96 protein-coding genes, 1 tRNA gene and 4 pseudogenes (1 of these 101 cut by a window edge) are annotated in these 115,343 nt (G+C 70.5%); 51 read left to right on the top strand and 50 right to left on the bottom strand.

What is annotated here, in order from left to right; translation table 11 throughout:
- The 9 genes from RV986_RS33855 to iolC all read right to left on the bottom strand — a co-directional run.
- On the bottom strand, positions 1–98 hold the start of the coding sequence (locus RV986_RS33855; RefSeq protein WP_475921007.1) for a vWA domain-containing protein. Its footprint begins 1,507 nt before the window's first position; the window shows 98 of its 1,605 coding nt (coding positions 1–98); its start codon is at positions 96–98; its stop codon lies off the left edge, out of view.
- A 163-nt stretch (positions 99–261) separates the two neighbouring features.
- Positions 262–1,125 carry an ABC transporter permease gene (locus tag RV986_RS33850; protein ID WP_475921006.1) on the bottom strand — a complete coding sequence of 288 codons (864 nt, stop codon included), beginning with the start codon at positions 1,123–1,125 and terminating at the stop codon, positions 262–264.
- Entirely contained in the window at positions 1,122–3,776 is a 2,655-nt protein-coding gene (locus tag RV986_RS33845) for an alpha/beta fold hydrolase (RefSeq protein WP_475921005.1), read from the bottom strand. The genes RV986_RS33850 and RV986_RS33845 overlap by 4 nt, the downstream gene beginning before the upstream one ends.
- A 111-nt stretch (positions 3,777–3,887) precedes the next feature.
- Complete coding sequence (locus RV986_RS33840) at positions 3,888–5,366, bottom strand: APC family permease (RefSeq protein WP_475921004.1); 1,479 nt, start codon at positions 5,364–5,366, stop codon at positions 3,888–3,890.
- 304 nt (positions 5,367–5,670) lie between these two features.
- Positions 5,671–7,182 carry a CoA-acylating methylmalonate-semialdehyde dehydrogenase gene (gene mmsA / locus RV986_RS33835; RefSeq protein WP_475921003.1) on the bottom strand — a complete coding sequence of 504 codons (1,512 nt, stop codon included), beginning with the start codon at positions 7,180–7,182 and terminating at the stop codon, positions 5,671–5,673.
- A 14-nt stretch (positions 7,183–7,196) separates the two neighbouring features.
- Positions 7,197–9,080 (bottom strand): 3D-(3,5/4)-trihydroxycyclohexane-1,2-dione acylhydrolase (decyclizing), encoded by a 1,884-nt coding sequence (gene iolD / locus RV986_RS33830; RefSeq protein WP_475921002.1) that lies wholly within the window; start codon positions 9,078–9,080, stop codon positions 7,197–7,199.
- On the bottom strand, positions 9,077–9,913 hold the full coding sequence (gene iolB / locus RV986_RS33825) for a 5-deoxy-glucuronate isomerase (protein ID WP_475924532.1): 837 nt from the start codon (positions 9,911–9,913) through the stop codon (positions 9,077–9,079). The genes iolD and iolB overlap by 4 nt, the downstream gene beginning before the upstream one ends.
- Positions 9,914–9,956: 43 nt before the next feature.
- Positions 9,957–10,808: a Cgl0159 family (beta/alpha)8-fold protein gene (locus RV986_RS33820; protein ID WP_475924531.1), complete on the bottom strand. Its 852-nt coding sequence runs from the start codon at positions 10,806–10,808 to the stop codon at positions 9,957–9,959.
- Between the two features lie 122 nt (positions 10,809–10,930).
- Entirely contained in the window at positions 10,931–11,899 is a 969-nt protein-coding gene (gene iolC / locus RV986_RS33815) for a 5-dehydro-2-deoxygluconokinase (protein WP_475921001.1), read from the bottom strand.
- Positions 11,900–12,021: 122 nt separating this feature from the next.
- On the opposite strand from iolC, the gene RV986_RS33810 reads away from it, so the two are divergent.
- The 3 genes from RV986_RS33810 to RV986_RS33800 all read left to right on the top strand — a co-directional run bounded on the left by RV986_RS33810 (position 12,022) and on the right by RV986_RS33800 (position 14,799).
- Positions 12,022–12,951 carry a sugar phosphate isomerase/epimerase family protein gene (locus RV986_RS33810; protein WP_475921000.1) on the top strand — a complete coding sequence of 310 codons (930 nt, stop codon included), beginning with the start codon at positions 12,022–12,024 and terminating at the stop codon, positions 12,949–12,951.
- Positions 12,952–13,126: 175 nt separating this feature from the next.
- Positions 13,127–14,128: an AraC family transcriptional regulator gene (locus RV986_RS33805; protein ID WP_475920999.1), complete on the top strand. Its 1,002-nt coding sequence runs from the start codon at positions 13,127–13,129 to the stop codon at positions 14,126–14,128.
- Between the two features lie 473 nt (positions 14,129–14,601).
- Entirely contained in the window at positions 14,602–14,799 is a 198-nt protein-coding gene (locus RV986_RS33800) for a helix-turn-helix transcriptional regulator (RefSeq protein WP_475920998.1), read from the top strand.
- Between the two features lie 250 nt (positions 14,800–15,049).
- Here RV986_RS33800 and RV986_RS33795 read toward each other — a convergent pair whose 3' ends face one another.
- Together RV986_RS33795 and RV986_RS33790 are read right to left on the bottom strand one after the other, a co-directional pair.
- Positions 15,050–16,084 carry a zinc-dependent alcohol dehydrogenase family protein gene (locus RV986_RS33795; protein WP_475920997.1) on the bottom strand — a complete coding sequence of 345 codons (1,035 nt, stop codon included), beginning with the start codon at positions 16,082–16,084 and terminating at the stop codon, positions 15,050–15,052.
- A gap of 44 nt (positions 16,085–16,128) precedes the next feature.
- A complete protein-coding gene (locus RV986_RS33790; protein ID WP_475920996.1) occupies positions 16,129–18,456 on the bottom strand; it encodes an MMPL family transporter in 2,328 nt (775 codons plus the stop codon).
- A gap of 363 nt (positions 18,457–18,819) precedes the next feature.
- On the opposite strand from RV986_RS33790, the gene RV986_RS33785 reads away from it, so the two are divergent.
- The 4 genes and pseudogenes from RV986_RS33785 (at position 18,820) to RV986_RS33770 (ending at position 23,674) form a co-directional block, all read left to right on the top strand.
- On the top strand, positions 18,820–19,446 hold the full coding sequence (locus RV986_RS33785) for a TetR/AcrR family transcriptional regulator (RefSeq protein WP_475924530.1): 627 nt from the start codon (positions 18,820–18,822) through the stop codon (positions 19,444–19,446).
- A 353-nt stretch (positions 19,447–19,799) separates the two neighbouring features.
- The gene (locus tag RV986_RS33780) at positions 19,800–20,750 is read left to right on the top strand and encodes a PrsW family intramembrane metalloprotease (RefSeq protein ID WP_475920995.1); all 951 of its coding nucleotides are present in this window, start codon (positions 19,800–19,802) and stop codon (positions 20,748–20,750) included.
- A 64-nt stretch (positions 20,751–20,814) separates the two neighbouring features.
- Positions 20,815–21,054 (top strand): heavy-metal-associated domain-containing protein, encoded by a 240-nt coding sequence (locus tag RV986_RS33775; RefSeq protein WP_475920994.1) that lies wholly within the window; start codon positions 20,815–20,817, stop codon positions 21,052–21,054.
- 251 nt (positions 21,055–21,305) lie between these two features.
- Positions 21,306–23,674 (top strand): annotated as a pseudogene (locus tag RV986_RS33770) (heavy metal translocating P-type ATPase).
- Between the two features lie 654 nt (positions 23,675–24,328).
- On the opposite strand, the gene RV986_RS33765 reads toward RV986_RS33770, so the two are convergent.
- Both RV986_RS33765 and recD2 read right to left on the bottom strand, forming a co-directional pair.
- Positions 24,329–25,618 (bottom strand): citrate synthase, encoded by a 1,290-nt coding sequence (locus tag RV986_RS33765; RefSeq protein WP_475920993.1) that lies wholly within the window; start codon positions 25,616–25,618, stop codon positions 24,329–24,331.
- 230 nt (positions 25,619–25,848) lie between these two features.
- The gene (gene recD2, locus RV986_RS33760) at positions 25,849–28,116 is read right to left on the bottom strand and encodes an SF1B family DNA helicase RecD2 (protein ID WP_475920992.1); all 2,268 of its coding nucleotides are present in this window, start codon (positions 28,114–28,116) and stop codon (positions 25,849–25,851) included.
- 189 nt (positions 28,117–28,305) lie between these two features.
- Here recD2 and RV986_RS33755 point away from each other — a divergent pair, with 189 nt between their 5' ends.
- From RV986_RS33755 to RV986_RS33730, 6 genes are all read left to right on the top strand, one after another.
- A complete protein-coding gene (locus RV986_RS33755) occupies positions 28,306–29,340 on the top strand; it encodes a LacI family DNA-binding transcriptional regulator (RefSeq protein WP_475920991.1) in 1,035 nt (344 codons plus the stop codon).
- The gene (locus RV986_RS33750; protein ID WP_475920990.1) at positions 29,337–30,872 is read left to right on the top strand and encodes a sugar ABC transporter ATP-binding protein; all 1,536 of its coding nucleotides are present in this window, start codon (positions 29,337–29,339) and stop codon (positions 30,870–30,872) included. The genes RV986_RS33755 and RV986_RS33750 overlap by 4 nt, the downstream gene beginning before the upstream one ends.
- Complete coding sequence (locus RV986_RS33745; RefSeq protein WP_475920989.1) at positions 30,862–32,814, top strand: ABC transporter permease/substrate-binding protein; 1,953 nt, start codon at positions 30,862–30,864, stop codon at positions 32,812–32,814. The genes RV986_RS33750 and RV986_RS33745 overlap by 11 nt, the downstream gene beginning before the upstream one ends.
- A gap of 151 nt (positions 32,815–32,965) precedes the next feature.
- Positions 32,966–33,865, top strand: a complete 900-nt coding sequence (locus RV986_RS33740) for a ribokinase (protein WP_475920988.1) — start codon at positions 32,966–32,968, stop codon at positions 33,863–33,865.
- On the top strand, positions 33,862–34,251 hold the full coding sequence (rbsD, locus tag RV986_RS33735; protein WP_475920987.1) for a D-ribose pyranase: 390 nt from the start codon (positions 33,862–33,864) through the stop codon (positions 34,249–34,251). The genes RV986_RS33740 and rbsD overlap by 4 nt, the downstream gene beginning before the upstream one ends.
- Positions 34,252–34,544: 293 nt before the next feature.
- Positions 34,545–35,048 (top strand): hypothetical protein, encoded by a 504-nt coding sequence (locus RV986_RS33730; RefSeq protein ID WP_475920986.1) that lies wholly within the window; start codon positions 34,545–34,547, stop codon positions 35,046–35,048.
- 170 nt (positions 35,049–35,218) lie between these two features.
- Here RV986_RS33730 and RV986_RS33725 read toward each other — a convergent pair.
- The 3 genes and pseudogenes from RV986_RS33725 to RV986_RS33715 form a co-directional block, all read right to left on the bottom strand.
- Positions 35,219–36,571: pseudogene (locus RV986_RS33725) on the bottom strand (RNA-guided endonuclease InsQ/TnpB family protein).
- A gap of 264 nt (positions 36,572–36,835) precedes the next feature.
- Positions 36,836–37,153, bottom strand: coding sequence for a hypothetical protein (locus RV986_RS33720; protein ID WP_475920985.1), 318 nt, complete (start codon positions 37,151–37,153; stop codon positions 36,836–36,838).
- Complete coding sequence (locus RV986_RS33715; RefSeq protein WP_475920984.1) at positions 37,150–37,383, bottom strand: hypothetical protein; 234 nt, start codon at positions 37,381–37,383, stop codon at positions 37,150–37,152. The genes RV986_RS33720 and RV986_RS33715 overlap by 4 nt, the downstream gene beginning before the upstream one ends.
- 186 nt (positions 37,384–37,569) lie before the next feature.
- Here RV986_RS33715 and RV986_RS33710 point away from each other — a divergent pair, with 186 nt between their 5' ends.
- Complete coding sequence (locus RV986_RS33710; RefSeq protein ID WP_475920983.1) at positions 37,570–38,394, top strand: helix-turn-helix domain-containing protein; 825 nt, start codon at positions 37,570–37,572, stop codon at positions 38,392–38,394.
- Positions 38,381–38,611 (top strand): DUF397 domain-containing protein, encoded by a 231-nt coding sequence (locus RV986_RS33705; protein WP_475920982.1) that lies wholly within the window; start codon positions 38,381–38,383, stop codon positions 38,609–38,611. Before RV986_RS33710 ends, RV986_RS33705 begins: the two co-directional genes overlap by 14 nt.
- Here RV986_RS33705 and RV986_RS33700 read toward each other — a convergent pair whose 3' ends face one another.
- The 7 genes from RV986_RS33700 to RV986_RS33670 all read right to left on the bottom strand — a co-directional run bounded on the left by RV986_RS33700 (position 38,612) and on the right by RV986_RS33670 (position 44,711).
- Positions 38,612–39,364 (bottom strand): HNH endonuclease family protein, encoded by a 753-nt coding sequence (locus RV986_RS33700; RefSeq protein ID WP_475920981.1) that lies wholly within the window; start codon positions 39,362–39,364, stop codon positions 38,612–38,614.
- Complete coding sequence (locus RV986_RS33695) at positions 39,361–40,749, bottom strand: AAA family ATPase (protein ID WP_475920980.1); 1,389 nt, start codon at positions 40,747–40,749, stop codon at positions 39,361–39,363. The genes RV986_RS33700 and RV986_RS33695 overlap by 4 nt, the downstream gene beginning before the upstream one ends.
- Positions 40,750–40,815: 66 nt before the next feature.
- A complete protein-coding gene (locus RV986_RS33690) occupies positions 40,816–41,208 on the bottom strand; it encodes a PIN domain-containing protein (RefSeq protein ID WP_475920979.1) in 393 nt (130 codons plus the stop codon).
- Positions 41,205–41,486 (bottom strand): Arc family DNA-binding protein, encoded by a 282-nt coding sequence (locus RV986_RS33685; protein WP_475920978.1) that lies wholly within the window; start codon positions 41,484–41,486, stop codon positions 41,205–41,207. The genes RV986_RS33690 and RV986_RS33685 overlap by 4 nt, the downstream gene beginning before the upstream one ends.
- A 95-nt stretch (positions 41,487–41,581) precedes the next feature.
- Positions 41,582–42,412, bottom strand: coding sequence for a sugar phosphate isomerase/epimerase family protein (locus RV986_RS33680; protein ID WP_475920977.1), 831 nt, complete (start codon positions 42,410–42,412; stop codon positions 41,582–41,584).
- Positions 42,409–43,563: a dihydrodipicolinate synthase family protein gene (locus RV986_RS33675; protein ID WP_475920976.1), complete on the bottom strand. Its 1,155-nt coding sequence runs from the start codon at positions 43,561–43,563 to the stop codon at positions 42,409–42,411. The genes RV986_RS33680 and RV986_RS33675 overlap by 4 nt, the downstream gene beginning before the upstream one ends.
- Positions 43,560–44,711: a Gfo/Idh/MocA family protein gene (locus RV986_RS33670; protein ID WP_475920975.1), complete on the bottom strand. Its 1,152-nt coding sequence runs from the start codon at positions 44,709–44,711 to the stop codon at positions 43,560–43,562. Before RV986_RS33670 ends, RV986_RS33675 begins: the two co-directional genes overlap by 4 nt.
- Positions 44,712–45,042: 331 nt before the next feature.
- Here RV986_RS33670 and RV986_RS33665 point away from each other — a divergent pair, with 331 nt between their 5' ends.
- A complete protein-coding gene (locus tag RV986_RS33665) occupies positions 45,043–46,092 on the top strand; it encodes a LacI family DNA-binding transcriptional regulator (RefSeq protein ID WP_475920974.1) in 1,050 nt (349 codons plus the stop codon).
- A 612-nt stretch (positions 46,093–46,704) separates the two neighbouring features.
- On the opposite strand, the gene RV986_RS33660 is transcribed toward RV986_RS33665, so the two are convergent.
- The gene (locus RV986_RS33660) at positions 46,705–48,132 is read right to left on the bottom strand and encodes an alkaline phosphatase family protein (RefSeq protein ID WP_475920973.1); all 1,428 of its coding nucleotides are present in this window, start codon (positions 48,130–48,132) and stop codon (positions 46,705–46,707) included.
- Between the two features lie 293 nt (positions 48,133–48,425).
- Here RV986_RS33660 and RV986_RS33655 point away from each other — a divergent pair, with 293 nt between their 5' ends.
- The 4 genes and pseudogenes from RV986_RS33655 (at position 48,426) to hemC (ending at position 51,619) form a co-directional block, all read left to right on the top strand.
- Positions 48,426–49,358, top strand: coding sequence for a bifunctional helix-turn-helix transcriptional regulator/GNAT family N-acetyltransferase (locus RV986_RS33655; RefSeq protein WP_475920972.1), 933 nt, complete (start codon positions 48,426–48,428; stop codon positions 49,356–49,358).
- An 18-nt stretch (positions 49,359–49,376) separates the two neighbouring features.
- Positions 49,377–50,177, top strand: a complete 801-nt coding sequence (locus RV986_RS33650) for a sugar phosphate isomerase/epimerase family protein (RefSeq protein WP_475920971.1) — start codon at positions 49,377–49,379, stop codon at positions 50,175–50,177.
- A 7-nt stretch (positions 50,178–50,184) separates the two neighbouring features.
- Positions 50,185–50,469: pseudogene (locus RV986_RS33645) on the top strand (MFS transporter); the annotation flags it as partial.
- A gap of 214 nt (positions 50,470–50,683) precedes the next feature.
- A complete protein-coding gene (gene hemC, locus RV986_RS33640; RefSeq protein WP_475920970.1) occupies positions 50,684–51,619 on the top strand; it encodes a hydroxymethylbilane synthase in 936 nt (311 codons plus the stop codon).
- Between the two features lie 47 nt (positions 51,620–51,666).
- Here the strand turns inward: hemC and aroA are convergent, their stop codons facing one another.
- Positions 51,667–52,902, bottom strand: a complete 1,236-nt coding sequence (gene aroA / locus RV986_RS33635) for a 3-phosphoshikimate 1-carboxyvinyltransferase (protein ID WP_475920969.1) — start codon at positions 52,900–52,902, stop codon at positions 51,667–51,669.
- A 511-nt stretch (positions 52,903–53,413) separates the two neighbouring features.
- Between aroA and RV986_RS33630 the strand changes: the two genes are divergently transcribed.
- Both RV986_RS33630 and RV986_RS33625 read left to right on the top strand, forming a co-directional pair.
- Complete coding sequence (locus RV986_RS33630; RefSeq protein ID WP_475920968.1) at positions 53,414–55,264, top strand: glycoside hydrolase family 3 protein; 1,851 nt, start codon at positions 53,414–53,416, stop codon at positions 55,262–55,264.
- 112 nt (positions 55,265–55,376) lie between these two features.
- Positions 55,377–56,009 carry a hypothetical protein gene (locus RV986_RS33625; protein WP_475920967.1) on the top strand — a complete coding sequence of 211 codons (633 nt, stop codon included), beginning with the start codon at positions 55,377–55,379 and terminating at the stop codon, positions 56,007–56,009.
- Between the two features lie 37 nt (positions 56,010–56,046).
- Here RV986_RS33625 and RV986_RS33620 read toward each other — a convergent pair whose 3' ends face one another.
- Positions 56,047–57,513: a S28 family serine protease gene (locus tag RV986_RS33620; RefSeq protein ID WP_475920966.1), complete on the bottom strand. Its 1,467-nt coding sequence runs from the start codon at positions 57,511–57,513 to the stop codon at positions 56,047–56,049.
- A 107-nt stretch (positions 57,514–57,620) separates the two neighbouring features.
- Positions 57,621–57,941 (bottom strand): hypothetical protein, encoded by a 321-nt coding sequence (locus RV986_RS33615; RefSeq protein ID WP_475924529.1) that lies wholly within the window; start codon positions 57,939–57,941, stop codon positions 57,621–57,623.
- Positions 57,942–58,172: 231 nt separating this feature from the next.
- Between RV986_RS33615 and RV986_RS33610 the strand changes: the two genes are divergently transcribed.
- Positions 58,173–58,685, top strand: a complete 513-nt coding sequence (locus RV986_RS33610; protein ID WP_475920965.1) for a hypothetical protein — start codon at positions 58,173–58,175, stop codon at positions 58,683–58,685.
- On the opposite strand, the gene RV986_RS33605 is transcribed toward RV986_RS33610, so the two are convergent.
- The 5 genes from RV986_RS33605 to RV986_RS33585 form a co-directional block, all read right to left on the bottom strand.
- Positions 58,671–62,414 carry an ABC transporter ATP-binding protein gene (locus RV986_RS33605; protein ID WP_475920964.1) on the bottom strand — a complete coding sequence of 1,248 codons (3,744 nt, stop codon included), beginning with the start codon at positions 62,412–62,414 and terminating at the stop codon, positions 58,671–58,673. The genes RV986_RS33610 and RV986_RS33605 overlap by 15 nt on opposite strands.
- A 77-nt stretch (positions 62,415–62,491) precedes the next feature.
- Positions 62,492–63,541, bottom strand: a complete 1,050-nt coding sequence (locus tag RV986_RS33600; RefSeq protein WP_475920963.1) for an esterase-like activity of phytase family protein — start codon at positions 63,539–63,541, stop codon at positions 62,492–62,494.
- 52 nt (positions 63,542–63,593) lie between these two features.
- On the bottom strand, positions 63,594–64,532 hold the full coding sequence (locus RV986_RS33595; protein ID WP_475920962.1) for a serine hydrolase: 939 nt from the start codon (positions 64,530–64,532) through the stop codon (positions 63,594–63,596).
- Positions 64,533–64,626: 94 nt separating this feature from the next.
- Positions 64,627–64,905: a hypothetical protein gene (locus RV986_RS33590; RefSeq protein ID WP_475920961.1), complete on the bottom strand. Its 279-nt coding sequence runs from the start codon at positions 64,903–64,905 to the stop codon at positions 64,627–64,629.
- A complete protein-coding gene (locus RV986_RS33585) occupies positions 64,902–65,225 on the bottom strand; it encodes a hypothetical protein (RefSeq protein ID WP_475920960.1) in 324 nt (107 codons plus the stop codon). The genes RV986_RS33590 and RV986_RS33585 overlap by 4 nt, the downstream gene beginning before the upstream one ends.
- Positions 65,226–65,357: 132 nt before the next feature.
- Between RV986_RS33585 and RV986_RS33580 the strand changes: the two genes are divergently transcribed.
- The 5 genes from RV986_RS33580 to RV986_RS33560 all read left to right on the top strand — a co-directional run bounded on the left by RV986_RS33580 (position 65,358) and on the right by RV986_RS33560 (position 70,555).
- Positions 65,358–66,152, top strand: coding sequence for a helix-turn-helix domain-containing protein (locus tag RV986_RS33580; RefSeq protein WP_475920959.1), 795 nt, complete (start codon positions 65,358–65,360; stop codon positions 66,150–66,152).
- Positions 66,145–66,366 (top strand): DUF397 domain-containing protein, encoded by a 222-nt coding sequence (locus tag RV986_RS33575; protein ID WP_475920958.1) that lies wholly within the window; start codon positions 66,145–66,147, stop codon positions 66,364–66,366. Before RV986_RS33580 ends, RV986_RS33575 begins: the two co-directional genes overlap by 8 nt.
- 145 nt (positions 66,367–66,511) lie before the next feature.
- Positions 66,512–67,129 carry a hypothetical protein gene (locus tag RV986_RS33570; RefSeq protein WP_475920957.1) on the top strand — a complete coding sequence of 206 codons (618 nt, stop codon included), beginning with the start codon at positions 66,512–66,514 and terminating at the stop codon, positions 67,127–67,129.
- Positions 67,130–67,223: 94 nt separating this feature from the next.
- Positions 67,224–69,548: a mannosyltransferase YkcB-related protein gene (locus tag RV986_RS33565; protein ID WP_475920956.1), complete on the top strand. Its 2,325-nt coding sequence runs from the start codon at positions 67,224–67,226 to the stop codon at positions 69,546–69,548.
- Between the two features lie 203 nt (positions 69,549–69,751).
- The gene (locus tag RV986_RS33560; RefSeq protein ID WP_475920955.1) at positions 69,752–70,555 is read left to right on the top strand and encodes an endonuclease I family protein; all 804 of its coding nucleotides are present in this window, start codon (positions 69,752–69,754) and stop codon (positions 70,553–70,555) included.
- A 29-nt stretch (positions 70,556–70,584) separates the two neighbouring features.
- Here the strand turns inward: RV986_RS33560 and RV986_RS33555 are convergent, their stop codons facing one another.
- From RV986_RS33555 to RV986_RS33545, 3 genes are all read right to left on the bottom strand, one after another.
- On the bottom strand, positions 70,585–72,273 hold the full coding sequence (locus RV986_RS33555) for a thiamine pyrophosphate-binding protein (protein ID WP_475920954.1): 1,689 nt from the start codon (positions 72,271–72,273) through the stop codon (positions 70,585–70,587).
- Positions 72,270–73,271 carry an agmatinase gene (gene speB, locus RV986_RS33550; protein ID WP_475920953.1) on the bottom strand — a complete coding sequence of 334 codons (1,002 nt, stop codon included), beginning with the start codon at positions 73,269–73,271 and terminating at the stop codon, positions 72,270–72,272. Before speB ends, RV986_RS33555 begins: the two co-directional genes overlap by 4 nt.
- Positions 73,272–73,382: 111 nt before the next feature.
- A complete protein-coding gene (locus RV986_RS33545; protein ID WP_475924742.1) occupies positions 73,383–73,529 on the bottom strand; it encodes a hypothetical protein in 147 nt (48 codons plus the stop codon).
- Between the two features lie 127 nt (positions 73,530–73,656).
- Here RV986_RS33545 and RV986_RS33540 point away from each other — a divergent pair, with 127 nt between their 5' ends.
- The 5 genes from RV986_RS33540 to RV986_RS33520 all read left to right on the top strand — a co-directional run bounded on the left by RV986_RS33540 (position 73,657) and on the right by RV986_RS33520 (position 78,873).
- Positions 73,657–75,249, top strand: a complete 1,593-nt coding sequence (locus tag RV986_RS33540; protein WP_475920952.1) for a PucR family transcriptional regulator — start codon at positions 73,657–73,659, stop codon at positions 75,247–75,249.
- 90 nt (positions 75,250–75,339) lie between these two features.
- Positions 75,340–76,128 (top strand): phosphatase, encoded by a 789-nt coding sequence (locus tag RV986_RS33535; RefSeq protein WP_475920951.1) that lies wholly within the window; start codon positions 75,340–75,342, stop codon positions 76,126–76,128.
- A gap of 1,226 nt (positions 76,129–77,354) precedes the next feature.
- Complete coding sequence (locus RV986_RS33530; RefSeq protein WP_475920950.1) at positions 77,355–77,507, top strand: hypothetical protein; 153 nt, start codon at positions 77,355–77,357, stop codon at positions 77,505–77,507.
- A gap of 3 nt (positions 77,508–77,510) precedes the next feature.
- Positions 77,511–78,251: a helix-turn-helix domain-containing protein gene (locus RV986_RS33525; protein WP_475920949.1), complete on the top strand. Its 741-nt coding sequence runs from the start codon at positions 77,511–77,513 to the stop codon at positions 78,249–78,251.
- Positions 78,252–78,357: 106 nt separating this feature from the next.
- Positions 78,358–78,873, top strand: coding sequence for a hypothetical protein (locus RV986_RS33520; RefSeq protein ID WP_475920948.1), 516 nt, complete (start codon positions 78,358–78,360; stop codon positions 78,871–78,873).
- 16 nt (positions 78,874–78,889) lie between these two features.
- Here RV986_RS33520 and RV986_RS33515 read toward each other — a convergent pair whose 3' ends face one another.
- The 5 genes from RV986_RS33515 to RV986_RS33495 form a co-directional block, all read right to left on the bottom strand.
- Entirely contained in the window at positions 78,890–79,873 is a 984-nt protein-coding gene (locus RV986_RS33515; RefSeq protein ID WP_475920947.1) for a cation diffusion facilitator family transporter, read from the bottom strand.
- 49 nt (positions 79,874–79,922) lie between these two features.
- Complete coding sequence (gene tesB / locus RV986_RS33510) at positions 79,923–80,795, bottom strand: acyl-CoA thioesterase II (RefSeq protein WP_475920946.1); 873 nt, start codon at positions 80,793–80,795, stop codon at positions 79,923–79,925.
- Between the two features lie 46 nt (positions 80,796–80,841).
- Positions 80,842–81,999 carry an acyl-CoA dehydrogenase family protein gene (locus RV986_RS33505; protein ID WP_475920945.1) on the bottom strand — a complete coding sequence of 386 codons (1,158 nt, stop codon included), beginning with the start codon at positions 81,997–81,999 and terminating at the stop codon, positions 80,842–80,844.
- A gap of 176 nt (positions 82,000–82,175) precedes the next feature.
- Positions 82,176–82,694, bottom strand: a complete 519-nt coding sequence (locus tag RV986_RS33500) for a hypothetical protein (RefSeq protein ID WP_475920944.1) — start codon at positions 82,692–82,694, stop codon at positions 82,176–82,178.
- A 143-nt stretch (positions 82,695–82,837) separates the two neighbouring features.
- Complete coding sequence (locus RV986_RS33495) at positions 82,838–83,440, bottom strand: SACE_7040 family transcriptional regulator (RefSeq protein WP_475920943.1); 603 nt, start codon at positions 83,438–83,440, stop codon at positions 82,838–82,840.
- A gap of 98 nt (positions 83,441–83,538) precedes the next feature.
- On the opposite strand from RV986_RS33495, the gene RV986_RS33490 reads away from it, so the two are divergent.
- From RV986_RS33490 to RV986_RS33440, 11 genes are all read left to right on the top strand, one after another.
- Entirely contained in the window at positions 83,539–85,155 is a 1,617-nt protein-coding gene (locus RV986_RS33490) for a carboxyl transferase domain-containing protein (RefSeq protein WP_475920942.1), read from the top strand.
- 14 nt (positions 85,156–85,169) lie between these two features.
- Positions 85,170–87,236, top strand: a complete 2,067-nt coding sequence (locus RV986_RS33485; RefSeq protein WP_475920941.1) for an acetyl/propionyl/methylcrotonyl-CoA carboxylase subunit alpha — start codon at positions 85,170–85,172, stop codon at positions 87,234–87,236.
- Positions 87,233–88,189: a hydroxymethylglutaryl-CoA lyase gene (locus tag RV986_RS33480; RefSeq protein ID WP_475920940.1), complete on the top strand. Its 957-nt coding sequence runs from the start codon at positions 87,233–87,235 to the stop codon at positions 88,187–88,189. Before RV986_RS33485 ends, RV986_RS33480 begins: the two co-directional genes overlap by 4 nt.
- 11 nt (positions 88,190–88,200) lie before the next feature.
- On the top strand, positions 88,201–89,361 hold the full coding sequence (locus RV986_RS33475) for an acyl-CoA dehydrogenase family protein (protein ID WP_475924528.1): 1,161 nt from the start codon (positions 88,201–88,203) through the stop codon (positions 89,359–89,361).
- Between the two features lie 576 nt (positions 89,362–89,937).
- A complete protein-coding gene (locus tag RV986_RS33470) occupies positions 89,938–91,671 on the top strand; it encodes a tannase/feruloyl esterase family alpha/beta hydrolase (protein ID WP_475920939.1) in 1,734 nt (577 codons plus the stop codon).
- A gap of 194 nt (positions 91,672–91,865) precedes the next feature.
- Positions 91,866–92,915 (top strand): ABC transporter substrate-binding protein, encoded by a 1,050-nt coding sequence (locus RV986_RS33465; RefSeq protein ID WP_475920938.1) that lies wholly within the window; start codon positions 91,866–91,868, stop codon positions 92,913–92,915.
- A gap of 53 nt (positions 92,916–92,968) precedes the next feature.
- A complete protein-coding gene (locus tag RV986_RS33460) occupies positions 92,969–93,826 on the top strand; it encodes a siderophore-interacting protein (RefSeq protein WP_475920937.1) in 858 nt (285 codons plus the stop codon).
- Positions 93,827–94,047: 221 nt separating this feature from the next.
- On the top strand, positions 94,048–95,505 hold the full coding sequence (gene desA, locus RV986_RS33455; protein ID WP_475920936.1) for a lysine decarboxylase DesA: 1,458 nt from the start codon (positions 94,048–94,050) through the stop codon (positions 95,503–95,505).
- Positions 95,489–96,775, top strand: a complete 1,287-nt coding sequence (locus RV986_RS33450) for a lysine N(6)-hydroxylase/L-ornithine N(5)-oxygenase family protein (RefSeq protein ID WP_475920935.1) — start codon at positions 95,489–95,491, stop codon at positions 96,773–96,775. Before desA ends, RV986_RS33450 begins: the two co-directional genes overlap by 17 nt.
- On the top strand, positions 96,772–97,338 hold the full coding sequence (locus RV986_RS33445; RefSeq protein ID WP_475920934.1) for a GNAT family N-acetyltransferase: 567 nt from the start codon (positions 96,772–96,774) through the stop codon (positions 97,336–97,338). Before RV986_RS33450 ends, RV986_RS33445 begins: the two co-directional genes overlap by 4 nt.
- Positions 97,335–99,107 carry an IucA/IucC family protein gene (locus RV986_RS33440; RefSeq protein ID WP_475920933.1) on the top strand — a complete coding sequence of 591 codons (1,773 nt, stop codon included), beginning with the start codon at positions 97,335–97,337 and terminating at the stop codon, positions 99,105–99,107. Before RV986_RS33445 ends, RV986_RS33440 begins: the two co-directional genes overlap by 4 nt.
- 48 nt (positions 99,108–99,155) lie before the next feature.
- Here RV986_RS33440 and RV986_RS33435 read toward each other — a convergent pair whose 3' ends face one another.
- A complete protein-coding gene (locus tag RV986_RS33435; protein ID WP_475924527.1) occupies positions 99,156–100,697 on the bottom strand; it encodes a beta-N-acetylhexosaminidase in 1,542 nt (513 codons plus the stop codon).
- A gap of 119 nt (positions 100,698–100,816) precedes the next feature.
- On the opposite strand from RV986_RS33435, the gene RV986_RS33430 reads away from it, so the two are divergent.
- Positions 100,817–101,689, top strand: coding sequence for a DUF4429 domain-containing protein (locus RV986_RS33430; RefSeq protein ID WP_475920932.1), 873 nt, complete (start codon positions 100,817–100,819; stop codon positions 101,687–101,689).
- A gap of 136 nt (positions 101,690–101,825) precedes the next feature.
- On the opposite strand, the gene RV986_RS33425 is transcribed toward RV986_RS33430, so the two are convergent.
- On the bottom strand, positions 101,826–103,391 hold the full coding sequence (locus RV986_RS33425) for a purple acid phosphatase family protein (RefSeq protein ID WP_475924526.1): 1,566 nt from the start codon (positions 103,389–103,391) through the stop codon (positions 101,826–101,828).
- A gap of 164 nt (positions 103,392–103,555) precedes the next feature.
- Between RV986_RS33425 and RV986_RS33420 the strand changes: the two genes are divergently transcribed.
- Entirely contained in the window at positions 103,556–103,813 is a 258-nt protein-coding gene (locus RV986_RS33420; RefSeq protein WP_475920931.1) for a hypothetical protein, read from the top strand.
- Between the two features lie 75 nt (positions 103,814–103,888).
- Complete coding sequence (gene glmS, locus RV986_RS33415) at positions 103,889–105,706, top strand: glutamine--fructose-6-phosphate transaminase (isomerizing) (RefSeq protein WP_475920930.1); 1,818 nt, start codon at positions 103,889–103,891, stop codon at positions 105,704–105,706.
- Positions 105,707–105,927: 221 nt separating this feature from the next.
- On the opposite strand, the gene RV986_RS33410 is transcribed toward glmS, so the two are convergent.
- Together RV986_RS33410 and RV986_RS33405 are read right to left on the bottom strand one after the other, a co-directional pair.
- Positions 105,928–106,497, bottom strand: a complete 570-nt coding sequence (locus RV986_RS33410) for an acetate uptake transporter (protein WP_475920929.1) — start codon at positions 106,495–106,497, stop codon at positions 105,928–105,930.
- 213 nt (positions 106,498–106,710) lie between these two features.
- Complete coding sequence (locus RV986_RS33405) at positions 106,711–107,238, bottom strand: universal stress protein (protein ID WP_475920928.1); 528 nt, start codon at positions 107,236–107,238, stop codon at positions 106,711–106,713.
- Positions 107,239–107,581: 343 nt separating this feature from the next.
- On the opposite strand from RV986_RS33405, the pseudogene RV986_RS33400 reads away from it, so the two are divergent.
- From RV986_RS33400 to RV986_RS33385, 4 genes and pseudogenes are all read left to right on the top strand, one after another.
- A pseudogene (locus RV986_RS33400) lies at positions 107,582–107,896 on the top strand (hypothetical protein); the annotation flags it as partial.
- Positions 107,897–108,763: 867 nt separating this feature from the next.
- Complete coding sequence (locus RV986_RS33395; RefSeq protein ID WP_475920927.1) at positions 108,764–109,996, top strand: helix-turn-helix domain-containing protein; 1,233 nt, start codon at positions 108,764–108,766, stop codon at positions 109,994–109,996.
- A 131-nt stretch (positions 109,997–110,127) separates the two neighbouring features.
- Positions 110,128–110,730: an oligoribonuclease gene (orn, locus tag RV986_RS33390; RefSeq protein WP_475920926.1), complete on the top strand. Its 603-nt coding sequence runs from the start codon at positions 110,128–110,130 to the stop codon at positions 110,728–110,730.
- A gap of 129 nt (positions 110,731–110,859) precedes the next feature.
- Positions 110,860–110,932 (top strand) — tRNA-His (locus tag RV986_RS33385).
- A gap of 152 nt (positions 110,933–111,084) precedes the next feature.
- Here RV986_RS33385 and RV986_RS33380 read toward each other — a convergent pair.
- The 6 genes from RV986_RS33380 to RV986_RS33355 form a co-directional block, all read right to left on the bottom strand.
- A complete protein-coding gene (locus RV986_RS33380; RefSeq protein WP_475924525.1) occupies positions 111,085–111,306 on the bottom strand; it encodes a hypothetical protein in 222 nt (73 codons plus the stop codon).
- Positions 111,307–111,591: 285 nt separating this feature from the next.
- Positions 111,592–112,059, bottom strand: coding sequence for an ABC transporter transmembrane domain-containing protein (locus RV986_RS33375; RefSeq protein ID WP_475920925.1), 468 nt, complete (start codon positions 112,057–112,059; stop codon positions 111,592–111,594).
- Positions 112,060–112,174: 115 nt separating this feature from the next.
- Complete coding sequence (locus RV986_RS33370) at positions 112,175–113,014, bottom strand: endo alpha-1,4 polygalactosaminidase (RefSeq protein WP_475920924.1); 840 nt, start codon at positions 113,012–113,014, stop codon at positions 112,175–112,177.
- Complete coding sequence (locus RV986_RS33365; RefSeq protein ID WP_475920923.1) at positions 113,011–113,679, bottom strand: spherulation-specific family 4 protein; 669 nt, start codon at positions 113,677–113,679, stop codon at positions 113,011–113,013. Before RV986_RS33365 ends, RV986_RS33370 begins: the two co-directional genes overlap by 4 nt.
- Positions 113,676–114,593: an NAD-dependent epimerase/dehydratase family protein gene (locus RV986_RS33360; RefSeq protein ID WP_475920922.1), complete on the bottom strand. Its 918-nt coding sequence runs from the start codon at positions 114,591–114,593 to the stop codon at positions 113,676–113,678. Before RV986_RS33360 ends, RV986_RS33365 begins: the two co-directional genes overlap by 4 nt.
- Positions 114,594–114,597: 4 nt before the next feature.
- Positions 114,598–115,311: a nucleotidyltransferase family protein gene (locus tag RV986_RS33355; protein ID WP_475920921.1), complete on the bottom strand. Its 714-nt coding sequence runs from the start codon at positions 115,309–115,311 to the stop codon at positions 114,598–114,600.
- Positions 115,312–115,343: the final 32 nt, after the last annotated feature.

Raw genomic sequence — 115,343 nt, 5'->3', positions numbered from 1 at the left:
GTCAGACCGAGCAGGGCGGCGCCCATGCGCCCCGGTCGCCCGCTCCCCGGCTGTCGCCGCTGTCGCCCTATGTGTTCGCCGTTCCCCGTCCGTGTCATCCGTACCCCCTCGGTGAGTCGTCTGTCTGCCGACGTCCATGGGCCGACGTCTGTGACTGTGACGCCCGAAGGGGCCCGGATGTGCGCTACGGAGCGTTGCGGATGGATCTCGAAGCGGCCACGAAGGGCGGCCACCGAGACCGGTAGGTGACACTCCGGAGATCTACGACACGATGTCCTTGCGCCGGAAACCCCGGAAGGCCAGGGCGAACAGGACGAGGGCGTACGTTATCGAAATCGCCGTGCCCTGGATCATGCCTCCCCACTCCGGGTTCGGCTGGATGGCGTCCGCCCAGGCGAACTGCCAGTGCGCGGGCAGGAAGTCGCGCCAGTGGCCGAGGGCGGTGACCGCGTCCAGGACGTTCCCCACGATCGTCAGACCGACCGCGCCGCCGACCGCGCCCAGGGGGGCGTCCGTCTTGGTCGACAGCCAGAACGCGAGTCCCGCCGTGACCAGTTGGGACACGAAGACGTACGCGATCACCACGAGGAGCCGCTGGGCCGCGGTGCCCGCGGAGAGCGTGCCGCCGGTGGGGATCTCCAGCGGGCCCCAGCCATAGGCCGCCGTGCCCACCGCGATCGCGACGACCGGCAGCAGCACCATCGCGGCGAGGCTGAGGCCCAGCGCGACGACGAGCTTGGACCACAGCAGCCGGGCGCGTGGCACCGGGGCCGCGAGCAGATAGCGCAGCGAGGACCAGCTGGCCTCGGAGGCGATCGTGTCCCCGCAGAACAGCGCGACGGGGATGACGAGCAGGAAGCCCGCGGAGACGAAGAGGTTCACCGCGGCGAAGTTGGCGCCCGACGCGGTCGCCGTGTCCATCAGGGTGACCTGGCCGTTGCGGGAGCCCGGCTCACCGCCGATCGCGAAGGCGACGACGAGCACGAAGGGCAGCACCGCGAGGATCGCGCCCATGACGAGCGTGCGGCGCCGCTTCAGCTGTCGCAGCAACTCCACACGCAGGGGCAGCGTGTGCCGCGCCCGGTAGCCGTCCGCCGTCTCGGCCCGCTCGACGAGCGTACTCATGCGGCACCTCCGATCAGGGTGAGGAACGCGTCTTCGAGACGGCGGTGGGGGCCCACCGACTGCACGGGCACTTCGAGCCGTACCAGCTCCACGACCAGGCGCTGTGCGCTGCCGCCCTCGTCGAGGCGGACCAGCAGCCCGCCCTCGGCGACGACGGCCGAGGCCACGCCCGACAGCGCGCCGACCTTCTCGACCACCGGCTCCTCCACGGGCTCACTCGTGCCCACGAGGAGGGTGTCGCCGGAGCCGACGATCTCGCTCACCGGGCCCGCCTGGATGAGTCGGCCGCGGTCCATGACCACCAGATGGGTGCAGGACTGCTCGACCTCGGCCAGCAGGTGGCTGGAGACGATGACCGTGCGGCCCGCCGCGGCGTAGCGGATCATGACCTCGCGCATCTCGCGGATCTGGGGCGGGTCGAGGCCGTTGGTCGGCTCGTCGAGGATGAGGAGGTCCGGGAGGCCCAGCATCGCCTGGGCGATGGCCAGACGCTGGCGCATGCCCTGGGAGTAGGTGCGGACCGCGCGGGCCAGCGCGTCGCCCAGGCCCGCGATCTCCAGCGCCTCCTCCATGTGGGCGTCCTCGGCCGGACGGCCCGTCGCCTGCCAGTACAGCTCCAGGTTCTCGCGGCCCGAGAGGTGCGGCAGGAAGCCCGCGCCCTCGACGAAGGCCCCGACCCGGGAGAGCACCGGCGCGCCCGGCCGGATCGCGTGCCCGAAGACACGGATCTCGCCGCCGTCGGGCTTGATGAGGCCCATCAGCATGCGCAGCGTGGTCGTCTTGCCCGCGCCGTTCGGGCCCAGCAGACCCAGGACCTGGCCCTTCTCCACACGGAAGGAGAGGTCGCGTACCGCGTACCGGTCGGCCGACTTCGCGTACCGCTTGCTCAGGTCGGTGATCTGGAGCGGGACTTCGGCGAGCTCGGGGTCGGGCGCGACCGGAGTCGTACGACGGCGGCCGGTCAGCAGGAGTGCGGCCGCGGCCAGCGCGCCGGCCAGGGGCAGCCACCACACCCACGAGGGCAGCGCGGCGGCGGCGGTCTTCACGCCGGGGGCGGTGGGCACGTGCAGGCCGCCCTGCAGGGAGACCGTGTAGGTGGCCGGGGCGGCCGGTGAGGCGTAGCCGAGGTCCGTCGAGGCGAGGACCAGGCGCAGCCGGTGGCCCTTCTGGACCTCGTGGTCGATCGCGGGCAGCGTGATCGTGACGTCCTTGCCCGCCTTCGCGCCGGTCACCCGCACCGGCGCGACCAGCTGCGAGGGCAGTACCTGCCGGGTGCCGCCCGGTCCGACGTCGTACACCTTGCCGAAGAGGACCGCGTCGTCGCTGCTCGACCCGACGTGCACCGTCACGGTCGGCGACCCGGTGATCCGCAGGTCGTCGCGGAACTCCGAGGACTCGAACTGCGCGTACTGGCCGGGGAAGTCCAGCGACACCCCGACCCCGAGGGAGGAGAGCTGGGAGAGGCCGCCCGTGCCTCCGATTCCGGGGAGGGCGGAGATCGCGGGCGGACTCGCGCCCGCCGGGTTCTGGACGGTCTGCCGGCTCCTGCCGGTCAGCGCGATCGTGTGCTCGCCGCTCTCCAGGCCCGGGTAGGCGTCCCCGCTCGCGCCCCGCAGCAGCGCGGCGCCGTCGGTGGAGTCGATGCCGCCGGTGCGGGTGACGCGGAACGCGGGGCCCGTGTCGACGTTCTTGTCGTCCTTCAGATAGCGGTCGAACCAGGAGCCGACGCGGGCCACGACGCGGCTCGTCTCCGTGTCGCCGCCGTCGTGGCCGCCCGCGATCCAGTCGACGTCCACGGGCGCGCCGTTGGCCCGGATCGCCTTGGCCATCGCGTCGGCCTGGCCGAGCGGGAACAGGGAGTCGGTCTGGCCCTGCAGGATGAGTGTGGGCACCTTGATGCGGTCGCCGACGGCGGACGGGGAGCGGGCCTCCAGCAGGGCACGCGCCTGGGCGTCCGGTTCACCGGTCTCCGCCACCCGGTTGTACATGGCGCACAGCTGTGCCTCGAAGTGGCCGCAGCCGCCGCCGAGGTTGATGAAGATGCCGGCCCAGAGCTTCTTGAAGACGTCGTTCGGGAAGAGGGCGTCCGCCAGGTTCCAGTACGTGATCGACGGGGCGATCGCGTCGACCCTCTTGTCGTACCCGGCGGCCAGCAGTGAGATCGCCCCGCCGTAGGAGGCTCCGGCGACGCCCACGCGCGGGTCGCCGGTCCTGTCGAGACGTACCTCGGGGCGCGCCGCCAGCCAGTCGATGAGCTTGGAGACGTCGGCGACCTCGCCCTTGGGGTCGTTCAGTCCGATCTTGCCGGTGGACCTGCCGAAGCCGCGTGCCGACCAGGTCAGCACCGCGTATCCGTCGCGGGCGAGCTGCTCGGCCTCCTGCCGTACGTCGTCCTTGTTGCCGCCGAAGCCGTGCGCGAGCAGCACGGCGGGGCGGCGGCCGGAGCCCGCGGTGAAGTACGACGTGTCGAGGTTCACCCCGGCGCCCGTGGTCATGACGCGGTCGGTGCGGTGGACGGCCGGGCCGTCGTCCGAGGCGACAGCGGTCCACGTACCCGCGCCGGCCAGCACGACGACGGCGGCCGCGGCGGCGATCCACCGTCGGGGCCCCCGCAGTGCGGGCCCGCGCAGTCGGGGCAGTCGAAGATCCATGCGTCAACGGTACGGGCCGCCACCGACAACCAGGGCAGCCGCCGGTCTGAACCCTTGCCCTCCTACGGGTGTACGAGCCTCCTCCCGCGTACCGCGCCCGTTGTACGAAGCTCAGGCCTGTACGTCCTCCGGGATCGACACCAGCCAGCGGGTCTCGCGGCGCGGGCGGAGGTAGAAGGCCCAGTAGAGGGTGGCGACGGCGGTGATGCCGCCCGTCCAGAGCAGGTAGGTCGTCTCCTGCCGGCTCAGGATGTACGCGAGGACGGCGATCAGGAGCACCGGCATCGCGGGCCACAGCGGCATGCGCCAGGCCGGTGTGTGGCGGTGCTGTCCGCGCCGGGCGAGCAGTGCGGCGACCGCGACGAGCAGGTACATGGCCGTCACCGAGACGCCGGTCACGCCGTACAGGGTGTCCAGGTCGACGAAGCAGAGGAGCGCGCCGGGGACGCCCACCAGGAGGGTGGCGACCCACGGGGAGCCGAACCGGCCCAGGCGGGACAGACCCTTGTTGACGGGCTCGGGCCAGGCCTTGTCGCGGGCGGAGGCGAACAGCACCCGGGAGTTCTGGATGACCATGACGATGCCCGCGTTGATGATCGCGAGGGCGACGCAGAGGCTGACGAAGGTGCCGACGGCGGAGTTGGACCAGGCGGTCACCATGGCGCTGATGTCGCCGCCGGTGAGGGTGGACAGGTCCGAGGCACCCATGGTGATCGCGACGACCGGGACCAGGATGATCACGGAGGAGATGGCGAGGGTGGCCAGGACCGTACGGGCGACGTTGCGGCGCGGGTTCTCCAGTTCTTCGGAGAGGTAGACCGCGGTCGAGAAGCCCTGGGTGACGAAGAGTGCGATCGCGAGCCCCGAGACCACCAGCATGGCCGTCACGGTGTCCGGGTGGCCCCCGGAGCCCGCCACCTGCATCGAGACCAGACTCCCGGCACCGCGCTGGCTGTGCGTGAAGCCCAGGACCGCCACCACGGCCGCCGCGATGACCTCCAGGACCAGGAAGACGCCGGTGATCCAGGCGTTGGCCCGCAGGTCGAGCAGGCCCGCGAGGGTGGCCAGGAGCATGACGCCGGCGCCCGCCAGCGACGGGTTCAGGTGCACGATCGGCGCCAGGTAGTCCGCCGTGCCCATCGCGATCACCGGCGGCACGATCATCACGACGAGGAGGGAGAGCACGAAGACCAGCCAGCCCGCGAGCCGTCCGGCCATCGTCGACACCATGGCGTACTCGCCGCCCGCGCTGGGGATGAGGGTGCCCAGCTCCGAGTAGCAGAACGCCACGGCGATACAGAGCAGCGAGCCGATCGCGATGGTCAGCGCGGTCGCCGTGCCGAGGGACGAGAACAGGTCGGGCACGACCACGAAGAGCGTGGAGGCGGGCGTCACGCACGAGAGCGTGAGCAGGGTGCCGCCGACGATGCCGATGGAGCGCTTGAGCTTCTGCGGACTGTGGGGACTGTGCGCTGCCCCGGTTGCCCCGGTTGCCCCGGTTGCCCCGGTTGCCTCGGTTGCCTCGGTGACGACGTTGTCGACGTTGTCGACGTTGTCGACGTTGTCGACGGGGCGGAGCGTGTCGGTCATGGAGCGGTTCCGATCGACTGAAGCGGCAAAAGGTGTCGGCCGGGAGCTCTATCGCCTCCGGCGGCTCGTGTCGTACGTCTCTTCGTCCGCTCCCGGTTGCGTTGCATGGAACCCCGACGAAAACCGTCACGTCAATGGGTGTTCACCTACGGAATCCGCAGTTCGAGACCCGGCCTTGCCGCGTAAACGTCCGTATCAAGCAGGCCGTTCCGCACTGTCGGCCCATACGGGAATCGCAGCGCGGGCGTCAGAAAAACGTGAAGCCGTCCGGAATCCGGACGGCTTCACGTGAAGGAAGGACGACTCAGTGGTTGCGCGGGAACCCGAGGTCGACGCCCGTCGGGGCGTCGGCCGGGTCGGGCCAGCGGGTGGTGACGACCTTGCCGCGGGTGTAGAAGTGCGTGCCGTCGTTGCCGTAGATGTGGTGGTCCCCGAAGAGGGAGTCCTTCCAGCCGCCGAAGGAGTGGTAGCCCACGGGCACCGGGATCGGCACGTTCACACCGACCATGCCCGCCTGGACCTCCAGCTGGAAGCGGCGGGCCGCGCCGCCGTCCCGGGTGAAGATCGCGGTGCCGTTGCCGAAGGGCGAGGCGTTGATCAGCGCCACACCCTCCTCGTAGGTCTCCACGCGCAGCACGCACAGCACCGGGCCGAAGATCTCGTCCCTGTACGCGTCCGCCGTCACCGGCACCCTGTCGAGCAGCGAGAGACCGATCCAGTGACCGTCCTCGTAACCCTCCACCGTGTAACCGGTACCGTCCAGGACAACCTCGCAGCCCTGCGCCGCCGCGCCCGTCACGTACGAGGCCACCTTGTCCCGGTGCACGGCCGTGATCAGCGGACCCATCTCGGAGGCGGGGTCGTTGCCGGGACCGATCCTGATCTTCTCGGCCCGCTCGCGGATCTTCTCCACCAGCACATCACCGACCGCGCCGACCGCGACCACGGCCGAGATGGCCATGCAGCGCTCGCCCGCCGACCCGTAGGCCGCCGAGACGGCCGCGTCCGCCGCCGCGTCCAGATCCGCGTCCGGGAGGACCAGCATGTGGTTCTTGGCGCCGCCCAGGGCCTGGACGCGCTTGCCGTTCACGGACGCCGTGGCGTGGATGTGGCGGGCGATCGGGGTCGAGCCCACGAAGGACACGGCCGCCACGTCCGGATGCTCCAGAAGGCGGTCGACGGCCACCTTGTCCCCGTGCACGACGTTGAAGACACCGTCCGGCAGCCCGGCCTCGGCAAGCAGCTCGGCGATCTTCATGGAGGCCGACGGGTCCTTCTCCGACGGCTTCAGCACGAAGGTGTTGCCGCACGCGATCGCGATCGGGAACATCCACATCGGCACCATCGCCGGGAAGTTGAACGGCGTGATGCCCGCGACCACACCCAGCGGCTGCCGGATCGACGCCACGTCGACCTTGGAGGCCACCTCGGTCGACAGCTCGCCCTTCAGCTGCACGGTGATCCCGCACGCCAGATCGACGATCTCCAGCCCGCGCGCCACCTCGCCCAGCGCGTCCGAGTGCACCTTGCCGTGCTCGGCGGTGATCAGCTCCGCGATCGCGTCCCGGTTCGCGTCCAGCAACGCCCGGAACCTGAACAGGATCGTGGACCGCTTGGCCAGCGAGGACAGACCCCACGTCGCGTACGCGTCCTTCGCGGCGGCGACCGCGGCGTCCACCTCGTCGACGGTCGCGAAGGCGACCTGGGTGGTCACGGCGCCGGTCGCCGGGTCGGTGACCGGCCCGTACGTACCCGACGCACCCGCGGCATTTCCGACGGGCTTGCCACCGATCCAGTGGTTGACGGTCTTCGTCATGGCCAAAAACTCCTTCACAGATGGCGGCGTCGGGCGGCGACGTGCCGGTCGTACTCCTCGCGTGCCTTGACCGCCGACGATCGGGTCGCGGTCTCGGCCACAGGTACATCCCACCAGGCTTGGGCCGGGGGCGCGCCCGACACTGTGTCTGCCGTTTCGGTCTCCACGTAGACACATGTGGGAGTGTCCGCGGCACGCGCCTCGGCAAGGGCCTCCCGCAGGTCACGGACGGTCTTGGCGCGCAGCACCCGCATGCCGAGGCTGGCCGCGTTGGCGGCGAGATCGACGGGCAGCGGCGCCCCCGTGTACGTACCGTCCCCGGCGCGGTAGCGGTACGCGGTGCCGTACCGTTCGGCGCCCACGGACTCGGAGAGGCCGCCGATGGAGGCGTAGCCGTGGTTCTGGAGTATGAGGACCTTGATCGCGACGCCCTCCTGCACGGCGGTGACGATCTCGGTCGGCATCATCAGGTACGTGCCGTCGCCGACCAGCGCCCACACGGGCCGGTCGGGGGCCGCCATCCGGACGCCGATCGCGGCCGGGATCTCATAGCCCATGCACGAGTAGCCGTACTCGACGTGGTACTGGTCGCGCGACCGGGCCCGCCACAGTTTGTGCAGGTCACCGGGGAGCGAACCGGCCGCGTTGATCAGGATGTCGTCCTCGGTGACGAGCTCGTCGAGGATGCCGAGGACCTGCGGCTGGGTGGGCCGGATGTCGAGGTCCTCGGCCTCGTACGCCGCGTCGACCCGGTACTCCCAGCGCTCCTTGTCGTCCGTGTACTCGGTGGCGTACGCGGGCTCGACGCGGTGCTCGTGCAGCAGCAGCGCCTCGGTGAGCGCTTCCAGGCCGGCCCGCGCGTCCGCGATCAGCGGGATCCCCGACAGCTTGTGACCGTCGTACGGCGCGATGTTGAGGTTCAGGAAGCGGACGTTCGAGGCGGCGAAGAGGGTGCCGGAGGCGGTGGTGAAGTCGGTGTAGCGGGTGCCGACGCCGATCACCACGTCCGCGGTGCGGGCGAGTTCGTCGGCGGTCGCGGTGCCGGTGTGACCGACGCCGCCGACGTCCTGCGGGTGGTCCCAGCGCAGGGACCCCTTGCCGGCCTGGGTGGAGGCGACCGGGATGCCGGTGCCGGCGGCCAGTTCGGCGAGGGCCTCCTCGGCGCGGCTGTGGTGGACTCCGCCACCCGCGACGATCAGCGGGCGCCGGGCCTCGCGGATCGCGGCGACGGCGGCGGCCAGCTCGGAGGCGTCCGCCGCCGGACGGCGTACGGTCCAGGTCCGCTCGGCGAAGAACTCCTCCGGCCAGTCGTAGCCTTCCGCCTGCACGTCCTGCGGCAGCGCGAGCGTGACGGCGCCGGTCTCGACCGGGTCGGTGAGCACCCGCATGGCCTGCAGGGCGGCCGGGATCAGCGCCTCGGGCCGGGTGACCCGGTCGAAGTACTTCGACACCGGGCGCAGACAGTCGTTGACCGACACATCGCCTGCGTACGGCAGTTCGAGCTGCTGGAGCACCGGATCCGCGGGGCGGGTCGCGAAGATGTCGCCGGGCAGCAGAAGCACCGGAAGGTGGTTGATCGTCGCGAGCGCGGCCCCGGTGACGAGGTTCGTCGCGCCCGGACCGATCGATGTGGTCACCGCGTGCGTCGACAGCCGGTTGCTCTGCCGTGCGTAGCCGACCGCCGCATGAACCATGGACTGTTCGTTACGTCCTTGGTAGTACGGCATCTCATCGGCGTACTCGATCAGTGCCTGGCCGAGCCCGGCGACATTGCCGTGGCCGAAAATGCCCCAGGTGGCGCCGATCAGTCGTTGCCGCTCGCCGTCCCGCTCGGTGTACTGGGCGGCCAGGAAGCGCACCAGCGCCTGTGCGACCGTCAGCCTCGTCGTCGAGGTCATCGGTATCCCTCTGTGCTTTCTACGTGTCCCGGGTGGAAGCAGATCCGCCACTCCCTGTCCGCTCCCGGTCCTGCCATCACGTTCAGGTAATACATCGTGTGGCCGGGCTGGGCGATGGACGGGCCGTGCCATCCGTCGGGGACGAGGACGGCATCGCCGGTGCGGATCTCGGCGAGGACGTCGGAGCCGCCCTCGCGCGAAGGGAATACGCGCTGATAGCCGAATCCGTTCGGGCCGTCGATCTCGAAGTAGTAGATCTCCTCCAGCTCCGACTCGACGCCGGGCCGGTGCTCGTCGTGCTTGTGCGGCGGATAGGAGGACCAGTTGCCGCCGGGAGTGATGACCTCGACGGCGATCAGCTTGTCGCAGTCGAAGGCGTCGGCGGAGGCGAAGTTGCGCACCTGGCGGGCGCAGTTGCCACTGCCGCGGTCTTCGACGGGAACCTCCGGCGCGGGGCCGTAGCGGGCGGGGAGTCGGCGCTCGCACTTCGCTCCTGCCAGGGCGAAGCGGCCTCCCGCACCGGAGGCGATCTGAGCCCGGGCGTCGCGGGGCACGTACGCGAAGTCGGTGACTCCCGCGAACACGCTGTCCCTGCCCAGGATTTGGAACTCTTCGTCCTCTATGTGCACGGTACAGGCGCCGCTGAGTGGAAGCACGATCCACTCGCTGTCACCGGTGGTGAAGGTGTGTGTGCCGCCCGGTTCGAGCTCCACGACGCGCAGGCTGCTGTGGCTCCAGCCCGCGCGCTTGGGGTCGATGTCGACGGCGTACAGCCCCCCGGCGGTGGCGCCCTTGGGCACGTACAGGCCGTTGCTCTTGGTCGCGTCCGTCATCGGGTCCGTCATCGGGTCCGTCATCGGGTCCGTCATCGGGTCCTCACAGCAGTCCTACGGCGGTGTCCACCGCGGCGGTCACGTCCCCGTCGGCCGGGTAGAGCAGCGAGCGGCCGACGACCAGGCCCTGCACGGTGGGCAGTTGGAGCGCGCCGCGCCACTTCTCGTACGCGCCCTCCTGGTCCTCGCCGACCTCGCCGCCGAGCAGCACGGCGGGCAGCGTGGAGGTCTCCATGACCCGGGCCATGTCGTCCGGGTTCTCGGTGACGGGGACCTTCAGCCAGGTGTACGCCGAACTGCCGCCCAGACCACTGGCGATGGCGATGGACTTGATGACGGCTTCGGCGCTCAGGTCGTTGGCCAGTTTGCCTTCGGGCGTACGACGGCTGAGGAACGGCTCGACGAACACCGGGAGGCGACGCTCCGCCATCTCGTCGATCGCGCGGGCGGTGGATTCGAGGGTGGTGAGCGAACCCGGGTCGTCGTAGTCGATGCGCAGCAGCAGCTTGCCCGCGTCGAAGCCGAGCCGCTCGATGTCCTGCGGGCGGTGGCCGGTGAAGCGGTCGTCCAGCTCGAAGGAGGCGCCCGCCAGGCCGCCGCGGTTCATCGAGCCGAGGACCACCTTGTCGTCGAGGGCGCCGAGGAGCAGCAGGTCGTCGAGGATGTCGGCGGTCGCGAGCACACCGTCGACGCCGGGACGGGAGAGCGCGAGGCAGAGCCTCTCCAGCAGGTCGGCGCGGTTCGCCATGGCGAACTTGCGGCCGCCGACGGCGAGCGCCCCGCGGGCCGGGTGGTCCGCGGCGACGATCATCAGCCGCCCGTTGTCGTTGAGGAGGGGGCGCCGGCGGCGGCGCGTGGCGGCCTCGGCGATCGCCTCGGGGCGGTGGGCGCGCAGGCGGACGAGTTCGGCCGGGTCGACCGTCCGGGCCGGGGTGGCAGTGACCGCGGGAGTGGGGGTCGTGCTGGCGCCTGCGCCCTCGTGCCCCTCTCGCCCCTCGTGTCCCACGCGTCCGGCCCTCAACGGACCGCTCCTGCCGTGAGCGCGTTCTCGACCTCTTCGGGTGTGGGCATTGCGGAGGAACACTCCAGTCGGGAGGCGACGATGGCACCGGCCGCGTTCGCGTGCCGCATGATCCGTTCCAGGTCCCAGCCGGCGAGCAGGCCGTGGCACAGGGAGCCGCCGAAGGCGTCACCGGCGCCGAGACCGTTGAGGACCGTCACCGGGAGGGGCGGGACCTCGGCCGAGGTCCCGTCGCGGTGGACGGCGAGAACGCCCTTGGGGCCCTGTTTGACGACGGCGAGCTCCACACCGGCCTTCAGGAGCGCCTCGGCCGCCGCGTGCGGTTCACGGACGCCGGTGGCGATCTCCACCTCGTCGAGGTTGCCGACGGCGACCGTGGTGTGGCGCAGGGCCTCGGCGTAGAAGGCTCGGGCGGAGGCCTCGGGGTCCTTCCAGGCTGTGTCTTTCCAAAACATGGGCCGCCAGTCGAGGTCGAAGACCGTCGTGGCGGACCTGGCACGGTGGGCGAGCGCCGCGAGCGTCGCCGTACGGCTGGGCTCCTCGCTCAGGCCGGTCCCGGTCACCCAGAAGATGCGCGTCTCGCGTACGGCGTCCAGGTCGAGGTCGTGCGCGTCGATCTCCAGGTCCGGGGCCTTGGGCTGCCGGTAGAAGTACAGCGGGAAGTCGTCCGGCGGGAAGACCTCGCAGAACGTGACGGGTGTCGGCAGTCCGGCGACCGGGGTGACCCAGCGGTCGTCGACGCCGAAGTCGCGCAGCGCCTCGTGGAGGTACCTGCCGAAGGCGTCGTCGCCGGTGCGCGTGATCACCGCCGTACGCCGTCCGAGCCGGGCCGCGGCCACCGCGACGTTCGTCGCCGAGCCGCCGAGAAACTTCCCGAAGGACGTCACCTGCGCCAGCGGGACCCCCGTCTGCAACGGGTAGAGATCCACGCCGATCCGCCCCATGGTGATCAGGTCGTACGCCATCGAGTTCCCTTCGCTTCGGCTGCACCCAGGTCTAGCCCCGCGCGGGGAGCCCTGTCAACAGTTTGTCCAGACATTCGGACCAGGCCTTGACACCTCTCTCATGTCGCCCGAAGCTGACGCCCATGACGTCGTTGTCACCGCAGGCATCACCTCAGTCCTCACTGTCCCGCATCCGGATCGGTTCGGCTCCGGACTCCTGGGGCGTGTGGTTCCCCGACGATCCCCAGCAGGTCCCCTGGCAGCGCTTCCTCGACGAGGTCTCCCAGTCCGGGTACGAGTGGATCGAGCTGGGCCCCTACGGCTATCTGCCCACGGATCCGGCCGTACTCAAGGAGGAGACCGCGCGGCGCGGGCTCACCGTGTCGGCCGGCACCGTCTTCACCGGACTGCACCGCGGTCCCGAGGTCTGGGACGCCACCTGGGCGCATGTCTCGGACATCGCGGCGCTCACCCAGGCGATGGGCGCCGAACACCTCGTCGTCATCCCGGCGTTCTGGCGGGACGACAAGACGGGCGAGGTGCTGGAGGACAGCACGCTGACGCCCGCGCAGTGGCGGAGTCTGACCGCCCAGACCGAGCGGCTCGCCCATGAGGTGCGGGAGCGCTACGGGCTGAAGATCGTCGTCCACCCGCACGCCGACACACACATCGACAGCGAGGAGAACGTCACCCGTTTCCTCGACGCGACCGACTCGTCGCTGGTGTCGCTGTGCCTGGACACGGGCCACTACGCCTACTGCGGCGGCGACAGCGTCAAGCTCATCGAGACGTACGGGGAGCGCATCGGGTACCTGCACCTCAAGCAGGTGGATCCGCAGATCCTGGCGGAGGTGCGGGCGAACGAGGTGCCGTTCGGGCCCGCCGTCGGCCGGGGCGTGATGTGTGAACCGCCGTCCGGCGTCCCCGCGCTCGAACCCGTCCTCGCCGCCGCCCAGCGGCTCGACGTCGAGCTCTTCGCGATCGTCGAGCAGGACATGTACCCGTGCCCGCCGGACAAGCCGCTGCCGATCGCCCAGCGCACCCGGGCGTTCCTGAGGTCCTGCGGAGCGTGAGCCACCCCCTGAAGTCCTACGGAGCGTGACCGCTCCCTGAGGACCCGTGGAGGCCTGCCCCCGCGGGTGGCCGTGGGGGCCCGTCGAGAGCCCGGGGCTCGGCGGGCCTTCCGGCCCCGCTGTGCCGCGTTGCACCATGGGTGTTCGCCAGGTGCGGGCGGCGGCGGGAGGGCCGATGGTGACGGGAATCGTCTCGCGGGCGGGGCAGGGGCCGGGCGGTGCCTGGGAGACGGTTCTCGCGTCGCCCCATCCACGGCTGCGGCCCGGGGTGATCAGCTACCGCGGGATCCGGCTCGCCCTCGACCGGCCGCGGCGCAGGCTGGAGGCGCCGATCGGCGCGGCGACGCTGCTGCTCGGCTTCGAAGGGCCCCTGCGCATCTCCCGCGCGGGCCGGCCCCCCGTCACCCTCGGATCGGTGTTCTCCGGACCGACCACCACCGCGGCCGTCGGTGAGCACGGCGGACGGCTGGCGGGCATCGAGGTGCTGCTCGCACCGTGGGCCGCCTTCACCCTCTTCGGGACTCCGCAGTACGAACTCGCCGACCGGGCGGTGGATCCGGACGAACTCCCGCATCTCCTGGGCGCGCGTTCCGGCCGTGACCGCTGCAGCAGCATCGGTGAACTCTCCGCCGCGCTGGCCGCGTTGCCGGGCTGGACGGAACGGTTCGGACTGCTCGACGACGTGCTCACGCGCTGGACCGGTGCGGGGACACCCGGCTCCGCTCGGGTGGTGCGCGCCTGGACCCAGCTGCGGCGGACCTGGGGCGCGGTGCCGGTGCCCCGGCTCGCCGAGGACGTCGGCTGGAGCGTACGGCAGTTGGAGAATCGTTTCCGGGAGCAGATCGGGCTCGGGCCCAAGGCGGCGGCCCGGGTGCTGCGCCTGCAGCGGGCCCGGCGGCTGCTCGCCGCGGGGCGGTCACAGGCCGAGACCGCGGCGGCCTGCGGCTTCTACGACCAGGCGCATCTGAGCGGGGAGTTCCGGACGATGACGGGCTGTACGCCGGGGGAGTTCACCGCGGCGCGGGAGGCCGAGCCGGCCGCGCGGCCCGGTCCGCCGGGGGCCGACCGGATGGCGGGGGAGGCGACGAGCCTGGTGCTCTCGCCCGCCCTCTCCCCCGGCCGGAGCGATCAAAGTGCCCGGGGTGCGATTTTTTCCAAGACCGGCGGGCTCCGTTGATTGCAGGCTGAGCGTCAGGCGGCTGGTCCCGGGGGGATGCGGGCGGCTTCCGAGGGGGATGCGGGGAGCCGGTGGGTCGGGCCTGACAACAGGGGGGATCCCCCGCTCCCACGAAGGTGGGGGCCCGGGGAACGGGCCCGACCCATCGTGCGCGTGCGTCGGGCGCGTACATCGGGCGCGTGCTGCGCGTGCTGACGGAACACCCGGCACGTGCGGTGCATACCCCCGGTACACACCCTCCGCGCCGCTGTCCCCTCGGGCACGAATGCATCACTCGTGTCACAAAAACCACCTCCCTGTCACACATGTCGCGTGTACGCAGATCTTGCGTCACACCCGGTCGACAGGCACTGCCCTGCGGTCACGCTGTGTCGTTCACGGGGCACAGGCTTTGTGATCGCCAGCGCAGCGCCCGGCTCCCCCGACGGCCGCCCCCCGGCCGCCGCCGCGACGCGCGCAGGGAGGTGCCACTCATGACCGACCGTAGGCTCTGGTCGTACAAGGAGATCGCGGCGCACATCAAGGTGCAGCCGGACACCGTTCGGTCCTACCGCAAGCATGGGCTGCTGCCTCCGCCCGACCATGTCGAGAGCGGCAAGCCCTACTGGTATGCGGACACCGTCCGGGCCTGGGTCGCCGCCCGGCCGGGAAACCGCGGCCGCAGAGACTGACCCGCCTCCGACCGAGCCGCCCACCCCGACCGTCCGCCCTGCCCTGCCCGGGCCCGCCCACCCCGACCGTCCGCCCGTCATAGCCGTCCGCCGGCCGTGCCCCGTCCCTCCTGCGCGGGGCACGGTCTTGTTCGTTCGCCCGCGCGCCGACCGGCCGCCGAGGATCCGGAGATGAGCTTCTCCGTCGAATCCGCCCTCACCGGCGAGAACGAGTGGGCCTCCCACCATGGCCGCCCCGAGAACTCCACGCTCAGCTCCACGGTTCGATGACCGTCACCCCCGCCCCCGGTGTCGTGCCCAGCGCCGCCAGCGCGGCCGGTGCCGCGTCCAGTGGGATGGTGGAGGTGACCAGGAGGTCGGGGCGGAGCACCCCGGCACGGACCAGCTCCAGCATGCGCGGGTAGGCGTGGGCCTGCATCCCGTGGCTGCCCAGGAGTTCGAGTTCGAGGCCGATGACACGGGCCATGGGAACCGCGGGGTCCTGGGGCAGCAGGCCGACCTGCACATGTCGGCCGCGGCGCCGCAGAGCGTTCACCGAGGCCGCGCAGGTGAGCGGGGAGCCGAGCGCGTCGAGGGAGAGATGGGCGCCGCCGCCGGTCAGGGCGCGGACCGCCGCCGCGGTGTCCTCGACCTGGGCGGCGTCCACGGTCTCCGCCGCCCCGAACTTCCGGGCCAGGTCCAGGGCCCGGGGCGAGAGGTCGACCGCGACGACCCGCGCGCCGGAGGCCGCCGCGATCATCACCGCCGACAGCCCCACGCCCCCGCAACCGTGCACCGCGACCCACTCCCCCGCCGCCACCCTGCCCTGCGCGACCACCGCGCGGAACGCCGTGGCGAACCGGCAGCCCAGCGACGCCGCCGTCGCGAAGGACAGTTCGTCCGGCACCGCCACCAGGTTCACATCGGCGTGGTCCAGCGCCACGTACTGCGCGAAGGACCCCCAGTGGGTGAACCCGGGCTGGGTCTGCCGCTCGCACACCTGCTGGTCGCCCGCCGCGCAGGAGGCACAGCTTCCGCAGGCGCAGACGAAGGGCACCGTGACCCGGTCGCCGGGGCGCCAGCCGGTCACCCGCGCGCCGACCGCCTCGACGACCCCCGCGAGCTCATGGCCCGGCACATGCGGCAGGGTGATGTCCGGGTCGTGCCCCATCCAGCCGTGCCAGTCGCTGCGGCACAGCCCCGTGGCCTCGACCCGCACCACCACCCCGTGCTCCGCGGGCGCCGGGTCCGCCACCTCGCGTACCTCGGCCGGCCCCTCGTACCGCTCGAACACCACTGCCCGCATCCGTCTCGCCCCTCCGCCCGGAGATCACCCTTGCGAAGCGCACGCTAGCCGCGCGCTTCGACCTTGTCCCGCTCCCGATCACCCGTCTCCGAGATGCCGTCCGCGGTGCCGGCCGCCGGTGCCTCGCCCTCGCTCAGGCCGAACCGGTCGTGGAAGCGCCGCAGCGGGCCCGGCGCCCACCAGGTCGCGCGACCGGTGAGCCGCATGACCGCCGGGACCAGCAGACTGCGTACGACCATCGCGTCCATCAGTACGGCGAGCGCGATGCCCAGGCCGAGCATCTTGGTGTTGGTCACGCGCGAGGTGCCGATCGCGACCATCACCACCGCGAGGATGACCGCGGCCGCGGTGATCAGTCCACCGGTGCGCTGGAGGCCGAAGCGGACCGCCTCCCGGTGGTCGCCCGTGTGGTCGTACTCCTCCTTTATCCGGGAGAGCAGGAAGACGCCGTAGTCCATGGACAGGCCGAAGGCGACGCAGAACATGAGGACGGGCAGGGTCGTCTCGATCGAGCCCGAGCTGGTGAAGCCGAGCAGGCCCGACAGATGGCCGTCCTGGAAGACCCAGACCACCGCGCCGAACATGGCCGTCAGGCTGAGCGCGTTGAGCAGCACCGCCTGGATCGGGATCAGCACGCTGCCCGTGAGGAGGAAGACCAGGAGCAGGGTGACGATCGCTATGAAGGCCGCCGCCCATGGGAGCCGCTCGGCTATCGCATGCTTGGAGTCGACCAGGACCGCGGCCGTGCCGGTCACCGCCGTGTCGAACGGGGCGTCCGTCGCGCGCAGTTCGCCCACCAGCCGCTGGGCCCCCACGTCGACGGCCTCGCCCCTCGGCAGCACCGTGAAGTACGCCGAGTCGCCCTTCACCAGGGGCCCGTCCACCCGCAGCGTCTCGGGCAGCGCGGCGATCCGGTCCTTGTAGGCAACGTACTGGGCCTCCGTCGCCGGGCCCTGCGCGAGCACCTCCAGGGCGCCGCCGGGGCTGCCCGGGAAGCCGTCCCGTATGTGCTGCTGGACGACATGGGACTCGGCGGCCGAGGGCAGCTGACGGTCGTCCGCGGTACCGAACTTCACTCCCAGGAACGGCAGTCCGAGGACGATCAGACCGACGGTGGTGGCGACCGCGAAGACCGGCGCCCTGCGCATCACGAGGGAGGCCATCCGTCCCCAGGCGGCCCCGTCCCCGCTCGCCGGGGGCTTTCCACGCCTGAACAGACGCCGCAGGTCCAGGGAGTTCACCCGGTGTCCCAGCAGGACCAGCGCCGCCGGGAGCAGGATCAGGGCTGCGGCCGCCGCCAACAGCACCACGGCGATGCCCGCGTAGGCGAAGGACCGCAGGAAATACTGCGGGAAGAGCAGCACCGCGGCCAGCGACACGGCGACCGTCGCGGAGGAGAAGAGGACCGTGCGGCCCGCGGTGCGCAAGGTCGTGCCCATGGCGGTGCGCGGCTCGGCGCCCGTGGCCAGCTCCTCGCGGAACCTGCGGACGATGAACAGGGCGTAGTCGATGGCGAGGCCGAGGCCCAGGGCCGTGGTGAGGTTCATCGCGAAGACCGAGACGTCGGTGAACTCGGTGAGGCCGCGCAGTACCGCGTTCGTGCCCAGGATCGCGACGATGCCCACCCCGAGCGGCAGCAGGGCCGCGACGGCGCTGCCGAAGACCATCACCAGCAGCACGAGGGTCACCGGCAGGGCGATCACCTCGGCCCGGGTCAGATCCTCACGGATGGTGGTCTGCATCTCGTGCTGCACGGCGACGGGGCCGCCCACCTTGATCTCGACCGGGCCGTGTGTCCCCCGGTACGAGGGCGCGAGACGGTCCAGGGTCTCGCTCGCGGTCTTCTCGTCACCGGTGATCCGCGCGGCGATCAGTGCCTCGTGCCCGTCCTTCGCGCGCAGGGCCGGTGCGCCCGACTCCCAGTAGGAACCGACCCCCGTGACGCCCCGCTCGGCGGCGAGCCGCGCCGCCAGCCGCTTGGCCTCGGCGGCGACCGAGGGATCGTCGACCGAGGCGCGCCCCGAGTCGAGCAGGAGCAGCAGATTGGGCTGCGAGGCGGGGAACTCCCGCTCAAGTGCCTTCGTCGCGTAGGTCGACTGGGCGGTCGGGTCCTGCCAGCCGCCGCTGCCCAGCCGGTCGGCGACCCCGCTGCCGGCGACCACGGCGAGCGCGGTGAGCAACAGCGCGACGAGGAGAGACAGCCGGGGCCGCGCCGTCACGAACCGGGTCCATCCGCCCAGCCGCGAACCGTCGCCGGCACGCGGGCCGCCACCCCCTGAGGAGCCGCCACCCCCTGAGGAGCCGCCACCCCCTGGGGAGCCGTCGCCCGCACGCCTGCCGTGGCCGTCCTTCGCGCTGTTGACTTCGGTCATCGTGCGGTGTCCCCTTCACCCTGCCCCGCTGCCCGTGCTGCTGTCCGTACTTCTGTCCGTACTTCTGTCCGTACTTCTGTCCGTACTTCTGTCCGTGCGTCCGAGCAGGCAGCATGGGTCGTCCATTGCCATAAACTGGCAAACACGAGAGATCGCTCGCGTTTCACCAGAATGCGAGCGACCACTCGTGTTTGTCAATCACGTTCGGAGAGCTGGGGATAACTCGTGCCCGAGAAGCCCGAGAAGCCGGAGAAGCCAGAGCAGTCGGAGAAGCCGGAGAGGCCCGAGAAGTCGGAGAAGCCCGAGAGGCAGCGGGCCGGCGACGAACAGCCACGCCGTCGGCAGGCCCGCGGCGAGCGCCGGATCGCCCAACTGCTGGAGGCCGCCGCCTCCGTCTTCTGCACCACCGGCTACGCCGCCGCCAGCACCAACGCCATCGCCCGCGAGGCGGGCGTCTCCCCCGGCACGCTGTACCAGTTCTTCCCGAACAAAGAGGCCATCGCGATCGAGCTGGGCGACCGGCTCATGCACGAGATGCGTGACATGTACGGCGAGGCACTCGCGCCGGTCGACCCCGCGACCCCGCTGATGGAGGCGGTCGGCGCCGCCGTCGACCGCTTCATCGACTTCAGCTGCGAGCACCCGGTGTTCTTCGCGCTGATGCACGGCCCGGACATCCCGGGCCGGATCGCCGAGGAGCACGACGCCCTGCACGCGACCCTGATCTCCCGGATCGAGGGGCTGCTCACCTCCCTCCTGCCCGACACGCCCGCCACCGAGGTCACGCGCACCGCGCACATGTGCCTGGGCATCCACAAGGCCGGCCTGGAGCTGGTTCTCGCGCACGAAGGGGCCGAGCGCGCGGCGTACGTCCAGGAGTTGAAGGACGCCCTGTTCCGCTACATCGAACCGCTGACCAGGGACAGGACCCTCACCCCGGCGGGCCACACCGGCGCCCCCACGGAATTCACCACACCCCCGGCCCCCTGACAGCGCGGGCCGGACCGGCCGGGGGCGGCGGGGTCGGCCGAGGAGGCGGGGTCGGCCGGCGACACGACCGACTCCGCGCCGCGACCGGCCGACAGCGCGGCCGACCCCACGGCACGCCGGTCACGTCCCGGCCGAGGGGCGGGCACCCCGGCCGAGGGGCAGGCACCCCGGCCGAGGGGCAGGCACCCCGGCCGAGGGGCAGGCACCCCGGCCGAGGGGCAGGCACCCCGGCCGAGGGCAGGCGGCCGGCCGAAGGCAGACCCCCCGGATCGCTACATAGCGTTCCATACCGCTACATAAGGTGCATTTGCCATAAGGTTCGGACAAATCATCCCGAGCCCAAGGGACAGGCCGTGACCCAGAATCAGCCGCCCGGTGCACCCCGGGCCCGCATTCCCGGACCCCAACAGCCCCCGCCGTCGTACCCGCAGATCCGTGCCGGGCTGTGGCAGCGGTGCCTGGGTGGCGGGCTCGCGCTCTGGGCACTGACCGCGATCGTCACGTACACGACCAGGAACACCACGCTGCTGCCCACCCTGATCCTGCTCGGCAGCTTCCTGGTACCCGTCGTCTTCGTGCTGTGGGCGTACGAGCGGCACGGCCGTGACCTCGGCGTCCATGCGATCCTCGGCTGCTTCCTGACCGGCGGGACCCTCGGGGTGCTGGGCGCGTCGCTGATGGAGTACCACCTCCTCCACCCCTCGCTGTCGATGTACGTCGGCGTCGGGCTGATCGAGGAGGCGGCCAAACTCGCCGCGCTGATGTTCGTCCTGCGCCGCCACCCCCGTATCCGCGGACCGCGGGCCGGTCTCGTGCTCGGCGCGAGCGTCGGCTTCGGTTTCGCGACGCTGGAGAGCGCGGGGTACGCCTTCGACGCGGCGGTCTCGCTCGGGGGCGTGGATCTGCGCGCGCTACTGGAGACCGAGATCCTGCGCGGGGTGCTCGCCCCCTTCGGGCACGGCCTGTGGACGGCGATCGCGGGTGCGGCGCTGCTCACGTTCCGCCGAACGAACGGGCGTTTCCAGCTCATCGGCCCGGTGGTCGGCGCCTGCCTCGGCGTGTCGCTGCTGCACGCCCTCTGGGACTCGACGCACGACCTCGCGCTGTGGCTGGTCGCACGGCTGACCACGACGGGGCTCGGCCCGACCCTGTTCGGACAGGGACACCTGCCGCACTCCACCGACGAGCAGAAACATCTCTTCACGCTGTTCTCGGTGGGCGGCCTGGTCCTCGTCTCGCTCGCGGGAGTCGCCTGGGTGCGCGCGCTGACACGCCGCGACATCGCTTGGAGAAATACCCCCTAGGGGTATAGTGTGGTCCACCCAAGCAAGTCACCCAAGCCCCACGCGCCTCGACGAGGAGTACGCCATGACCGCGCAGATCGATTCCCCGGCTTCCGTCACGACCGTCTACCAGGTGAGCGGAATGAGCTGCGGGCACTGTGAAGGCTCGGTCTCCGGTGAGATCTCCGAGATCGCCGGGGTCAGCTCGGTGAAGGCGGTGGCCGCGACCGGTGAGGTGACGGTGATCTCCGCCGCGCCGCTCGACGAGGAGGCCGTGCGTGCCGCCGTCGACGAGGCGGGCTTCGAGCTCGTCACCAAGGCCTGAGACGCCCATCTCGCCCTCACTCCCGCACCCACTCTCGCCGCCACCCCGACCCCGACCCTGACCCTGACCCTGACCCTGACCCTCACCAGTCAGTCGTTCTTCCCCTTCACCCAGTTCCCGCGCATCACCCCGTTCTTCACACGTCACACGTCGCACATGGCACGTCGCACTTCACACAGCTCTCCGCACCGGGCCGTACCGACCAGCTGATACTGGCTCCGTACGGCCCGGCTCATTCCTGGAGCCGGACCATGACCACCGCAGCACCCGAGTCAGCCATAGCCGGGACGACCTCGACACCCGCAACATCCGAAACACTCGAACCATCCGCGACGGACGCGGCCTCCGCAGCCTCGGAAGTGGAGCTCACGATCGGCGGGATGACCTGCGCCTCCTGCGCGGCCCGCGTCGAGAAGAAGCTCAACCGCATGGACGGCGTCACCGCCACGGTGAACTTCGCGACCGAGAAAGCGAAGGTCTCCTACCCGGTGGGGGTAGCGGTCGCCGATCTGATCGCCACCGTGGTGAAGACGGGCTACACGGCCGAGGAGCCCCCGCCGCCACGGATCGAGATGCCGGAACAGGCCGCCTCCACCTCCGCTGCCGCTGCCGTCTCCGCCGACGCGGCCCCCGAACTCGCCTCCCTGCGCGAGCGGCTCGTCGTCTCCACGCAGGGAGACGCGAGCGGCTCGTCGTCTCCACGCTGCTCGCCCTGCCGGTCGTCCTGATGTCGATGGTCCCGGCGCTGCAGTTCGACAACTGGCAGTGGCTCTCCCTGACGCTCACCGCGCCGGTCGTGGTCTGGGGCGCGCTGCCGTTCCACAAGGCGGCGTTCACCAACGCGCGGCACGGCGCCGCCACCATGGACACGCTGGTCTCGGTCGGTACGCTCGCCGCCTTCGGCTGGTCCCTCTGGGCGCTGTTCTGGGGCCACGCGGGGATGCCGGGCATGCGGCACGGTTTCGACCTCACCGTCTCGCGCACGAACGGGTCGTCGACGATCTACCTCGAAGTCGCCGCCGGTGTCGTCGCGTTCATCCTGCTCGGCCGCTACCTGGAGGCCCGCTCCAAGCGGCGGGCCGGGGCGGCGCTGCGGGCCCTGATGGAGCTGGGCGCCAAGGACGTCGCGGTGCTGCGGGACGGCCGTGAGATCCGTATCCCCGTCGCGCGGCTCACGGCGGGCGAGCGTTTCGTCGTACGGCCCGGCGAGAAGATCGCCACCGACGGGACGGTGGTGGAGGGTTTCTCCGCGGTCGACGCCTCCATGCTGACGGGCGAGTCGGTGCCGGTGGACGTGGCGGTGGGCTCCTTCGTCACGGGCGCGACCGTCAACGCCGGCGGACGGCTGGTCATCGAGGCGACCCGGGTCGGCGCCGACACCCAGCTCGCACGGATGGCACGGCTCGTCGAGGACGCGCAGAACGGCAAGGCCCAGGTGCAGCGCCTCGCCGACCGGATCTCCGGGATCTTCGTGCCCGTGGTGCTGCTGATCGCGCTCGGCACCTTCGGGGTGTGGCTCGGCGTCACGGGTGACACCGTCGCCGCCTTCACCGCGGCCGTCGCGGTGCTGATCATCGCCTGCCCGTGCGCGCTCGGTCTCGCGACCCCGACCGCGCTGATGGTCGGCACGGGCCGCGGCGCCCAGCTCGGCATCCTCATCAAGGGCCCCGAGGTCCTGGAGTCCACCCGCCGCGTCGACACGGTCGTCCTGGACAAGACCGGCACGGTGACGACGGGACGGATGACGCTGCAGGAGGTGTACGTCACCGCGGACACCGACGAGAACGAGCTCCTGCGGCTCGCAGGCGCCTTGGAACACGCCTCCGAGCATCCGGTGGCCCGAGCGATCGCCGCGGGCGCTCAGGAGCGCGCTGGGGCCCTTCCGGCGGTGGAGCACTTCGAGAACGTGCCGGGGCTCGGCGTACGCGGCCGCGTGGCGGGCCACGACATCCAGGTGGGACGGCTCCACGGGGGCACGCTTCCGGAGGAGTTGGCCCGCGCCAAGGCCGGGGCCGAGGCGGAGGGCCGTACGGCCGTCGTGGTCGCCCGGGACGGGGTGGCACTCGGTGTCCTGACCGTCGCCGACGCGATCAAGGAGAGCAGCGCCGAGGCCGTGCGCGCACTGCGCGGCCTGGGGCTCACGCCGGTCCTGCTGACCGGGGACAACCGGGCGGTCGCGGAGTCCGTGGCGCGTGCCGTCGGCATCGACCCCGGGGATGTGATCGCCGAGGTGCTGCCCGAGGACAAGGTCGCCGTCGTGGAGCGGCTGCGGGGTGAGGGGCGCACCGTGGCGATGGTCGGGGACGGGGTGAACGACGCGGCGGCGCTCGCCACCGCCGACCTGGGCCTCGCGATGGGGACGGGGACGGACGCGGCGATCGAGGCGAGCGATCTGACGCTGGTGCGCGGGGATCTGCGGGTGGCGGCGGACGCGATCCGGCTGTCCCGGAAGACCCTGTCGACGATCAAGGGCAATCTGCTGTGGGCCTTCGGCTACAACGTGGCGGCGCTGCCGCTCGCGGCGGCCGGACTCCTCAACCCGATGATCGCGGGGGCCGCCATGGCCTTCTCGTCGGTGTTCGTGGTGACGAACAGCCTTCGACTCAGGACATTCTCATGACGTCGGAGTAAGAGTCCCCCTAGAGTCCAACGGGAGCCTCACATAAGCTCTTCACAAGGCTCGCGCATCTTCCTTACGCTGGGGCCCCGATTGGCATATCGGGGCTCTCGCGTATCTTCAGGACATACGCAAGAGACGCAGATCACAGTGATGTGAACGTAACCATCGAAGGGGTTCGTGAGTCTAAGTTGGCGATGCCAGAGACGTCTTGGGGGGCGTTCTCTGACATCTGGGGATGTCTTGGGGGACGTTCCCGGAAATTGCGTTGCCGGGGCACGTACGCCGGGGAGCTTTGAGCGGCCCTCCCGTCCGTACGGGTCCCGGCAGAGCGCACGGTAGTAGCACGCAAGCACGACAGCAGTACGCAGCAGTACGCAGCAGTACAGAGAGTTTTGCTCGTTTTGCTCATGGCCACCGGACCGGTCGGCCGGAGCGGCGCGTCAGCACACTCGCAGCGATTCAGGCGCTGTCCCACAGACGCCCGGCCGGATCCCGTGGGGGGAATCCGCACCGGGACAAGGAAAGCGCCCTGACTGCCGGCCCGTGGGGGGACCGGTAGCAGGGCGCTTTCCGTTTTTTTTAAGGCTCGGTTCGCCTCCGGGGCGCCACAGCCAGGGCTGCAGTGACCGAGATGACGACCCGGCGGCTACGAGGTCAGCGGGACTCGACCGGGACGAAGTCGCGCAGAACCTCGCCCGTGTAGATCTGGCGCGGGCGACCGATGCGGGAGCCGGGCTCCTTGATCATCTCGTGCCACTGGGCGATCCAGCCCGGAAGGCGGCCGAGGGCGAACAGGACCGTGAACATCTCGGTCGGGAAGCCCATGGCGCGGTAGATCAGACCGGTGTAGAAGTCCACGTTCGGGTAGAGGCTGCGCGAGACGAAGTAGTCGTCGGAGAGCGCGTGCTCCTCCAGCTTGAGCGCGATGTCCAGCAGCTCGTCGGACTTGCCGAGCGCCGAGAGGACGTCGTGCGCGGCCGCCTTGATGATCTTCGCGCGCGGGTCGAAGTTCTTGTACACGCGGTGGCCGAAGCCCATCAGGCGGACGCCGTCCTCCTTGTTCTTCACCTTGCGGATGAAGGAGTCGACATCGCCGCCGGAGGCCTGGATGCCCTCCAGCATCTCCAGCACGGACTGGTTGGCGCCGCCGTGCAGCGGTCCCCAGAGCGCGCTGATGCCGGCCGAGATCGACGCGAACATGTTCGCCTGCGAGGAGCCCACCAGGCGCACGGTGGAGGTCGAACAGTTCTGCTCGTGGTCCGCGTGCAGGATGAGCAGCTTGTCGAGCGCGGCGACGACGACCGGGTCCAGCTCGTACTCCTGCGCGGGCACCGAGAAGGTCATGCGCAGGAAGTTCTCGACGTACCCGAGGTCGTTGCGCGGGTAGACGAAGGGGTGACCGATCGACTTCTTGTAGGCGTACGCCGCGATCGTCGGGAGCTTGGCGAGAAGGCGGATCGTCGAAAGGTGACGCTGCTTCTCGTCGAACGGGTTGTGGCTGTCCTGGTAGAACGTCGACAGGGCGCTGACCACCGACGACAGCATCGCCATCGGGTGGGCGTCGCGCGGGAAGCCCTGGAAGAAGCGCTTGACGTCCTCGTGCAGCAGGGTGTGCTGCGTGATCTCGTTCTTGAAGGTGGAGAGCTCGTCCACGTCCGGCAGCTCGCCGTTGATCAGCAGAGAGGCCACCTCCAGGAAGGTGGAGCGCTCGGCCAGCTGCTCGATCGGATAGCCGCGGTACCGGAGGATGCCCTGCTCACCGTCGAGGTAGGTGATCGCGGATTTATAGGCGGCAGTGTTGCCGTATCCGCTGTCGAGAGTCACGAGCCCGGTCTGGGCGCGGAGCTTCCCGATGTCGAAGCCCTTGTCGCCGACGGTGCTGTCGATCACCGGGTAGGTGTACTCGCCATCGCCGTACCGCAGTACTACAGAGTTGTCGCTCACGTCATCCCTCACCGACGTTGTGCCTCTTCTTCGAGGTGCCCTGACTGTCTCTACCATCCCCCATTTGGCCCTGGAGAGTGCACTCGGGGTCGACCATTGGGCCTATCGGCGGCACTCAGTGCCGCCAACCTGCTCATCCTGCCCCCGTTCGCCCTGGTTCCGGAAGTGCTGTGTGAGCTTTGCGACTCATTTGATCGATCATTTTTTGTGATGTCTCCGCCGGGACCCCCTCAGCCGCCCGCGAGACGGAAGGCCAGGGCCGTACAGCGGCGGCCCGCCGACACCGTGCGGACCGCCTGGCCGATCGCCTTGCGGGAGCCGACGAGGACGACCAGCTTCTTGGCCCGGGTGACCGCCGTGTAGAGAAGATTGCGCTGGAGCATCATCCACGCACTGGTGGTGACCGGGATCACCACCGCGGGGTATTCGCTGCCCTGGGAGCGGTGGATCGTCACCGCGTACGCGTGGGCCAGCTCGTCGAGTTCGTCGAAGTCGTACGGAACCTCCTCGTCCTCGTCCGTCAGCACCGTCAGGCGCTGCTCCTCGGCGTCCAGTGTTGTGACCACGCCCACCGTGCCGTTGAAGACGCCGTTCTCTCCCTTGTCGTAGTTGTTGCGGATCTGGGTGACCTTGTCACCGACGCGGAAGACGCGGCCGCCGAAGCGTTTGTCGGGAAGGTCGGGGCGGCCGGGCGTGATCGCCTGCTGCAACAGGCCGTTGAGCGTGCCCGCACCCGCCGGGCCCCGGTGCATCGGCGCCAGGACCTGGATGTCCCGGCGCGGGTCGAGACCGAACTTGGCGGGAATCCGCCGTGCCGCCACGTCCACCGTGAGCCGTCCGACCTCCTCGGTGTCGTCCTCGACGAAGAGGAAGAAGTCCTTCATGCCGTCGGTGACCGGGTGCTGCCCGGAGTTGATGCGGTGTGCGTTCGTCACCACTCCGGACTGCTGGGCCTGCCGGAAGACCTGGGTCAGGCGGACGGAGGGGATCGGGCCGCGGTCGGCGAGCAGATCGCGCAGGACCTCGCCGGCACCGACGCTGGGAAGCTGGTCGACATCTCCCACGAACAGCAGGTGGGCGCCCGGCGGCACCGCCTTGACCAGCTTGTTGGCGAGGAGCAGGTCGAGCATGGAGGCCTCGTCCACGACCACCAGATCGGCGTCCAGCGGCCGGTCCTTGTCGTACGCCGCGTCCCCGCCCGGCCTGAGTTCCAGGAGTCGGTGCACGGTGGAGGCGTCCGCTCCGGTCAGCTCGGCAAGTCGCTTGGCGGCGCGGCCAGTCGGCGCCGCGAGCACGACCTTCGCCCGCTTCGCGCGCGCCAGCTCCACGATCGAGCGGACCGTGAACGACTTGCCGCAGCCGGGGCCTCCGGTGAGCACGGCGACCTTCTTGGTGAGCGCCAGCCGGACGGCCTCCTCCTGGGCGGGCGCCAACTCCGTGCCCGTACGCCCCTTCAGCCAGGTCAGCGCCTTGTCCCAGGCCACGTCATGGAACCCGGGCATCCGGTCCTCGGTGGTGCGCAGGAGGCGCAGCAGCTGGGCGGAGAGGGAGAGTTCGGCGCGGTGGAAGGGGACCAGATAGACGGCGGTGACCGTCTCCGGGCCGCCGTCGGGGCCGGGGACCTTCTCCCGTACGACGCCCGGCTCCCGTACGGCACCGGGTTCGTGCTCGTCCTCGCCCGGCTCCGCCAGTTCGGCAAGGCACTCGATGACCAGGCCCGTGTCCACCTGGAGCAGCTTCACCGCGTCCGCGATCAGCTGTTCCTCGGGGAGGAAGCAGTGGCCCTGGTCGGCGGACTGCGAAAGGGCGTACTGCAGGCCCGCCTTGACGCGCTCGGGGCTGTCGTGCGGGATGCCCACGGACTGGGCGATCTTGTCGGCGGTCAGGAAGCCGATGCCCCAGACGTCGGCGGCCAGGCGGTAGGGCTGGTTCTTGACCACCGAGATCGACGCGTCGCCGTACTTCTTGTAGATGCGGACCGCGATCGACGTCGACACCTCGACGGTCTGGAGGAAGAGCATGACCTCCTTGATCGCCTTCTGCTCCTCCCAGGCCTCCGCGATCTTCTTGGTGCGCTTGGGGCCGAGGCCGGGGACCTCGATGAGGCGCTTCGGCTCCTCCTCGATGATCTGGAGCGTGTCCAGTCCGAAGTGCTGGGTGATGCGGTCGGCGAAGATCGGACCGATGCCCTTGACCAGACCGGAGCCGAGATAGCGGCGGATGCCCTGGACGGTGGCGGGGAGCACTGTCGTGTAGTTCTCGACGGTGAACTGTTTGCCGTATTGCGGGTGGGAGCCCCAGCGGCCCTCCATGCGGAGCGACTCCCCGACCTGGGCGCCGAGGAGTGCGCCCACGACGGTGAGCAGGTCGGCGGCGCCCCGGCCGGTGTCCACCCGGGCGACCGTGTATCCGTTCTCCTCGTTCGCGTACGTGACTCTTTCCAGCACCCCTTCGACCACCGCCTGCTGCGGCTGCCGATTCCCCGCCTGATTGGACATGATCCGACGCTACCGCCCGCCCCTGACAGCGCGCGGACCCGCGGACCACATCTCCGGCATCTCCGACGCCCCCCGCCGGCATGCGGACGCTGTGGAGAACATCACGATCCGGCCTCAGGCACTTGTCAACTTCCGTGTAATCGATTCCAATCCCTCGTGTAATCGATTCCACGAGGAGGTGGAGCGGCGATGGCGAGCATCAAGGACGTTGCCGCCGAGGCAGGCGTATCCGTCGCCACGGTCTCGCGCGTCCTGAACGATCACCCGTCGGTCAGCGAAGACGCACGCACCCGCGTGCTGGCCGCCGTACAGAAGCTGGGCTACCGCCCGAATGCCGTCGCCCGCTCTCTGCGCACCGACCAGACCCGCACCCTCGGCCTGGTCATCAGCGACGTACTCAACCCGTACTTCACCGAGCTGGCCCGCTCCGTCGAGGAGGAGGCCCGCGCCCTCGGCTACAGCGTGATCATCGGCAACGCCGACGAGCGGCCCGATCTGCAGGACCACCATGTACGGACCCTGCTGGACCGCCGTATCGACGGTCTACTGGTCTCCCCCACCGACGGCGGCTCCCCCGGAATGCTGGACGCCGCGCGCGGGGGGACGCCGATGGTCTTCGTGGACCGCTGGATCCCGGGCGTGGACGTGCCCGTCGTACGGGCCGACGGGTGCGCGGCCGTACGGGATCTCGTCGCGCATCTGCACCGGCTGGGGCACCGCAGGCTCGCCATCATCGCGGGACCCGCGGCGACCACCACCGGCAGCGAACGCGTCGAGGCCTTCCGGGAAGCCATGGCCGAGTACGGGATTCCCCTCCCGGACTCCTACATAGGCCAGGGCGACTTCCAGGCCGAGAGCGGGCGGCGGGTCACCGAGGGCTTCCTCGACCTGCCCGAGCCGCCCGAGGTCGTCTTCGCCGCCGACAACCTGATGGCGCTCGGCGCGCTGGACGCGGTCCGCGCGCGCGGACTGCGGGTTCCCGAGGACATCGCGCTCGCGGCGTTCGACGACATCCCGTGGTTCGTGCACACCGATCCGCCGATCACGGCGATCGCCCAGCCGACGGGCGAACTGGGCAGAGCCGCCGTACGCGCCCTGGTCGACCGCATCGAGGGGCGGCCCCCGCAGTCCGTCGCCCTCTCCGCCCGTCTCGTCGTCCGCCGCTCGTGCGGCGAGCCGGCCCCCACCCCGCACTCCCCCGTGACGAACAGGAGTAAGCCGTGAGCAACCAGGACGAGTTGCTGCGCATCGAGGGCATACGCAAGACCTTCCCCGGCGTGGTCGCGCTCGACAGTGTCGACTTCGATCTGCGCCGCGGCGAGGTGCATGTGCTGCTCGGCGAGAACGGGGCCGGCAAGAGCACGCTGATCAAGATGCTCTCCGGCGCCTATCAGCCCGACTCCGGGCGGATCCTCGTCGACGGCGCGGAGGTGCGCGTCCATGGGGCGCAGGACTCCGAGCGCCTCGGGATCGCGACCATCTACCAGGAGTTCAACCTCGTTCCCGATCTGACGGTCGCCGAGAACATCTTCCTGGGGCGGCAGCCGCGCCGCTACGGGTTGATCGACCGCCGGACGATGGAGGCCCAGGCCGCCGAACTGCTGGAGCGGGTCGGAGTCAGCGTGTCCCCGCGCGCGCGGGTGCGTGAACTCGGTATCGCACGCCTACAGATGGTCGAGATCGCGAAGGCGCTGAGTCTGGACGCCCGTGTGTTGATCATGGACGAACCGACCGCGGTGCTCACCTCCGAAGAGGTGGAAAAACTCTTCTCCATCGTGCGCCGGCTGCGCGAGGACGGTGTGGGCGTCGTCTTCATCACGCACCACCTGGAGGAAATCGCCGCCCTGGGGGACCGTGTCACGGTCATCCGCGACGGCAGGAGCGTCGGACAGGTCCCGGCCTCCGCCGCCGAGGACGAGCTCGTACGGCTCATGGTGGGGCGGTCGATCGAGCAGCAGTATCCGCGTGAACGGACCGATGCCGGGGCCGCCCTGCTGACCGTCGAGGGGCTGACCCGTGACGGGGTCTTCCACGACGTGAGTTTCGAGGTGCGGGCCGGTGAGGTCGTCGGTATCGCGGGGCTCGTGGGAGCCGGGCGTACGGAGGTCGTCCGGGCCGTCTTCGGCGCCGACCCGTACGACAAGGGGGCCGTGAAGGTCTCCGGTTCCGAGCTGCGCCGCCATGACGTGACCGCGGCGATGGCGGCCGGCATCGGGCTCGTCCCCGAGGACCGCAAGGGCCAGGGACTCCTCCTCGACGCCTCGGTCGAGGAGAACCTCGGCCTGGTCACCATGCGGGCCGCGACCCATGGCGGGCTCGTCGACCTCAAGGGGCAGCGGGAGGCCGCCGCGCGGATCGCCGAGCAGCTCGGCGTACGGATGGCCGGGCTCGGCCAGCATGTGCGCACGCTCTCCGGTGGCAACCAGCAGAAGGTCGTCATCGGCAAGTGGCTGCTCGCCGACACCAAGGTGCTGATCCTCGACGAGCCGACCCGTGGGATCGACGTCGGCGCCAAGGTCGAGATCTACCAGCTCGTCAACGAACTGACGGCCGCCGGAGCCGCCGTCCTGATGATCTCCAGCGATCTTCCCGAGGTGCTCGGCATGAGCGACCGGGTGCTGGTGATGGCCCAGGGCCGGATCGCGGGCGAACTCTCCGCCGGCGAGGCCACCCAGGACTCCGTGATGGCCCTCGCCGTCAGCACACCGACCACCATCAACTCTGTTACCGCTGTGGAGGGCTCCCGTGGCCACTGACACGCTCAAGAGCACTACGGGCGCGAGTGGCGCCTCGGCGGTCCGCCGCCTCCTGCTCGACAACGGGGCGCTCACCGCGCTCATCGCTCTCGTCATCGCGATGTCGGCGCTGTCCGGCGACTTCCTGACGACGGACAACCTGCTCAACATCGGCGTCCAGGCGGCCGTGACCGCCATCCTCGCCTTCGGTGTGACCTTCGTGATCGTCTCGGCGGGCATCGACCTGTCGGTCGGCTCCGTCGCCGCGCTGTCCGCCACCGTCCTCGCCTGGATGGCGACGTCGGAGGGCGTCCCGGTCTGGATCGCGGTGATCCTCGCGATCGCCACCGGTATCGCGTGCGGTCTGGTCAACGGCGTACTGATCTCCTACGGGAAGCTGCCGCCGTTCATCGCGACGCTCGCCATGCTGTCGGTGGGCCGCGGTCTGTCGCTGGTGATCTCGCAGGGCTCACCGATCGCCTTCCCCGACTCGGTCTCGCACCTCGGTGACACACTCGGCGGCTGGCTGCCGGTCCCGGTCCTGGTGATGGTCGTCATGGGCCTGATCACCGCCGTGATCCTGGGCCGTACGTACATCGGCCGCTCCATGTACGCGATCGGCGGCAACGAGGAGGCGGCTCGCCTCTCCGGGCTGCGGGTGAAGAAGCAGAAGCTCGCGATCTACGCCCTGTCGGGTCTCTTCGCGGCCGCCGCGGGCATCGTGCTCGCCTCCCGACTGTCCTCCGCGCAGCCGCAGGCCGCGCAGGGCTACGAGCTGGACGCGATCGCCGCGGTCGTCATCGGCGGCGCCTCCCTCGCGGGCGGTACCGGCAAGGCGTCCGGCACGCTGATCGGCGCGCTGATCCTCGCGGTGCTCCGCAACGGTCTCAACCTCCTGTCCGTCTCCGCCTTCTGGCAGCAGGTCGTCATCGGTGTCGTGATCGCGCTGGCGGTACTGCTGGACACGGTGCGGCGCAAGGCCGGGGCCACCCCGGTGGCCGCCGGGGCCGGTTCGCCGGGCGGCAAGGGCAAGCAGGCGGCGACGTACATCCTCGCGGCCGTGGTCGCGGCGGCGGTCGTCGGTGCGATGTCCTTCCTGCACAACGACTCCTCCTCCTCGGCGTCGAAGAAGGTCGGCCTGTCCCTGTCCACCCTGAACAACCCGTTCTTCGTGCAGATCAAGTCGGGCGCCCAGCAGGAGGCGAAGAAGCTCGGCGTGGACCTGACGGTCACGGACGCCCAGAACGACGCCTCGCAGCAGGCCAACCAGCTGCAGAACTTCACCAGTTCGGGGCTCGGTTCGATCATCGTCAACCCGGTGGACTCGGACGCGGCGGGCCCGGCGGTCCGCTCCGCGAACAAGGCCGGCATCCCCGTCGTCGGCGTCGACCGGGGCGTGAACAAGGCCGACACGGCCGCGCTGGTCGCCTCCGACAACATCGCGGGCGGCAAGCTGGGCGCCAAGGCGATGGCCGAGAAGCTGGGCGGCAAGGGCAAGATCGTGATCCTGCAGGGGCTGGCGGGCACCTCCGCGAGCCGTGAGCGCGGCGCGGGCTTCGCCGAGGGTCTCAAGGCCTACCCGGGCATCGAGGTCGTCGCCCGGCAGCCCGCGGACTTCGACCGCACCAAGGGGCTCGACGTGATGACGAACCTGCTCCAGGCGCACCCCGACATCCAGGGCGTCTTCGCCGAGAACGACGAGATGGCGCTCGGCGCGGTCAAGGCGCTCGGCTCCAAGGCCGGCACGTCGGTCTCGGTGATCGGCTTCGACGGCGAACCCGATGGCCTGAAGGCGGTCAAGGACGGCACGATGTACGCGTCCGTGGCCCAGCAGCCGAAGGAGCTCGGCCGGATCGCGGTGGAGAACGCGCTGAAGGCCGCCGAGGGCAAGAAGGTCGAGAAGACGGTGATGGTGCCGGTGAAGGTGGTCACCAAGGAGAATGTGGCCGGTTTCGGCGGATGACCTGAGCGGGCCGCCCGGGCAGCGCGACGCGGACGACCTCCGCGCGTCACCGGGCGGCTCGCGCCGTTGCTTCGGCTCAGCTGTACGACTCAGTACGACTCACCTGTATTTCGACTCACCTGTATGACTCACCTGTATAGGGAGACTGTTCATGTACGACTACGACCTGCTGGTCGTGGGTTCGGCCAACGCCGACCTGGTGATCGGGGTCGAGCGGCGGCCCGCGCCCGGCGAGACGGTGCTCGGCTCCGACCTCGTCGTCCACCCGGGCGGCAAGGGCGCCAACCAGGCGGTCGCCGCCGCCCGTCTCGGGGCCCGTACGGCCCTGTTGGCCCGGGTCGGCGACGACGCGCACGGGCGGCTGCTGCTCGACTCGCAGCGGGCGGCCGGGGTCGACACCGCGGGCGTGCTCGTCGGCGGGGCGCCGACCGGGGTCGCGCTGATCACGGTGGACCCGTCCGGGGACAACAGCATCGTGGTCTCACCGGGTGCCAACGGCCGCCTCACGCCGGCGGACGTTCGATCCGCCGGAGACCTCCTGCGGTCCTCCCGGGTGGTCTCGGCGCAGTTGGAGATCCCGTTGGAGACGGTCGTGGAGGTCGTACGCGCGCTCGCTCCCGGCAGCCGTTTCGTACTGAACCCGTCGCCGCCGCGCGCGCTGCCCGCCGAGGTGCTCGCGGCCTGCGACCCGCTGATCGTGAACGAGCACGAGGCGGGGGTGATCGCCGGTACGGAGCTCGGGGACTCCCCCGAGGACTGGGCGACGGCGCTGCTCGCTCTCGGCCCGCGTTCGGTGGTCATCACGCTGGGCGCGGGCGGCGCGCTGGTCGCCACCGCGTCCGGCAGCGCCCACGTCCCGTCCGTGAAGGTGGAGGCCGTGGACACGACGGGCGCGGGGGACGCCTTCACCGCGGCGCTGGCGTGGCGACTGGGGCTCGGCGAGCCGCCGGCCGAGGCCGCCGCGTACGCCGCCCGGGTCGGGGCCGTGGCTGTCACACGCCCCGGCGCGCAGGAGTCCTTCCCGACCGCCGAGGAGGTCGCGTCCCTGTGAAGAAGGCCGGAATCCTGAACCGCCACCTCGCGGGCGCGCTGGCCGAACTGGGCCATGGGCACGGGGTCCTGGTGTGCGATGCGGGGATGCCGATACCGGTGGGCCCACGCGTCGTGGACCTGGCGTTCCGGGCCGGGGTGCCGTCCTTCGCCGAGGTGCTCGACGGGCTGCTGGCGGAACTGGTGGTCGAGGGCGCCACGGCCGCGCGCGAGGTCCGCGGGGCGAACCCGGAGGCCGCCGCGCTGCTGGCCGCCCGCTTTCCCGCGCTGGAGCTGGTGCCGCACGAGGAACTGAAGTCGCTGTCGGCGGGCGCGCGGCTGATCGTCCGCACGGGAGAGGCGCGGCCGTACGCGAATGTGCTGCTGCGGTGCGGGGTGTTCTTCTAGCGCGGGATTCCCGTGTGACGCGTTGCTCCGGGTGTGTCGTTCCGGGCGCCGGGCGGCCGGTCCACCGGCGCCCGGCCAGCAGGTCCGGCGGCAGCCGGGGAACACGGAAACCGGCCGTTGCGGGGTGCAGGAAGGTCACTAGACATCCCCGCCCGGTATGGCATGGGCATGCTGCGCAGGTCCACCATGGCCGGCACCGGCAGACGTCAGGCAGCCGACCATTCCTTCCTCGCCCACCGCCCGCACCCGGCAGCCGTCGGCGAGAAAGCCACCCCGCCAGGAGGAGAACACACATGCGCTCAACGGCAAGGGCTGTCACGGCAAAAGCGGTCACCGTACTGGCCGCGACCGCCTCGGCGGTACTCCTGACCGCCCTCCCCGGCACCGCGGCCGCCGATACCTCCAGCCGCCCGAACACCGCCCGCACCACCGGAACCGCCACCGCCGACACCGCCTCCGCGGCCTCCACCGCCGCCCAGGTCTCCTGCTACACGGGGCCGCTCTCGACCCGGGCTTTCCTGGACTACGTCATGGTCTTCGCCGCGGACGGGCCTACGTGCTTCACGGGCACCGGCACGATCGACGTCGACATCCCCCACACGGAAGACGTCCACATCGGCATCGAGCTGAGCTCACCGACGACCATCACCTACGACTACAACGGCTCCAGTCACACCGCCACCCTCAGCCCCATCGGAAGTTTCGAATTCCTGAACACGGGTGAAACCGTCTACTACCGGGACATAGGCACCCGAAGCACTGTCAATGTCACTCTGCGGTCCCTCACTCTCGGCTGAACCGGCCGAGGGACTCGGCGCCGGACATGCTTCGAGGGACCCGGTCCGTCGACCGGGTCCCTCGGCTATCCCCTCCGACATCAGAACCCCCGCGATCCCCCCGGATCCCCCTCCAGAAGTCCTGATGCCAAGTACGACCCACCGGGCGGGGGAAGGGTTGCACGGTGTTGTCAACTACCCGGCGCTAAAAGCGCCGGGCTTGCACAACGGGCATCACTGGCGGTGATGCTGCGTTTGCGTCCAGCCCTGCTCCCGGGTTTCCGGGGTGGGGCGGGGGCCGTTGACTGGGCCCCGCGTCGCCACAACTCCCACGCGCGGGCGCGGATGTTGCGGGAGCCTCCCCCACTCTCGGCTTCGCTCGAGCGGGAGGTGCCCCCATCGGTCCGCGTGATCAACGACGCCGCAGTTCCGGCACGCGAACCAGGCCTGGGAGACCCGGTTCGCCTTGTCTACGTGGCCGCACTCGGCGCAGGTGCGGGAGGTGTACGCCGGATCGACGTACACCACCGGAACCCCCGCCCGGCGGGCCTTGTATCCGACGAAGCTCCCCAGCTGGGCGAACGACCAGGAGGAGTGGGTGGCCCTCCCCCACTGCCTCAAGGGCGTGGGAGGTACCCCCAGGCTTGCGAAGCCGTACCCGCTCGCGGATCCCTGTCAGATCTTCCAGGGCGCTCCCGCGACCGGTGCTCCCCCACTGCCTAAAGGGCGTGGGAGGTACCCCCAGCCTCGGCCACCACATGCTTGGCGATCTTGTGGTTGATATCCCTCGCCCGCCGCGCCTCCTTGCGCCGCCGCTTCTTCAGACGCCGCCTGGCGGACGGAGTGTTCTTCCTCTGCAGCTTGGTACGCAGGCCGCGCTCGCGCAGGCGGGTACGGTTCAGCTCGCGTCCGGCCATGATCTCGCCGTCACTGGTGGTGGCGATGTTCACGATCCCCAGGTCGATGCCGAGAAAGTCCACCGGATCGGTGTTGAGCGGCTCTTCAGGGACCTCACAGGTGGCGTTGAGGAACCACATGCCGTCCCGCTCCAGCAGGTCCGACTCGCCCTTGCGGTACAGGGCCAGCGTGGCCAGCTGCTCCACCGAGGCGGTGAAGGCCACCTTCTTGACCCGGCCGCTGGTGGTCCAGATGGACACCGTCCGGTCCGGGATCTGCCAGGACAGCATGCGATCGTCGTAGGGCTGCGCGCCCCGGGGGCGGAAGGCGATCGACTTCTCAGCGGCCTTGCGGTAGCGGCGTGAGCCGGGCCTGCCGAGGTTCCCGGCCTTCAGGTTCGCCTTCAGCGTGGTGTACGCATCGCACACTTTCTTGATCGAATGCTGCGCGGCCTGCGCACCCAGGTTCCAGCGGGACTTGACCTCATCGTAGGTGTGCTTGCGCAGGGCGAAGTTCTTGAACTCCCCATGCTCGAAGGCGATCTCGCTCACCCAGGTGGCGGCCTCGTTACAGGCGTGAAGGGTCGCCTCAAGTGCCGCCGCCTGTTTCGGTGTCGGCTCCAGCCTGACCTGCACAACCAGCTTCACGATCACCGATCGTAGGCACCCGTACGAGACACCACCACACGTTCGGGTCCGTTCATCACATTGAGCGAACCGACCGGCCATGCGTTCGCACCACCCGGCTCCGCCGGAGAAGGCACCCGGCCGCTCCGCGGCCGAACAGACACAGTGATACCGCGGCACTCCGCGCCGCAGCCACGGGGATGCGATTCCTCCCGGGCGTAAACGCCCAGGGTTCCTCGCAAGAATTCGCTGAAGATTTTTTCGCTCGCCGGAGAGGAGCGGCGGTCAGCCCGGATCACCGGGATCGGAAGCCGGGACGAGCCGCGCGCCCCTGCTCTCCGCGACCCGTTTCACGTCCGCCAGTGACTCGGTGAGCCGACTCGCCAGGTAGCGCAGCTCTCCGGCGGTCGCACTGTGCTCCGCGAGGAGTCCGGCGGCGTGGCCGAGCAGGACGTCGGCCATCCCCAGCTGAATGCTCTCGATGTCGTCGGCGAGGCGCGAAACATACCCGGTACCGTCCCCGACGACGTAGCACGGGTTGCCCTCCGGGCCTGTCCAGGTCAGCAGACGTCCGGCCGACCGCTCATACACTCCCCCGCTCACGTGGCCGCCCCCACGCGTTGGGCCCGCTCGTGTGCCAGCAGGTAGGGGCGTACCAGTGGGCTGTCCTCCCCGCGCAACGGGCGCTCTCCCCTGCGGTAGGCGGTCGGGCCGCCGACGTACTGGCACGAGTACGGATACGCGCGTGGAGCCGGTGTACCGCGCCGCCGCTTGCCGGTCGGGAAGAGGAATCGCAGCAACGACTCGAAGAGCCGGGCGATAAAGTCGGGCACGTCAGCCTGCTTTCGTCTTGGCCGGGTTGACCACGCCCCCGGGCCGACCACATCGGCCGCGGGGGTCCGCTGCCACCTGTGGCGACTGCGTTCTGTGGTGAATCCATCACAGAGTGACGTCGGATGTGGCTACGCTTCCAGTGCCGGAAGGTTGACAACACGTAGGTCAAGTGGGGAGTTGGCAGCATGGCGAAGCCTCGTACGCCGCGGACACAGCGGGAGAAGTACGGAGAGGAACTGAGGCTGCGGCGGACAGCGGCCGACCTCACCCAGGAGGAACTGGGCAACCAGGTCATCTGCTCGCCCACCCTGATCAGCCACTTCGAGGCGGGCAGGCGCCTCCCGAAGCCAGATGACGCACAGCGGATCGACCGGGCGCTGGGGACGGACGGGTTCTTCGCCCGCTGGCTGGAGGACCTGGATTCGAAGTACACCGACCACTTCGCGGCCGTAGCCGAGTTGGAACAACAGGCCACGCTGATCCAGCAGTTCGCGCTCTCGCTGGTTCCAGGTGTGTTCCAGACCGACAGCTACGCGCGTGCCCTGTTCCGCGCGTACCGGCCGAACCACACGGGGGAGGAACTTGACGAAGACGTCGTCATCCGAACGAAGCGTTCCCGGATTCTCGACGGGCCGTTGAAGCCAGTCGTCTGGACGTTGCTCGACGAGTCCGTGCTGCGGCGCCGCGTCGGTGGCCCACAGGTCATGGTCGAACAGCTGTACAAGATCGCAGCCTTGGCCGAGGCGGGACGGCTGCGGCTGCATGTGCTGCCGTACGGCGTCGGAGCGCACGCGCTCCAGCAGAGCTACCTCACGCTCATGAGCTTCGAGGACTCCGCCCCGGTGGCCTACGTCGAGGGCTTCCTCACCGGCAACTTGATGGATGATCCGGCTCTGGTGGCAGCCAGCCAGACCGCCTACGCTCTAGCGCTGAGCGACGCATTGTCGCGACAGGAGTCACTGGCCCTCGTCAAGGCCGTAGCGGAGGAACACGCACATGGTCAGCAGTGAGCACGCCGTCTCCGACTCGTCCGCCCTCACCGGGTGGTACAAGTCCAGCTACAGCGGCGGCGATCAGGGCGACTGCCTTGAGGTCGCGCGTGGTTGCGTCGGCGTGCCCGTCCGCGACAGCAAGGCCGTCACCGGCCCGGCGGTGGTCTTCTCGGCGGGCGGCTGGTCGGCGTTCGTCGGCGCGGTCAAAGAGGGGCACATCGGCGCCCAGGCATAGCTACTCCACGAATCCCGCGCGGAGTTCGGGGTCGCGGAGAAGGCCGAGGACATCCTCCTCCCCTGCGAACAAGGCGTCGGCCGCCGGATGCTCGGACTGGTGGAACATGGCGACGAGCACATCGGCGAGGGGCCGGTTCCAGGCGACGCGGACGATCTCCCCCGCCTTGTCGCGCTGCCCGTTGTCCATGGCTATGCGCCACAGCTCGATCGAATGCCTGGCCGTGGCGTACGCGTCCCTGCGCCCCTTGACCAGGACCGGTCTGGCATTGAGGCCGAACACCTCGACGCAGGACCGGCCTCGCTCGGTCAGACCCTTGTACGTTCCGAGCGGGAGCACCAGGCGCAGGTGGTCCAGGGGGTCCTCAGCCGTCGGGTCGACGAGCAGTGGGCTGCCGTCGGCGGCGGTCGGGAAGAGGTTCCGCTTCTGGTTGCTGTTGCAGAACGAGCAGGCGAGCAGGTGGTTGAGCCAGTCGAAGGTACGGAGCGGGGTGAGGCTCTTGGGCTCGAAGTGGTCGACGTCGGTGCCCTGGCTGTCACCGCAGTACATGCAACGCTCATGGCCGGGAGCCATCTCCGCCAGGGCCGCGACGAGCGCCGGGCGGACGCGCCGGCGGGTGGTGCTGCCGGCCCAGAGGTTCTTGGCCCTGGTCCTGCGGTCCCCTTCCGTGGACTGCTGCCGGATGTCCTCGGTGTACTCCCCCAGTCGCTCCACCGTGTCCGGCGGCAGGGCGACCCGCCGAAGCCGGATCACTCCTCCTCGCCCTCCGCGATCCCGCCCTCCGCGATCTCTTCCGCGAGCCGTTGCAGATGAGCGGTCATCTCGTCGAGGCGAGCCGTCGGCGAACTGGTGAGCAGGCTCTTCAGTTCTTTGTAGCGGGCGAGTGACTCGGGAGACGTGTTCCCGTCGTAGATCCGCGCCTCCAACTCCACGAACTCGGACCGGACCTGCTCGGCCCGCTCGGAGTACGGGGTGTCGAGACCGAACAGGTCGGAGAGAACGGCGTCGTCGCCGCTGCCGTACACCACCCGCTCGTACAGGTCCTGGTCGACGACTTCGGGGGGATGCTCCTCGTTCACCCCCGGCAGGCGAATGAGTCCACCGGGATCGGCGGCCTGACAGATGTACGGGCTGTGCGTGGTGACGATGAACTGGACACGAGGGAAGTGTGCGGTCAGCCAGGGGCCTATGCGTCGCTGCCAGGAGACGTGGAGGTGGGCGTCGATCTCGTCGATGATGACGATGCCGGGTGTCAGGAGAGCCAGCGACTCGCCCCTGGCCACCCAGAGGTCGGATTCCCAGAGGTCGTAACCGAACGTGTCGTGTATCTGCTTGAGGATGTCGACGACCAGGGCTGCCACCGTACGGAATCCGTCGCTCATCTCGCGCAGGGGGAAACGGCTGCCGTCGCGCTCGACCCACAGGCCTTCGGAGTCGACGTCGATGATCCGGTATCCGTCCGGCAGCAGTCCGTCCCTCAGGAGCGCCAGGGCGAAAGCCTTCAGCCCACGGGCCCCCTGCCTGCCTTCGAGTGCGCGCAGATGCTGCTCGATCAGCCAGGCGACGCCCTCGGCCAGCGAGGCGTCCTCGTGGAAGAGGCTGGCCTGCCGGGCCACCGGCCCGGACGCCAGCATCAGCCGCTGTACCTCGCCGGAGCCCCCGGCCATCCGCCGGAACGGCCCGTACGCCGCACAGAACCAGCCCGCCGGATTGTCCGCCCAGGGGCCACGGCGGGCGATACTGATGTGCGCCTTGGTGTATACGAGCTCGTCCAGGGTGGGCTGTGCGCCTCTGCGGTGCGCGCCCCATACGAGACCCGCTTTGAACGAGCCTCGCGGCGGCTTCCCCTGGGAGAACCGGTCGTACCTCGCGTCCCGGACGATCTCGATTTCGAGCCGCCCCACCTTGGCTCCCTGTGTCACCCAGTTCTCGAACCCCGGCACCAGACTGCGGGCCACCGCGGGCCCGCTGAGCGCGAGGGCCATGGCTCGCAGCAGTGTCGTCTTTCCGGACCCGTTGCGGCCCGCCAGGACCGTCCAGCCCGCATGACTCCCGTCGGGGCGGGTCAGGGTCAGATCGACCCGACGGGGGCCGTGAAAGGACTTGATGTCCTGTACCGAGATCCGGCTGACGTACATGAGGGTTGATCCTACGGTCGAGGCGGTGGAACGACGGTGGTCCACCCCGCTGCCGCGGGCGAACCGTCAGCGAGTCAGATCCACGATCCCGACCCCAAGCCCTCCGTAGGGTTCCGGTGCCACGGTGGCGATCAGCCCGCCCGTGGGAAGCAGCTGGTTCGGTCTCGCGGCGTGCACAGCGGCCGAGACGCCGAAGTCGACGCCCACGCGGCCCAGTTCGGCAATGGTCACCGCCATAGCGTAGTCGTCGTCGACGAGATGCAGTACGTCCACCAGGACACCCACGTGGTCGACGATCCCGGCACGTTGGCGCTCTGCCTCCAGAAGACACAGGACAGGTACCCACAGACGCATGTCGTCACTGGCGGCCGCGGCGTGGATGAGGCCGGAGACCTGCTTGTCGCCTCCCCACGCCAAGAGGGTGGGAGCGTCGAGAACGTAGTGCTCGGTCTGACTCAACGGGACGACTCCACCTCGGCCGGCCCGGCCCGGTGAGCGGCGGCGGCCTCCCGCATCTTGCGCCGCATCTCGGTGGACTCCTCGTCCGACACGTAGTGCCCGAAGCGCTCGGCGAGCAGAGTGCGGGTGCGGTCGGCCCGTTCCTTGATCTGCTCGGGAGTGAGCGTCTGAGCGGCTATGTCCTGCATGAGAGCACGAAGGCTGGTCCCTCGCGCTTCGGCCACGGCGGCGAGCTGGTCACGGACTTCGGCGGGCACACGGATCATGACGTCGGACACGCGGCCAGTATACGTGGCGTATACGGGACTGTCCTCTCCGCAGGGAGAGCCACGAGGGAGAGGACAGTCCGCCTCGCTCCGGCCACCACAGCGCGCTACATCGCGTGCTCCGCGAACCGTGCCGCCGTCTCCGCCAGCACCTCGCGCCCGTCCCGCGCCCACAACCCGTCGTTGAACAGCTCGACCTCGATCGGCCCGGAGTAGCCCGCCGCCTCGACGTACCCCCGCCACTCCCGCATGTCGATCGAACCGTCACCGATCTGACCGCGGCCGTTGAGCACGCCTTCGGGCAGCGGAGTCGTCCAGTCGGCGAGCTGGAAGGTGTGGATACGGCCGCCGGCGCCCGCGCGGGCGATCTGCGCGGGAGCCGTGTCGTCCCACCAGATGTGGTACGTGTCGACGGTGACGCCCACCTGGTCCGCGGGGAAGCGTTCCGCGAGGTCCAGGGCCTGGGCGAGGGTGGAGACGACACAGCGGTCGGCGGCGTACATCGGGTGGAGGGGCTCGATGGCCAGGCGTACGCCCCGCTCGGCGGCATAGGGGCCCAGCTCCCCCAGCGCGTCGGCGATCCGCTCCCGCGCGCCGTGCAGGTCCTTCGAGCCGGCCGGCAGCCCCCCGGAGACCAGGACCAGGGTGTCGGTACCGAGGGTCGCGGCCTCGTCGACGGCCGCGCGGTTGTCGTCCAGGGCACGGGCCCGCTCCCGCGGGTCGATCGCCGTGAAGAAGCCGCCGCGGCAGAGGGTGGTGACGGCCAGGCCCGCGTCGCGGACGAGTTTTGCGGTGGCGTCGAGGCCGTACGACCGGACGGGTTCACGCCAGAGTCCGACGCCCGGAACGCCCAGCTCCAGACAGGACTCGACCAGTTCGGGCATCGACAGCTGCTTGACCGTCATCTGGTTGATGGAGAAGCGGGCGAGGCTGCTCATGGGGTCACTCCGTACAGGGCCAGCAGGGTCTTCATCCGGGTCTCGGCGAGCTCCGGGTTCGGGAACAGGCCCAGGGTGTCCGCCAGCTCGTACGCCCGCGCGAAGTGCGGCAGCGAGCGGGCCGACTGCAGCCCGCCGACCATGGTGAAGTGTTCCTGGTGCCCGGCCAGCCACGCCAGCAGGACGACGCCCGTCTTGTAGAACCGGGTCGGGGGCTGGAAGAGGTGGCGGGAGAGTTCGACGGTGGGGTCGAGGAGTTCGCGAAAGCCCTTCACGTCGCCCGTGTCGAGGATCCGTACCGCCTCCGCCGCGAGCGGACCCAGCGGGTCGAAGATGCCGAGCAGGGCATGGCTGAAGCCCTGCTCGTCGCCCGCGATCAGCTCGGGGTAGTTGAAGTCGTCGCCCGTGTAGCAGCGCACGCCCTGCGGCAGCCGGCGGCGCAGGTCGACCTCGCGCCGGGCGTCGAGGAGGGAGACCTTGATGCCGTCGACCTTGTCCGGGTGGGCCGCGATGACCTCCAGGAACACGTCCGTGGCCGCGTCCAGGTCGCCCGAGCCCCAGTAGCCCTCAAGGGCGGGGTCGAACATGGGGCCGAGCCAGTGCAGGATCACGGGCTCGGCCGCCTGGCGGAGCAGATGGCCGTAGACCTCCAGATAGTCCTCGGGGCCCTTCGCGGTCGCCGCCAGCGCCCGGGAGGCCATGAGGATGGCCTGCGCCCCCGACTCCTCGACGAGGGCGAGCTGCTCCTCGTACGCCGTCCGCACCTCTTCCAGGGATGCCGGACCGGTGAGCTGATCGGTGCCGACACCGCACGCGATACGGCCCCCGACCGCCTTCGCCTCCGCCGCGGACCGGCGGATGAGTTCGGCCGCGCCCGCCCAGTCCAGGCCCATCCCGCGCTGCGCGGTGTCCATCGCCTCGGCGACCCCGAGCCCGTGGGACCACAGATGGCGGCGGAAGGCGAGGGTGGCGTCCCAGTCGACGGCGGCGGGCGAGTCGGGGGACACATCGGCGTACGGGTCGGCCACGACGTGCGCGGCCGAGAAGACCGTACGGGAGGTGAAGGGCGCGCCGGTGGTGAGGGCGAGCGGGGTGGCACGCGGCTCGTAGGCCCTCAACCGCCCACCACCGGACGGAAGGTGAAGGGTCACAGCGAGATCTCCGGTACGTCGAGACGGCGGCCCTCGGCCGAGGACTTCAGCCCCAGTTCGGCGAGCTGGACGCCGCGGGCACCGGCGAGGAGATCCCAGTGGTAGGGGGCGTCGGCGTACACGTGCCGCAGGAACAGCTCCCACTGCGCCTTGAAGCCGTTGTCGAACTCGGCGTTGTCGGGGATCTCCTGCCACTGGTCGCGGAAGGAGTAGGTGGCCGGGATGTCGGGGTTCCAGACCGGCTTGGGGGTGGCGGACCGGTGCTGGACGCGGCAGTTGCGCAGCCCGGCGACGGCCGACCCCTCCGTCCCGTCGACCTGGAACTCGACCAGCTCGTCGCGGTTGACGCGGACCGCCCAGGAGGAGTTGATCTGGGCGATGGCGCCGCCCTCCAGCTCGAAGACGCCGTACGCGGCGTCGTCGGCCGTGGCGTCGTAGGGCTTGTCCTGCTCGTCCCAGCGCTGCGGGATGTGGGTGGCGGTGAGCGCCTGGACGGAGGTGACCCGGCCGAACAGCTCGTGCAGCACGTACTCCCAGTGCGGGAACATGTCGACGACGATGCCGCCGCCGTCCTCCGCGCGATAGTTCCAGGAGGGCCGCTGGGCGCTCTGCCAGTCGCCCTCGAAGACCCAGTAGCCGAACTCGCCGCGGATGGACAGGATCCGCCCGAAGAAGCCCCCGTCGATGAGCCGCTTGAGCTTGAGCAGCCCGGGGAGGAAGAGCTTGTCCTGCACCACCCCGTGCTTGATGCCCTTCTCGTGGGCGAGGCGGGCCAGCTGCAGGGCGCCGTCGAGGCCGGTGGCGGTGGGTTTCTCGGTGTAGATGTGCTTGCCCGCGGCGATGGCCTTCTTGATGGCCTCCTCACGGGCGGAGGTGACCTGGGCGTCGAAGTAGAGGTCCACGGTCGGGTCGGCGAGGACCTCGTCCACGTCCGTCGACCAGTGCTCCAGGCCGTGCTGCTCGGCGAGCGCCTTCAGGGCGTGCTCGCGACGGCCGACGAGGACCGGTTCGGGCCACAGCACCGTGCCGTCGCCGAGGTCGAGGCCGCCCTGGTCGCGCAGGGCGAGAATCGAGCGGACGAGGTGCTGGCGGTAGCCCATGCGTCCCGTCACGCCGTTCATGGCGATTCGCACCGTCTTGCGTGTCACGTGATTCCCTTCGTACGCGGGTTCCGCGCCGCGTACGCCCCCTACTGGTCCACTGATGAACTGGCGAGCGTGACAGCAAGCGCTTTCTATCCAAGGAGAAAGTAGCCTCTGTCCAGCCAATTGGACAAGACCATGTGGGGGACGAGATGTTCGATTGTCCGGACGGCTGGACGTGGGGGCGTGCGCACGATCGGATGTACCTGCACGTGAAGGGCGTACCACGGCGGTGTTCCGTCGGCTCGGCGGATCGCGGGGCCGCGCGCTCGACGGTTCCAGGAGCCGCGTGTTTGACGACGACGACAAACGAGAAGCGTGACCGGAGGACGACGAGATGACCGTGACCCTGGCGGACGTGGCGGCGCGCGCGCAGGTCTCGCCCGCGACCGTGTCCCGGGTGCTGAACGGGAACTATCCCGTCGCGGCGTCCACGCGCGAGCGGGTGCTGCGCGCGGTGGACGACCTGGACTACGTACTGAACGGGCCCGCGAGTTCGCTCGCCGCCGCCACTTCCGATCTGGTCGGCATCCTGGTCAACGACATCGCCGACCCCTTCTTCGGGATCATGGCGGCCGCGATCCAGTCGGAGATCGGGGGCCCCGGAGGGCGCGCGGGCGGGGAGCGGCTCGGGGTCGTGTGCAACACCGGCGGCTCCCCGGAGCGTGAGCTGACCTACCTCACGCTCCTTCAGCGCCAGCGGGCCGCCGCGGTCGTACTGACGGGCGGCGCCGTCGAGGACGCGCCGCACGCGGCGGCCGTCGCGGCGAAGCTGCGCAAGCTCGGGAACGCGGGAACGCAGGTGGTGCTGTGCGGGCGCCCGCCCGCGCCCGACGCCCCCGAGGCGATCGCGCTCACCTTCGACAACCGGGGCGGCGGCCGGCAGCTCACCGAGCATCTGATCGGGCTCGGCCACCGCCGACTCGGCTACATCGCGGGCCCGGAGGAGCGGACGACGACCCGGCACCGCCTGGAGGGGCACCGGGCCGCGCTCGCCGCGCACGGCATCGAGGACGATCCGCAGCGCACGGTGCACGGACGCTACGACCGTCGCGCCGGATACGAGGCGACCATCGAACTCCTGCGCCGGGAGCCGTCCTTGACGGCTGTGGTCGCCGCGAACGACACCGTTGCGCTCGGTGCGTGTGCCGCGTTGCGCGATGCGGGGCTGCGTATCCCCGACGATGTGTCCGTCGCCGGCTTCGACGACCTTCCCTTCAGCATCGACGCCGTCCCCGCGCTCACGACGGTGCGGTTGCCGCTGTCGGAGGCGGGGGCCCGGGCCGGGCGGATCGCCATGGGCCGGGAGGAGCCTCCGCCGGGTGGGATCGCCACGGTGCGGGGGGAGTTGATGGTGCGGGGGTCCACGGGGGTGCCGCGGTCCTGACCAGCGGTTTTCGCCCCCGCCGCCCCTACCCGTCCCATCCTCACCTGGGGGCTTCGCCCCCAGACCCCCGTTCGGCCTGAACGGCCTCGTCCTCAAACGCCGGACGGGCTGAGTGGCGCGGGCCGGGGGTGGGTGGGTGAGCGGGGGGTGGGTGGGGGTGTGGCCTTCGGCCTTGTCCTCAGACGCCGGCCGGGGTGAAGGGTGCCGGGCCGGGGGTGGGCGGGTGAACGGGTGGGTGGGGTGCGGCCCCGGCCTGGTTCCCAGGCACCGGCCGGAGTGAAGGACGCCGACCCGGAGGTAGGCAGGCGAACGCGCCTGAGTGGGATGCCGCCCCCAGCCTCGCCCCCAGACACCACGCACCACGCACCGGACGAGGTGAAGGATGGCTGGCCGGCGGGGAGGCGAGTGAATGCGTGTGGGCCGGGCCGGGCCGTGCCCTGCCGGGCCGCAGTCGAGTGACTCACGGAAGGGGCCGTGGCGGTGTGTCGCAAGCCCGTCGCGTACGTTCGGATTTGGCAGCGGCTCGCTCTACCACCTCACGTCTGATTCGGCGGCGACGGGCTCGACGCACCGGCACGGCCCCGACCCACCCACACACCGAACCGCACACGGTCACACGTGCGGACGGTGTCCCTTCTCCTGGCGGGGGAACGACTGGTCGGCACCCGGCAGTGTCGGCTTCGGCAGGGTCGCCACCTCCTCCTTCGCCTTCTCCAACTGCTCCGCCGTGTCGTCCGGCAGCCGCGGCGGACGCGGACGCGCGTGCGAGAAGCGGAACGCCGACGTGAAGTCGCCGAACGTCGACCGCCGCCAGTCGCTGACGTTGGGCTCCTCCACCCCCGTGAAGCGCTCCAGGAACTGCAGCGCCGAGGTGTGGTCGAACGCCTCCGAGGCCACCCAGCCCCCCACCGTCCAGGGAGAGACGATGATGGCCGGGACGCGGAAGCCGCCACCGATCGGCAGCCCCTGGACGAATTCGTCCGGCGTACCCGCCGGAGGCGTCGGCGGCGGCACATGGTCGAACAGGCCGTCGTTCTCGTCGTAGTTCAGGATGAACGCGGTCTTCCGCCACACCTTCGGGTTCGACGCGATGGCCTCGATCTTCGAGGCCACGAAATCCGCACCCGCCGCGGGCAGGTAGTCCGGGTGCTCGGACTGGTAACTCGTCGGCATGATCCACGAGACGGTCGGCAGCCGGTCGGCCCGCGCGTCGTCCTCGAACGTGCCCTCCGGCTGCGGCCGCACACCACGCTCGTACAGGTCGGACCCCGGCGCGGCCGCGCGGAAGCTCGCGAACTGCTCCAGCATGTTGCAGCCGTAGTCGTCGTCCTGCTGGTACACCTTCCAGCTGACCCCGGCCGCCTGCAGCCGCTCCGCGTACGTCGTCCACCGGTACGGCGTCGGCGCCCGGTTGACGAGGACGGGACCACCCTGGGTGCCACCCGGGTCGATCGTGCCGGTCATCCAGTACAGCCGGTTGGGCCAGGTCGGCCCGAACACCGAGCAGAAGTAGTTGTCGCAGATGGTGAAGGTCTCCGCCAGCGCGAACTGGAACGGGATGTCCTCGCGCGTGTAGTAGCCCATGACGTACGGACCGTTGACCCCGTCCGCCTTGCGGTGCGCCGGCAGCCACTGGTCCATCCGGCCGGCGTTCCACGCCTGGTGCTGCACCGCCCACGCGTGGCTGGTGGACGGTATGGCCTGCGCGCTGGACGTGTGGGTGTCGAGGTGGAAGGGGAGCAGATACCCCTTCGGGTTCACGGCGTCGGGCTGGTAGAAGACCGACCGGCCGTTGTCGAGCTTCAGCGCGTGCGGGTCGGCGAAGCCGCGGACGCCCGACAGCGTGCCGAAGTAGTGGTCGAACGACCGGTTCTCCTGCATCAGCATGACGACGTGTTCGATGTCGCGGAGCGAACCGTGCTCCGGCGGCCCGGCCGCGACGGCCTTCTGGACGCTCGGCGGGAGGAGGGAGAGTGCCGCGGCGCCGCCCAGCGCGCCCGCGGCCGAACCCAGGAGTCTACGACGTGTCAACTCGGCCATTGCTGCCCCTTCTTGAGACTTCGCCAGCTCTCCGGAGTCGATCTGCGGCCCGCGCGGAGGCGGACCCGCCGCTTCACTCTCCTAGGGGTGAACGAGGGCTGTCAGAGGCGCGCGGTGAACATGTGGACAACGTGCGGAAAGGGGTTGGCCAAGCCATGACCGGGGTTGCCTGGGAGTTGCCCGGCCATTGCCCGCTCTTGGCCGACGCCGTACGCTCGACCCAGACCTCTGACTGAGTCAACTATCCAGAACGCACCGAACGGGCAGAACCGATCATCCGGGGTTGAGTGATCATGACCGTCCAGGACATCCGCTCCTTCAACCGCTTCTACACGAACGTCATCGGCGCCCTCGACTACGGCCGCCACCTCTACGCCCCGTACACCCTCACCGAGTCCCGGGTGCTGTACGAGCTGGCCCACTCCCCGCACACCGACGCCGCCGACCTCCGCACCGAACTGTCCCTGGACTCCGGGTACTTGAGCCGGATCCTGAACAAGTTCGAGCAGGACGGACTGATCGAACGGGCGCCCTCGGAGCGGGACCCGCGACGCCGCCGGATCACGCTCACGGCGCGCGGCCGGGAGACGGCGGCCCTGCTGGACGAGCGGTCGCGGGAATCGATGGGGGCGCTGCTGGCCACCGTCCCCGCCGACGACCGGCCGCGGCTCGCCGAAGCCCTGCACACGGTGCGCACGCTCCTCTCCCACGGCCGCCGCCCCCGCCGCGAGGACGTCGTCCTGCGCGCACCCGGCCCCGGCGACCTCGGCTGGATCGTGCAGCGCAACGCCGCGCTGTACACCGCCGAGTACGGCTGGAACACCGACTACGAGGGCCTGGTCGCCCGGATCGTCGCGGACTTCGCCGAGGACCACGACCCGCACCTGGAGCGGGTGTGGATCGCCGAGCTCGACGGCCGGCCGGTCGGGTGCGTGATGTGCGTACGGGACGACGCGCCCGGAACGGCCCGACTGCGCCTCCTGCTCGTCGAGCCGGACGCCCGCGGGCTGCGCATCGGCGACCGGCTGGTCGAGGCCGTCGTCGAGTTCGCGCGGGACGGCGGCTACCGCGACCTCGTCCTGTGGACCAACGACGTACTGACCGCCGCCCGCCGCATCTACCAGCGCCACGGTTTCGTCCTCGTCGCCGAGAAGCCGCACCGCTCCTTCGGGGCGGACCTGCTCGGTCAGGACTGGCGGCTGGACCTGCACGGCACCGGAGAGTGACGGGTAGGGTCCTGGAGCATGAAGCTTGCCTTCTCCACGCTCGGCGTGCCCGGGCTCCCGATCCCCGATGTCGTACGACTCGCCGCCACGCACGGCTACCACGGCGTGGAGCTGCGCGCGCACCCCGAGGAGCCGGTGCACCCCGGCATCGGGGCGGCCGAACGGGCCGAGGTGGTCGCCGAGTTCAAGGCGGGCGGCGTCGAGATCCTGGGCGTGGCGGGATACGTGCGGGTGGCGGCGCCGGGCGACGACGACACCGTCATCGCCGAGATCGACGGACTCCTCGAACTCGCGCGTGACCTGGGCGCCCCGTTCGTACGGGTGTTTCCGGGCGCGAGCCCGGAGCAGAGCGTCGAGGAGGCGGACGCGACGGCGGCACGGCGGCTCGGCACGGCGGCGGAGCACGCCGCCGACCTGGGCGTACGGATCCTGCTGGAGACCCATGACTCGCATCGCACCGGCGCGGACGCGATCAGGGTGCTGGGCCTGGTCGGCCACCACCACGTGGGCTCGCTGTGGGACGTCATGCACACCTGGCTCGGCGGGGAGGAGCCCGCGGCGACGTACGCCGCCCTGTGCACCTACCTCGGCTACCTCCAGGTCAAGGACATCGCCTCCGCCGAGGACACCACCCCGCTCCCGCTCGGCGCGGGCGTCCTGCCCCTCGCCGACTGTGTGGAACTGCTCTCCCGGGAGGGCTGGGACGGCTGGCTGTGCTGGGAGTACGAGAAGCGGTGGTACGAGGGGGCAGCACCGCTTCCGGAACTGCTGGGGCCGGGCCGGGAGCACCTCGGGCGGCTGCTGAACGACTCGGCGTAGGGACCGCGGGGCCGGGCCCGCGGGCTGGACGATCTCGCGCGGCACGATCGTCCAGACCCGTACGCCGGACGCGCTGCTGGGCCGGGTGACCGCGGCGGAGCAGATCGCCGGCCAGGCCGGGCCCAACCTCGGCAGCCTGCGCGGCGGCCTCGTCGCCGGCTGGACCTCCGGGGTGACCTCCCTGGTCAGCGGTGGTCTGCTGTGCGTACTGGCGGTCCTGGCGGTGGCGGCGAGTACGCCGGAGCTGCGGGGCTCGGAGTCCGAGCCGACCGGTGAGCCTGTCGCCCTCTGAGCGTGTCGTCCAGCCCGTCGGCCCCGCAGAGCCCGTCGGCCTCCGAGCGCGCGAGCCCGTACGTCCTCGCGGGCCCGTACGTCCTGCTGAATTCGCGAGCCCCGAGCCCCTCGGACACCGGCGAGCGCCCGCACTGGCGGAAATGCCCCAGACTTCCCCCTGTCACCGTCTCTCCCGCGTCTTGGGCCGGCTTGCGCACGCTATCGTGGTCGGCATGTCGGCCCCGGAACTGATCCGTATCGTCTCCCGCGACTCGCCCATGGCCCTGGCCCAAGTGGAGCGCGTGCGCGCCGAGTTGGGTGCGCTCCATCCACACATCCGTACCGAGGTCGTGCCCGTGAGGACGACCGGGGACAAGTGGATGGGCGACCTGGCCAAGGTCGAGGGCAAGGGCGCGTTCACCAAGGAGGTCGACGCGGCGCTGCTGGCCGGCGAGGCGGACCTCGCGGTGCACTGTGTGAAGGACATCCCGGCCGACCGGCCGCTCCCGGCGGGGACGACGTTCGCCGCGTTCCTGGCGCGGGACGACATCCGGGACGCCCTCGTGCACCCCGGCGGGCTCACGCTCGACGAGCTGCCGCAGGGCACCCGGATCGGCACCTCGTCGGTACGGCGGGTCGCCCAGCTGGCGGCCTCCCATCCGCACCTGGAGTGCGTACCGTTCCGGGGCAACGCCAACCGCCGGCTGGAGAAGCTGGCGGCGGGTGAGGCGGACGCGCTGCTGCTGGCGGTGTCCGGGCTCGAACGCATCGGCCGGACGGACGTGATCAGCGAAGTCCTGTCGCCCGAGACGATGATGCCGCCGATCGGCGCGGGCATCCTGGCGCTCCAGTGCCGCGAGGGCGACACCGACGTGATCGAGACCGTCAGCGACCTCGGCGACCCGAACACCCATCGGGAGGCCACGGCGGAGCGCATGTTCCTCCATGTCCTCCAGGGGCACTGCAACTCACCGATCGCGGGCTACGCGAGGGTCGACCGCGGTGGCGAGCTCTCCCTGCGCGCCTGTGTGTTCACCCCGGACGGCAAGACGGTGCTGAACGCCCACGAGTGGGCGGGCCGCCTCGACGCCGCGACGCTCGGCACCTCCGTCGCCGTCGCCCTGCTGCGCCAGGGCGCCCGCGAACTGATCGACGACATCGCCCACTGACCCGGGCCACGCGGTCCCACACCACGCGGTCGGGGTGGATCGGCTCCTCACCGCCGCGGGTGAAGTTCCGCGAACTTCTCGTGGAAACCCGGAAACGTCTTCCGTACGCACCCGGGGTCGTCGAACGAGATTCCCGGCACCCGGAGCCCGGTCACCGCGAAGGACATGACGACGCGGTGGTCGCCGTACGACGTGATCTCCGTGCCGGCGGCGGGATCCGTACCGGGGTGGATCTCGATCCAGTCCGGCCCGGTCTCCACCCGTACCCCCAGCCGCCGGAGGTTCTCCGCGCAGGCGTCCAGGCGGTCGCACTCCTTCACCCGGGTGTTGGCGACGTCCTCGATGCGGACCGGGCCCGAGGCGAAGGGCGCGATCGCGGCCAGCGTCGGCATGGTGTCGGAGATGTCCCGCATGTTGACCGTGACGCCGTTCAGCGTGCCCGTGCCCGTGACCGTCGTACGGTCGTCGCCGACGACCACCCGCGCCCCCATCCGCCGCAGGACGTCGACGAAGCCCAGGTCGCCCTGGAGCGCGCCCGTGCCCAGGCCCGGCACCGTGATCTCACGGCCCGTCACGGCGGCCGCGGCGAAGAAGTAGCCGGCGGTGGAGGCGTCGGGCTCGATGGCGTAGGTGGTGGCGCGGTAGCCGCCGGGTGCGACCACGAACACCTCGCCCTCCCGGCGTACGGACGCTCCGAACGTCCGCATCATCGCGAGTGTGATCTCCACGTACGGCGCCGAGACCAGGTCCGTGACGGTGATCCGCAGGCCCTTGCGGGTCAGCGGGCCCAGCAGCAGGAGGGCCGTCAGGTACTGGGAGGACTGGCCCGCGTCGAGCGTCACGTCACCGCCCTCCACCCCGGCCGCCGCGATCCGCAGCGGGTGGTGGCCCTCCGCCTCGTCGTGCCGCAGGTCGACGCCGAGGTCGCGCAGGGCGCGGGTGAGCGGGAGCAGTGGGCGGCGGCGCATCTGCGCGGAGGCGTCGAAGCGGTAGGTGCCGTGTCCGGCGGCGGCGAGGGTGGGCAGGAAGCGGGCGGTGGTCGCGCCGTCCCGGCAGTACACGTCGGCGTCGGTGGCCGCCGGGCCCTGTGGGCGGCCGTCGACCTGCCAGGCGTGCGGGGTACGGCCGACCCGGTAACCGAGCCGGGTCAGGCCCTCCGCGAAGCCCTCCGTGTCGTCCGACCGGAGCGGCCGTACGAGGGTGGTGACCCCGTCGGCGGCCGCGGCCAGGAAGAGCGCACGCGCGGTGATGGACTTGGAACCGGGGATGTCGACGACGGCCATGGGAGCATGATCGGCCCAACGTCACCGGTTTCGTCGTAACGTCCGCAGATTGGACGCCGATCGAGAGCGTCGGCCCAAGCCCCTGTGCCCGCGCCCGGCCCCACGCCCGGCCCCACTCCGGGCCCCGCGCCCGGGCCCCGCGCCCCGCCCGCGTCCGCGCCCCGCCGATGTGCCCGCAGGCGCGACGAACGGGCACATCAGCCCCATTGAGCACCCCCGCACCAACTTCCGGGGTTTCCCTCGAACCGGGGAACCCCGCCCCCCGCCGGTTCGTCCAATCCGCATGCTGCTGGATGAGTCTCCGCAGAGCGGTGTCGGCCTCGCTGCTGGCTGCGAACGCTGACCACCCTCTCCGCCGCCTGCGGCCGGCAGCACGCCGTCACCGGCGCGCCCCCCTCCAACTGCGCCGGTGGCGGCCCCTCGCCGGTTACTGTGCACACCCTTGACTGGAAGAAACTTCCCGGATATTCGTGACTCCTCGGAAGTTTCCTTCATGAGGGAAGGAGCGCACGTGCGCGACTCCAGCACGGGAAGCACCGCACACCGACCGTCCAAACCGTCCAAACCGTCCAGACGCACGGTCCTCGCCGCCACCGCGGGCGTCACCGCCACCGTCGTCACCCGCACCACGGCGTACGCCGACGACCAGGGGCCCCGCGCCGAGGAACTGCGCGCCCTCCTCTCCCGTATGACGCTGGAGGAGAAGGTCGGCCAGCTCTTCGTGATGCGGGCGTACGGCCACTCGGCCACCGCCCCCGACCAGGCCGACATCGACGCCAACCTCAGGGAGCTCGGCGTCAGGACGGCCGCCGAGCTGATCGCCCGGTACCGCGTCGGCGGGATCATCTACTTCACCTGGGCGCACAACACCCGCGACCCGCACCAGATCGCCACCCTCTCGAACGACCTCCAGAAGGCCTCCCTCGACCAGCCGCGCGGCCTGCCCGTCCTCGTCTCCACCGACCAGGAGTACGGGGCGGTGGCCCGCGTGGGCAGACCCGCGACGCTGTTCCCGGGCGCGATGGCGCTGGGCGCGGGCGGCTCACGGGAGGACGCCCGCACGGTGGGGCGCCTCGGCGGCGCGGAACTGCGCGCGCTCGGCATCCACCAGGACTACTCCCCGGTCGCCGACGTGAACGTCAACCCGGCCAACCCCGTCATCGGCGTACGCTCCTTCGGCGCCGATCCCCACGCGGTGGCCGAGCTGGTGGCGGCCGAGGTGAAGGGGTTCCGGAGCGCGGGCGTCGCGGCCACCTCCAAACACTTCCCGGGGCACGGGGACACCGCCGTCGACAGCCACTTCGGGTTCCCCGTCATCACGCACAGCCGCGAGCTGTGGTCGACCCTCGACGCCGTACCGTTCCGGGCCGCGATCCGGGCCGGCATCGACTCGATCATGACCGCGCACATCATGGTCCCGGCGCTCGACCCGGCCGGCGACCCCGCCACGCTCTCCCACCCGATCCTCACCGGCATCCTGCGCGAGGAACTCGGCTACGACGGGGTCGTGGTGACGGACGCGCTCGGCATGGAGGGCGTCCGGACCAAGTACGGCGACGACCGCGTCCCCGTACTGGCGTTGAAGGCCGGTGTCGACCAGCTCCTCAACCCGCCGTCCATCGACCTCGCCTGGAACGCCGTCCTGGACGCGGTGCGCGGCGGCGAACTGACCGAGGCCCGCCTCGACGAGTCCGTCCTGCGCGTCCTGCGCCTCAAGGCGAAGCTGGGCCTGCTGGAGAATCCGTACGTCACCGACGCGGGCGTCGACCACACGGTGGGCACCGCGGCGCACCGCAAGGCGGCCGACCGGATCGCCGAGCGCACCACGACGCTGCTGGTCAACACCGGGCAGCTGCTCCCGCTGTCACGGCGGACGCACAAGAACGTCCTCGTCGTGGGCGCCGACCCCGCCTCCCCCTCCGGTACCGACGGACCGCCCACCACCGTCCTCGCGACCGCCCTCACCGAACTGGGTTTCACGGCGACGGCGCTGTCCACCGGTACGGCACCCTCCGCCACGACCGTCGACAAGGCGGTGGCGGCGGCCGGGAGCGCGGACGCGGTGGTCGTGGGGACGTACAACGTCACGGCGACCGGGTCGCAGAAGACCCTCGTCGACCGGCTCGTCGCCACCGGGGTCCCGGTCGTCGCGATCGCGATCCGCAACCCGTACGACGTGGCCCAGCTGCCCTCCGTGGGCGCCCACATGGCGACGTACTCCTGGACGGACGTCGAACTGCGCGCCGCCGCACGGGTGATCGCGGGCAAGGTCCGGCCCCGCGGCAAGCTCCCCGTGGCCGTACAGCGGGCGGACGACCCGACGCGGGTTCTGTACCCGATTGGGTATGGATTGACGTACTAGTCCCTACGCCGCCCACCCGGCGCACCACCCCCAAAGGGCGCAAAGCACCCCGGATGTCTGGCGTGTGCCCGCCGCGACGGGTCACGCTGGACGGGGGTAACGGGGGGAAGCCATGCGAGCCAACTCTTTGGGTCGGCGTTCCGTAGGGGTGGTGTGCGCGCTGCTGCTCGCCGTGGTCACGCTGGCCGGATGCGACCGCTGGTCCGGCTCCGGAGGCGCCGAGCCCGCCGCGGGCACGGCGTCGACGCAACCCTCCGGCTACGGGGCGGTGTTCCTCGCGGTCGACGAGTGCAGTTCCTTCGGGACGACCAGCTTCACCGAGGTGTCCTGCTCCAGCGAACGGGCCGCCGCGCGCGTGATCGCCCGCTACGACGGCAAGGTGGCCGACGGACCGCTGTGCCCGGCGACCACGGACTTCGTCCTGCACATCAGCGAGACCCGGCCCGCCTCGGACGAGAACGGCGACGGGGTCGTCCCGCAGGGCTACGCCTGCATGCGCAAACTCGAACCCCCGCACCCCGGCGACCCCGGTGGCGGCGGCGGCCCCCGCACCATCGTCGGCGACTGCGTCTACGGCGCCGGCAGCGGCCAGGTCCGCGAGACCGCGTGCGACGGCAAGGGCAAGAAGCCCCCGGAGTACAAGGTGACGTCGGCGGTCCTCGACCGCGCCAAGTGCCCTTCGGCCACGGCCCTCTACGTCCAGCTCGGCGGCAGCAGACCGGTGGGCTGCGCCCGCCCGGTGTAGTGGACGGGCGGGCGCGGCCGACGAGCCGGTGACGGTCCTACGGTCGCAGCGCGGGCTCGCGCTCGATGTCGTGCTGGTCCAGCTTCGCGTCGAACCTGGCGAGCGGCCTGGCCGCCGACGGGTCCGAACGGACGGTCGCCGAGGCGACGCCCGCCCACTCCAGGATGCGCGCGGTCGCGAGGGCCTTCTCGTCGGGGACGAGACCGGCGACGTTGGCACCGTGGTTCAGGCCGGGGGCGGTGAAGACGTACGAGTCGCGCGCGCCCTTGCCCAGGCGGAAGCGCTCCGCGCCCCAGGGGTCGTTCTGGCCGTAGACGTAGAGCATGTGGTCGGCGTGGTGGCGGATCCAGGAATCCACGTCGGCCATCGCCCACGGCTGGAACTTCATCGGGATGGAGCGCGGCACGAAGTTCCGCGGGGGCTGGTAGTCGTAGCGGATGTACTTCTTCTCGATGTACGGGAAGTGGATCGTGGGCGCGCCGAGCTGCGTACCCGCCTGGTAGTAGTACGGCGTGTAGATCTCCAGGCCCTGGTCGGTGTAGGCCGAGAAACCGGAGATGGTGTCGACGGAGTCCCAGATCGCGTCGTCGGTGGCGTGGGCGGCGTCGGCCGGGATCGAGTCGCAGTCCGAGAGCAGGCTGTACTGCCAGAAGCCCCAGACGTAGTCGAGCACGACCGCCTCGTACGCCTTGTCGAGGCTCCCGATGGTGGTGAAGGTGTAGCCGTTGTCGGCGGCGTACTGCTCGTACTTCTTCTCCAGCGGCTGCCGCCGCACCAGCGCCTCGCGCTGCACGGCGTTCAGCTTGTCGCGGCACTCCTTGGTGCCGACCTTGGCGAAGAAGCGGTCGTAGGCCGAGTCCTCCTTGTTCACCACGTCGTTGGGGGCGACGTACGCGACGACGCCGTCCATGTCACGCGGGTAGAAGCGCTCGTAGTACGTGGCGGTCATGCCGCCCTTCGAGCCGCCGGTGGAGATCCACTTCTTGTTGTAGATCGGCTTCAGGGCCTCGAAGATACGGTGCTGGTCGCTGGCCGCCTGCCAGATGTCGAGCTTGGACCAGTCGGCCGGGACGGGCCGGGACGGGGTGAAGAAGCGGTACTCCATCGAGACCTGGTTGCCGTCCACGATCTGGGTCGGCTCGCGGCGGCCAGGGGTCGTGGAGACGTTGTAGCCGCCGGTGTAGAAGACCGTCGGGCGCGAGGTGTCCTTGTGCAGCACGGTGATGCGCTGCTGGAAGGTGCCCTTGGACGGGTGCCGGTGGTCGATCGGCTGGGTGTAGTTGAGGACGAAGAAGCGGTAGCCGGTGTACGGCTTCTCCTGGATCAGGCTCATGCCCGGTATCGCGAGGAGCCGGTCCTTGATGTCGACGTCCGTGCTTGTGGTGCCTGTGGTGCCTGTGGTGCCTGGTGCGGCCTCCGGCTGGGCGGCGGTGGCCGCCCCGGCCGTACTCAGCGTGCCTATGAGCACGGTGAGCGCCAGCAGCCATCTGAGCGCCTTGCGCATGCACCCTCCCCTGTGAATCGGATGTGCGCTGGAAGCTATCGGAGCAACTCACGGGCGCACCAGGGGAGATGGCGAAAACTCTGTGGGACGGGAGTGCCTCGGGTGGCTCAGCAGAGGATCCAGCCCGAGCTCACCGAGCCCGAGCCGACCGAGCCCCCGACCCGGACGCAGCGGTGGCCGGCGTGGACGGTCACCGGGCCCGCGTGGTGCGCGAAGCTCCCCCGGTCGACCACGGGCCGGTTGCCGCGCGCCTGCACGCTGACGGACATCGCGCGCCTGTACGGCAGTTGCTTCTTGGGGACGGTCACCGCGCAGATGTATCCACCGCGCCTGAAGACCTGCACGGAGCCGGTCGCGAAGGAGAGCGTACGGACCTTGCGTCCCGAGCAGTACGCGTCGGCGGCCTGCGCGCTGCCCGGGCTCACCATCGCGAGCACCCCGGACGCGGCCAGCACCGCCAGCACGAGCGCGAGGCGTCGGCGTATCGCGCCACCACGGTTCACTGTTGTCCCTCCCCCGGCCATTTGGCGTACTGGTGTACGGACGCAGGACGTACGTCTGATGGTTGCGTTAGCCCAAAAGGAGGTTTTTCCGTTTTCGTGGCAACCGTGACTGTTTATCCGATGTCCACCTGATCGGAAAACGAAAGGCGGTATCCCATGTCCCGCACGACACGTTCACGTACGGCCATCGGCGTCCTCCTCGGCGCCGCGCTCCTCGCCACTGCCACTGCCGGTGCCTCGGTGCCCGCGTTCGCCGGGCCCACCGCTCCGCCGCCCGCGCGCAGCGGCGCCAACGGTCCGGCGTACGACCGGGTGGCCGACTTCTACGGCGCCTACATCGACGCGGTGACCGACGAGGGCGGCGGTCGCCTCGCCGGCCAGTTGCGCACGTTCTATCTGACCTCGGACCTCCGCAGCCGGCTGACCGAGTGGGAGCGCCGCGAGCACGCCGACGGGGTGCTGCGCGCGCAGAGCGTGCCGCGCGCCTGGAAGGTGACGGCGGGCGACAGCGGGGCGGGCCACACCTGGTCGACGGTGCGCCTCACCTGGGGCTCCGCCCAGCACCCCGCGTACACCTATCTGACGGTGCAGTCCGACCTGGCCACGAAGAAGATCTCCGACATCCAGCGGAAGAGCGCTGAGCGGCGGCCGTCGTCACGGGGCCGGTGAGGCCACCGGCTCCTCCGGCTCCGGTGCTCCCACGAACGTGCGCCACAGGTCCGCGTAGCGGCCGCCCAGTCCGAGCAGTTCGTCGTGGGTGCCGTCCTCGGCGACCCGGCCGTGGTCCATGACCACCACCCGGTCGGCGCGGGCGGCCGTGGTCAGGCGGTGGGCGACGACCAGGGTCGTACGGCGGCCCGCGAGCCGGTCGGTGGCGTGGTTGACCAGGGCCTCCGTGGCCAGGTCGAGCGCGGCCGTCGCCTCGTCGAGGAGCAGGACGTCCGGGTCGACCAGCTCCGCGCGGGCCAGCGCGATCAGCTGGCGCTGGCCCGCGGAGAGGTTGCGGCCGCGCTCGGCGACCTCGTGGAGGTAGCCGCCGTCGAGCGTGGCGATCATGTCGTGCGCGCCGACCGCGCGGGACGCGGCCTCCACCTCCGCGTCGGTCGCGTCGGGGCGGCCGTAGGCGATGGCGTCACGGACCGTCCCCTGGAAGAGGTACGCCTCCTGGGGGACGACGCCGAGCCGGTGCCGGTACGAGGTCAGGTCGAGGGACCGCAGATCCGTGCCGTCGACCGTCACCCGCCCGCCCGTCGGGTCGTAGAAACGGGCCACGAGCTTCACCAGCGTCGACTTGCCCGCGCCGGTCTCGCCGACGAAGGCGACGGTCTGCCCGGCGGGGATGCTCAGTGAGACCGCGCTCAGCGCCTCCTCGTCGTCGCCGTACGCGAAGTCGACGCCCTCGAAGGCGACCTCACCCCGCAACGACAGCACTTCCATCGGCTCGTCGGCGGCCTTGGTCGAGGTGGGCTCCTGGAGCAGTTCCTGGATGCGGCCCAGCGAGACCGTGGCCTGCTGGTAGCCGTCGAAGACCTGGGAGAGCTGCTGCACGGGGGCGAAGAACAGGTCGATGTAGAGGAGGTACGCCACCAGCGCGCCGGTCGTCAGTGTGCCCGCGTCGACCCGGTGCGCGCCCACGACCAGCACCGCCGCCGCGGCCACCGACGACAGCAACTGGACGAAGGGGAAGTAGACGGAGATCAGCCGCTGGCCGCGGATGCGCGCCTGGCGGTAGCTCGCGCTGCCTTCCGCGAAGCGCCGCCCGCCCGAGCGCTCGCGCCGGAACGCCTGCAGGATCAGCAGCCCGGAGACCGACTCCTGCAGGTCGGCGTTGACCGCCGACACCCGCTCACGGGCGAGTTCGTACGCGTTCACGCTCGCCCGGCGGAAGAAGAACGTGCCGATGACCAGCGGCGGCAGGGTCACGAACACGACCAGTGCCAGCTGTACGTCGATCACCAGCAGCGCGGCCATGATGCCGAAGAAGGTGACGACGGAGACGAAGGCCGTGACCAAACCGGTCTGCAGGAAGGTCGAGAGGGCGTCGACGTCCGTCGTCATCCGGGTCATGATGCGACCCGTGAGCTCCCGCTCGTAGTAGTCGAGGCCGAGGCGCTGGAGCTGCGCGAAGATCTTCAGGCGGAGCGAGTACAGGACCCGCTCGCCCGTCCGGCCCGTCACCCGCGTCTCGCCGATCTGCGCCGTCCACTGGACGAGCACGGTGACGAGCGCCAGCGCGGCCGCGGCCCACACCGCGCCGAGGGCCATCCGGGACACACCCTGGTCGATGCCGTGCCGGATCAGCACGGGCAGCAGCAGGCCCATGCCCGCGTCGACGGCGACGAGCCCCAGGCTGATGAGGAGCGGGAGACCGAAGCCGCGCAGCAGCCTGCGCAGTCCGTACGACTCCTCGGCCCTGACCGCGCGTGCCTCGTCGATGCCCGGGGTGTCGGTGGCCGGGGGCAGCGCCTCGACCAGGGCGAGGAGTTCGGGCGTGGCGGGCATGCCGGACAGGGCGTTGTCCTTGGGCTCCCGGTCGCCCGTCCACAGGTGCGGTGTCACCCCGCGCTCGGCGTCGAACTCGGCGTCCAGCTCGTCCCGTACGGAGGTGTCCTCCTGGGGTAGGGCGGGCAGGGCGTGGCCGGGCGAGACGCCGCCCAGCTCGTCCGGGTCGGTCAGCAGCCGCCGGTACAGCGGCGAGCGCCGCTGGAGTTCCTCGTGGGTGCCGATGTCGGCGAGGCGGCCGCCGTCGAGCACGGCGATGCGGTCGGCGAGGTTGAGGGTGGAGCGGCGGTGGGCTATGAGGAGGGTGGTGCGGCCCTCCATGACGTGGGTGAGCGCCTCGTGGATCTCGTGCTCCACACGGGCGTCCACGGCGGAGGTGGCGTCGTCGAGGACGAGCAGGCGCGGGTCGGTGAGGATGGCCCGGGCGAGGGCGACCCGCTGGCGCTGGCCGCCGGAGAGGGTGAGTCCGTGCTCGCCGACCTTGGTGTCGTAGCCGTCGGGCAGCTCGGCGACGAAGCGGTCCGCCTGGGCGGCGCGGGCGGCGGTCTCGATCTCCTCCTGGGTCGCCTCCGGGCGGCCGTAGGCGATGTTGGCGCGCACGGTGTCGGAGAAGAGGAAGGAATCCTCGGGGACCAGGCCGATCGCGGCGCGCAGCGACTCGTGCGTCAGCTCGCGGACGTCGTGGCCGCCGATGAGGACGGCGCCGTGCGTCACGTCGTAGAAGCGGGGCAGCAGGAGCGAGACGGTCGACTTGCCGGAGCCGGAGGAGCCGACGACGGCGAGGGTCTCGCCCGGCCGGATCTCGAAGCTCAGCCCGTCGAGCACCGGCTTCCTTTTCGAGGTGCCCTCGTAGGCGAAGGACACGTCGTCGAACTCGACGGTCGCGGGCGCGTCCGCCGGGAGGGTCTTGGTGCCGTCCTTGATCGACGGCTCGGTGTCGATGAGTTCGAGCACGCGCTCCGCGCCCGCGCGGGCCTGCTGGCCCACGGTGAGGACCACGGCCAGCATCCGTACGGGTCCGACGAGCTGGGAGAGGTACGAGGAGAACGCCACGAACGTGCCGAGCGTGACCTGTCCGCGCACGGCGAGCCAGCCGCCCAGCGCGAGCATCGCGACCTGGCCGAGGGCGGGCACGGCCTGGAGGGCCGGGGTGTACTTGGCGTTGAGCCGGATGGTCCGCAGCCGTCCCGCGAAGAGCCGCCGCCCGACGTCCCGGAGCTTCCCGGTCTCCTGCTCCTCCTGTCCGAAGCCCTTCACCACGCGTACGCCGCTGACGGCGCCGTCGACCACACCCGCCACGGCGGCGGCCTGCGCCTGCGCGTACCAGGTGGCGGGGTGCAGCTTGGAGCGGCTGCGCTTGGCGACGACCCAGAGCGCGGGCGCGACGGCGAGCGCGACCAGGGTGAGCGGGAGGGAGAGCGAGGCCATGATCCCGAGGGACATCAGGAAGAGGAGCACGTTCCCGATGGTCATCGGGAGCATGAAGAGCAGCCCCTGGATCAGCTGGAGGTCGCTGGTGGCGCGGCCGACGACCTGGCCGGTGGACAGCTCGTCCTGACGCCGGCCGTCGAGCCGGGTGATCGTCTCGTACATCTCGGTCCGCAGGTCGTGCTGGACGTCGAGGGCGAGCCGCCCGCCGTAGTAGCGACGGATGTAGGTGAGGACGTAGACGACGACGGCCGCGACGACGAGGGCGCCCGCCCAGGGGGCCATGTCCCTGCTGTGGTTCCCGATGACGTCGTCGATGATCACCTTGGTGATCAGCGGGACCACCGCCAGGACCGCCATGCCGCCGAGCGAGGAGCCGAGCGCGAGCAGGACGTCCTTCGGGTAACGCCACGCGTACCCGGCGAGCCGCCGTGCCCAGCCGCCCTTGTCCCCTTGCTCCACTGCCACGCCGATGCCTTCCGTAGATCTCACTCCACCGGAAGGCATCAACGCCGAACGAAGCGGATTTCATCCCTCCGCAATAATCAGCCGTTCACTGTGTGTGGCAGCCGGGCACGCAGCGAGTACAGGCGGGTGATCTGGGCGGGGTTCTGGTTGTCGTCGCTGACCAGAAGCAGGTTGAGGCGGCCGTCCCGGGTGCGCCCGGTGATGGTCAGGCCCTCGATGTTGTCCAGGAGCGGGTTGGGCTGGGGCTGCTTGGCCTGGGCGCCCAGTGAAGGACAGTTCACGAGATCGGCGAGGAGGGTCTTGCGGACCAGCCGGACCCCGTCCTGACCGGTCAGGGTGTCGGTGCGGCGGGTGTCCGTGGCGTGACGGAGGTCGGCGAGGTAGAGACGGACGGTGTTGCCGACGCCCGCGGTGAAGCCGCGCTCCAGGACGAGCAGGCGGCCGTCGGGGGTGGCCTGCGCCTCGGAGACACCGAGGCCGGTGTCGGTGCGGTAGCCGTACTGGGCGGCCGGACGGAAGTCGTGCCGGGTGCGCTCCCAGGTCTGGAAGCGCACGATGCCGGCGGTGTCACCGCTCAGTGACCCCTCCATGGCGGCGAGCAGGGTGTGGCCGCCGGGGAGGAGGGTGAGCCCCTCGAAGGTCAGGTTGGAGGTGGCGCGGCCCGCGGGGGTGACCTTGAGCGCGTCCGGTACGGGGAGGCTGCCGACGAGGGTGCCGTCCCGCTCGTAGCGGCGTACGGAGGGCTCGGTCTCGGAGGTGATGAGCCGGGTGCCGTCGCGGTCCACGACCAGGCCCTCCGAGTCGAGCGCGGCGCCCTTCTCGTCTGCGAGGCTCACGACACTCGTCGGCTTCAGCGTCTCGCGGTCCAGGGTGAAGAGCGAGGACCGGTCGGAGAGCGCGGCGATCCGGCCGTGGCGGTCGACGGCGAGCGCGGAGAGGTTGCCCACGAAGGTGTTCTCGTACGTGGTCTTGTCGAGGGCGTCGGAGTAGCTCGTGATCGAGACGGCGGGCGAACAGACGTTGCCGCTCGGACCGGCGGACCCGGCGACGGCGGGCCCGGCGACGGTCAGCGAGGTGGCCGCCGCCAGGCCGGCGGTGACAGTGGCGAGTACGGATCTCAGGCGCATGCGGTCACGCTAGGGCGGGCCGGTGACGCGCGGGAGGCCGTCTCGTGAAGTGTCAGCCGGTGGCCGGCAGCGCGGGGATCGCTTCCTGGGGCGTGCTCGTGGGCACGTACCGCTGCACGCTCACGCTGCTCCCGGCGGTGGTCGGGGCCAGGTCCTTGTGGATGGCCTTGGCGACGGCCTGGATGGTGTTGACCCCGTACTGCATGGTGCTGTTCCCGTGCGTGAGTACGGTGATCATGTAGTCGTGGCCGCCGCCGTTGAAGGTGCCGACGCTGTGCACGCGCCAGCCGTGCGTGGCCCGCGACAGCCAGCCGTTCTTGACGTGCACGGCGACCGAGGAGGGCGCTCCGGCCGGGGTGCCCCAGCGCTGCGAGGAGATGACCTTGTTCATCAGCTTCAGCTCGTACGCGCGGGAGTTGTCGCTCAGTACGGAGTTCTTGGCGGTGAGCAGTCCGAGCAGCTTCTGCTCGTCCCGGACGGTGATCTGGGTGAGACCCCAGTAGCCGTTCGCGCCCGGCTTGGTCTGGGTCATCCCGGCGGCGGCGAGGAATCCCTTCACCTTGGTCACGCCGAGCTGCTTCCACAGCGCGCTGGTGGCGTTGTTGTCCGACTTGGTGATCATGGCCGTGGCGAGGGTCTGCTCACGGGCGGTCAGATACCGGTTGTGCTTCTTGGCGTCCCACAGCAGCGTGGCCAGCACGGTGACCTTGACGACACTGGCCGAGTCGTACGCGGTGGCGGCGCGCAGACTGCACGTGGTCTTCGTCGACCGGTCGTAGAGGCCGACCGCGACGGTGCCGGCGCGGCCCTTGAGCGCCGTGGTGATGTCCTTCTGCAGCTTGGTGGCCAGGCCCGCCTTGCTCGACGTACAGCTGACCTGCGGTGCCGCGGCAGCTGCGGCGGGCGCCGCGGCCGCGGCGAACGGCACGACCACTCCGGCACCGACGCTCGCTGCGAGCACACGGGTACGCCGGGATATCCGGTGAGTCATGGAGGTTCCCCATCCCCTTCGACCAATACGAGCGCGCCTGTGGCGCACTCGTCTCTCATGACTCGTTCAGGTGACCGAAAGTTGTACACGAGTTCTACGGATGCGGATGCGGATGCGGATACGGACTCGGGCTCGGGCTCGGGCTCGGGCTCGGGCTCGGGCTCGGGCGGGCGCCCCGGCTTGCCGCGATGCGGTGAACGTCGCGCAGTGACTCGGCCATGCGGCGCCCCAGGAAGCGGAGTTGCTCGGCGGTGACCCCGGGGTCGGCGAGCATGTCGGCCGCGCGGTCGAGGAGTTCGCCCGCCATGCCGAGCTGCACGCTCTCGATGGTGTCGGCGACGCGGGAGAGGTACCCGGTCCCGTCGCCGATCACGGAGTCACCTCCACGCCATGGATGAGCCGCGGCCCGACGTCGACGCCGTGCACGGCCAGCCACAGGGCGCGCCGCCGGGCCCGCTGCCGCCGCGCCTCCTCGCTCCGCTCATGGGCGACGAGGTAGGGGCGGACGATCGCGTGGTCCTCGCCGCGCAGAGGGCGGGAACCGGCGCGACGGGTCGTCTGACCAGGGGCGTACAAGAGGGTGGGGCGTCGGTACGCCGGAGCGGTGACGGTGGCCGCGCGACGGCGGCGCCCCGAGCCGGGGAACAGCAGCCGCAGCAGCGGCTCGAAGAAGCGGGCCACTCGGTGACTCATGTCGTCAACTCCATTGGGTTCAGCCACAGGGGCGTCGCTTTGCGTAGCGATCCACTTACAGAGTGAGACGGGGCGGGCTAGGCTCGCCAGGGGGTGGAGTGTGACCAGGCATTTGTCACAAGGGAGTTGGCCATGACCAGCACGTACGGTGACTGGCTGAAGCAGCAGCGCGAGACGGCGGGGCTCACGCAACAGCGGCTGGCCGACGTGGCGGTCATGACCCGTTCGCACATCGCGCACATCGAGGCGGGGCGACGGATTCCCTCCCGGGAGGACGCGCGACGGCTGGACAGGGCTCTGAACACGGGGAATGTGCTGAGCAGTTTCCTGCCCCAGGAGGGCGTGGCGGTAGAGGACTACTTCGAGGCAGCCCGGTATCTCGAACAACAGGCAACCGTGATCCGTGAGTTCGCGCCCACCTTCGTGCCTGGCATCCTGCAGACGGAAAGGTACGCACGTTCCCTTCTGAGCGTCGGATACCCCCCTGCGAGTGAAGAGGAGTGTGACAGGGCCGTTGTCACACGGCTTGAGCGCTCAAGGATCCTCACCGACCCAGTGGCGCCCGTAGTGTGGGCGCCGCTGGACGAGGCAGTCCTACGACGCCCGGTCGGCGGCCCGGAGGTCATGGCGGAACAGCTCACGCACATCGTCCGCCTGACTGAGGCCAAGCGCGTACGCGCACATGTGATTCCGTACACCGTGGGCGCGTACCAGATCCTGAACAGCATGCTGACGCTGATGTGGTTCGAGGACCAGCCTCCGGTGGCCTACTCGGAAGGCCTGCAGTTCGGCAAGGTTCACGACGCCCCCGCCATCGTCGAACGACTCCAGGGCGCCTACCATCTCGCACTGAGCGACGCGTTGCCGCTGCAAGAGTCACTTGCCCTGTTGAAGGCGACAGCGAAGGACTACGGACACCATGGCTGAGCACACCATCTCGCGCGCAGACATACTGAGCGGTTGGCGCAAGTCGTCCTACAGCGGAACCGAAGCCAACAGTTGTGTCGAGGTACTGGACCACCACCACTCCGGCGTTCCCGTGCGCGACTCCAAGGTGCCGTACGGTCCTGTGCTGGTTTTCTCGGCCGCCGATTGGGCGGCGTTCGTCACCTCCGTCAAGAGCGGCATATTTCCTGGCTGACCCGTACCGAGCGAGCCCCCGCGTCAGCACTACCTCCGCCAGAGACCGTGCACAATCCCGCCCCCATCGCTCACAGGTCGCTCGTTTGAGTGCACAAGTGGCAACCACCCTCCGACTGCTCACACCTTTTTACACAGTTGGTGCCATGAGCCCTGGATTCACGTACGAGAGCAACCCCTACGGCGCGGCCCAGGTGGTCGCCACAGTGCGCGAACTCATGCGCGCCGACGGCCTGGACGTGCCCCTCACCGCCATCGCCCGCGACAGTGGCACGTCACGCAACTTTCTTTACGCCAACTGGAAGTCCGCCTCCAAACTGCACCTGCTCGCGCTGAAGGCCGAACTCGCCCACGCCTTCGACGCGGCGCACCGCACCCACCCCAGCGATGGGACCGTTCCAGGAATCACCGGCCACCTGGCACACGTCGTTCGCAGCATCCGCCGCCATCCGACCACAGCCGCCGTCGCCCGCTCCTCACCCACAGCCTTCAACACGGCCCACACAGCGACCGAGGGCCCTTTGGTACGGCTCGCGCTGGAACGGATCAGCGATCTGCTGCACCCGCTCGTCCCGAACGGCGGGATCTGGGGCGACCCCGCGCTGAACTCCGGGACCTGGAAGATCCTCTGGATCGCCCGGCCTGCCGCCCTCTGTCCCGAAGCAGTGGGCGACCAACGCCGGGAAGGCGCCCTGGACGACGCCTTCGCCGAACTGATGAGCGACGTCCTCGCCCCTTGGCTCTCCCAGCCGGACCGCGGTTAGGGCACGACGTTCTCTTACCGGGATCTCATCCATCCACAGCTCGCCCCCAGGCAGGGCACAGCCCCCGCCCATCGGCCGTATGCAAGGTGCACTGGTGACATCTGCCACCGATCCACTGCCCCCGGCCCCCGGCCCCTCCGTGGCTCCCGGCGCACCGGCCACCGCGCCGCCCCAGGAGCCGTCGCCCACTCCCGCCGCGCCCCGCTGGTCGCTCCCCGCCCTGATCGCGATCATGGTGCTGGCCGCGGTGCTGTACTCCTGGAACCTGTCCTCCTCCAGCCTGAACAGCTTCTACAGCGCCGCCGTGCTCAGTGGCACGCACAGCTGGAAGGCGTGGTTCTTCGGCTCGCTGGACGCGGGCAACTTCATCACGGTCGACAAACCGCCGTTCGCCCTCATGATCATGAGCCTGTTCTGCCGGATCTTCGGCTTCGGCACCTGGCAGATGATGGCACCCATGATCGCGGCCGCGCTCGGCACGATCTGGATCCTGCACTCCTCGGTGAAGCGGGTCTTCGGGCACGTGGCGGCGACCGTGGCCGCGCTCGTCCTCGCCCTGACCCCGATCACCGTCGCCATCAACCGTGACAACAACCCCGACACCACCCTCGTACTGCTGATGGTCGCGGCCGCCGCCCTGGGGCTGCGGGCCACCCGCGACGACAGGCTGCTGCCGCTGCTCGGCTCGGCGGTGTGCTTCGGACTCGCCTTCAACACCAAGATGCTCCAGGGCTACATCGCCCTGCCCGCCGTCTTCGCCGTGTACCTGTACGCGTCGCGGCTCGGCTGGCTGCAGAAGGCCCGCAACCTGCTGCTCGCGGCCGTGGCCCTGGCCGTGGCCAGCTTCTGGTGGGCCGCGGCGGTCTCCCTCGTGCCCGCCGACGACCGCCCGTACATCGGCGGTTCGACGGACGGCAGCGCCTGGAACCTGATCATGGGCTACAACGGCCTGGGCCGCGTCCTCGGCGGCGAGGGCAACGGCGGAGGCGGCGGAGGCGGCGGCGCGGGCGGCGGCGGAGGCGGCGGCACCTTCGCCGGTACCGCGGGTCTCGGCCGGATGTTCAACGACACCCTCGGCGGCCAGATCTCCTGGCTGCTCCCCTTCGCGGGCATCGCGCTCGTCGGCGGCCTCGTCCTGTGCGGCCGTGCCCCGCGCACCGACCGGACGCGCGCCGCGCTGCTGCTGTGGGGCGGCTGGACCGTACTGCACTTCCTGACCTTCAGCATGGCCGAGGGCACCATGCACCCGTACTACACGACCGCGCTCGCCCCCGGCATCGCGGCTCTCACCGGCGCGGGCGGCGTGATGCTCCTGCGCGCCTTCCGCGGCGACGACGCGCGCTGGTCCTGGGTGCTGCCCGCCGCTCTCGCGGTCACCGGTATCTGGGCCGTCGTGCTGCTGCGCCGGGCCTCCGGCTGGAACAGCTGGCTGTGGCCGGCCATCGCGGTGGTCATGGCGCTGGCGATCGTGGGCCTGCTCGTGTTCCGCTCCGGCCATCGGGTACGGCTGCTGGCCGCGTCCGTGGCCGCGGCGTTCGTCGCGGCCCTGGCGGGTCCGGCGGCGTACGCGATCGCCGTACCCGCGGGCGCCGGTGGCGGCGCAGGCGGCGGCATGGGCGGCACCAACCCGACCGCCGGCCCCTCCACCGGCAGCGGCGGCTTCGGCGGCGGCGGTCCCGGCGGCGGCCGGGGCGGCTTCGGCGGCGGCAACGCCCCCGGCGGCGAGGCGCCCGGCGGCACCCAGCAGGGCGGCCGGAACACCGAGGCGGGCGGCCAACAGGGCGGCTTCCCGGGCGGCAACGGCGAACTGCCCCAGGGCGGCGGCGCACCCGGCGGCCAGGAAGGCGCCCCGACCGGCGGCCAGAACGGCACGCCTCCGAACGGCACCGGCGAACAGCCCGGCGGCACGGGCAGTACCGGCGGCTTCCCCGGTGGCGGCGCGGGCGGTGGCGGTGGCGGCGGCATGGGCGGCACCACCAGCAGCGAACTGGTCGCCTACCTGGAGAAGCACCAGGACGGCGCCACCTGGCTGCTCGCGGTGTCCAACTCGCAGAGCGCCTCGCAGCTGATCGTGAGCACCGGCAAGCCCGTGATCTCCATGTTCGGCTTCACCGGCTCCGACAAGGCCATGACGCTCGCCAAGCTCAAGGAGCTGGTGAAGAAGGGCGAGCTGCACTACATCCAGCTCGGCGGCGGCATGGGGGGCGGCATGGGCGGCAACAACACGCTCAACTCGGAGATCACCGCCTGGGTGCAGAAGAACGCCACGGCGGTGAAGGAGAGCGCGTACAGCAAGAGCTCGACCTCGTCGTCGAACTCGTCGAACTCCTCGTCGAACTCCTCGACGTCCTCGGACTCCTCCTCGTCCACCACCCAGACGTCGACGCTCTACCGCCTCGACCCGTCCGACCTGAACTGACGCACTCCCCCGCACACCAGAAGGCCCCTGACCATGTCACCCCCGGTCAGGGGCCTTTTGGTGGGTCATATCGCGTGCGCAACAGGCGACTTGCCGGTTTCCGACACGCAACCGACACCTCCCGTTCATTCCCAGAACCGCATGTCCATGTCACGCTCCCGTTTGCCCGCACATTCAACCCGCGTAGAACGGACGCCCCCACCATGCCCGCCACGCACATACGCCGCTGGAAGACGCTGGCGCTCGCCACCTCCGCCGTGTTTGTAGGCCTCACCCTGCCCGCGGTGACCGCGACTCCCGCGAGCGCCACGACGACCGCGTACGACAGCACGTACTACAAGAACGCCGTCGGGAAGACCGGCACGAGTCTGAAGTCCTCGCTGCACACGATCATCAGCAGCCAGACCAAGATCTCGTACTCCGCGGTCTGGAACGCGCTCATGGCGACCGACCAGGACCCGAACAACAGCAGCAACGTGATCCTGCTGTACAGCGGTGTCTCGCGCAGCAAGTCCCTCAACGGCGGGGACGTCGGCGACTGGAACCGCGAGCACACGTGGGCCAAGTCGCACGGCGACTTCGGCGAGGCGACCGGTCCCGGCACGGACCTGCACCACCTGCGTCCCGCGGACGTCCAGGTCAACAGCATCCGTGGCAACAAGGACTTCGACAACGGCGGCAGCACGGTCAGCGGCGGGGGAGGCAGCCTCACCGACTCCGACTCGTTCGAGCCGCGCGACGCGGACAAGGGCGACGTTGCCCGCATGATCCTCTACATGGCCGTGCGGTACGAGGGCGACGACGGCTGGGCCGACCTCGAACCCAACGAGAAGGTGAACAACGGCAGCAACCCGTACATCGGCAAGCTCTCCGTCCTCAAGCAGTGGAGCGACGAGGACCCGCCGAGCGCCTTCGAGGAGAAGCGCAACCAGGTCATCTACGACACCTACCAGCACAACCGGAACCCGTTCATCGACCACCCGGAGTGGGTCGAGGCGATCTGGTAGGCAGCCGCTCCTCCGGACTCGCGGTGCTGTCAGTCCCCGAGGTGTGTGGGTGCGAACATCCGCAGCACCGCCGGGAGCAGCACCACTGACGGGCCGGGGCTCGCCAGGGCCTTCGCCAGGTCCTGCTCCAGTGTCCCGGGGGTCGTACGGACCCCCGGGACGCCGAAGGACTCGGCCAGGGCCACGTAGTCGGGGCGGGCCAGCTCCGTCGCCGTGGCCCGGCCGAAGGCGTCGGTCATGTACTCGCGCAGGATGCCGTAGCCGCCGTCGTCGACGATCAGCCAGGTGACGTTCAGGTCGTACTGCCTCGCCGTGGCGAGCTCGGCGATCGAATACAGCGCGCCGCCGTCGCCGGAGACCGCGAGAACGGGGCGGGTGGGATCGGCCACCGCCGCGCCGAGGGCCGCCGGGAAGCCGTAGCCGAGGCCGCCCGCGCCCTGGGCGGAGTGCATGGTGTTGGTGCCGCGCGGGTCGAAGGCGGACCAGGCCCAGTACGCCAGGATGGTCATGTCCCAGAAGGACGGCGAGGAGGACGGGAGGGCGCGGCGGACCGCCGCCAACACCTCCTGTTCCAGGGTGAGTTCCTGCCCGGCAATGCGCTCCGCCACCCGGTCGAGCACCGCGCGCACCCGGTCCGGCGCCGTCGGGTCGGGGCGCTCCTCGACGGTCTCCAGCAGCGCGGAGAGCGCGAGCCGGGCGTCCGCGTGGATGCCCAGCGCCGGGTGGTTGGACTCCAGCTTGCCGAGGTCGGCCTCGATCTGGACGACCCGGCCCCGGGGCTTGAACGTGTGGTAGTTCGAGGAGAGTTCGCCGAGCCCCGAGCCCACCACCAGCAGGACGTCCGCGTCCTCCAGGAAGTCCGTCGTGTGCCGGTCCTCCAGCCAGGACTGGAGCGAGAGCGGGTGGTTCCAGGGGAAGGCGCCCTTGCCGCCGAAGGTGGTGACGACCGGGGCGTTCAGCCTCTCGGCGAGCCGGCGCAGCTTGCCGGACGCGTCCGACCGTACGACGCCGCCGCCCGCGATGATCGCGGGGCGGGCCGCCGAGGACAGCAAGTGGGCCGCGAGGGCGGTCAGTTCGGGGCGCGGGACGACGTCCTCCGGGGTCGCGTCCATCGCCGTGACCTGCGGCAGGTGGGTCTCGGCGAGGAGTACGTCCTGCGGGATCTCCACCCAGACCGGGCCGTGCGGGGCGGTCAGCGCCGACTCCCAGGCCGCCGCGAGGGCGGATGGGATCTGGGACTGCGTACGGACCGTGTGGACCGACTTGACCACGCCCCTGAACGACGCCTGCTGGTCGGGGAGTTCGTGCAGATATCCGTGGCGTCCGCCGCCCAGCCCGGCGGTGGGGATCTGGCTGCTGATGGCGAGGACGGGGGCGGAGGCCGCGGCGGCCTCCTGGAGCGCGGCCAGCGAGGTCAGTGCCCCGGGGCCGGTGGAGAGCAGCAGGGGCGCGGCCTCGCCGGTGATCCGGCCGTACGCGTCCGCCGCGAACCCCGCGTTGTTCTCCACGCGCAGCCCGACGTACTGGAGCGAGGAGCGGCGCAGGGCGTCGAACATGCCCAGCGCGTGCTGGCCGGGCAGGCCGAAGACGGTCGTCGCGCCGAGACCGGAGAGGGTCTCCACGACCAGGTCTCCGCCGTTGCGGCCGGGGGGAGGGTTCAGCGCGGCCTCCGTCTGCGCCGCAGACGGACGGAGCACCAGGTCGTGGTCGTGGGTCACTTCGCTTCGCCGTCCTTGCGGGCCTGCGCGATCTGGCGGGACATGATCGTGGTGAGCTCGTACGCCGTGTGGGACGCGGCCACCGCGGTGATCTCGGCGTGGTCGTACGCGGGCGCGACCTCGACGACATCGGCCGAGACCAGGTTGCAGGAGGACAGTCCGCGCAGGATCTCCAGGAGCTCGCGCGAGGTCATGCCGCCCGCCTCGGGTGTGCCCGTGCCGGGGGCGTGCGCCGGGTCGAGGCAGTCGATGTCGATGGAGATGTACAGCGGCCGGTCGCCGATGCGCTGGCGCAGCTGGTCGGCGACCTCGTCGGCGCCGCGGCGGTAGATGTCCGCCGAGGTGACGATGCCGAAGCCCATCTTCTCGTCGTCGGTGAGGTCCTGCTTGCCGTACAGCGGGCCGCGGGTGCCGACGTGGGAGAGGGCGGAGGTGTCGAGGATGCCCTCCTCGACCGCGCGGCGGAACGGGGTGCCGTGCGTGTACTCGGCGCCGAAGTAGGTGTCCCAGGTGTCGAGGTGCGCGTCGAAGTGGAGCAGGGCCACGGGGCCGTGCTTCTTGGCGACGGAGCGCAGCAGCGGGAGGGCGATGGTGTGGTCGCCGCCCAGCGTCATCAGCCGGGCCCCCGTGCCGAGCAGCTCGTCGGCGGCCGCCTCGACGGTCTCCACGGCCTCGTTGATGTTGAACGGGTTCGCCGCGATGTCGCCCGCGTCGGCGACCTGGGCGAGGGCGAAGGGGGAGGCGTCCTGCGCCGGGTTGTACGGGCGCAGCAGCCGGGAGGCCTCGCGGATCGCGTTGCCGCCGAAGCGGGCGCCCGGACGGTAGGAGACACCGGAGTCGAAGGGCACGCCGACCACCGCGACGTCCGCGCGGCCGACCTCGTCGAGACGCGGCAGCCGGGCGAAGGTCGCGGGACCCGCGTACCGCGGGACGCGGGACGAGTCGACGGGGCCGCGTGGCTGGCTGCCGCCTGCTGCCGGGTACTCGGTGCTGCTCATCGTCGGACTCCTCCAGGTGGTACGGGTGGTGCGTCGGTACGAGTGGTGCGTCTTCCAGTGTCGCGGACCCCGCTGACCGGGGGCCGGGTGGGCCGGGGTGGGGTGCGGCGGCTAGGCGACCGCGGCCGTCGGCTCGGCCGGGGCCTCGGCATCCGTGCCGCGCCCGGCCAGCCGCTCGCGCCAGGCGGCCAGCACCGCCGGGTCGGTCGCGGGTGTGGGTGGCGTGTCGTGCGGGTGATGTGGGGACTGGGCCGGCAACTGATCACGGGGACATCCGCCCGTACCCGCGGCTGCCGGTCGGGACCGACACTAAGTGGCCGGAAAGCGACTGCGAAGTGTACGTTTCATCCATTCGATCCGAACGGGATGGAGGAACCGTCCACCCATGCCGGACACACCGCCGCCTTCCGCACCGGCCGTCCCACCCACCCCGCCGGTGCCGCTGAGCGCACTGCTGGCCCGGGAGGACCTGGCCCTGCGTCTGATCGCGGGCCCGACCGACCCCGACACGGTGATCCACTGGGCGCACACCTCGGAGATGGCGGACCCGTACCCGTATCTGCTGGGCGGTGAGCTGCTGCTGACCGCCGGGGTGCACATCCCGGAGGCGGCCGGCGCCGGCTCGGACACCTGCTCCGACGACTCCGACGACTCCGACGACTCCGACGGCTTCGGCTATTTCGACGGCTACGTCTCACGGATCGTGGCGGCGGGCGGCGCGGCGCTCGGCTTCGGCCTGGCGCCGGTGCACGACACGGTTCCGCGCGCGCTGGTCGCGGCCTGCGACAGCCACGGCCTGCCACTGCTGGAGGTCCCGCCCCGGACCACGTTCTCGGGCGTGGCCCGCGCGGTCTGGCAGCTGATGGCCCAGGCCCGCCTGGCGGAGCTGCGGCGCGTCACGGAGGCCCAGCAGAGCCTCGCGGCCGCCGCGGCCCGCCCCGACCCGGTACCGGCGGTCCTGCGGCAGCTGGCCCAGCGGGTGGCGGGCTGGGCGGTGCTGTACGGCCCGGAGGGCGCGGAGCTGGCGCGGGCGGGGAGGGCACCGGAAGCGGGTCCCGTGGCGGCCCTCGCCGAACTGGCGGCCGTCGTACACCCCGGAGAGACCCGGGCCGCCGCCGGGCCCCAGGGCCCCACCCCCTCACCCGCGCCCTCCCCCACCCCCACGCCCTCCTCCGCCAGCGACACCGTCGGCGGCACCCACCTCGCCGCGTACGCCCTCGGCGGCGGGCAGGGCTTCGTCCTCGGGATCGCGGCGCCGCGCCGGGACCCCGGGGACCACACCATCGCCTCCGTCGCGGCGGTACTCCTCTCCCTTCTCACCGGGGACCAGCAGAGCGGGAGCGGCGCGGCGCGCTCGGCGGCGCTGGTACGGCTGCTGCTGGGCGCCGCGCCCGAGGACGTGGCCCCCTTGCTCGGCGGGGACCGGTGGACGGTCGTGCACGCCCGCCCGGCGGCGGACGGCCCGGCGCCGGACGCCGTCGCCGCGTCCGCGCTGGGGGCGGCGCTGGGCTCCGCGCTCATCGACGCCGGCCGCGAGGTCGTACGCGTCCTCGTGCCCGGCGACCGCGAGCCGACCGCGCAGGAGGGCTGGACCTGCGGGGTCAGCACGCCGGTCGGCCCGCACGAGTGGGCGTCCGCCGACGCTCAGGCCGCCCGCGCCCTGGCCCGTGCCCGCGCGACCCGCACGCCCCTGGTCCGCCACGGCGAGCGCCCCGCGCTGGCGGACCTGGTCCCCCCGTCCGACGCCGAGGCCCACGCCCGCGCCCTCCTCGCCCCCATCGCCGCGACCCCCGCCCTCACCGAGACCCTCCGCACCTGGCTCTCCCTGCACGGAAGTTGGGACCGCACGGCCGTCGCCCTCTCCGTCCACCGCAACACCGTCCGCCAACGCATCGCACGGTGCGCGACCTTGCTGAGGGCGGACCTCGACGACGCCGACGTACGGATGGAGTTGTGGTTCGCCCTGCGGGAGGGCTGAGGAGCCCGCGCCGCCTCACCCCGAGTGACCCGCATCCCACGGTTCAGGACAACTGCCCTCCCGGCGGAGCGCCCCGGCACAATGGGTGTCATGCCGATAACCGGGACCCCCAGCCGCGCCGAGCTCGTCGACCACCTGGTCATGACCCGTATCGCGGGCGACGTCGCCACGCCCCGCGAGAACAACCTCTCCCACTACCGCAAGCTCGCGAACGGCGAGCGCAACTTCTGGCTCGGGCTGGAGCTCGGCGACCGCTGGACGGACGAGCAGGACGTCCTCGCGGTGATGGCGGAGCGGTGCGGCGTGAACGACGACCCGGAGTACCGCTACGGCCAGGACACCATCGACCCCGAGCTGACCGTGGACGCCCTGGACCGGATGGCGGCCCGGCTGCGCAAGGCGGCGGACGGCGAGCAGCGGGTGCTGTTCGCGACCGGCCACCCCGGCGGCCTCATCGACGTGCATCACGCCACCGCCACCGCCCTGCGCACCGCCGGCTGCGAGATCGTCGTCATCCCGGACGGGCTGCAGACGGACGAGGGGTACCTGATGCAGTTCGCGGACGTCGCGATGCTGGAGCACGGCGCGACGCTGTGGCACACCCACTCGGGCGAGCCGATGCGCGCGATCCTCAAGGGCCTTGAGGGTGCGGGCCGTCCGCTGCCCGACCTGGTGGTCGCCGACCACGGCTGGGCCGGCTGCGCGGGGCAGCTCGGCATCGACTCCGTCGGCTACGCCGACTGCAACGACCCCGCCCTCTTCATCGCCGAGGCCGAGGGCACGGTCCAGGTGACGGTCCCCCTCGACGACCACGTCACGAGCCCGCGGTTCTACGACCCGATGACGGCGTATCTGCTCTCCACGGCGGGACTTCTCTGACCCCCGCCGCGGAAACACGTGCGGCGCCTCGCACGAATCGGCTACGGAAAGTATTCGCCCACACCTGGAGAGTGTTCGGCGCACTACGCGCCGTTGCGGCCCCTCGTCGGCCCGACCTCCTTGCCGGGTAAGGGTGTTGGCGCCGCGCCGGGGCTCAACCGGGGCCCGATGGCACCGCTCAGCGGTCAGGGACTCCTGCTAATTAGTCGACTTTCCAGAGACCGGGCGGCACGGCCAAAGGGCCGGAGGGTGGATTACCGCCACCCTCCGGCCCCTTTTTTCGCGCGCGCGTCAAAAAATGAGAAAGGGAGCCGAATTCAAGGCGCTCGAAATCGCCGAAAAGGATTCGCGCGACCATGCGTCCAGCGCCCCACCGGAAGGTAAGTGACAACATTAACGCGCTTTATCGAACGCTTGTTAGTTCTATCTTCAAGCTGTCGATCGTGCGGGTGCACCGGTAAGGGCACCCCGGGCCGGCCGGTCGACACCGATCCAGATGTGATCGTTATTCACTCGTGCCGTTCCAACATGAGCAATGAACGAAACGAACCGCGTGACGAAATGCGCCCGGCGCACCAAAAGGGACTTAAGGTGCGGGTGGCGGTGCGCCTCGCCTCCGTGACGGGATGCGGTCAGGTCCGGCCCACGAATCCCTCCCCAGAGGGAAGGCTGCTGGACGTTTCCCTGCCGGAGTGACCTTTTCGCAGCCCATGGTGTTTACTGGAAGTCGGTCTGAGCCTTGGTGGGTCCAGGCCCTTTCCTGGAGGCCTCGGGGGTGGTTCCCCGGGGCCTCCTTGTTTTCCATTGCGTTCACATCCGCGCCCCACACCGCTCATCTGCGGGAAAATTTCAAGCGTTTCCGCGTATGCCCTTTCAAAATCCCGGCATTCACACTTGACGGCCTTCCCTCCGCAAAGACGGAGCGTAACCCCTGCCGCACGCAACGGAGTCATCGCAACAAAACCCTCCTGCGAGGGGGTTTGTTTTCCCTTCTCTCCGGGACCTCCGCCGAGGAGAAATTACCGCCGCCACACATGCGCGACTGGCGATTTCCGCGCGGGTAGCGCTAATGTCGATGTAACGCCTTCGCCTCGCGTTCGGACCTAAACCAGCCGGATGACCATGCGACGGAGAGGGCTCTGGACCCACCAGCCCGGGTGCGGCCGCCGGTCGGCGGCCGCACCCGGTCCCCTGCTTTTTCCCGAGCGGGAAGGACCTCGGAACCGATGCAGACCGCCGTCGCCGATGGCGTCGCCGCGCCGAAGACCCTCGTCACCCGGGTCGTCGGCACCCCCCGGCTGACACGGCGTCACCATCACGGCCCGTTACGGCCGTACGCCTCCGCGACGCCGTGCCCCGCGGCCCGGGCAGGGGAGTGACCGATGCCTCCCAAGGTCGACGCCTTCCGCACCAGCGACGTCCTCAAGGGCCGTCAAGCGATGCCCGAGGGCAGCTTTCTCCACCACCTCCCCGGCGACACCTGGCCGCTGCTCGTCAGCACCTGGGGCCTGGACGCCCGTGTGTACGAACGCGACGAGGAGCTGCCGCTCGGACCGGGCGACGCAAACGTGTACATCGTCCTGGGCGGCTGCGTCCTTCAGGAGCGTTTCCCCTTCGGCACCGGGGTCGCCTCCCCCAGGATCACGAGGTTCCGCGGCGTCGGCGAACTCCTGGGCGAGGCCAAGCTGATCGACCCCGGGGCGGCGGTCACGACCGTCTGCCTGACCACGACCTGGGTCATGCCCTGCTCCGTACAGCGCATGAACGTCCTGCTGCGCCAACAGCAGGCCGCCCAACTGGCCCTGCTGCGCAGCCTGGAGGACCGTAACCGCAGCGACGAGATGATCTACTGCACCCCGACCCGCTCGCCCGTGCAGCGGGTCGGCGGTCTGCTGCTGCACCTGGCCGGGGTCGCCGGCCGGACGAACTCCGCCGACCCCGGCCACGTCACCATCCTGGGGCCGACCCAGCGGGACCTCGCCGACGCGCTCCTGATGGGCGTCTCCACGGTCGAGAACGCGGTCCGCACCCTGCGCGAGACCCACGGCGTGGTCACCAGCAAGTACCGGCAGTTCGTGGTGACGGACCGCCTCGCCCTGCGCGACATCGCCCTGCCCTCGTAGTCGCTCCCCACCCCGCGGCAACCGGCCCCCGTCAACAACGACTTCCCGCACCGTCGCAGGGCCCCGTGCAGGGTCAGGCGCGCTCCCACGAACGGATCGGACCACGATGATCCTCAGCTCGACCACCCTGGCGGCCGGCGCCGGCTCCCCAGTGGTGGTGGCCGCCCTGTCCGGCGCGGTCACGGCCGCCCTCGCACTCCTCGGGATCCGCCACGGCCGGCAGGTGTTCGCCTGGATGAAGAAGACCCGCGACACCGACGACAACGCCAAGGACCTCGACGACGCCGACAGCTACCTCAAGGAGACCTTCGAGAAGCTGTGCGAGCTCGCCCAGAAGCCCTGCCGGGCCGCCGACCTCGCCCCGCTGAGGAGGCTGCGCAACCTCATCAAGGCCTCCGCCGACCAGTTGGAGGTGATCCGCGCCGAACTGCACGATGTCGCGGAGCGCTTCGAGGGCTACCTCGCCACGGACCTCCCCCGGCTCACCGGCCCGGCAAGGGTGCCGCAGGCGGAGCTCGACGCACACATGGAGCGCGCGATGAAGCAGGAGCACGCCCGCGTGGAACTGGAACGCGCCGTGAGCAGGGCGCAGCAGCGGATCCGGGTCCTGCGCAAGGCCTGACCAGCCCGTGCGGGGCCTACGGCCACGGGTTCAGGCCCTCCTCGCGGCGCTGGGCGTACCCCGGTGTCGGGTCGAGGTACACCCGGCTCACCATGGGGAACACCTCCCGCAGCCGCGCTTCCGCCTGTTCGCAGGCCCACTCGATCTGGGCGGCCGTGGACACGTCCCGGAAGTCGACCTTGGCCGCGACCAGCGCCTCACGCGGCCCCTGGACGAGGGTCGTGAGCTCCAGTACGGCCTCCACGTGCTCCACGGCCAGCAGTTCGGCCCGGATCCGCTCCCGCACCGACTTGGGCAGGGGGCGGCCGATCAGCAGCTCGGCGTTGGAGCGGCCGAGGACCCAGGCGACGTACAGCAGGAGGAGGCCGATGGAGAGCGACGCGATGCCGTCCCAGACGCCGGAGCCGGTGAGCTGCCCGCCGAGCAGACCGCCCGCGGCGAGGACGAGACCGATCAGCGCGGCCAGGTCCTCCATGACGACGGCCTTCACGGCGGTGTCCGGGGTGTACCGGAGGTAGCGCTTGAAGGGCGCCCCGATGCGCTCCGCCTCACCGCGTGCCTGGCGCACGCCGGTGCGCAGGGAGTAGCCCTCCAGGAGGAAGGCGGCCACCAGCACGACATAGGACACGAGCGGATCGCCCAACTCCTCGCCCGCGACGAGGGTGTGGACGCCGTCGTAGATCGAGAAGACCGCGCCGCCGACGAAGGTGGCGACGGCGGCGAGCATCGCCCAGATGTAGCGTTCGGGGCCGTAGCCCAGCGGATGGTCCTCGTCGGCCGGTTTCTCGCTCCGCCTCAGCGCGGTCAGCAGCAGCACCTCGGTGACCGTGTCGGCCACCGAGTGCGCCGCCTCGGACAGCATCGCGCTCGATCCGCTGATGACGCCCGCGACCGCCTTGGCCAACGCGATCCCGAGGTTGGCGAGGGCGGCGACGATCACCGTGGCGGTGCTCTCACCGCCGCCGTCACCGTCGTCCCGTGCAGCTTCCGCTTCAGTCATGCCCATGCCCCAGTCTTACCCGGCACGCCCCCGTCCTGTCGTCCGGGTCCTAACGGGGGATGCGGACCACGCCCTCCTGGATCACCGAAATGGCCAGCCGTCCGTCCTGTGTGTAGATACGGGCCTGGCCGAGGCCCCGGCCTCCGGAGGCGGACGGCGACTCCTGGTCGTACAGGAGCCATTCGTCGGCGCGGAACGGGCGGTGGAACCACATGGCGTGGTCCAGCGAGGCCCCGACCACGTCACCGGTGACCCAGCCGCCGCGTCCGTGCGCGAGCAGGATCGAGTCGAGGAGCGTCATGTCGGAGACATAGGTGGCGAGGACGACATGGAGGAGTGGATCGTCGGCCAGTTTGCCGTTGGTGCGGAACCACACCTGGGAGTGCGGTTCACGGGGCTCGCCCACGGTGCCGTACGGCGGCGCGTCGACGTACCGCAGATCGACGGACTCGCGCGATTCGAGGAGCCGTTCCACGACGGCGGCGTCCTTGAAGACGTCGGCGTACAGCGGCAGCAGCTCGGCGGCCGTGGGCAGCGACTCCGGGTCGGGCGCGGGCGGCATCGGGGCCTGGTGCTCCATGCCCTCCTCGTACGTCTGGAAGGACGCGGAGAGGTGGAAGATCGGCTGCCCGTGCTGGATGGCGACGACGCGGCGGGTGGTGAAGGAGCGTCCGTCGCGGATGCGGTCCACCGTGTACACGATGGGCGCGCCGGGGTCCCCCGGCCGCAGGAAGTACGCGTGCAGGGAGTGGGCGTGCCGGTCCTCGGGGACCGTGCGCCCGGCGGCCACCAGTGCCTGCGCCGCCACCTGTCCGCCGAAGACGCGCGGGACGACGGCGGACTGGGACCGGCCGCGGAAGATGTTCTCCTCGATCCGCTCCAGGTCGAGCAGATCGAGGAGAGACTGAAGTGCCTCGCTCATGTGCCAGTTGTACCGTGCGGTTGTTTCCGGTGATCTTTCGCGGGCCTTACAGGCCCATGTCCTTCGCGATGATCGTCTTCATGATCTCGCTGGTGCCGCCGTAGATGCGGTTGACGCGGTTGTCCGCGTACAGGCGGGCGATCGGGTACTCGTTCATGAAGCCGTAGCCGCCGTGCAGCTGGAGGCAGCGGTCGATGACGCGGTGCGCGACCTCGGTGCAGAACAGCTTGGCGCTGGCGGCCTCGGCCGGGGTCAGCTCGCCGGCGTCCAGGGCCTCCAGGGCGCGGTCGGCGACGGCCTCGGCGGCGTCCACCTCGGCCTGGCAGGCGGCCAGCTCGAACTTGGTGTTCTGGAAGTGGGCGACCGGCTTGCCGAAGACGGTGCGCTCCTGCACATACTCCTTGGCGAACCGGACGGCGGCCTTGGCCTGCGCGTACGCGCCGAAGGCGATGCCCCAGCGCTCGGAGGGCAGGTTGCCGCCGAGGTAGTAGAAGCCCTTGTTCTCCTCGCCGAGCAGGTCCTCGGCCGGGACCTTCACATCGACGAACGCCAGCTCGGCGGTGTCGGAGGTCTTCAGGCCGAGCTTGTCCAGCTTGCGGCCGACCGAGTAGCCCTCGGACTTGGTGTCGACGGCGAAGAGGGAGATGCCGAAGCGGCGGTCCTCGGCGGTCGGCGCGGAGGTGCGGGCGCAGACGATCACGCGGTCGGCGTGCACGCCACCGGTGATGAAGGTCTTGGCGCCGTTGAGGACGTAGTGCGTGCCGTCCTCGGAGAGCTTCGCGGTGGTCTTCATGCCCGCGAGGTCGGAGCCGGTGCCCGGCTCGGTCATCGCGAGGGCCCACATCTCCTCGCCGGAGACGAACTTCGGCAGGAAGCGCTTCTTCTGCTCGTCGGTGGCGAGCGCCTTGATGTAGGGCAGGCCGAGCAGCACGTGCACACCGGAACCGCCGAAGGAGACACCCGCGCGGGCGGTCTCCTCGTACATCACGGCCTCGAACTTGTACGAGTCGATGCCGGCGCCGCCGTACTCCTCGTCCACGCGGATGCCGAAGACGCCGAGCTCGGCGAGCTTGTAGTAGAAGTCGCGCGGCGCCTGGCCCGCGGCGAACCACTCGTCGTAGACGGGAACGACCTCGGCCTCTATGAAGGCCCGCAGGGTCTCCCGGAACGCCTCGTGGTCCTCGTTGAACACCGTACGGCGCACCGCCGGCCCCTCTCTGCGCCTAAACCGGCGCCGCTCTCGCGGATGTGGTTGCTCGCCGTCGGGGTTGCTCAATGGATGGCTGCGGTCCCTTGGCTAAGCGCTTGCTCAGCACTCAGGTTACCCGTCGGTCACGACGACCGTCCAGAGCCTTCGGCCGCACGCCCCCATGACGCTCGTCACGCCCGCTCCAGCTCGGCCAGCCGGGCGAGAACGCGCTTCGGAAGCTCCGCGGCGGTCAGCCGGAACGGGGTCCAGCGGTCGTTGGAGTCCGGCTTCATCGACGCCGAGAACCGGAAGCGCCCCCTGCTGTTGGGCTCGGCGATCATCTCACCGAAGGTGCCGCTCGGTATCAGCCAGGCGGTCATGACCGTCCCCCGCTCGACATCCACGGCGACGAACAGCATGTCCAGGTCGGCCCGCGGCTGGAAGGTCTGAGAACGCACGAAGGCCATCAGCCTGCCCTGCTGCACCTGCGCCCCGGTGGACATCCGGGCCTTCACCTGTACCGCGAGGGTCGCCGAGCTCCCGCGCCGGTGGAAGACGAGGTCCACCCCTTCGTCGTCCACGAGCGAGGTGGAGACGTTCAGCTCACCGCCCGTGGCGAGGATGGCCGAGGCCGCGACCAGGTACTCGGCCGCCTTTCCCATCCGTGCGGCCGCCGGGCTCTTCTCCAGATAGTCCTCGTCTTCACTCATGGCGCGAACCTACCGAGCACGGGTGGCACGCGGCCGAAGAAGGCCACGATCACGGATCACCGAGCACCGAGCACGGCTCACGGCTCACGGCTCACGGCTCAACGCACCCATGGGCCCCACCACTTGGGCGGCGGCACGAACGTCTACTGGACCGCCGCCCCGGCCGCCGCCGCGAACGCCCCCCGCGCCATCCGGTGCAGCAGCTCGGACGTCCCCGCGCGCCCCGGCAGCACGCCGGGCCGGCCCAGGTGGGGCGTGGAGTTCAGCAGCCCGAACACCGAGTGCACCGCCGAGCGGGCGGCGGGTTCGGCGAGCCCCGGGTAGACCTCGCGCACGACCTCCACCCACAGCTCGACGTACTGCCGCTGCAGCTGCCGCACGAGCTTGCGGTCGCTGTCGCGGAGGCGGTCCAGCTCGCGGTCGTGCAGGGTGATCAGGGGGCGGTCGTCCAGCGCGAAGTCGATGTGCCCCTCGATGAGCGAGTCGAGCAGCGCCTCGGAGCTCCCGTCGGCCTCCGCCACCCGGCGCTTGCCGCCGGTGAGCAGCTGCCCGCTGATGCCCACCAGCAGTTCGGCGAGCATCGCGTCCTTGCCCGGGAAGTGCCGGTACAGACCGGGGCCGCTGATGCCGACCGCCGCCCCTATCTCGTCCACCCCGACGCCGTGGAAGCCGCGCTCGGCGAACAGCCGGGCGGCCTCCTTGAGGATCTGCTCGCGTCGGGTGGGGGCGTCGGTTCTCGTGGCCATGGAAGCAATTCTAGACAGGGACGTTAGCGGTCGTTAACCTGGACGACATGCGTTAACGCTCATTAACTGGTCGACCACTGGGTGAGGGGACCGCAGGAATGCACGAAGCACCGGAGCTGACGAGCGCGGCAGACCCCGCGTCGGAGGCCTGGCGGACCAACGAGGCGGCCCATCGCGCCCTCGGCGAGGAACTGCGCGCCAAGCTCGCCGAGGCGCGCCTCGGGGGCGGTGAGCGGGCCCGGGAGCGGCACACCGCGCGCGGGAAGCTGCTCCCGCGCGAGCGTGTGGACACGCTCCTCGACCCGGGCTCGCCCTTCCTCGAACTGGCCCCGCTGGCCGCCCACGGGATGTACGACGATCAGGCACCGGCCGCCGGAGTGATCGCCGGGATCGGCCGGGTCAGCGGCCGGGAGTGCGTGATCGTCGCCAATGACGCCACCGTCAAGGGCGGCACGTACTACCCGATGACCGTGAAGAAGCACCTGCGGGCGCAGGAGGTGGCGCTCGAGAACCGCCTCCCCTGTGTCTACCTCGTCGACTCCGGAGGCGCCTTCCTGCCCATGCAGGACGAGGTCTTCCCGGACCGCGAGCACTTCGGGCGGATCTTCTACAACCAGGCGCGGATGTCGGGGGCGGGGATCCCGCAGATCGCCGCCGTCCTCGGCTCGTGCACGGCCGGCGGCGCGTATGTCCCGGCGATGAGCGACGAGGCGGTGATCGTGCGCAACCAGGGCACGATCTTCCTCGGCGGGCCCCCGCTGGTGAAGGCCGCCACCGGTGAGGTCGTCACCGCCGAGGAGCTGGGCGGCGGCGAGGTCCACGCGCGCGTGTCGGGCGTCACCGACCACCTCGCGGAGGACGACGCGCACGCGCTGCGGATCGTCCGGAACATCGCGGCGACGCTCCCCGCGCGCGGGCCACTCCCCTGGGCGGTCGAGCAGTCCGTCGAGCCCAAGGTGGACCCGTACGGGCTCTACGGCGCGGTGCCCGTCGACTCCCGCACCCCCTATGACGTACGCGAGGTCATCGCGCGCGTGGTGGACGGTTCGCGCTTCGCCGAGTTCAAGGCGGAGTTCGGACAGACCCTGGTCACGGGCTTCGCACGGATCCACGGGCACCCGGTCGGGATCGTCGCCAACAACGGCATCCTGTTCTCCGAGTCCGCCCAGAAGGGCGCCCACTTCATCGAGCTGTGCGACCAGCGCGGCATCCCCCTGGTCTTCCTGCAGAACATCTCGGGCTTCATGGTGGGGCGCCAGTACGAGGCGGGTGGCATCGCCAAGCACGGCGCCAAGATGGTCACGGCAGTCGCCTGCACGCGTGTGCCCAAGCTGACCGTGGTGATCGGCGGTTCGTACGGCGCGGGCAACTACTCGATGTGCGGCCGGGCGTACTCACCGCGCTTCCTGTGGATGTGGCCCGGCGCCAAGATCTCCGTGATGGGCGGCGAGCAGGCCGCGTCCGTCCTCGCGACCGTCAAACGCGACCAGCTGGAGGCGCGCGGCGAGTCCTGGCCCGCCGAGGACGAGGACGCCTTCAAGGCCCCGATCCGCGCCCAGTACGAGCGGCAGGGCAGTGCCTACTACGCGACGGCCCGGCTGTGGGACGACGGCGTGATCGACCCGCTGGAGACCCGGCAGGTGCTGGGGCTCGCCCTGACCGCCTGCGCCAACGCGCCCCTGGGTCAACCCCAGTTCGGCGTCTTCCGGATGTGATGAGGGTGCCCGAGATGTTCGAGACAGTCCTTGTGGCCAACCGGGGCGAGATCGCCGTACGCGTCATCCGCACCCTGCGCGCGCTCGGCGTGCGCTCGGTCGCCGTCTTCTCCGACGCGGACGCCGACGCCCGGCATGTGCGCGAGGCGGACACGGCGGTACGGATCGGTCCGGCGCCGGCCGCCGAGAGCTATCTGTCGGTGGAGCGGCTCCTCGAAGCCGCCGCTCGCACCGGGGCCCAGGCGGTGCACCCCGGGTACGGCTTCCTCGCCGAGAACGCCTCGTTCGCGCGCGCGTGCGCCGACGCCGGGCTGGTCTTCATCGGCCCGCCCGCCGACGCGATCGCACTCATGGGCGACAAGATCCGCGCCAAGGAGACGGTGAAGGCGGCCGGGGTCCCGGTCGTTCCCGGCTCGTCCGGCAGCGGCCTCACGGACGCTCAGCTGGCCGAGGCCGCACGGGAGATCGGCATGCCCGTGCTGCTCAAGCCGTCGGCGGGCGGTGGCGGCAAGGGCATGCGGCTGGCGCGGGACGCGTCGGCACTGGGCGAGGAGATCGCCGCCGCCCGCCGCGAGGCCCGCGCCTCCTTCGGCGACGACACCCTCCTCGTCGAGCGCTGGGTCGACCGCCCCCGGCACATCGAGATCCAGGTCCTGGCCGACGGCCACGGCAACGTCGTCCACCTGGGCGAGCGCGAGTGCTCCCTCCAGCGCCGCCACCAGAAGATCATCGAGGAGGCGCCCAGTGTGCTCCTCGACGCCGACACCCGCGCGGCGATGGGCGAGGCGGCGGTCCAGGCGGCCCGCTCCTGCGGGTACGAGGGCGCGGGCACGGTCGAGTTCATCGTCCCCGGCTCCGACCCGTCGTCGTACTTCTTCATGGAGATGAACACCCGCCTCCAGGTGGAGCACCCGGTCACCGAGCTGGTCACGGGGCTCGACCTGGTGGAGTGGCAGCTGCGGGTCGCCGCGGGCGAGCGGCTGCCGTACAGGCAGCAGGACATCACCCTCACCGGGCACGCGGTGGAGGCACGCATCTGCGCCGAGGACCCGGCGCGCGGCTTCCTGCCGTCCGGCGGCACGGTGCTCGCCCTGCACGAGCCCCAGGGCGACGGCATGCGCACCGACTCGGGGCTGAGCGAGGGCACGGAGGTCGGTTCGCTCTACGACCCGATGCTGTCCAAGGTCATCGCGTACGGGCCGGACCGCGCGACCGCGCTGCGCAAGCTGCGCGCCGCCCTCGCGCAGACGGTCACGCTCGGCGTGCAGACCAACGCCGGGTTCCTGCGGCGGCTGCTGGCCCATCCGGCGGTGGTGGCGGGGGACCTGGACACCGGGTTGGTGGAGCGGGTGGCGGACGAACTCGCCGCGCGGGCGGTCCCGGCGGAGGTGTACGCGGCGGCGGCGCTGCTGCGCCAGGCGGCCCTCGGCCCCCGGGCTTCCGGGGCCCCGGTGGCCTTCGGGACCTCCGAAGCCCCCGGCTGGGTCGATCCGTTCTCCGTCCCGGACGGCTGGCGCCTGGGCGGCGCGCCTGCCTGGACGGCTCACCCTGTGCGGCTGCCGGGGCACGATCCCGTGACCGTCCGCGTGCGCCGCGCGGCGGACGGCGGCGTCGAGCTGCTGCTCGAAGGCGAGGAGCGGCCCCTCCGGGGAACCCTCCCCGTGCCCGCCGAAGGGTCCGGCGCGTCCCGGTTCACCTTCCGGCTCGACGGTGTCACCCACACCTTCGCCGCCCTGCCGGACGGCACCTGGCTCGGCCGCGAGGGTGACGCCTGGCACGTGCGCGACCACGACCCCGTGGCCGCCTCCCTCACCGGCGCCGCGCACGCCGGAGCGGACTCGCTCACCGCGCCCATGCCCGGCACAGTGACCGTGGTGAAGGTGGCCGTGGGGGACGAAGTGGCCGTCGGGCAGAGCCTGTTGGTGGTGGAGGCGATGAAGATGGAGCACGTCATCTCGGCCCCGCATGCCGGGACCGTCAGCGAGCTGGACGTCACCCCGGGCACGACCGTCGCCATGGACCAGGTGCTGGCCGTGATCACGCCGTACGAGGAGACCACATCGTACGAGGAGACGACATGAGTACCCCCGAACTGGGCCTCCCCATGGCCGTGGCGGCCCCGGACCTGCCCGCCCGGGTGCGGATCTACGAGGTCGGCGCGCGTGACGGGCTGCAGAACGAGAAGGCGACCGTGCCGACGGACGTCAAGGCCGAGTTCATCCGGCGCCTCGCCGACGCGGGCCTGACCACCGTCGAGGCCACCAGCTTCGTCCACCCCGAGTGGGTGCCCCAACTGGCGGACGCGGAGCAGCTGTTCCCGCTCGTGAGCGACCTGGGCAAGTCCTCGGGGGTGCACCTCCCGGTCCTCGTGCCCAACCAACGGGGTCTGGACCGGGCGCTGGCCCTCGGCGCCCGCCATGTCGCCCTCTTCGCCAGCGCGACGGAGTCCTTCGCGAAGGCGAATCTCAACCGGACGGTCGACGAGTCCCTGGCCATGTTCGAGCCGGTGGTGTCCCGGGCCAAGGCGGACAAGGTGCACGTCCGCAGCTATATCTCGATGTGTTTCGGCGACCCTTGGGAGGGCGCCGTCCCCATCCACCAGGTCGTGCGCGTCTGCAAGGCCCTGATGGACATGGGCTGCGACGAGCTGAGCCTCGGCGACACGATCGGGGTGGCCACGCCGGGCCATGTGCAGACCCTTCTCTCCAAGCTGAACGAGGAGGGCGTGCCGACCAGCGCGCTCGGCGTGCACTTCCACGACACCTACGGCCAGGCGCTCGCCAACACCCTGGCCGCCCTCCAGCACGGCGTCGCCACCGTCGACGCCTCCGCGGGCGGCCTCGGCGGCTGCCCCTACGCCAAGTCCGCGACCGGCAACCTCGCCACCGAAGACCTCGTATGGATGCTCCAGGGCCTCGGTATCGACACCGGGGTCGACCTCGGCCGTCTCACCGCCACCAGCGTGTGGATGGCCGGACAGCTGGGCCGACCCAGCCCGTCCCGCACCGTCAAAGCCCTCTCCCACCAGGAGTGATCCTCATGTCCCTGGACCACCGCCTCTCCCCCGAACTCGAAGAACTCCGCCGCACGGTCGAGGAGTTCGCGCACGACGTCGTGGCCCCGAAGATCGGCGACTTCTACGAGCGGCACGAGTTCCCGTACGAGATCGTGCGGGAGATGGGCCGCATGGGCCTGTTCGGACTGCCGTTCCCCGAGGAGTACGGCGGTATGGGCGGCGACTACCTCGCCCTCGGGATCGCCCTGGAGGAGCTCGCCCGCGTCGACTCCTCCGTGGCCATCACCCTGGAGGCGGGCGTCTCGCTCGGCGCGATGCCGATCCATCTCTTCGGCACGGAGGCCCAGAAGCGGGAGTGGCTCCCCCGTCTCTGCTCCGGCGAGATCCTCGGCGCCTTCGGCCTGACGGAGCCGGACGGCGGCTCGGACGCCGGCGCGACCCGTACGACCGCCCGTCTCGACCCGGACACCGACGAGTGGGTGATCAACGGCAGCAAGTGCTTCATCACCAACTCGGGCACGGACATCACGGGCCTGGTCACGGTCACCGCGGTCACCGGCCGCAAGCCCGACGGCAAGCCGCTGATCTCCGCGATCATCGTCCCGTCCGGCACTCCCGGCTTCACGGTCGCCGCCCCGTACTCGAAGGTCGGCTGGAACGCCTCCGACACCCGTGAGCTGTCCTTCGCCGACGTCCGCGTCCCGGCCGCGAACCTGCTCGGCGAGGAGGGCCGGGGCTACGCCCAGTTCCTGCGCATCCTCGACGAGGGCCGTATCGCCATCGCGGCCCTGGCGACGGGCCTCGCGCAGGGCTGCGTCGACGAGTCGGTGAAGTACGCCAAGGAGCGGCACGCGTTCGGCCGTCCGATCGGCGCGAACCAGGCCATCCAGTTCAAGATCGCCGACATGGAGATGAAGGCCCACATGGCCCGCGTCGGCTGGCGCGACGCCGCGTCCCGTCTCCTCGCGGGCGAGCCCTTCAAGAAGGAGGCGGCGGTCGCCAAGCTCTACTCCTCCACCATCGCCGTCGACAACGCCCGCGACGCCACCCAGGTCCACGGCGGCTACGGCTTCATGAACGAGTACCCGGTGGCCCGCATGTGGCGCGACTCCAAGATCCTGGAGATCGGCGAGGGCACGAGCGAGGTGCAGCGGATGCTGATCGCGCGGGAGTTGGGGCTGGTGGGCTGAGCGCCCCTGCCCTTCGGAACGGACCTCGGCCACGCCAAGGCCCCCTTTCATGGTGATCAGGACGTCAGAGTGGCGCCGATCGCGGGGGTCTTGGTGTTGCTGAACGGGCCCCGGGCCGGACCCAGTCGTCCCGGCCCGTACCTCGTGCGGAGCAGGGCCACCGTCAAGCAGCGGCGAAACGCTCTCCCCCTCACCGGTCGGGGGCCGAGGCCATGGGACCCTGTTGGCAAATCCGCAGCGGAGCCATCCTCCGTGGAAGTCGTGAGCACTAGATCGATTTAGTGCTCACGACTTCCGGCACACATGCCGGGCAGCCGACATGACCGACCGGATTCGCCAACAGCATCCCATGGGCCCGGCCCCCGACCGGTTCTGCGTTCACCGGGAACAAAACACCTGACAAAATCGTCGACAATCTCGTCGACACGTCTTGCGCCGGGATGGACGCCGGGCTACGTTCCTTCGCCGTACCGCCAACCCCCCAGCACATTCCACGAGTTCCGTCGTCCGACCAGCGATTGGAGACCGAGCATGGCCACGCTGTCCAGATGGTGTCGGTGGAAATCAGCCACCTTCATGGCCACCCTCGCCACCGCCCTCACCCTCGTGACCGGCGTAAGCGTGGCACTGGCCGCCGGCGCGACCGGCGCGACCGGCGACACGCGGGCCTCCGCCGCCACCGGCGCGACCACGACGAGCGTCACGTCCTCCGGCATCGCGCCGGCCATGTCCTGCGCCGGCCTCACGTCGCAGGACCTCGCCGCCGCCGTCCCCGGCGTGCCCTTCGAGATCACCTCGGCCACGGAGCTGGCCGCGGGCAGCAACACCCTGGGCAACTGGGCGGCCTGTGACGTGAAGGGCGTGATCGCCCCGCAGATCCACTTCGAGATAAAGCTGCCCCAGACCGGCTGGCAGGCGAACTACCTCCAGGTCGGCTGCGGCGGCCTCTGTGGCAACGTGAACGTGACCAGCGCCCCCGCCTCGGCCGGCTGTGTCCCCCTGACCAGCGGCGCCTTCGCCGTAGCCTCCAGCGACGAGGGCCACTACCAGGGCGGCGGCCTGTTCTCCGCCGACCCGACGCTGCGCGCCGACTTCGGCTACAAGTCCGACCACCAGCTCGCCCAGGCCGCCAAGGCCGTCATCGAGCAGTACTACGGGCAGGCGGCCACCCACGCGTACTTCGACGGCTGTTCGCAGGGCGGCCACCAGGCCCTGACGGAGGCTCAGCGCTACCCGACCGACTTCGACGGGATCATCGCCGGTGCCCCGGCCAACAACTTCACGGCGCTGAACACCTTCTCGCACGCCTGGACCGCCCAGTCGGTCTACCTCGACGGCGGCCCGGCCACGATCACCAACGCCGACCTCGCCGCGCTGCACGCGGCCGTACTCAAGGGCTGTGGCGCGCCCGCGGACGGAATCATCGCCGACCCGCTGAGCTGCACCTGGGACCCGGCGGCCGTCCGGTGCGCGGCCGGACAGACCTCCACGGCCGACGACTACTGCCTGACGGCGGACCAGGTCACCACCCTGCGCCGGATCTACGCGGGGCCGACCGACGAGAACGGCAGGCTGCTGTACCCGGGTTACCAGTTGCGTGGCTCCGAGCTGAACTGGGCCGGGATCATCACACCGGCCACGGCCACCGGCGCCTCCGGCGACATCAGCTTCGTCCGCGAGACCCTCCGCTACCAGATCTTCGACAGCCCGCAGCCGACGCTGACGTACAAGGACGTCAAGTTCACCGCGGCCTACTACAAGAAGGTCATGGAGCCCAACGAGGGCATGTACGACGCGACCGACCCGAACCTGAAGGCGTTCAAGGCGGCCGGCGGCAAGCTGATCCTCTGGCACGGTCTGGGCGACCAGCACATCCCCGCGGTCGGAACCATGGCGTACTACAAGGCGGTTGAGAAGGTCATGGGCGGCAGCGCGGCGACCGGGAGCTTCGCCCGGCTGTTCCTGCTCCCCGGCGTCGCGCACTGCGGCGGCGGCCAGGGCCCGAACACCTTCGACGCGCTGACCGCGATGACCGACTGGGTCACCGAGGGCGAGGCCCCGAGCAGCCTGACGACCAGGTCCGTGAACAGCGGCGGCAACACCACCGCCACCCGCCCCGTCTACCCCTTCCCCTACGTGGCCCAGAACACCACGGGCGGCCCGGCGGACGACGCGAGCAGCTACACCCCCGTCAAGTCCACCGCCGAGGCCCGTCTGACGCTCGACTGGCTCGGTTCCTTCCGCTCCGGCTACGAGACGGTCGGCAACTGGGTGCACGGCAAGTGGGTGGTCTCCAGGGGCAAGGCCTGATCGCCTGATGTGAGCACCGACAGCGAGCGACAGCGACCGAATACGGTGTCGCGGCCCCCGGCCTCCGCCGGGGGCCGCGACGCCGTGGCAGCCGCTCCGGACGACCCCCACCTGAACAACTACTGAGGTTAGGCTAACCTACCTTCGAACTTGTCCGGCGGGCGCCACGCCCCGTGCCGAAAGCAGCCACTCTCATGTCCAACGCCCGTGCCACTCACCTCACCCGTCGCGGCATCCTCGCCGCCGGCGGCGCCCTCGGCCTCGGTGCCGTCCTCGCCGCCTGTGGCGACGACGACGCGAAAAGCGGTGGCGCGGACTCGACGAAGGCCGCCGCCGCCAAGTCCGGTCCCTGGACGTTCAAGGACGACCGCGGTACGACCGTGAAGCTGGACAGGATCCCGGCGAACATCGTCGCCTTCATCGGTGTCGCCGCCGCCCTCCACGACTACGGCATCGAGGTCAAGGGCGTCTTCGGCCCGACCACGACCAAGGACGGCAAGGCCGATGTCCAGGCCGGCGACATGGATGTCAGCAAGCTGACCGTCCTCGGCAACGAGTGGGGCCAGTTCAACATCGAGAAGTACGCGGCCCTCGCGCCCGACGTGCTGATCTCCACCATGTTCGACTCCGCCGGCACCCTCTGGTACGTCCCCGAGGAGTCCAAGGACAAGATCCTCAAGCTCGCCCCGAGCGTCGGCATCTCCGTCTACGACCGCCAGATGCCCGCGTCGCTGCAGCGCATGCTCGCGCTCGCCGTGTCGCTGGGCGCCGACGCGAAGTCCGCCGGGATCGCCGACGCCAAGAAGAAGTTCGAGACGGCCGCCGAGCGGCTGCGCGCCGCGGCCAAGGCCCGCCCGGAGATCAAGGTGCTCGCCGGTTCCGCGAGCCAGGACATCTTCTACGTCTCCGGCTCCAACCTCTCCATCGACCTGGAGTACTTCAAGGCGCTCGGCGTGAACATCGTCGAGCCGTCCGCCAAGGCCCTGAAGGCCAGCGGCGGCTGGTTCGAGAACCTGAGCTGGGAGAACGTCGACAAGTACCCGGCGGACATCATCATCATGGACGACCGCAGCGCGACCATCCAGCCGGCCGACATCACCGAGGCCACCTGGAAGAAGCTGCCCGCCGTCAAGGCCGACCAGGTCATCGCCCGCTCCCCCGAGCCGATCGTGTCGTACGACAAGTGCACCCCGCTTCTCGACAACCTCGCCCAGGCGATCGAGAACGCCAAGAAGGTCGCCTGACACCCGCACGGTGACACCTTGTCACGACCCCTGACGATGACTCAGGAGCACTGATGACGACGGCCGTAGCCGCCCCGTTCCGTTTCTTCTCCCTCCAGGTCGTACGGACGAGGCGGCTCGGCCCGTCCCTGGTCCGGATCACCTTCGCCGGCCGCGACCTGGCGGCCTTCGCCTCCCACGGCCGGGACCAGAGCCTCTCCCTCTTCCTGCCGCACCCCGGCCAGACCGACCCGGCCGTCCCCTTCGAGCTGGGCGAGGGCTGGTGGCAGGGCTGGCGCGAACTCCCCGACAACGTACGGGCGGTGATGCGCTCGTACACCCTGCGGGCGCTGCGCCGGGACGACCGGGGCCGTACCACCGAGATCGACATCGACTTCGTCCTGCACGGCGTGCAGCCGGACGCCGAGGTCCCCGCGGGTCCGGCGTCCCGGTGGGCCTCCCGCGCGGCGGCCGGTGACCGCGTCGTGCTGCTCGGCCCGGCGGTCGAGGACAACCGGGCGATCCGTTTCCGTCCGCCCGCCGACACCGACCTGGTCGTCCTGTGGGCGGACGAGACCGCGCTGCCCGCCGCCTCCGCGATCCTCGAATCCCTGCCCGCCGGCACCCGCGCCCGGGCCTGGCTGGAGGTCCAGCACGCCGAGGACGTCCAGGACCTGTTCGTCGCGGCCGACGCGGAGATCACCTGGCTGGTACGCGACGACGGGGTCCCCATGGCCGTCGACGCCGTACGGGCCGCGCAACTGCCGCCCACCGAGAGCCCGTACGCCTGGATCGCGGGCGAGTCCGGCTGTGTGAAGGAGCTGCGCCGCCATCTCGTGCGCGAGCGTGGCATCGACCGCAGACGGGTCACCTTCGTCGGCTACTGGCGGCGCGGGCTGACCGAGGAGCAACTGCGGGAGCAGGGGGAGTAGTTCAAAGGCGTGGCACACCTCTGACCGTTCAAACAGAGGCGTATGTCACTGAAGGTACGGGCGGGACGAGGTCGCTTGATCGACTTAGGTTAGGCTAACCTAAGTCGAACCCCGGGACCTCGTCCCTCTTCATGTCCCGGCCACCCCCCCGCCCCACCCCTCGCCCCACCCCGCACCCTCACCCCGTCCCGCTCGGACTCTCCCGCACGGAGGACCCCCACATGCGCTCGCACCTGCTCAATGACACGACCGCGGAGCGGTACCGCCGCTCCGTGACCGAAGGAATCGAGCGGGTGGCGGCCAAACTCGCCACGACCGAACGACCGTTCACGGGTGTCACGGTCGACGCCCTCGCTCCCCGTATCGAGCGGATCGACCTGGACCGCCCGCTGCACGACACCACCGCGGTCCTCGACGAGCTCGAAGAGGTCTACCTCCGGGACGCGATCTACTTCCACCACCCGCGCTATCTCGCGCACCTCAACTGCCCGGTGGTCATACCCGCCGTGCTCGGCGAGGCCGTCCTGTCCGCCGTCAACTCCTCCCTGGACACCTGGGACCAGTCGGCCGGCGGCACCCTCATCGAGCGCCGGCTCATCGACTGGACCAACGAGCGCATCGGCCTCGGCCCGGCCGCCGACGGCGTGTTCACCAGCGGCGGCAGCCAGTCCAACCTCCAGGCCCTGCTGCTGGCCCGCGAGGAGGCGAAGCCAGGGAGCGAACCGGGCGACACCGCCGCCAAACTCCGCATCTTCGCCTCCGAGGTCAGCCACTTCAGCGTCAAGAAGTCGGCCAAACTCCTGGGCCTCGGCGCGGACGCGGTCGTCTCCATCCCCGTCGACCACGACAAGCGCATGCAGACGCTCGCCCTCGCCCACGAGCTGGAGCGCTGCGAGCGCGACGGTCTGATCCCGATGGCCGTCGTCGCCACCGCCGGCACCACCGACTTCGGCTCCATCGACCCGCTGCCGGAGATCGCGGAGCTGTGCTCCCGGTTCGGCGCCTGGATGCACGTGGACGCGGCCTACGGCTGTGGTCTGCTCACCTCCCTGAAGAACCGGGACCGTCTCGATGGCATCGACCGGGCCGACTCGGTCACCGTCGACTACCACAAGTCCTTCTTCCAGCCGGTGAGTTCCTCCGCCGTACTGGTCCGCGACGCCGCCACCCTGCGCCACGCGACCTACCACGCGGAGTACCTGAACCCGCGCCGCATGGTCCAGGAGCGCATCCCCAACCAGGTCGACAAGTCCCTGCAGACCACCCGCCGCTTCGACGCGCTCAAGCTGTGGATGACCCTGCGCGTGATGGGCGCCGACGGCATCGGCGAACTCTTCGACGAGGTCTGCGACCTGGCCCAGGAGGGCTGGAAACTGCTCGCCGCCGACCCCCGCTTCGACGTGGTCGTGGAGCCGCCCCTGTCCACCCTCGTCTTCCGCTTCATCCCGGCCGCCGTCACCGACCCGGCCGAGATCGACCGCGCCAACCTGTACGCCCGCAAGGCCCTGTTCGCCTCCGGTGACGCCGTTGTCGCGGGCACCAAGGTCGGCGGCCGCCACTACCTGAAGTTCACCCTGCTCAACCCCGAGACCACGGCCGAGGACATCGCCGCCGTACTCGATCTGATCGCCGGCCACGCCGAGCAGTACCTGGGAGAGTCCCTTGACCGCGCTTCCTGAATCCATCGAAGCCACCGGAAAGACCTACGACTTCGTGGGCATCGGGCTCGGGCCCTTCAACCTCGGCCTCGCCTGCCTCACCGAGCCGATCGCCGAACTGGACGGCGTCTTCCTGGAGTCCAAGCCGGACTTCGAGTGGCACTCGGGGATGTTCCTGGAGGGCGCGCACCTGCAGACCCCGTTCATGTCGGACCTGGTGACCCTGGCCGACCCGACCTCCCCGTACTCCTTCCTCAACTACCTGAAGGAGTCCGGCCGGCTGTACTCCTTCTACATCCGCGAGAACTTCTACCCGCTCCGGGTGGAGTACGACGACTACTGCCGCTGGGCCGCGAACAGACTCACCAACGTCCGGTTCAGCACGACGGTGACCGAGGTGACGTACGAGGATGACGTGTACGTCATACGCACGGAGCCCGGCGAAACGTTTCGCGCCCGCCACCTCGTCCTCGGCACGGGCACCCCGCCCCACATCCCCGAGGCCTGTGCGGGCCTGGGCGGCGACTTCATTCACAACTCCCGCTATATGCAGCACAAAGCGGAGTTGCAGCGGAAGAAGTCGATCACGCTCGTCGGCAGCGGTCAGTCCGCCGCCGAGATCTACTACGACCTGCTCAGCGAGATCGACGTACACGGCTACCGGCTGAACTGGGTCACCCGCTCCCCGCGCTTCTTCCCCCTCGAATACACCAAACTCACGCTGGAGATGACCTCTCCGGAGTACATCGACTACTTCCACGCGCTGCCCGAGCCGACCCGCTACCGGCTGCAGACGGAGCAGAAGAGCCTGTTCAAGGGCATCGACGGCGAGCTGATCGACGCGATCTTCGACCTGCTCTACCAGAAGAACCTCGGCGGCCCCGTCCCGACCCGGCTGCTCACCAACTCCTCGCTGAACACGGCCGCCCACGAGAACGGCACGTACACCCTGGGGCTGTGCCAGGAGGAGCAGGGCAAGAACTACGAGCTGAGCTCCGAGGGCCTGATCCTGGCCACCGGCTACAAGTACGTCGAGCCCGAGTTCCTGAAGCCGGTCCGCGACCGGCTGCGCTACGACACCCGCGGCAACTTCGACGTGGCCCGCAACTACGCCGTCGACACCACGGGCCGCGGCGTCTTCCTCCAGAACGCGGGCGTCCACACGCACAGCATCACCAGCCCCGACCTGGGCATGGGCGCCTACCGCAACGCGTCCATCATCCGTGAGCTGCTCGGCACCGAGTACTACCCGGTCGAGAAGACGATCGCGTTCCAGGAGTTCGCCATATGAGCACCACCGACACCGTCCCGGACACCCTCACGGGTGTCTTCACCGTCCGGCCCCTCGACCCCCTCCACGACACCGGGCTGCTGCACGGCTGGGTGACGCACCCCAAGGCCGCCTTCTGGATGATGCAGGAGGCCAAACTGCACGACGTGGAGCGCGAGTACATGGCCATCGCGGCCAGCGACCACCACGAGGCGTTCCTCGGGCTGCACGACGGCGAGCCCGTCTTCCTGATGGAGAAGTACGACCCCCGGCACGTCGAGCTGGTCGGGCTGTACGAGCCCGAGCCCGGTGACGTCGGCATGCACTTCCTGGTCGCGCCGACGAACACGCCGGTGCACGGCTTCACCCGGGCCGTGATCACCGCGGTGATGGCGCACCTGTTCGCCGACCCGGCCACCCGGCGCGTCGTCGTCGAACCCGACGTGACCAACGAAGCCGTGCACGCGCTCAACCAGGCCGTCGGTTTTGTGCCCGAGCGGGAGATCCAGAAGCCGGAGAAGCGCGCGCTGCTGAGCTTCTGCACCCGGGAGCGGTTCGAGCAGGCGGCGGGGGTGGCCGTATGACCCTCGCCGACGCCGTGGCCCACCTCTCCCCCGAGCGCTGGGAGCGCGCCAACCGCCTCCTCGTCCGCAAGGCCCTCGCCGAGTTCGCGCACGAGCGGCTGATCACGCCGGAGGCCGACAGCGCCGGCGGGTACGTCGTCCGCAGCGACGACGGGCTCACCCGCTACCGCTTCACCGCCACCCGCCGCGCCCTCGACCACTGGCAGGTCGACGCCGGGTCGATCACCCGCCATCGCGACGGGACCGAACTCCCCCTGGCCGCCCTCGACTTCTTCATCGAGCTGCGGCAGGCGCTCGGCCTGAGCGACGAGGTCCTGCCGGTCTACCTGGAGGAGATCTCCTCCACGCTCTCCGGCACCTGCTTCAAACTCACCAAGCCGCAGATCCCGTCCGCCGAGCTCGCGAAGGCCTCCTTCCAGGAGATCGAGACCGGTATGACCGAGGGCCACCCCTGCTTCGTCGCCAACAACGGGCGGCTCGGCTTCGGCGTGCACGAGTACCTCTCGTACGCCCCCGAGACCGCGAGCCCGATCCGGCTGGTGTGGCTGGCCGCGCACCGCTCCCGGGCCGCCTTCACCGCGGGCGTGGGCATCGCGTACGAGTCCTTCGTGCGCGAGGAGCTGGGCGCCGGGACGGTCGAGCGGTTCGCCGCCACCCTCACGGACCAGGGCCTCGACCCCGAGGACTACCTCCTCATCCCCGTCCACCCCTGGCAGTGGTGGAACAAGCTCTCGGTGACCTTCGCGGCCGAGGTCGCCCAGCGCCGTCTGGTCTGCCTCGGCGAGGGCGACGACGAGTACCTGGCCCAGCAGTCCATCCGGACCTTCTTCAACAAGTCCACCCCCGAGAAGCACTACGTGAAAACGGCGCTCTCGGTCCTCAACATGGGCTTCATGCGCGGGCTCTCGGCCGCCTACATGGAGGCGACCCCGGCGATCAACGACTGGCTGGCCCAGCTCGTCGAGAACGACCCGGTGCTCAAGTCGACGGGCCTGTCGATCATCCGTGAGCGCGCCGCCGTGGGCTATCGCCACCTGGAGTACGAGGCCGCCACCGACCGCTACTCCCCGTACCGCAAAATGCTCGCCGCCCTGTGGCGCGAGAGCCCCGTGCCCTCGCTCCAGGACGGCGAGAGCCTCGCCACCATGGCCTCGCTCGTCCATGTCGACCACGCGGGCGCGTCCTTCGCGGGCGCGCTGATCGAGCGCTCGGGGCTGACGCCGGTGGAGTGGCTGCGCGGCTATCTGCGCGCCTACTTCACGCCGCTGCTGCACAGCTTCTACGCCTACGACCTGGTCTACATGCCGCACGGCGAGAACGTGATCCTGGTCCTCAAGGACGGCGTCGTGCGGCGCGCGATCTACAAGGACATCGCCGAGGAGATCGCCGTCATGGACCCGCAGGCGGTGCTGCCGCCCACGGTCGAGCGGATCCGCGTCGAGGTTCCCGAGGACAAGAAACTCCTGTCGATCTTCACGGACGTCTTCGACTGCTTCTTCCGCTTCCTCGCCGCCAACCTGGCCGCCGAGGGCATCGTCGAGGAGGACGTCTTCTGGCGTACGGTCGCGGACTGCGTACGGGAGTACCAGGAGTCGGCCCCCGAACTCGCCGACAAGTTCCGGCAGTACGACCTGTTCGCGCCGGAGTTCGCGCTGTCCTGCCTCAACCGCCTCCAACTGCGCGACAACAAGCAGATGGTGGACCTGGCGGATCCGTCCGGCGCGCTGCAGCTGGTCGGCAGCCTGAAGAATCCGATCGCGGGCCTCTGAAACCGGTGGGGCTCAGGAGTACGGTCCTCCTGAGCCCCATCCTCCCCACTACGCCGTGGGCCAGGGCACCTGCGGCGAGCGGTAGTAGCCGATCCCCAGCGCCTCCCAGCGCGGCCCCTGCGCCGCGAGCCGCACCTTGTAGGTGTCCCAGTCGTGCGTCGACGCGGGCGACCAGCCCAGCTCGGCCGCACCGGGCAGCCGGGGGAAGGCCATGACGTCGATGTCGGCGGAGGTCACCATCGTCTCCGTCCACAGCGGCGCCTCGACCCCGCGGACCGCCGAGCCCGGCACGCCCGGCAGATAGCTGCCCGGATCCCAGTCGTAGGCCCGTTTCACCTCCACCAGGCCGGCCCAGTCCTGCCCGAGCGGGGTGTCCGCGGTGTACTTCATGTCAAGGTAGATCCGGTCGGCGGGCGACAGCACGAGCCCCGTCCCGTTCCGCGCGGCCTCGGCCACCTGCGCCTTCTCCGCGGCACTGGTGTCGTCGAGCCCCCAGTACTGTGCGATCGCGCCCTTCGCCGGGCTCGCGCCGGTCAGCTGATGCCAGCCGACCACGGTCTTCCCGTACTTCGTGACGAGGGGCTGCACCTTGTCCATGAAGGTCACATAGTCGGCGTGGCTGGTGGAGTGGGCCTCGTCCCCGCCGATGTGGAGGTAGCGCCCCGGCGTGAGCGCCGCCAGCTCCCGTACGACGTCGTCCACGAAGTCGTACGTCACCGGCTTCGCCACACACAGCGAGCTGAAGCCGACGTCGGTGCCGGTGTAGAGCGGGGGTGCGGTCCCGTCGCAGTTCAACTGGGCGTACGAGGCGAGCGCGGCGTTGGTGTGGCCCGGCATGTCGATCTCCGGGACGACCTCCAGATAGCGGGAGGCCGCGTACCGCACGATCTCCTTGTAGTCGGCCTTGGTGTAGTGGCCGCCCTGCCCGCCGCCGACCTGGGTGGAGCCTCCGTAGGTGGCCAGCCGCGGCCAGGAGTCGATCGCGATGCGCCAGCCCTGGTCGTCGCTCAGGTGCAGATGCAGCTTGTTGACCTTGTAGAGGGCCAGCTCGTCGATGTACCGCTTGACCTGGTCGACGCCGAAGAAGTGCCGGGAGACGTCGAGCATCGCGCCGCGGTAGCCGTAGCGCGGGGTGTCCTTGATGGTGCCGCCCGCGACGAGCCAGGGCCCGGGCTGCACGGAGTCCCTCTCGACGGCGGCGGGCAGCAGCTGGCGCAGGGTCTGCACACCGTGGAAGAGCCCGGCGGGCGCCGCGGCCGTGATGGTGACACCCTCCCGCCCGCTGACCAGCCGATAGCCCTCGTCTCCCAGGCCGCCAGCCCCGAGCCGCAGTTGTATGCCGCCCGCGCCCCGCGAGGTGACGGGCAGTGAGAACCCGGTGGAGGGGCGCAGGATGTCGGCCAGATACGCGCCGACCTGGCGGGCCTCCCGGGAGTCCTCGACCCGGATACGGGTGGCGTCGGTGATGCGGTACGGGGATCCGCCCGGGTCGACCGAGGCGGGCGCCGGGACGACCCGGCCGAGCGGGGTCGCGGTGCGGTCGGCGGCAAAGGCCCCCGCACCGGCGAGAGAGAGACTGGCGGCCACCATGAGCAGCAGCGTACCGAGCAGGCGGGGCGTTCTGTGCTGTGTCACATGCGCTCCCTTCGGAAGACCCGTCGAATGGGTATAGACCACTCTGCCGCAGAGCCGGTGAAACAATCCCCCTCATGGCGGAAATCATCCAGAAGGACGGGACGTGGACCTTCGACGGCGATGCGCTGCGGCTGACTCCGGGGCGCGACAAGAACGTGAGCCTGCTCCGCAAGACCTTGGGTGAACTGACCGTCCCGCTGGGCGCGTTGGCGGGAATCTCCTTCGAACAGGGCAAGAAGGCCGGGCGGCTGAGGCTGCGGCTGCGCGACGGCGCCGACCCGCTGCTGCAGGCCACCGGCGGCAAGCTCGCCGAACCGAACGACCCCTACCAGCTCACCGTCGAGTCCGACCGCTACGGCGTCGCCGAGTACATCGTGGACGAGATCCGGGGCGCGCTGCTCCTCGACCAGGTGCCGGCCGATCCGGTCGACGGCTATCTGCTCCCCGGCCCCTCCGTGCCGGTGTCCGTCTCCGCGGGCGACGGCACCGCGAGCTTCGACGGCGAGCACGTACGCCTGGAGTGGAACTGGAAGACCGAGGACTCCAAGTCCGCCGCGGGCGCCCGTACCCTCGCCCTCGCCGCCCTCACCACCGTCGAGTGGCACCCGGCGGTCGGTCTGGAGAACGGCTACCTCCGCTTCACCGTCCGCGGCGCGGAGACCAAGGCCCCGCCGAAGTACGACCCCAACTCCGTCGAACTGTGGGGCTTCAAGAAGGACCCGCTGATGGCCCTGGTCGCGGCGGCGGTGCAGGCACGGCTGCCGCATCCGACGGCGGCGCGGGACAGGGCGCCGGTGGAGGAGCCGCGGCCCCCGGCCGTCACCCCGGAGGCCGACCACGACGCCCTGCTCCGCCGCCTGCGCGAACTCGGCGAGCTCCACCGGTCCGGCGTCCTGACGGACGAGGAGTTCACCCTGGCCAAACAGGCGGTCCTCAAGCGCTTGTAGAGACACGCTTGAGGACCGCCCAGGTCGTCACACCTCGCCTTCTAGGCGGACAACCACGTGCTTTCCGGGGCGCGGGGCTGTGACATGTGCGGCTCCGCCGCGTGTGCGCGCCCAGCCCCCACGGACCCGCAGCCGACTAGCGAGCCCGTCGAGCCACCGTGAAGTGGTCGACTTCCGCCCCGGTCTCGGCAATGCCCCGCACCGTCAGCGTGGCCAGCCGCCCCTTGTGCGCGGGCGTGACATCCACCCGCAGGAACGAGTAGTTGAGGTACCGCACCCGAGACCAGGCGACCGTCTCGTTCTGCTTGCCGTCCTTGAGGTTGATGAAGGAGGCGACGGAGTCGACCTCGTTCAGGTGACCCTCGTACGAGTCCGGGGCGGTGAACGCGTACAGGCTGCGCCCGGCCGCACCCGCCGTCACGTACACGACACCGTCGGTCTCGGGGTACGCCGTGCCGCCGATCGGCAGCTTCTTGCTGACCGCGTTGCCCTTGATGACGTCCGTGCGCTCGTACTGGTGGTTGTGGCCGTTGATGACCAGGTCCACCGTGTACTTCTCGAACAGCGGCACCCACTCCTGTCGCACGCCCCCCTCCGAGGCGTGCGCCGTGGAGGTGCAGTACGCGCAGTGGTGGAAGAAGATCACGACGAAGTCGACGTCCTTCGACGCCCGGAACTTCTTGAGCTGCGCCTCAAGCCACTTCGTCTGGGTTCCTCCGGAGATGCCCAGGTTCGCCGGGATCTCGAAGGAGATGTCGTTGGCGTCCAGCGAGATGATCGCCGTGTTGCCGTAGACGAAGGAGTAGACGCCGGGCAGGTTCGCCTTGTCCGGACCGTTGTCCGGCAGCGTCCAGCGGGCCTCTTCGCCGCCGTAGCCGTTGGGCGAGTACCAGGCCTCCATGTCGTGGTTGCCGTACGCGGGCATCCACGGGACCTGCTTGGCGACCGTCTCGGTCTGGGCGAGGAACTGGTCCCAGATACGCGAGTCGAAGCCGGTGTCCTCCTTCTTGCCCGCGCCGGCCGGGTCCGCGTACGCGATGTCGCCGGCGTGCAGGTGGAAGGCCGGGTTCTGGCCGAGCAGCAGGGCGTCGTTGGCGAGGCCGTGGTAGCCGACACCCTCGTCGCCGAAGGCCGTGAAGGTGAACGGCTCGGCGTGCGAGGGCGCGGTGGTGAAGGTGCCGAGCGTGCCCAGCAGGTGGGGCGCGCACGGGTCGAAGCCCGCGTGGCCGACGCCGTAGTAGTACGTCTTGCCGGGGCGCAGGTGGGTGAGCTTGGCGTGCAGGTAGTACTGCGTGTGGTCGCCGCTCGCGCCGACGCCCGCCGGGGTGTAGAGGGTGCGGACCTCGGCCTCGATCTTGCGGGAGAGGTCCCAGGGGTGGGCACCGATGCGGATGAACGGCTTCTTCACCGCGGCCGGAACCTGCCAGGAGACCGTGATCTCCGTACGCGGGTCATTGCCGAAGGCGAGGTGGCGGCCGAAGGGGGCGACGAGGGCACCGTCGACCTTCTCGGTCGAGGAGCTGGTGGCCTGTGTCGGTACAGCGGCCTGTGCGACGGCGCCGGGCACGAAGGTGCCGCCCGCGACGGCGCCGAGAGTCACGGCCCCGCCTCTGATCATGTTGCGCCGGGAGAACTTGGCGCGGAGATACTCGTGCTGCTCGGCCATGGTCATGCGCTCGGCGAGCTTCTCCGGTACGCCCATGCGTGGAGTGTCCATGGCCACAGAAGTTGCTCCCGGCAATCGACGCGGCACAAGACGCAGGATGGACAGCTTGCTAACAGCCCCCCATAAGACCTTCAACAGTCTCTTGCCCGATATCGGGCAGGATTCTTGCGAATCACACTCCGGTACCCCAGGATCAACGGGTGCACGACGAACTTGTTGATCACCTGACGCGCTCCACGCCCCTGAACCGGGGCGAGGCACTGCGGGTGATCCAGGACGTCCTCGCCTACTTCGACGAGACGACCGAGGAGTACGTCCGTCGCCGCCACCGCGAGCTCCAGGCCCAGGGCCTGGTCAACGCGACGATCTTCGAACGGATCGAGGCGGACCTGAAGTACCGGTCGGTCGCGCCGCCGGAGCTCACGCTCAGACAGCTGCGCCGCATCGTCTACGGCTGATCGTGCACCGGGACCGCCGATCAGCCGATTGGCCGATCTTGACCATTTCTCTCTACCACCAGGGGCCTTGACTTTATGTGCGGAATCGTCGGATACATCGGCAGGCGTGACGTGGCACCGCTGCTGCTCGAAGGCCTGCAGCGCCTGGAGTACCGCGGCTACGACTCGGCGGGCATCGTCGTCACGACCCCGAAGTCGACCGGCCTGAAGATGGTCAAGGCCAAGGGGCGGGTCCGTGACCTGGAGGCCAAGGTCCCCGCGCGCTTCAAGGGCACCACCGGCATCGCCCACACCCGCTGGGCCACCCACGGCGCCCCCTCCGACGTGAACGCCCACCCGCACATGTCGGCCGACAGCAAGGTCGCGGTCGTCCACAACGGCATCATCGACAACGCCTCCGACCTGCGCAAGAAGCTCGAAGCCGACGGAGTGGAGTTCCTCTCCGAGACCGACACCGAGGTCCTCACCCATCTGATCGCCCGTTCCCAGGCCGAGAAGCTGGAGGACAAGGTCCGCGAGGCGCTCCGGGTGATCGAGGGCACGTACGGGATCGCGGTCCTGCACGCCGACTTCCCCGACCGCATCGTGGTGGCCCGCAACGGCTCCCCGGTCGTCCTCGGCATCGGCGAGAAGGAGATGTTCGTCGCCTCGGACATCGCCGCCCTGGTCACCCACACCCGCCAGATAGTGACTCTTGACGACGGCGAGATGGCCACCCTCAAGGCCGACGACTTCCGCACGTACACCACCGAGGGCACCCGTACGACCTCCGAGCCGACCACCGTGGAGTGGGAGGCCGCGTCGTACGACATGGGCGGCCACGACACGTACATGCACAAGGAGATCCACGAGCAGGCCGACGCCGTGGACCGGGTGCTGCGCGGCCGTATCGACGACCGGTTCTCCACCGTGCACCTCGGCGGCCTGAACCTGGACGCCCGCGAGGCGCGCCAGATCCGCCGTGTGAAGATCCTCGGCTGCGGCACCTCGTACCACGCGGGCATGATCGGCGCCCAGATGATCGAGGAGCTCGCCCGCATCCCCGCCGACGCCGAGCCGGCCTCCGAGTTCCGCTACCGCAACGCGGTCGTCGACCCCGACACCCTGTACGTGGCCGTGTCCCAGTCCGGCGAGACGTACGACGTACTGGCCGCCGTCCAGGAGCTGAAGCGCAAGGGCGCGCGGGTGCTCGGTGTGGTCAATGTCGTCGGCTCGGCGATCGCCCGCGAGGCGGACGGCGGCATGTACGTCCACGCGGGCCCCGAGGTCTGCGTCGTCTCGACCAAGTGCTTCACCAACACGACCGTCGCCTTCGCGCTGCTCGCCCTGCACCTCGGCCGTACCCGCGACCTGTCGGTCCGCGACGGCAAGCGGATCATCGAGGGCCTGCGCAAGCTGCCCGCGCAGATCTCCGAGATCCTGGAGCAGGAGGACGAGATCAAGAAGCTGGCCGCGGAGTACGCCGAGGCCCGCTCGATGCTCTTCATCGGCCGCGTCCGGGGCTACCCGGTGGCCCGTGAGGCCTCCCTGAAGCTCAAGGAGGTCTCGTACATCCACGCCGAGGCCTACCCCGCCTCCGAGCTCAAGCACGGCCCGCTGGCGCTCATCGAGCCCGCCCTGCCCACGGTCGCGATCGTCCCCGACGACGACCTCCTGGAGAAGAACCGCGCCGCCCTGGAGGAGATCAAGGCCCGCAGCGGCAGGATCCTCGCGGTGGCGCACCAGGAGCAGGAGAAGGCCGACCAGACGATCGTCGTCCCGAAGAACGAGGACGAGCTGGACCCGATCCTCATGGGCATCCCGCTGCAACTCCTCGCCTACCACACGGCGTTGGCCCTGGGCCGCGACATCGACAAGCCGCGCAACCTCGCCAAGTCGGTGACGGTGGAGTAGTACGCCCGCCCCTTCAGGGGCGCGGGGCGCTGACATCATGCGGCTCCGCCGCGTGGGCGCGAGCAACCCCCACAAACCCGCACCCGAAAACACCAAGAACGGGTCCCCGTGCACGCCACCAGCGCACAGGGACCCGTTCTTTCCGTGGGCCGGGGCCGCCCTCCCCCAAGCTCTCAACTTCGTTCGAGCAGGGGGGACCCCCATCCCGGCCCGCGCCGACTTCAGCCGGTGGCCGTCACCCCCCGGCCGGCGGCGCGTCCCGGAAGCGTGGTGGGCCAGTGCGCCATGGCCGCCGTGGCCCCGTACCAGGCCAGCAGGCCGCTCACGGCGGCGAACCACCCCGCGGCCTTCGCCAGCCCACTGGAGTCGCCGAACTGCCCGACGGCGAGCAGAAGAAGCGACACGAAGAGCAACGCGTACGTGCCCCGTACGAGCATCGGGGCGCCGGAGGCCGCGGCGGTCAGGCTGAGCGCGACGAGCGCGAACAGGAGCAGGAAGAGACCGGCCGCGTTGGCGGACATCTGTGTGTCGGCCGTGACGCCCCAGGTGAACCAGAACGCGCCGAGCGCCGTGAACGCCGTACCGGTGAAGGCGTCGTGGTCGCGGAAGGCGAACAGGCCGGCGACGAAGAGCGCGATGCCACCGACATAGGTGGCGAGGGAGACGGAGTCGGCCGCTGTCACGCCGTCGATCACTCGGGTGTGCCCGAGGCCGAAGAGCAACAGGGTGAGTCCGAGCGCGAGATGACCGAGGGTGGAGGTGATGCTTCCCGCGGAGACGTCTTTGTCCACGGCGGGCTCCCTTCATGCATGTGCAGTTGTGCTGCGTGGTGCCGGCCGTGAGGTAGGGCCGGTGACCGGTATGTACCCTTCACAAGGGCACGAACCACCTCTACGCATGAGTAGATTTACGCCGCCGGGAGCAGGCGGCCGGGCGCGCGCCAACAGGTGGTCGGGCGCGCGCCAAAAGGAGTTGACGACGGGTCAGGCAATGGTGACGACGGATCAGGGAATGACGATCACCGGGCGCTGGGCACGCTTGGCGAGCCGTCCGGCCACCGAGCCGAAGATGCGCCCCACGATGCCGTGCGTGGAGCCGACGACGATCGCGTCCGCCTCGTACTCCCGCCCCACCTCTTCGAGTTCGTGGCAGATGTCTCCGCCGCGCTCGACGAGGATCCAGGGCACCTCGGCCAGATACTCGGCGCAGGCGAGTTCGAGTCCGAGCACCTCGGTGCGGTGGTCGGGCACGTCGACGAAGACGGGTGGCTCACAGCCGGCCCACACCGTGGTGGGCAGCCGGTTGGCCACATGCACGATGATCAGGCCCGAACCGGAGCGGTGGGCCATCCCGATCGCGTAGGCGAGGGCGCGCTCGCTGGACGTCGAACCGTCGAAGCCGACGACGACGCCGTGCTTGAAGGCAGGATCGCAGGACTGGCGGGAGTCTTCCGCCGCCAGGGGCTCGGCCGCCGTAGGATCGGCGAGCGGGCGCTTGCGGTTCGCGGGATCGAAGAATTCGTGACCGGCCATGGGTATCTCGGCGTTTGGATCCTCGTGGTGGGGACGACAACGATCGGCAGAGCTGTGTCCGGGAATCATCTTCCCAACCCCATACCCCCAAGGGTACGGCGGCACGCCTCCCTCTGCCCAGATCCCGCGCGCACTGCGCGGCGTTCCCCGGAGCATGCATGAGAGGCGCCCGTAACGCAATGGTTGCTGCCCCGTACAGGCGGTTTGCACAGGGTTCACCCAGGCACGGGGTCTTTCCTGGGTGACCGGCGGCTCGAACACGCGTTGAACAGATGAGCCACTGCCATGGAGCGCACTGGAGTACCAGGGAACCAGGGAGCAGACCGTGCCCGGAACAGAGACCGTGCCCCACCCCTCCCCCGCGGCGCCGGCCACGTCGCCCCCCGTACCGGACACGGTGAGTGACGTGGTGCGCTGGGCGGCCTTCAGCTGTGTCCTGGTCCCGGTCGTCCTCGTCTGGTACGGCACCTCGCTGGCGGGCGCGACCGGTACGGCACTGGGCCTGGCGGCCGTGACCGGGGTCTGCCGGGTGCTGCTGCGCCAGTCCGAGCGCGGCGCGGCCCGTATGCGCGCCGAGGAGCACACCCCCCACCGCGCCCGGCACGGCAGGCCCGGCCCGCGGGGCGGCGGACGGCAGGGCGGCGGACGGCAGGGCGGCGGCCCGCACGAGCACGGCCGACCCGTTCGTGGCCGCCGGGGGCGCGGCGAAGCGCCCCGCGGCGAGCGGAACCCCGGCACACGGGAAGGGAGCGGTGGCGAGGGGGACGGCGACCGGCAGGATCGCGACGGACGCGGTGGCGACGGGCGCGGTGGCGACGGACACGGCAGCGGCAGCGGCAGCCCACGGGAACCCGGCACCTGGGACCAAGGCCCGGGAGCCCCGGCCACGGGGGACCCGAACCCGAGCGACCCGACCGCGAGGAACCTCATCACCTGGGACCGGACCCCGCAGAACCTGATCACGTGGGACCAGGGCACACGGAACCCCCGCCCCCAGGACGACAGCGGCCCGCACGAGCACCCCGCACGACACCGCGGGGCGCAGGATAGGGCCGACTCGCACATTATGAACGGCTTGCCGGGCAGTAGTGGCTCGGGGGCGCACAGGGGCGGGCGTCACAGCGGAGGAAAGACGCCGGTTGACTGACCGGTTTGCGCGCACGCCCCCGCTTCTTTTCAGCCAACTTCGGCCACCCACGCATCCCTTGCTCGAACGACCCCCCAACCCCCGTTCGACCTGCACCGAAAGGGCCCTGAAGGGCGTACGCACCCTATGGGGATTGGCCACTGACACGAGGCGCACTTCCCTGCACGGCCCACGAGTGCAACGCTTCGTGATCGAATGCTTCACGCCAAGTTGCCATGTCGACATTATGTGGAGTGCCGAACTGGTCACCTTGGCGCCACGGGACACAGTAGATTCGATCTTGACTGTCTTACGGCGGGGGACTCGTGCAGGACCGAGGGGAAACGTGCAGGAGCGACACAACCGAGGAGCCGCGACCACCGAGGGGGGCTTAGCAGTATGAGCCACGACTCCACTGCCGCGCCGGAAGCCGCGGCCCGGAAACTTTCCGGGCGACGCCGCAAGGAGATCGTCGCGGTGCTGCTGTTCAGCGGCGGCCCCATCTTCGAGAGTTCCATACCGCTGTCGGTGTTCGGGATCGACCGCCAGGACGCCGGCGTGCCGCGCTATCGCCTTCTGGTGTGCGGCGGCGAGGACGGCCCACTGCGGACCACAGGAGGCCTGGAACTCACCGCGCCGCATGGCCTGGAGGCGATCTCGCGGGCTGGCACCGTCGTGGTGCCGGCCTGGCGCTCGATCACCTCGCCGCCACCGGAGGAGGCGCTCGACGCGCTGCGCCGGGCGCACGAGGAGGGGGCCCGCATAGTAGGGCTGTGCACCGGCGCCTTCGTGCTGGCCGCGGCCGGACTGCTGGACGGCCGCCCGGCGACGACCCACTGGATGTACGCACCGACGCTGGCCAAGCGCTACCCGTCGGTCCACGTCGATCCACGAGAACTCTTCGTGGACGACGGGGACGTACTGACCTCCGCGGGTACGGCGGCCGGAATCGATCTCTGTCTCCACATCGTGCGGACGGACCACGGCAACGAGGCGGCCGGCGCACTCGCCCGACGCCTGGTGGTCCCGCCGCGCCGAAGCGGCGGCCAGGAGCGCTATCTCGATCGGTCTTTACCGGAGGAGATCGGCGCCGACCCCCTCGCGGAGGTCGTCGCCTGGGCGCTGGAGCACCTCCACGAGCAGTTCGACGTCGAAACGCTGGCGGCACGCGCGTACATGAGCCGCCGCACCTTCGACCGCCGGTTCCGCTCGCTCACGGGGAGCGCTCCCCTGCAGTGGCTGATCACTCAGCGTGTACTGCAGGCGCAGCGGCTGCTGGAGACCTCCGACTACTCGGTCGACGAGGTCGCCGGGCGCTGCGGCTTCCGCTCGCCGGTCGCGCTGCGGGGTCACTTCCGGCGCCAGCTCGGCTCGTCCCCGGCCGCGTACCGGGCGGCGTACCGGGCGCGCAGGCCGCAGTCCGACCGGCCGTCGAACGCGGACGGCCCCACGGGCCAGGGCGGGCCACCCCCGGCGCTGAGCCAGGAGAGCCCGGTCCCGATGCAGACCCGCCGGACGGCTGCCGCCGCTTCGCTGGGCCCCTCGACGTCACTGTCGACGGAGCCGGGCAAGGCGGGCACCGAGCTGTACGCCGGGCGGCCGAGCCTGCCGGGGCAGCGCAGCGCGCCATAGCGAGGTGACACCGGACGGTGGCGGCCCGGGACCCGACTGGAGTCCCGGGCCGCCACCGTTCCGCTGTCCGTCCCAGGCCAGGGGCGTCCCGGATCTGCCCGTGCGCCGGAGCGCGCCGTAGGGTTGGGGCCATGAACGATCGCATGGTGTGGATCGACTGCGAGATGACCGGGCTCTCGCTGTCGGAGGATGCACTCATCGAGGTGGCCGCGCTGGTCACCGACTCGGAGCTGAACGTGCTCGGCGAAGGGGTGGACATCGTGATCCGCCCGCCGGAGCGGGCGCTGGAGACGATGCCGGACGTGGTGCGCCAGATGCACACGGCCTCCGGCCTCCTCGAAGAGCTGGCCGCGGGCACGACCCTGGCGGACGCCGAGGCACAGGTCCTCGCCTACGTACGTGAGCACGTCAAGGAGCCGGGCAAGGCCCCGCTGTGCGGGAACTCGGTCGGCACCGACCGGGGCTTCCTGTCCCGCGACATGGCCGCCCTTGAGGACTACCTCCACTACCGCATCGTGGACGTCTCCTCCGTCAAGGAGCTGGCCCGCCGCTGGTACCCCCGGGCCTACTTCAACAGCCCGGAGAAGAACGGCAACCACCGCGCCCTCGCCGACATCCGCGAATCCATCGCGGAGCTCCGCTACTACCGCGAGGCGATCTTCGTCCCGCAGCCCGGCCCGGACTCGGACACCGCCCGCACGATCGCGGCGAAGCACGTCCTGCCCACGGAATGAGCCCGGCGACCGGCCGGGTCCGGGGCCCCGACGACCCCCCGAGGGGCGCCGCATAAAGGCGGGCGCGAGCACCCCTCCGGACCCTGTACACTTTTTCTCGGCCGGTCAGGGAAACCAGGACCGGTCGTGGTGGGTGTAGCTCAGCTGGTAGAGCACCTGGTTGTGGTCCAGGATGTCGCGGGTTCAAGTCCCGTCACTCACCCTTGCATGAAAGGCCTCTAACCTGCGGAAACGCAGGTCAGAGGCCTTTTGGTTGCCCAGCTTGGCCAAACAGCGGCCGAACGCGGCCGGATTTTGGGCGCGACGGTTCGTGGGAGTCCGAGAGGTTCGCAGAGCCGGCCGAGGCAGAAGCCTTCAAGAAGCTCGTTGGGCGTCGGTGTCGTGGGCGGCCTGGACGACGTCGGTGTCGTGGGCGCCCGGCCTGCCGCAGGCGATGTTCTCGTGGATGGAGTCGTGCAGGATGAGCGTCTTCCGGGGCAGCAGGGCGACGTTCTCCCGCAGGAAGTCCGCCGGCAGCCGGTCCAGTGGGACCCCGTCCAGCAGGACCAGCCCGGCGGCCGGGTCGTAGAAACACAGCAGTAGTTTGGCGACGGTGGACTTGCCGGCCCAGTTCGACCGCGCTGTCGGTCGCCGGGTCAGTGACGGCGGGCCTGGCGTCGAGGATCTCCAGCAGCCGCTCGGCGCCGGCGGTGGCGGCGGTGGCGGCGGTGGCGGCGGTGGCGGCGGTGGCGGCGGTCAGGGTCAGGCCGAGCCGGCTGAGGGAGCGGATCGGCGGGTACAGGTAGCCCAGGGAGGCGGCGAAGGCCAGCAGTTGACCGATGGTCATCCGGTCCTGGGAGATCTCCCAGGCGCCGAGCCCGATCACGACAAGCACGCAGAGCGTCTCGACGACCTCGACGAGCTGTTCGTAGAGCTCGCTGAGGCGGCGCCGGTCACCGAGGCACGCATCCAGGCACGGGCCTCTCGACGCAGCCGCCTCTCCTCGGCCCGCCTGCGGTTGTGGGCCTGGGTCAGGACGTCCCCGGTGAGACGCTCGACCAGATCGCCGGTGCGGTGACGGCTGAAGAAGTCGGGCGGCAGGATCTGGACATGGGCGAAGACCTTCTCCCGCATCCGCATCACAAGGCGTTCGGCGGTCCAGTCCGCGAGTGAGTTGCCGAGGTGACCGACGAACGCGCCGAGCAGCGCTGCGGCGAGCCACATGCCGGCCGGGGCCCAGAAGGCGGAGAGCGAGCCGGACTGGAGCGCGTTGTCGGTCAGTTCGCTGGACAACAGGGCCGACGCGGTCTCGGCAAGGGCGGCGAGCACCACACAGACGCGGATCAGCACCAGCCCGGAGCGGTCCCCCTTGGTCAGCGGCCGGAAACGGCTGAACGCGTGGCGGACCGGGACACCGACCCTCGGATGCCTTCTCCGCGTCGATGACCCGGTACTTCAGCGGGGTTCAGCAGGGGCTGCGCCAGCGGCCCAGGGCGAGCCGTTTACGCATGGAGTCGAGGCCGAGGCGCTTGGCGATCGGGCAGAACGTGCGCTTGGGCACGCTGTACTCCACGTGGAAGACGGCCTTGTCCGCCTTGATGAAGGGACTCAGCGACGGGCATTCGTGGAACTCCGCGCATTGCTCGTTGACCGCGAAATCGAAGTCACGGACCAGGTCGGGGATCTGTTCCAGGTCGTTCTTGAGGCCGACCGCCATGCCCCGTTCGTGGACGAGGTCCGCGATCATGCGGTTGTAGGCGAGCTGGTCGGCGGCGGTCAGCGGGAAGCCGGTGTCGTTGGTGTAGGCGTCCGCGAGGTCGGGCTCGACGGCGTCGAAGCCCTTCGCGCGGCACATGTCGAGACGTGCGGCCATGATGGGGCGCAGCAGCGAGCGGCGGCGGATGTCGAGCCAGCGCTCGCCGCTCCAGCCGTCGGAGCGGCCGAGGACGGAGGCGGGGAAGGCGCCGCGGTCGGGGCGGAAGGACTCCCAGGCGCCGGCGTTGATGTAGCAGATGACTTTGCGGCCGCTCCTGTGGAGGCGTCGCACGAGGGCGGCGCTGTTCGTGAAACCGTCGATGTCGTAGACGGGGACGGCTACGCGGGTGTCGACGCGGCCACTGAGCTGCCACTGCCAGGCCGTGCCGGGGCGCGGTTGCCAGCGTGCGGCCGACGGGTGTTCGCCGGAGGTGCGGTCGGGGGTGCGGTCCGGGACGGTGACACACCCGGTGAGCAGCCCCGTGAGCACTGCCGTGAACAGCAGGGACACGGCTGACAGCAGAAGTGGCGGGCGGGGTGTGAACCTCATGTGGTTCCCCTCCTCACGGCGGGGGGCAGGGCGGCCCAGGGGTTCGCGCCCGCACCCGGCACCGCGCAGTGGATGCCGGCTCGGCGGATCCGTGCGGTGCGGGCGGCCAGGTCGCACAGGCCGTCGGGGATGCCGTGGATCAGATGGCAGAAGCGGGCCGGCGGGTGCGCCGCGGTCCAGGAGGGCGCGGTCGAGGTGAGATAGGTCTGCCAGTCCCCTTCGAAGGTGACCAGCAGATCGGCGATGGAGGCGTAGCCGGGATCAGGGTGGATTCCCGGGTTGAGCGTGACGGTGCCGGCGCCGTGGTCGCGGGCCTCGTCGGCCAGCGCGCGATAGTACGGCAGCAGGCCGGCTTCGGCGCCGGCCTGATCGAGAAAGACGCCGTCGGTTCCGTACCAGCTGATGTGGTGGCGCAGCTCGTGGAGCACCGTCTGGTGGGGACGGGTGCCGTAGGCGGTGTCGAGGTATCCGAGCACGCGTACGCCCGCCGCGCGCAGGGCCCCGGCGGCGGCGGCGAAGGCCGGGTCGCGGGTCGCGCCGGGGCCGTCGGCGACGTTGAGGACGACGCCGTACAGCCGCGACGGGACCCGCGTCAGGGCCTGCCACGCCGCCGGGTCCACAGCGGGGTGGACGTACAGCGGAACAAGCAATCGGCCGTGTGTCATGCCGGGGTCGTGGTCGGGGACGGGGTCGGGGGCGTGCCGGTGCGCGAGGTCCACAGGTCGGCGAGCGAGGTGGCGAGGGTGCGTTCGGGGTGCCAGCCCAGAGCTGTGGCGGCGGCTGTGATGGCCGCCTGCTGCCAGGAGACGGCTGACGAGCGCTGGGAACCGGTGCCGTTCTCGTCGATCCGGCCGTGGAATCCGCTGATCCTGGCCAGGCCTTCCGCGACCTCGCGGACCCGGGTGGCGCTGCCGCCGGCGATGTTGAGGATGCGGGGCAGCGGGCCGGGGGCGGTGGTGGCGAGGACGGCGGCACGGGCCACGTCCCGTGCGTCGACGAAGTCGCGGTACGCGGACAGGTCACCGACCCGCACCGCGCCGTCCGGCCCGGCGCGCAGCAGTTCGTCGGCGAGCCGGCCGGGCAGGCTGGTGCCGGGCGAGCCCGGCCCGAGGGGGTTGAAGACCCGTAGGACGACGGCGTCCAGTGCGGCCTCGGCGACGGTCAGCGAACCCGCCAGTTTGGTGGCCCCGTACGCGCCCTGCGGGCAGGTGGCGGAGTCCTCGCCGAGCGGCTGCCCGGAGTTCGTCCCGTACTCGCCTGCGGATCCGAGATGGACCAGACGTACCGGGAGGTCGGCCGCGGTCAGGGCCTCGCACAGCACGGCGGGCCCCCGGGCGTTGGTCTCCGCCAGCAGAAGCGGGCCGCCTCCGACGGCGCCGGCGCAGTTGACGACGGCGTCCGGGGCCAGCGTGTGCAGGTCGGCGGCGAGAGCGGGGACGGTGGCGGTGGTGAGGTCGACCCGCAGGTCGGCGCCCGGGGAGCGGCCGGCGCGGAGCACCCGGACGCCGGACAGGGCGCGCAGGTGCTCCGTGATGTGCCGGCCCAGGAACCCGGTGGAGCCCAGGACGAGGACGCGCATCAGGTCACGCTCCCTTCAGCAGCAGGTCGCGGTGGGTGGTGAACTCGGCGTTCGCCCGGTCGTAGTCGTCCGGGCGGCCGATGTCCAGCCAGTAGCCGTCGAACTCGTGGGCGGCCGGTGGGGTGCCGTCGCGGAGCAGGTCGAGGACGAGTTCGTCGAAGCCGAGCGGCAGGCCGGGGGTGTAGCCGTCCAGGGTGGACCGGGAGAGCCCGTAGACGCCCATGGACACCCGGTAGTCCAGGGTCGGCTTCTCGGTGAAGCCGACGACCTGCTTGCTGTCGGTGGTGAGGACGCCGAAGTCGATCCTCACCTTGCGGCAGTACGTGGCGATGGTCAGCGGCGCGCCGCCGGCCTGGTGGCCGCGCAGGACGGCGCGGAAGTCCAGGTCGGTGAGGATGTCGCCGTTCATGACCAGGAAGTGCTCCGGCAGCCGGTCGAGCATGGTCAGCACCGGGCCCATGGTGCCCAGCGGGCTGTCCTCGGTCGAGTAGTCGACGCGGATACCCCATTGGGAGCCGTCGCCGACGTAGGCGCGGATGATGTGGCCGAGGTGGCCGATGGCGATGGTGCAGCTGGTGAATCCCGAGTTGACGAGCTGCCGCATCACGATTTCCAGGATGGCGTGCTGGTCGCCGATGGGGACGAGCGGCTTGGGCAGGGCGGTGGTGTACGGGCGCAGCCGGACACCCTTGCCTCCGGCCAGAATGACTGCGTGCATGGCGGACTCCCTTGTCGGTCGGTCGGTGGCCG

This window comes from Streptomyces sp. RLA012, assembly GCF_056270325.1.
The sequence above is the reverse complement of the archived record's forward strand: the minus strand, read 5'-3'. Positions and strand labels throughout refer to the sequence as shown.

What these genes read in the sequence shown, in the direction of transcription:
- RV986_RS33850 (WP_475921006.1), bottom strand. Translation starts at nt 1,125, where the DNA reads ATGAGTACGCTCGTCGAGCGGGCCGAGACGGCGGACGGCTACCGGGCG.
- RV986_RS33845 (WP_475921005.1), bottom strand. Translation starts at nt 3,776, where the DNA reads ATGGATCTTCGACTGCCCCGACTGCGCGGGCCCGCACTGCGGGGGCCC.
- RV986_RS33840 (WP_475921004.1), bottom strand. Translation starts at nt 5,366, where the DNA reads ATGACCGACACGCTCCGCCCCGTCGACAACGTCGACAACGTCGACAAC.
- mmsA (WP_475921003.1), bottom strand. Translation starts at nt 7,182, where the DNA reads ATGACGAAGACCGTCAACCACTGGATCGGTGGCAAGCCCGTCGGAAAT.
- iolD (WP_475921002.1), bottom strand. Translation starts at nt 9,080, where the DNA reads ATGACCTCGACGACGAGGCTGACGGTCGCACAGGCGCTGGTGCGCTTC.
- iolB (WP_475924532.1), bottom strand. Translation starts at nt 9,913, where the DNA reads ATGACGGACGCGACCAAGAGCAACGGCCTGTACGTGCCCAAGGGCGCC.
- iolC (WP_475921001.1), bottom strand. Translation starts at nt 11,899, where the DNA reads ATGGCGTACGACCTGATCACCATGGGGCGGATCGGCGTGGATCTCTAC.
- RV986_RS33810 (WP_475921000.1), top strand. Translation starts at nt 12,022, where the DNA reads ATGACGTCGTTGTCACCGCAGGCATCACCTCAGTCCTCACTGTCCCGC.
- RV986_RS33805 (WP_475920999.1), top strand. Translation starts at nt 13,127, where the DNA reads ATGGTGACGGGAATCGTCTCGCGGGCGGGGCAGGGGCCGGGCGGTGCC.
- RV986_RS33800 (WP_475920998.1), top strand. Translation starts at nt 14,602, where the DNA reads ATGACCGACCGTAGGCTCTGGTCGTACAAGGAGATCGCGGCGCACATC.
- RV986_RS33795 (WP_475920997.1), bottom strand. Translation starts at nt 16,084, where the DNA reads ATGCGGGCAGTGGTGTTCGAGCGGTACGAGGGGCCGGCCGAGGTACGC.
- RV986_RS33790 (WP_475920996.1), bottom strand. Translation starts at nt 18,456, where the DNA reads ATGACCGAAGTCAACAGCGCGAAGGACGGCCACGGCAGGCGTGCGGGC.
- RV986_RS33775 (WP_475920994.1), top strand. Translation starts at nt 20,815, where the DNA reads ATGACCGCGCAGATCGATTCCCCGGCTTCCGTCACGACCGTCTACCAG.
- recD2 (WP_475920992.1), bottom strand. Translation starts at nt 28,116, where the DNA reads ATGTCCAATCAGGCGGGGAATCGGCAGCCGCAGCAGGCGGTGGTCGAA.
- RV986_RS33755 (WP_475920991.1), top strand. Translation starts at nt 28,306, where the DNA reads ATGGCGAGCATCAAGGACGTTGCCGCCGAGGCAGGCGTATCCGTCGCC.
- RV986_RS33740 (WP_475920988.1), top strand. Translation starts at nt 32,966, where the DNA reads ATGTACGACTACGACCTGCTGGTCGTGGGTTCGGCCAACGCCGACCTG.
- RV986_RS33730 (WP_475920986.1), top strand. Translation starts at nt 34,545, where the DNA reads ATGCGCTCAACGGCAAGGGCTGTCACGGCAAAAGCGGTCACCGTACTG.
- RV986_RS33710 (WP_475920983.1), top strand. Translation starts at nt 37,570, where the DNA reads ATGGCGAAGCCTCGTACGCCGCGGACACAGCGGGAGAAGTACGGAGAG.
- RV986_RS33705 (WP_475920982.1), top strand. Translation starts at nt 38,381, where the DNA reads ATGGTCAGCAGTGAGCACGCCGTCTCCGACTCGTCCGCCCTCACCGGG.
- RV986_RS33695 (WP_475920980.1), bottom strand. Translation starts at nt 40,749, where the DNA reads ATGTACGTCAGCCGGATCTCGGTACAGGACATCAAGTCCTTTCACGGC.
- RV986_RS33680 (WP_475920977.1), bottom strand. Translation starts at nt 42,412, where the DNA reads ATGAGCAGCCTCGCCCGCTTCTCCATCAACCAGATGACGGTCAAGCAG.
- RV986_RS33665 (WP_475920974.1), top strand. Translation starts at nt 45,043, where the DNA reads ATGACCGTGACCCTGGCGGACGTGGCGGCGCGCGCGCAGGTCTCGCCC.
- RV986_RS33660 (WP_475920973.1), bottom strand. Translation starts at nt 48,132, where the DNA reads ATGGCCGAGTTGACACGTCGTAGACTCCTGGGTTCGGCCGCGGGCGCG.
- RV986_RS33655 (WP_475920972.1), top strand. Translation starts at nt 48,426, where the DNA reads ATGACCGTCCAGGACATCCGCTCCTTCAACCGCTTCTACACGAACGTC.
- RV986_RS33650 (WP_475920971.1), top strand. Translation starts at nt 49,377, where the DNA reads ATGAAGCTTGCCTTCTCCACGCTCGGCGTGCCCGGGCTCCCGATCCCC.
- hemC (WP_475920970.1), top strand. Translation starts at nt 50,684, where the DNA reads ATGTCGGCCCCGGAACTGATCCGTATCGTCTCCCGCGACTCGCCCATG.
- aroA (WP_475920969.1), bottom strand. Translation starts at nt 52,902, where the DNA reads ATGGCCGTCGTCGACATCCCCGGTTCCAAGTCCATCACCGCGCGTGCG.
- RV986_RS33625 (WP_475920967.1), top strand. Translation starts at nt 55,377, where the DNA reads ATGCGAGCCAACTCTTTGGGTCGGCGTTCCGTAGGGGTGGTGTGCGCG.
- RV986_RS33620 (WP_475920966.1), bottom strand. Translation starts at nt 57,513, where the DNA reads ATGCGCAAGGCGCTCAGATGGCTGCTGGCGCTCACCGTGCTCATAGGC.
- RV986_RS33615 (WP_475924529.1), bottom strand. Translation starts at nt 57,941, where the DNA reads ATGGTGAGCCCGGGCAGCGCGCAGGCCGCCGACGCGTACTGCTCGGGA.
- RV986_RS33610 (WP_475920965.1), top strand. Translation starts at nt 58,173, where the DNA reads ATGTCCCGCACGACACGTTCACGTACGGCCATCGGCGTCCTCCTCGGC.
- RV986_RS33600 (WP_475920963.1), bottom strand. Translation starts at nt 63,541, where the DNA reads ATGCGCCTGAGATCCGTACTCGCCACTGTCACCGCCGGCCTGGCGGCG.
- RV986_RS33595 (WP_475920962.1), bottom strand. Translation starts at nt 64,532, where the DNA reads ATGACTCACCGGATATCCCGGCGTACCCGTGTGCTCGCAGCGAGCGTC.
- RV986_RS33585 (WP_475920960.1), bottom strand. Translation starts at nt 65,225, where the DNA reads ATGAGTCACCGAGTGGCCCGCTTCTTCGAGCCGCTGCTGCGGCTGCTG.
- RV986_RS33580 (WP_475920959.1), top strand. Translation starts at nt 65,358, where the DNA reads ATGACCAGCACGTACGGTGACTGGCTGAAGCAGCAGCGCGAGACGGCG.
- RV986_RS33575 (WP_475920958.1), top strand. Translation starts at nt 66,145, where the DNA reads ATGGCTGAGCACACCATCTCGCGCGCAGACATACTGAGCGGTTGGCGC.
- RV986_RS33570 (WP_475920957.1), top strand. Translation starts at nt 66,512, where the DNA reads ATGAGCCCTGGATTCACGTACGAGAGCAACCCCTACGGCGCGGCCCAG.
- RV986_RS33560 (WP_475920955.1), top strand. Translation starts at nt 69,752, where the DNA reads ATGCCCGCCACGCACATACGCCGCTGGAAGACGCTGGCGCTCGCCACC.
- speB (WP_475920953.1), bottom strand. Translation starts at nt 73,271, where the DNA reads ATGAGCAGCACCGAGTACCCGGCAGCAGGCGGCAGCCAGCCACGCGGC.
- RV986_RS33540 (WP_475920952.1), top strand. Translation starts at nt 73,657, where the DNA reads ATGCCGGACACACCGCCGCCTTCCGCACCGGCCGTCCCACCCACCCCG.
- RV986_RS33535 (WP_475920951.1), top strand. Translation starts at nt 75,340, where the DNA reads ATGCCGATAACCGGGACCCCCAGCCGCGCCGAGCTCGTCGACCACCTG.
- RV986_RS33530 (WP_475920950.1), top strand. Translation starts at nt 77,355, where the DNA reads ATGCAGACCGCCGTCGCCGATGGCGTCGCCGCGCCGAAGACCCTCGTC.
- RV986_RS33525 (WP_475920949.1), top strand. Translation starts at nt 77,511, where the DNA reads ATGCCTCCCAAGGTCGACGCCTTCCGCACCAGCGACGTCCTCAAGGGC.
- RV986_RS33520 (WP_475920948.1), top strand. Translation starts at nt 78,358, where the DNA reads ATGATCCTCAGCTCGACCACCCTGGCGGCCGGCGCCGGCTCCCCAGTG.
- RV986_RS33515 (WP_475920947.1), bottom strand. Translation starts at nt 79,873, where the DNA reads ATGACTGAAGCGGAAGCTGCACGGGACGACGGTGACGGCGGCGGTGAG.
- tesB (WP_475920946.1), bottom strand. Translation starts at nt 80,795, where the DNA reads ATGAGCGAGGCACTTCAGTCTCTCCTCGATCTGCTCGACCTGGAGCGG.
- RV986_RS33500 (WP_475920944.1), bottom strand. Translation starts at nt 82,694, where the DNA reads ATGAGTGAAGACGAGGACTATCTGGAGAAGAGCCCGGCGGCCGCACGG.
- RV986_RS33495 (WP_475920943.1), bottom strand. Translation starts at nt 83,440, where the DNA reads ATGGCCACGAGAACCGACGCCCCCACCCGACGCGAGCAGATCCTCAAG.
- RV986_RS33490 (WP_475920942.1), top strand. Translation starts at nt 83,539, where the DNA reads ATGCACGAAGCACCGGAGCTGACGAGCGCGGCAGACCCCGCGTCGGAG.
- RV986_RS33485 (WP_475920941.1), top strand. Translation starts at nt 85,170, where the DNA reads ATGTTCGAGACAGTCCTTGTGGCCAACCGGGGCGAGATCGCCGTACGC.
- RV986_RS33480 (WP_475920940.1), top strand. Translation starts at nt 87,233, where the DNA reads ATGAGTACCCCCGAACTGGGCCTCCCCATGGCCGTGGCGGCCCCGGAC.
- RV986_RS33470 (WP_475920939.1), top strand. Translation starts at nt 89,938, where the DNA reads ATGGCCACCCTCGCCACCGCCCTCACCCTCGTGACCGGCGTAAGCGTG.
- RV986_RS33465 (WP_475920938.1), top strand. Translation starts at nt 91,866, where the DNA reads ATGTCCAACGCCCGTGCCACTCACCTCACCCGTCGCGGCATCCTCGCC.
- RV986_RS33460 (WP_475920937.1), top strand. Translation starts at nt 92,969, where the DNA reads ATGACGACGGCCGTAGCCGCCCCGTTCCGTTTCTTCTCCCTCCAGGTC.
- desA (WP_475920936.1), top strand. Translation starts at nt 94,048, where the DNA reads ATGCGCTCGCACCTGCTCAATGACACGACCGCGGAGCGGTACCGCCGC.
- RV986_RS33445 (WP_475920934.1), top strand. Translation starts at nt 96,772, where the DNA reads ATGAGCACCACCGACACCGTCCCGGACACCCTCACGGGTGTCTTCACC.
- RV986_RS33440 (WP_475920933.1), top strand. Translation starts at nt 97,335, where the DNA reads ATGACCCTCGCCGACGCCGTGGCCCACCTCTCCCCCGAGCGCTGGGAG.
- RV986_RS33435 (WP_475924527.1), bottom strand. Translation starts at nt 100,697, where the DNA reads ATGGTGGCCGCCAGTCTCTCTCTCGCCGGTGCGGGGGCCTTTGCCGCC.
- RV986_RS33430 (WP_475920932.1), top strand. Translation starts at nt 100,817, where the DNA reads ATGGCGGAAATCATCCAGAAGGACGGGACGTGGACCTTCGACGGCGAT.
- RV986_RS33425 (WP_475924526.1), bottom strand. Translation starts at nt 103,391, where the DNA reads ATGGGCGTACCGGAGAAGCTCGCCGAGCGCATGACCATGGCCGAGCAG.
- glmS (WP_475920930.1), top strand. Translation starts at nt 103,889, where the DNA reads ATGTGCGGAATCGTCGGATACATCGGCAGGCGTGACGTGGCACCGCTG.
- RV986_RS33405 (WP_475920928.1), bottom strand. Translation starts at nt 107,238, where the DNA reads ATGGCCGGTCACGAATTCTTCGATCCCGCGAACCGCAAGCGCCCGCTC.
- RV986_RS33395 (WP_475920927.1), top strand. Translation starts at nt 108,764, where the DNA reads ATGAGCCACGACTCCACTGCCGCGCCGGAAGCCGCGGCCCGGAAACTT.
- orn (WP_475920926.1), top strand. Translation starts at nt 110,128, where the DNA reads ATGAACGATCGCATGGTGTGGATCGACTGCGAGATGACCGGGCTCTCG.
- RV986_RS33370 (WP_475920924.1), bottom strand. Translation starts at nt 113,014, where the DNA reads ATGAGGTTCACACCCCGCCCGCCACTTCTGCTGTCAGCCGTGTCCCTG.
- RV986_RS33365 (WP_475920923.1), bottom strand. Translation starts at nt 113,679, where the DNA reads ATGACACACGGCCGATTGCTTGTTCCGCTGTACGTCCACCCCGCTGTG.
- RV986_RS33360 (WP_475920922.1), bottom strand. Translation starts at nt 114,593, where the DNA reads ATGCGCGTCCTCGTCCTGGGCTCCACCGGGTTCCTGGGCCGGCACATC.
- RV986_RS33355 (WP_475920921.1), bottom strand. Translation starts at nt 115,311, where the DNA reads ATGCACGCAGTCATTCTGGCCGGAGGCAAGGGTGTCCGGCTGCGCCCG.